The 107,823-nt window shown below is 39.2% G+C and carries 106 protein-coding genes and 1 other RNA gene; 27 read left to right on the forward strand and 80 right to left on the reverse strand.

Annotated elements, in window-relative coordinates:
• Positions 1-147: 147 nt before the first annotated feature.
• The gene (locus tag B6258_RS00345) at positions 148-678 is read right to left on the reverse strand and encodes a hypothetical protein (RefSeq protein ID WP_099073635.1); all 531 of its coding nucleotides are present in this window, start codon (positions 676-678) and stop codon (positions 148-150) included.
• Between the two features lie 235 nt (positions 679-913).
• Between B6258_RS00345 and cysK the strand changes: the two genes are divergently transcribed.
• The 4 genes from cysK to crr all read left to right on the forward strand — a co-directional run bounded on the left by cysK (position 914) and on the right by crr (position 4,879).
• A complete protein-coding gene (gene cysK, locus B6258_RS00350) occupies positions 914-1,867 on the forward strand; it encodes a cysteine synthase A (protein WP_099073636.1) in 954 nt (317 codons plus the stop codon).
• A 330-nt stretch (positions 1,868-2,197) separates the two neighbouring features.
• A complete protein-coding gene (gene ptsH, locus B6258_RS00355; protein ID WP_006533407.1) occupies positions 2,198-2,455 on the forward strand; it encodes a phosphocarrier protein Hpr in 258 nt (85 codons plus the stop codon).
• A 137-nt stretch (positions 2,456-2,592) separates the two neighbouring features.
• Positions 2,593-4,320, forward strand: coding sequence for a phosphoenolpyruvate-protein phosphotransferase PtsI (ptsI, locus tag B6258_RS00360; protein ID WP_099073637.1), 1,728 nt, complete (start codon positions 2,593-2,595; stop codon positions 4,318-4,320).
• Positions 4,321-4,369: 49 nt separating this feature from the next.
• Positions 4,370-4,879 (forward strand): PTS glucose transporter subunit IIA, encoded by a 510-nt coding sequence (gene crr, locus B6258_RS00365; protein WP_036935451.1) that lies wholly within the window; start codon positions 4,370-4,372, stop codon positions 4,877-4,879.
• A gap of 335 nt (positions 4,880-5,214) precedes the next feature.
• Here the strand turns inward: crr and cysM are convergent, their stop codons facing one another.
• From cysM to B6258_RS00405, 8 genes are all read right to left on the reverse strand, one after another.
• Entirely contained in the window at positions 5,215-6,099 is an 885-nt protein-coding gene (gene cysM, locus B6258_RS00370) for a cysteine synthase CysM (protein WP_099073638.1), read from the reverse strand.
• Between the two features lie 173 nt (positions 6,100-6,272).
• Positions 6,273-7,361, reverse strand: coding sequence for a sulfate/thiosulfate ABC transporter ATP-binding protein CysA (cysA, locus tag B6258_RS00375; protein ID WP_099073639.1), 1,089 nt, complete (start codon positions 7,359-7,361; stop codon positions 6,273-6,275).
• Between the two features lie 32 nt (positions 7,362-7,393).
• Complete coding sequence (gene cysW, locus B6258_RS00380; protein WP_099073640.1) at positions 7,394-8,236, reverse strand: sulfate/thiosulfate ABC transporter permease CysW; 843 nt, start codon at positions 8,234-8,236, stop codon at positions 7,394-7,396.
• The gene (gene cysT / locus B6258_RS00385; RefSeq protein ID WP_099073641.1) at positions 8,236-9,069 is read right to left on the reverse strand and encodes a sulfate/thiosulfate ABC transporter permease CysT; all 834 of its coding nucleotides are present in this window, start codon (positions 9,067-9,069) and stop codon (positions 8,236-8,238) included. Before cysT ends, cysW begins: the two co-directional genes overlap by 1 nt.
• The gene (gene cysP, locus B6258_RS00390) at positions 9,069-10,088 is read right to left on the reverse strand and encodes a thiosulfate ABC transporter substrate-binding protein CysP (RefSeq protein ID WP_099073642.1); all 1,020 of its coding nucleotides are present in this window, start codon (positions 10,086-10,088) and stop codon (positions 9,069-9,071) included. The genes cysT and cysP overlap by 1 nt, the downstream gene beginning before the upstream one ends.
• A gap of 237 nt (positions 10,089-10,325) precedes the next feature.
• Complete coding sequence (locus B6258_RS00395) at positions 10,326-11,222, reverse strand: Dyp-type peroxidase (protein WP_099073643.1); 897 nt, start codon at positions 11,220-11,222, stop codon at positions 10,326-10,328.
• 120 nt (positions 11,223-11,342) lie between these two features.
• Complete coding sequence (locus tag B6258_RS00400) at positions 11,343-11,960, reverse strand: RpoE-regulated lipoprotein (RefSeq protein ID WP_240531497.1); 618 nt, start codon at positions 11,958-11,960, stop codon at positions 11,343-11,345.
• A 336-nt stretch (positions 11,961-12,296) separates the two neighbouring features.
• Entirely contained in the window at positions 12,297-12,734 is a 438-nt protein-coding gene (locus B6258_RS00405; protein WP_099073702.1) for a GNAT family acetyltransferase, read from the reverse strand.
• Positions 12,735-12,867: 133 nt separating this feature from the next.
• Between B6258_RS00405 and hemF the strand changes: the two genes are divergently transcribed.
• Entirely contained in the window at positions 12,868-13,776 is a 909-nt protein-coding gene (gene hemF, locus B6258_RS00410; protein ID WP_099073644.1) for an oxygen-dependent coproporphyrinogen oxidase, read from the forward strand.
• A gap of 92 nt (positions 13,777-13,868) precedes the next feature.
• Here hemF and B6258_RS00415 read toward each other — a convergent pair whose 3' ends face one another.
• Entirely contained in the window at positions 13,869-14,216 is a 348-nt protein-coding gene (locus B6258_RS00415) for a hypothetical protein (protein ID WP_231039671.1), read from the reverse strand.
• A gap of 298 nt (positions 14,217-14,514) precedes the next feature.
• Between B6258_RS00415 and B6258_RS00420 the strand changes: the two genes are divergently transcribed.
• On the forward strand, positions 14,515-15,384 hold the full coding sequence (locus B6258_RS00420) for a hypothetical protein (RefSeq protein ID WP_099073645.1): 870 nt from the start codon (positions 14,515-14,517) through the stop codon (positions 15,382-15,384).
• A 57-nt stretch (positions 15,385-15,441) separates the two neighbouring features.
• Here B6258_RS00420 and der read toward each other — a convergent pair whose 3' ends face one another.
• The 22 genes from der to trmJ form a co-directional block, all read right to left on the reverse strand.
• The gene (gene der, locus B6258_RS00425; RefSeq protein ID WP_099073646.1) at positions 15,442-16,932 is read right to left on the reverse strand and encodes a ribosome biogenesis GTPase Der; all 1,491 of its coding nucleotides are present in this window, start codon (positions 16,930-16,932) and stop codon (positions 15,442-15,444) included.
• A gap of 119 nt (positions 16,933-17,051) precedes the next feature.
• Positions 17,052-18,224: an outer membrane protein assembly factor BamB gene (bamB, locus tag B6258_RS00430; protein WP_099073647.1), complete on the reverse strand. Its 1,173-nt coding sequence runs from the start codon at positions 18,222-18,224 to the stop codon at positions 17,052-17,054.
• Between the two features lie 14 nt (positions 18,225-18,238).
• The gene (locus B6258_RS00435; protein ID WP_099073648.1) at positions 18,239-18,859 is read right to left on the reverse strand and encodes a YfgM family protein; all 621 of its coding nucleotides are present in this window, start codon (positions 18,857-18,859) and stop codon (positions 18,239-18,241) included.
• A gap of 10 nt (positions 18,860-18,869) precedes the next feature.
• Entirely contained in the window at positions 18,870-20,153 is a 1,284-nt protein-coding gene (gene hisS, locus B6258_RS00440; protein WP_099073649.1) for a histidine--tRNA ligase, read from the reverse strand.
• Between the two features lie 122 nt (positions 20,154-20,275).
• On the reverse strand, positions 20,276-21,397 hold the full coding sequence (gene ispG, locus B6258_RS00445; RefSeq protein WP_088495061.1) for a flavodoxin-dependent (E)-4-hydroxy-3-methylbut-2-enyl-diphosphate synthase: 1,122 nt from the start codon (positions 21,395-21,397) through the stop codon (positions 20,276-20,278).
• A 47-nt stretch (positions 21,398-21,444) separates the two neighbouring features.
• Positions 21,445-22,413 (reverse strand): cytoskeleton protein RodZ, encoded by a 969-nt coding sequence (rodZ, locus tag B6258_RS00450; RefSeq protein ID WP_099073650.1) that lies wholly within the window; start codon positions 22,411-22,413, stop codon positions 21,445-21,447.
• Positions 22,414-22,487: 74 nt separating this feature from the next.
• Positions 22,488-22,922: a hypothetical protein gene (locus B6258_RS00455; RefSeq protein ID WP_088495059.1), complete on the reverse strand. Its 435-nt coding sequence runs from the start codon at positions 22,920-22,922 to the stop codon at positions 22,488-22,490.
• Positions 22,923-23,010: 88 nt separating this feature from the next.
• Positions 23,011-24,192 (reverse strand): dual-specificity RNA methyltransferase RlmN, encoded by a 1,182-nt coding sequence (gene rlmN, locus B6258_RS00460; protein WP_023581631.1) that lies wholly within the window; start codon positions 24,190-24,192, stop codon positions 23,011-23,013.
• A 155-nt stretch (positions 24,193-24,347) separates the two neighbouring features.
• The gene (gene ndk, locus B6258_RS00465; protein WP_023581630.1) at positions 24,348-24,773 is read right to left on the reverse strand and encodes a nucleoside-diphosphate kinase; all 426 of its coding nucleotides are present in this window, start codon (positions 24,771-24,773) and stop codon (positions 24,348-24,350) included.
• A gap of 344 nt (positions 24,774-25,117) precedes the next feature.
• Complete coding sequence (gene pbpC / locus B6258_RS00470; protein ID WP_099073651.1) at positions 25,118-27,439, reverse strand: peptidoglycan glycosyltransferase PbpC; 2,322 nt, start codon at positions 27,437-27,439, stop codon at positions 25,118-25,120.
• Positions 27,440-27,487: 48 nt separating this feature from the next.
• Complete coding sequence (locus tag B6258_RS00475; RefSeq protein WP_476704250.1) at positions 27,488-32,575, reverse strand: alpha-2-macroglobulin family protein; 5,088 nt, start codon at positions 32,573-32,575, stop codon at positions 27,488-27,490.
• A 294-nt stretch (positions 32,576-32,869) separates the two neighbouring features.
• The gene (locus B6258_RS00480; RefSeq protein WP_099073653.1) at positions 32,870-33,295 is read right to left on the reverse strand and encodes an enhanced serine sensitivity protein SseB C-terminal domain-containing protein; all 426 of its coding nucleotides are present in this window, start codon (positions 33,293-33,295) and stop codon (positions 32,870-32,872) included.
• 27 nt (positions 33,296-33,322) lie between these two features.
• Positions 33,323-34,618, reverse strand: coding sequence for an aminopeptidase PepB (gene pepB / locus B6258_RS00485; RefSeq protein WP_099073654.1), 1,296 nt, complete (start codon positions 34,616-34,618; stop codon positions 33,323-33,325).
• Between the two features lie 279 nt (positions 34,619-34,897).
• Positions 34,898-35,092, reverse strand: a complete 195-nt coding sequence (iscX, locus tag B6258_RS00490) for a Fe-S cluster assembly protein IscX (protein ID WP_006533441.1) — start codon at positions 35,090-35,092, stop codon at positions 34,898-34,900.
• A 15-nt stretch (positions 35,093-35,107) separates the two neighbouring features.
• The gene (gene fdx, locus B6258_RS00495; RefSeq protein WP_006533442.1) at positions 35,108-35,443 is read right to left on the reverse strand and encodes an ISC system 2Fe-2S type ferredoxin; all 336 of its coding nucleotides are present in this window, start codon (positions 35,441-35,443) and stop codon (positions 35,108-35,110) included.
• Positions 35,444-35,445: 2 nt separating this feature from the next.
• Positions 35,446-37,296: a Fe-S protein assembly chaperone HscA gene (gene hscA, locus B6258_RS00500; RefSeq protein ID WP_099073655.1), complete on the reverse strand. Its 1,851-nt coding sequence runs from the start codon at positions 37,294-37,296 to the stop codon at positions 35,446-35,448.
• Positions 37,297-37,307: 11 nt separating this feature from the next.
• Positions 37,308-37,829: a co-chaperone HscB gene (hscB, locus tag B6258_RS00505; protein ID WP_099073656.1), complete on the reverse strand. Its 522-nt coding sequence runs from the start codon at positions 37,827-37,829 to the stop codon at positions 37,308-37,310.
• A 48-nt stretch (positions 37,830-37,877) separates the two neighbouring features.
• Positions 37,878-38,201, reverse strand: coding sequence for an iron-sulfur cluster assembly protein IscA (iscA, locus tag B6258_RS00510; RefSeq protein WP_006533446.1), 324 nt, complete (start codon positions 38,199-38,201; stop codon positions 37,878-37,880).
• An 89-nt stretch (positions 38,202-38,290) separates the two neighbouring features.
• Positions 38,291-38,677: a Fe-S cluster assembly scaffold IscU gene (gene iscU / locus B6258_RS00515; RefSeq protein WP_023581622.1), complete on the reverse strand. Its 387-nt coding sequence runs from the start codon at positions 38,675-38,677 to the stop codon at positions 38,291-38,293.
• Between the two features lie 24 nt (positions 38,678-38,701).
• On the reverse strand, positions 38,702-39,916 hold the full coding sequence (locus tag B6258_RS00520) for an IscS subfamily cysteine desulfurase (protein ID WP_072063243.1): 1,215 nt from the start codon (positions 39,914-39,916) through the stop codon (positions 38,702-38,704).
• Positions 39,917-39,984: 68 nt separating this feature from the next.
• Positions 39,985-40,479, reverse strand: coding sequence for a Fe-S cluster assembly transcriptional regulator IscR (iscR, locus tag B6258_RS00525; RefSeq protein WP_006533450.1), 495 nt, complete (start codon positions 40,477-40,479; stop codon positions 39,985-39,987).
• Between the two features lie 131 nt (positions 40,480-40,610).
• On the reverse strand, positions 40,611-41,339 hold the full coding sequence (trmJ, locus tag B6258_RS00530) for a tRNA (cytosine(32)/uridine(32)-2'-O)-methyltransferase TrmJ (RefSeq protein WP_088495051.1): 729 nt from the start codon (positions 41,337-41,339) through the stop codon (positions 40,611-40,613).
• Between the two features lie 124 nt (positions 41,340-41,463).
• Here trmJ and suhB point away from each other — a divergent pair, with 124 nt between their 5' ends.
• Positions 41,464-42,267 carry an inositol-1-monophosphatase gene (gene suhB / locus B6258_RS00535; RefSeq protein ID WP_023581619.1) on the forward strand — a complete coding sequence of 268 codons (804 nt, stop codon included), beginning with the start codon at positions 41,464-41,466 and terminating at the stop codon, positions 42,265-42,267.
• Between the two features lie 86 nt (positions 42,268-42,353).
• Here the strand turns inward: suhB and B6258_RS00540 are convergent, their stop codons facing one another.
• Positions 42,354-43,508, reverse strand: a complete 1,155-nt coding sequence (locus B6258_RS00540) for a 3-phenylpropionate MFS transporter (protein ID WP_164996113.1) — start codon at positions 43,506-43,508, stop codon at positions 42,354-42,356.
• Between the two features lie 92 nt (positions 43,509-43,600).
• Entirely contained in the window at positions 43,601-44,854 is a 1,254-nt protein-coding gene (gene glyA / locus B6258_RS00545; protein ID WP_099073658.1) for a serine hydroxymethyltransferase, read from the reverse strand.
• Between the two features lie 366 nt (positions 44,855-45,220).
• Here glyA and hmpA point away from each other — a divergent pair, with 366 nt between their 5' ends.
• Positions 45,221-46,420: an NO-inducible flavohemoprotein gene (gene hmpA, locus B6258_RS00550; protein ID WP_099073659.1), complete on the forward strand. Its 1,200-nt coding sequence runs from the start codon at positions 45,221-45,223 to the stop codon at positions 46,418-46,420.
• Positions 46,421-46,514: 94 nt separating this feature from the next.
• Here the strand turns inward: hmpA and B6258_RS00555 are convergent, their stop codons facing one another.
• From B6258_RS00555 to purL, 7 genes are all read right to left on the reverse strand, one after another.
• The gene (locus B6258_RS00555) at positions 46,515-47,162 is read right to left on the reverse strand and encodes a hypothetical protein (protein ID WP_099073660.1); all 648 of its coding nucleotides are present in this window, start codon (positions 47,160-47,162) and stop codon (positions 46,515-46,517) included.
• Between the two features lie 266 nt (positions 47,163-47,428).
• Complete coding sequence (glnB, locus tag B6258_RS00560; RefSeq protein ID WP_023581614.1) at positions 47,429-47,767, reverse strand: nitrogen regulatory protein P-II; 339 nt, start codon at positions 47,765-47,767, stop codon at positions 47,429-47,431.
• Positions 47,768-47,782: 15 nt separating this feature from the next.
• A complete protein-coding gene (locus tag B6258_RS00565) occupies positions 47,783-49,399 on the reverse strand; it encodes an NAD+ synthase (protein WP_099073661.1) in 1,617 nt (538 codons plus the stop codon).
• Positions 49,400-49,472: 73 nt separating this feature from the next.
• Complete coding sequence (gene glrR / locus B6258_RS00570; protein WP_023581612.1) at positions 49,473-50,810, reverse strand: two-component system response regulator GlrR; 1,338 nt, start codon at positions 50,808-50,810, stop codon at positions 49,473-49,475.
• Between the two features lie 11 nt (positions 50,811-50,821).
• Entirely contained in the window at positions 50,822-51,877 is a 1,056-nt protein-coding gene (qseG, locus tag B6258_RS00575) for a two-component system QseEF-associated lipoprotein QseG (protein ID WP_240531498.1), read from the reverse strand.
• Positions 51,877-53,325 carry a sensor histidine kinase gene (locus tag B6258_RS00580; protein WP_099073662.1) on the reverse strand — a complete coding sequence of 483 codons (1,449 nt, stop codon included), beginning with the start codon at positions 53,323-53,325 and terminating at the stop codon, positions 51,877-51,879. The genes qseG and B6258_RS00580 overlap by 1 nt, the downstream gene beginning before the upstream one ends.
• A 690-nt stretch (positions 53,326-54,015) precedes the next feature.
• Positions 54,016-57,906, reverse strand: coding sequence for a phosphoribosylformylglycinamidine synthase (gene purL, locus B6258_RS00585; protein ID WP_099073663.1), 3,891 nt, complete (start codon positions 57,904-57,906; stop codon positions 54,016-54,018).
• A 264-nt stretch (positions 57,907-58,170) separates the two neighbouring features.
• On the opposite strand from purL, the gene mltF reads away from it, so the two are divergent.
• The 6 genes from mltF to B6258_RS00615 all read left to right on the forward strand — a co-directional run bounded on the left by mltF (position 58,171) and on the right by B6258_RS00615 (position 66,101).
• The gene (mltF, locus tag B6258_RS00590) at positions 58,171-59,643 is read left to right on the forward strand and encodes a membrane-bound lytic murein transglycosylase MltF (RefSeq protein ID WP_099073664.1); all 1,473 of its coding nucleotides are present in this window, start codon (positions 58,171-58,173) and stop codon (positions 59,641-59,643) included.
• An 805-nt stretch (positions 59,644-60,448) separates the two neighbouring features.
• Positions 60,449-60,997 carry a fimbrial protein gene (locus B6258_RS00595; protein WP_099073665.1) on the forward strand — a complete coding sequence of 183 codons (549 nt, stop codon included), beginning with the start codon at positions 60,449-60,451 and terminating at the stop codon, positions 60,995-60,997.
• A 178-nt stretch (positions 60,998-61,175) separates the two neighbouring features.
• Positions 61,176-63,662, forward strand: coding sequence for a fimbria/pilus outer membrane usher protein (locus B6258_RS00600; protein WP_099073666.1), 2,487 nt, complete (start codon positions 61,176-61,178; stop codon positions 63,660-63,662).
• A gap of 30 nt (positions 63,663-63,692) precedes the next feature.
• Positions 63,693-64,457: a fimbrial biogenesis chaperone gene (locus B6258_RS00605; RefSeq protein ID WP_099073667.1), complete on the forward strand. Its 765-nt coding sequence runs from the start codon at positions 63,693-63,695 to the stop codon at positions 64,455-64,457.
• Between the two features lie 25 nt (positions 64,458-64,482).
• On the forward strand, positions 64,483-65,553 hold the full coding sequence (locus B6258_RS00610; protein WP_099073668.1) for a fimbrial protein: 1,071 nt from the start codon (positions 64,483-64,485) through the stop codon (positions 65,551-65,553).
• Complete coding sequence (locus tag B6258_RS00615) at positions 65,553-66,101, forward strand: fimbrial protein (protein ID WP_099073669.1); 549 nt, start codon at positions 65,553-65,555, stop codon at positions 66,099-66,101. The genes B6258_RS00610 and B6258_RS00615 overlap by 1 nt, the downstream gene beginning before the upstream one ends.
• 7 nt (positions 66,102-66,108) lie before the next feature.
• Here the strand turns inward: B6258_RS00615 and tadA are convergent, their stop codons facing one another.
• Together tadA and B6258_RS00625 are read right to left on the reverse strand one after the other, a co-directional pair.
• On the reverse strand, positions 66,109-66,639 hold the full coding sequence (tadA, locus tag B6258_RS00620) for a tRNA adenosine(34) deaminase TadA (protein ID WP_099073670.1): 531 nt from the start codon (positions 66,637-66,639) through the stop codon (positions 66,109-66,111).
• A 107-nt stretch (positions 66,640-66,746) separates the two neighbouring features.
• Positions 66,747-67,382: a LysE family translocator gene (locus B6258_RS00625; RefSeq protein ID WP_099073671.1), complete on the reverse strand. Its 636-nt coding sequence runs from the start codon at positions 67,380-67,382 to the stop codon at positions 66,747-66,749.
• Between the two features lie 206 nt (positions 67,383-67,588).
• Between B6258_RS00625 and B6258_RS00630 the strand changes: the two genes are divergently transcribed.
• The 3 genes from B6258_RS00630 (at position 67,589) to B6258_RS00640 (ending at position 68,721) form a co-directional block, all read left to right on the forward strand.
• On the forward strand, positions 67,589-67,906 hold the full coding sequence (locus tag B6258_RS00630; RefSeq protein WP_099073672.1) for a type II toxin-antitoxin system RelE/ParE family toxin: 318 nt from the start codon (positions 67,589-67,591) through the stop codon (positions 67,904-67,906).
• Positions 67,907-67,909: 3 nt separating this feature from the next.
• Entirely contained in the window at positions 67,910-68,218 is a 309-nt protein-coding gene (locus B6258_RS00635) for an addiction module antidote protein (RefSeq protein WP_099073673.1), read from the forward strand.
• 242 nt (positions 68,219-68,460) lie between these two features.
• Positions 68,461-68,721 carry a YfhL family 4Fe-4S dicluster ferredoxin gene (locus tag B6258_RS00640; RefSeq protein ID WP_072068718.1) on the forward strand — a complete coding sequence of 87 codons (261 nt, stop codon included), beginning with the start codon at positions 68,461-68,463 and terminating at the stop codon, positions 68,719-68,721.
• A gap of 40 nt (positions 68,722-68,761) precedes the next feature.
• On the opposite strand, the gene acpS is transcribed toward B6258_RS00640, so the two are convergent.
• The 12 genes from acpS to trmN form a co-directional block, all read right to left on the reverse strand.
• The gene (gene acpS, locus B6258_RS00645; protein WP_069367826.1) at positions 68,762-69,142 is read right to left on the reverse strand and encodes a holo-ACP synthase; all 381 of its coding nucleotides are present in this window, start codon (positions 69,140-69,142) and stop codon (positions 68,762-68,764) included.
• Positions 69,142-69,873: a pyridoxine 5'-phosphate synthase gene (gene pdxJ / locus B6258_RS00650; RefSeq protein WP_075673670.1), complete on the reverse strand. Its 732-nt coding sequence runs from the start codon at positions 69,871-69,873 to the stop codon at positions 69,142-69,144. Before pdxJ ends, acpS begins: the two co-directional genes overlap by 1 nt.
• A 69-nt stretch (positions 69,874-69,942) precedes the next feature.
• Positions 69,943-70,683 carry a DNA repair protein RecO gene (gene recO, locus B6258_RS00655; RefSeq protein WP_099073674.1) on the reverse strand — a complete coding sequence of 247 codons (741 nt, stop codon included), beginning with the start codon at positions 70,681-70,683 and terminating at the stop codon, positions 69,943-69,945.
• Positions 70,684-70,692: 9 nt separating this feature from the next.
• Complete coding sequence (era, locus tag B6258_RS00660) at positions 70,693-71,601, reverse strand: GTPase Era (RefSeq protein ID WP_023581601.1); 909 nt, start codon at positions 71,599-71,601, stop codon at positions 70,693-70,695.
• Positions 71,598-72,278 carry a ribonuclease III gene (gene rnc / locus B6258_RS00665; RefSeq protein WP_069367822.1) on the reverse strand — a complete coding sequence of 227 codons (681 nt, stop codon included), beginning with the start codon at positions 72,276-72,278 and terminating at the stop codon, positions 71,598-71,600. Before rnc ends, era begins: the two co-directional genes overlap by 4 nt.
• A 195-nt stretch (positions 72,279-72,473) precedes the next feature.
• Entirely contained in the window at positions 72,474-73,445 is a 972-nt protein-coding gene (gene lepB / locus B6258_RS00670; protein ID WP_099073675.1) for a signal peptidase I, read from the reverse strand.
• A 14-nt stretch (positions 73,446-73,459) separates the two neighbouring features.
• On the reverse strand, positions 73,460-75,256 hold the full coding sequence (lepA, locus tag B6258_RS00675; protein ID WP_088495030.1) for a translation elongation factor 4: 1,797 nt from the start codon (positions 75,254-75,256) through the stop codon (positions 73,460-73,462).
• Positions 75,257-75,557: 301 nt separating this feature from the next.
• Positions 75,558-76,022: a SoxR-reducing system protein RseC gene (gene rseC / locus B6258_RS00680; protein WP_099073676.1), complete on the reverse strand. Its 465-nt coding sequence runs from the start codon at positions 76,020-76,022 to the stop codon at positions 75,558-75,560.
• Positions 76,023-76,035: 13 nt separating this feature from the next.
• The gene (gene rseB / locus B6258_RS00685) at positions 76,036-77,004 is read right to left on the reverse strand and encodes a sigma-E factor regulatory protein RseB (protein ID WP_099073677.1); all 969 of its coding nucleotides are present in this window, start codon (positions 77,002-77,004) and stop codon (positions 76,036-76,038) included.
• 47 nt (positions 77,005-77,051) lie between these two features.
• The gene (gene rseA, locus B6258_RS00690) at positions 77,052-77,678 is read right to left on the reverse strand and encodes an anti-sigma-E factor RseA (protein WP_240531499.1); all 627 of its coding nucleotides are present in this window, start codon (positions 77,676-77,678) and stop codon (positions 77,052-77,054) included.
• 38 nt (positions 77,679-77,716) lie between these two features.
• A complete protein-coding gene (rpoE, locus tag B6258_RS00695; protein WP_006533574.1) occupies positions 77,717-78,295 on the reverse strand; it encodes an RNA polymerase sigma factor RpoE in 579 nt (192 codons plus the stop codon).
• A 295-nt stretch (positions 78,296-78,590) separates the two neighbouring features.
• Entirely contained in the window at positions 78,591-79,346 is a 756-nt protein-coding gene (trmN, locus tag B6258_RS00700; protein WP_099073679.1) for a tRNA(1)(Val) (adenine(37)-N(6))-methyltransferase TrmN, read from the reverse strand.
• 264 nt (positions 79,347-79,610) lie between these two features.
• On the opposite strand from trmN, the gene srmB reads away from it, so the two are divergent.
• Positions 79,611-80,975, forward strand: a complete 1,365-nt coding sequence (gene srmB, locus B6258_RS00705) for an ATP-dependent RNA helicase SrmB (RefSeq protein ID WP_240531500.1) — start codon at positions 79,611-79,613, stop codon at positions 80,973-80,975.
• Between the two features lie 149 nt (positions 80,976-81,124).
• On the opposite strand, the gene grcA is transcribed toward srmB, so the two are convergent.
• Positions 81,125-81,508, reverse strand: coding sequence for an autonomous glycyl radical cofactor GrcA (gene grcA / locus B6258_RS00710; RefSeq protein WP_023581591.1), 384 nt, complete (start codon positions 81,506-81,508; stop codon positions 81,125-81,127).
• A gap of 334 nt (positions 81,509-81,842) precedes the next feature.
• On the opposite strand from grcA, the gene ung reads away from it, so the two are divergent.
• Positions 81,843-82,523 (forward strand): uracil-DNA glycosylase, encoded by a 681-nt coding sequence (gene ung, locus B6258_RS00720; protein ID WP_099073681.1) that lies wholly within the window; start codon positions 81,843-81,845, stop codon positions 82,521-82,523.
• Positions 82,524-82,640: 117 nt separating this feature from the next.
• On the opposite strand, the gene grpE is transcribed toward ung, so the two are convergent.
• Positions 82,641-83,252 carry a nucleotide exchange factor GrpE gene (grpE, locus tag B6258_RS00725; protein ID WP_099073682.1) on the reverse strand — a complete coding sequence of 204 codons (612 nt, stop codon included), beginning with the start codon at positions 83,250-83,252 and terminating at the stop codon, positions 82,641-82,643.
• Between the two features lie 118 nt (positions 83,253-83,370).
• On the opposite strand from grpE, the gene nadK reads away from it, so the two are divergent.
• From nadK to bamE, 3 genes are all read left to right on the forward strand, one after another.
• A complete protein-coding gene (nadK, locus tag B6258_RS00730; protein WP_099073705.1) occupies positions 83,371-84,252 on the forward strand; it encodes an NAD(+) kinase in 882 nt (293 codons plus the stop codon).
• Between the two features lie 87 nt (positions 84,253-84,339).
• On the forward strand, positions 84,340-86,001 hold the full coding sequence (gene recN, locus B6258_RS00735; protein WP_099073683.1) for a DNA repair protein RecN: 1,662 nt from the start codon (positions 84,340-84,342) through the stop codon (positions 85,999-86,001).
• Between the two features lie 113 nt (positions 86,002-86,114).
• Complete coding sequence (bamE, locus tag B6258_RS00740; RefSeq protein ID WP_099073684.1) at positions 86,115-86,477, forward strand: outer membrane protein assembly factor BamE; 363 nt, start codon at positions 86,115-86,117, stop codon at positions 86,475-86,477.
• A gap of 205 nt (positions 86,478-86,682) precedes the next feature.
• Here the strand turns inward: bamE and B6258_RS00745 are convergent, their stop codons facing one another.
• Both B6258_RS00745 and B6258_RS00750 read right to left on the reverse strand, forming a co-directional pair.
• A complete protein-coding gene (locus B6258_RS00745) occupies positions 86,683-86,979 on the reverse strand; it encodes an RnfH family protein (RefSeq protein WP_369961909.1) in 297 nt (98 codons plus the stop codon).
• The gene (locus B6258_RS00750) at positions 86,969-87,403 is read right to left on the reverse strand and encodes an SRPBCC family protein (protein WP_006533588.1); all 435 of its coding nucleotides are present in this window, start codon (positions 87,401-87,403) and stop codon (positions 86,969-86,971) included. The genes B6258_RS00745 and B6258_RS00750 overlap by 11 nt, the downstream gene beginning before the upstream one ends.
• A 156-nt stretch (positions 87,404-87,559) precedes the next feature.
• On the opposite strand from B6258_RS00750, the gene smpB reads away from it, so the two are divergent.
• The 4 genes from smpB (at position 87,560) to B6258_RS00765 (ending at position 89,286) form a co-directional block, all read left to right on the forward strand.
• Positions 87,560-88,042 (forward strand): SsrA-binding protein SmpB, encoded by a 483-nt coding sequence (gene smpB / locus B6258_RS00755; protein WP_099073685.1) that lies wholly within the window; start codon positions 87,560-87,562, stop codon positions 88,040-88,042.
• A 59-nt stretch (positions 88,043-88,101) separates the two neighbouring features.
• Positions 88,102-88,468: a transfer-messenger RNA gene (gene ssrA, locus B6258_RS00760) on the forward strand.
• 503 nt (positions 88,469-88,971) lie between these two features.
• Entirely contained in the window at positions 88,972-89,133 is a 162-nt protein-coding gene (locus tag B6258_RS18520; protein WP_219495105.1) for a YnfU family zinc-binding protein, read from the forward strand.
• 12 nt (positions 89,134-89,145) lie between these two features.
• On the forward strand, positions 89,146-89,286 hold the full coding sequence (locus tag B6258_RS00765; RefSeq protein WP_099073686.1) for a DNA polymerase III subunit theta: 141 nt from the start codon (positions 89,146-89,148) through the stop codon (positions 89,284-89,286).
• A 578-nt stretch (positions 89,287-89,864) separates the two neighbouring features.
• On the opposite strand, the gene B6258_RS00770 is transcribed toward B6258_RS00765, so the two are convergent.
• The 12 genes from B6258_RS00770 to B6258_RS00825 form a co-directional block, all read right to left on the reverse strand.
• The gene (locus B6258_RS00770; protein ID WP_099073687.1) at positions 89,865-90,419 is read right to left on the reverse strand and encodes a hypothetical protein; all 555 of its coding nucleotides are present in this window, start codon (positions 90,417-90,419) and stop codon (positions 89,865-89,867) included.
• On the reverse strand, positions 90,419-91,000 hold the full coding sequence (locus B6258_RS00775) for a ComF family protein (protein WP_099073688.1): 582 nt from the start codon (positions 90,998-91,000) through the stop codon (positions 90,419-90,421). The genes B6258_RS00770 and B6258_RS00775 overlap by 1 nt, the downstream gene beginning before the upstream one ends.
• Before the next feature lie 146 nt (positions 91,001-91,146).
• Positions 91,147-92,226, reverse strand: a complete 1,080-nt coding sequence (locus B6258_RS00780; protein WP_164996115.1) for a S1 family peptidase — start codon at positions 92,224-92,226, stop codon at positions 91,147-91,149.
• Positions 92,227-92,892: 666 nt separating this feature from the next.
• Positions 92,893-93,951: a GTP pyrophosphokinase gene (locus B6258_RS00785; protein ID WP_099073690.1), complete on the reverse strand. Its 1,059-nt coding sequence runs from the start codon at positions 93,949-93,951 to the stop codon at positions 92,893-92,895.
• Between the two features lie 274 nt (positions 93,952-94,225).
• Positions 94,226-94,867, reverse strand: coding sequence for a hypothetical protein (locus B6258_RS00790; protein WP_099073691.1), 642 nt, complete (start codon positions 94,865-94,867; stop codon positions 94,226-94,228).
• Positions 94,864-95,127 (reverse strand): hypothetical protein, encoded by a 264-nt coding sequence (locus B6258_RS00795; protein WP_099073692.1) that lies wholly within the window; start codon positions 95,125-95,127, stop codon positions 94,864-94,866. The genes B6258_RS00790 and B6258_RS00795 overlap by 4 nt, the downstream gene beginning before the upstream one ends.
• Complete coding sequence (locus B6258_RS00800; RefSeq protein ID WP_004242498.1) at positions 95,112-95,363, reverse strand: hypothetical protein; 252 nt, start codon at positions 95,361-95,363, stop codon at positions 95,112-95,114. The genes B6258_RS00795 and B6258_RS00800 overlap by 16 nt, the downstream gene beginning before the upstream one ends.
• A gap of 3 nt (positions 95,364-95,366) precedes the next feature.
• Positions 95,367-99,125, reverse strand: a complete 3,759-nt coding sequence (locus B6258_RS00805; RefSeq protein ID WP_099073693.1) for a phage tail protein — start codon at positions 99,123-99,125, stop codon at positions 95,367-95,369.
• Complete coding sequence (locus B6258_RS00810) at positions 99,125-99,523, reverse strand: DUF6950 family protein (RefSeq protein ID WP_099073694.1); 399 nt, start codon at positions 99,521-99,523, stop codon at positions 99,125-99,127. The genes B6258_RS00805 and B6258_RS00810 overlap by 1 nt, the downstream gene beginning before the upstream one ends.
• Before the next feature lie 56 nt (positions 99,524-99,579).
• Entirely contained in the window at positions 99,580-100,161 is a 582-nt protein-coding gene (locus B6258_RS00815; RefSeq protein WP_099073695.1) for a hypothetical protein, read from the reverse strand.
• Positions 100,161-100,757, reverse strand: a complete 597-nt coding sequence (locus B6258_RS00820; RefSeq protein ID WP_099073696.1) for a hypothetical protein — start codon at positions 100,755-100,757, stop codon at positions 100,161-100,163. The genes B6258_RS00815 and B6258_RS00820 overlap by 1 nt, the downstream gene beginning before the upstream one ends.
• The gene (locus tag B6258_RS00825) at positions 100,758-104,033 is read right to left on the reverse strand and encodes a phage tail tape measure protein (protein ID WP_099073697.1); all 3,276 of its coding nucleotides are present in this window, start codon (positions 104,031-104,033) and stop codon (positions 100,758-100,760) included. It lies immediately after the preceding gene.
• A gap of 125 nt (positions 104,034-104,158) precedes the next feature.
• On the opposite strand from B6258_RS00825, the gene B6258_RS00830 reads away from it, so the two are divergent.
• The gene (locus B6258_RS00830) at positions 104,159-104,350 is read left to right on the forward strand and encodes a YqaE/Pmp3 family membrane protein (protein WP_004242485.1); all 192 of its coding nucleotides are present in this window, start codon (positions 104,159-104,161) and stop codon (positions 104,348-104,350) included.
• Positions 104,351-104,374: 24 nt separating this feature from the next.
• Here the strand turns inward: B6258_RS00830 and B6258_RS00835 are convergent, their stop codons facing one another.
• The 9 genes from B6258_RS00835 to B6258_RS00875 form a co-directional block, all read right to left on the reverse strand.
• Entirely contained in the window at positions 104,375-104,605 is a 231-nt protein-coding gene (locus tag B6258_RS00835; protein WP_004251574.1) for a phage tail assembly protein T, read from the reverse strand.
• Between the two features lie 44 nt (positions 104,606-104,649).
• Entirely contained in the window at positions 104,650-105,066 is a 417-nt protein-coding gene (locus B6258_RS00840) for a hypothetical protein (RefSeq protein ID WP_041701217.1), read from the reverse strand.
• A 64-nt stretch (positions 105,067-105,130) separates the two neighbouring features.
• A complete protein-coding gene (locus tag B6258_RS00845) occupies positions 105,131-105,796 on the reverse strand; it encodes a hypothetical protein (protein ID WP_017628356.1) in 666 nt (221 codons plus the stop codon).
• Positions 105,797-105,805: 9 nt separating this feature from the next.
• Positions 105,806-106,147: a tail completion protein gp17 gene (gene gp17, locus B6258_RS00850; RefSeq protein ID WP_087802809.1), complete on the reverse strand. Its 342-nt coding sequence runs from the start codon at positions 106,145-106,147 to the stop codon at positions 105,806-105,808.
• 5 nt (positions 106,148-106,152) lie between these two features.
• A complete protein-coding gene (locus B6258_RS00855; protein ID WP_087802806.1) occupies positions 106,153-106,626 on the reverse strand; it encodes an HK97-gp10 family putative phage morphogenesis protein in 474 nt (157 codons plus the stop codon).
• Complete coding sequence (locus B6258_RS00860; RefSeq protein ID WP_099073698.1) at positions 106,616-106,945, reverse strand: phage head closure protein; 330 nt, start codon at positions 106,943-106,945, stop codon at positions 106,616-106,618. Before B6258_RS00860 ends, B6258_RS00855 begins: the two co-directional genes overlap by 11 nt.
• Before the next feature lie 8 nt (positions 106,946-106,953).
• A complete protein-coding gene (locus B6258_RS00865; RefSeq protein WP_058336093.1) occupies positions 106,954-107,280 on the reverse strand; it encodes a head-tail connector protein in 327 nt (108 codons plus the stop codon).
• Positions 107,280-107,468, reverse strand: a complete 189-nt coding sequence (locus B6258_RS00870; RefSeq protein ID WP_099073699.1) for a DUF7210 family protein — start codon at positions 107,466-107,468, stop codon at positions 107,280-107,282. The genes B6258_RS00865 and B6258_RS00870 overlap by 1 nt, the downstream gene beginning before the upstream one ends.
• A gap of 45 nt (positions 107,469-107,513) precedes the next feature.
• A partial coding sequence (locus B6258_RS00875) for a phage major capsid protein (RefSeq protein WP_099073700.1) occupies positions 107,514-107,823 on the reverse strand: 310 nt, incomplete at its 5' end.

Below are 107,823 nucleotides of genomic sequence, written 5' to 3' on the forward strand. Positions count from 1 at the left end.
ACATTTAGTTTAAAATCAAGAGAATATTTAGCCATGGAAAAACACCCCAAAGTTGGTGTCCAACTTTTGGGGTGCAGTTCATTAAAATGGGGGTTTTTTATACTTTTTTTCTAAAACGTAATTTGGCTTAATTTGTTATTAACTAGGCTACTCAATTAATGAACGAATATAATCTTTTGTTTCTTCTCTATCCATCGGCTCACGTTCATTAATGCCCATCTCAAAGATATTTAATGCACCATCTAATTTTTCAATAATCTCTTCATCATCTCGAATGCAGAAAATATAAGCATTTTCAAACGGTGTGAGATCGACCAATCGTAACCCTTTTTCTGTCAAAAAGTGGTTAATATATTCCAAATAAGGGAGTTCATAAGGCAACATATAAGGGTCTACACTCACCTCATCCCAATCAATATTTTCAACTTGAGATAAAATCAACGCACTGGGTGATTCAGGCAAAGAGATGTGCTCTAACGATTTTAGGTCAGGAATATCACCAAAATATTCTGTCCACTCCACATAATCCATTAATCCTTGAGCAGAGAGTGATTCATACAGCCAATTAAGAACATCTTCTTGAGCATCTGACTCGGGTAAATTTTCACGCAAAGCTTGCGCATCTAATTCAGGCACGGCGAGTTCAAGCGCGCTAATCAACTCTTCAATGGTTTCCATTATGACCCCTGTATTTACAGTAAATGTGATTAAAAATAGATTATCAGCCATCAATATACTGTACATCTCTTGATTTATTAATTTGTGAATCGTCTCACTGACTCTGAATTAGAACCTTTTGGAATAAAAAGATAAAAAAGTTATAAGTATATTCATAAAGCTTATTTCCATCTTTAGCTTGATGGCGTATGGTAATTTCATCTGACCTTATAAAAATCATGTACCGAGGATAAAAATGAGCAAGATTTTCGAAGACAACTCGCAAACTATTGGGCACACTCCCTTAATTCGCTTAAAGCATTTCGGAAATGGCAATATTCTGGCTAAAGTGGAATCTCGTAACCCAAGCTTCAGTGTGAAATGCCGTATCGGTGCCAACATGATTTGGGATGCAGAAAAAAAAGGCATTCTTAAAGAAGGTGTTGAGCTTGTAGAACCTACCAGTGGTAATACCGGGATTGCGCTGGCTTATGTTGCCGCAGCTCGTGGCTACAAATTAACACTGACGATGCCAGATACCATGAGTGTAGAACGTCGCAAATTGCTCAAAGCATTAGGCGCTAATTTAGTGCTGACTGAAGGCGCAAAAGGCATGAAAGGTGCCATTGACAAAGCCAATGAAATTCGTGATAGCGATCCTAAACGCTACCTTTTACTACAACAATTTAGTAATCCAGCTAACCCTGAAATTCATGAAAAAACCACCGGCCCTGAAATCTGGAATGATACTGATGGTGAAGTAGGTGCCGTGATAGCTGGCGTCGGTACTGGTGGTACAATTACAGGTATTGGTCGCTATTTGAAAAAGACACAAGGTAAAGCAGTAACAATGGTTGCTGTTGAACCAACAGGCTCCCCTGTTATCACTCAAGCTCTAGCAGGTGAAGAAATTAAACCGGGCCCACATAAAATCCAAGGTATCGGAGCGGGTTTTATTCCTGAAAACCTCGATTTATCGTTACTGGATCGTGTTATTCAAATCACTAACGAAGAGGCGTTTGATACTGCTCGTGAACTTATGACTAAAGAAGGTATTCTCGCAGGTATTTCTTCAGGTGCAGCGATTGCGGCAGCAGTAAAACTCGCAAAAGAGCCAGAATTTACTAATAAAGAAATTGTGGTTATTTTACCTTCTTCAGGTGAGCGTTATTTAAGCACCCCACTTTTTGCTGACATTTCTGATAGCTAAATCGCGTCATCTCAATTGTAAAATATTTATTAAAAAAGCACCTTAATGGTGCTTTTTTTGTGGTAGAGATCAAAGTTTGTTATCCAGACAGGTGATTTATTTCTTCGAGTTTAGTATTTAATCAATTAATTATTTCGAAGGTCGAAATTAATCAGAAAATAATCGAGATAACAAAACGAACTCTTTTATCTTTCTGAACACTATTTTTATCAGATGACGCTTTACGACTTAATATTATCTGATATTGCTACGCAAAGCAGGACAAATTCATCTACACTTACTAAGTCCTGACTTAATGTGAACAATTGAGTTATAAAAGGAAAAAATCCTATGTACCAGCAAGAAGTTACTATTACAGCACCAAACGGCTTACATACTCGTCCTGCAGCACAATTTGTAAAAGAAGCCAAAACATTCTCTTCTGATATCACGCTTATCTCTAGCGGTAAATCTGCCAGCGCTAAGAGCCTTTTCAAGTTACAAACTTTAGGCTTAACCCAAGGTACTGTTGTGACTATCTCTGCTGAAGGCGAAGATGAAAAACAAGCTGTTGAAGCATTGGTAAAATTAATGGCAGAATTAGAGTAATTCGCGATTAAGTATTAACGCCGTATTTATTCCCCTGAAACCATTCAGGGGAGTTAATTTCAATGATGATTTTAAAACAACAGTATTTTGCAATCCTATTCTTTTAAGATTATCACCAGCGAGTCGTAGGATAAATTATGATTTCAGGAATTTTAGCATCACCCGGTATCGCATTTGGTCAAACCCTTCTCCTCAAAGAAGAGCCCATCATCATTAGCCAACGTAAGATACAAAGTGATGAAATTGAGAATCAAATCGAACGTTTTAAAGATGGCCGTAACAAATCTGCACAACAACTAGAAATTATTAAAGAGCGTGCTGAAAAGAATCTTGGTGCGGATAAAGCCGAAATCTTTGAAGGTCATATCATGTTGCTAGAAGATGAAGAGTTAGAACAAGAAATTGTTACTCTCATCAAAAGTGACAAAAAAACCGCTGAAGCTGCAGTTCAATCTGTTATTGAAGACCAAGCAACCGCATTAGAAGCGTTAGATGACGAATATCTAAAAGAGCGTGCGGCTGACGTTCGTGATATTGGTAAACGTTTAATGCGAAATATCTTAGAGATGCCAATTATCGATTTAAGTGCTATCTCAGAGAAAGTTATTTTAGTAGCAACTGACCTTACCCCATCTGAAACAGCGCAATTAAGCTTAGACAACGTATTAGGTTTTATCACTGACTTAGGTGGCAGAACCTCTCACACCTCTATCATGGCTCGTTCATTAGAAATTCCAGCTATCGTGGGAACATCTAATGCGACACAAACCATTAAAAAAGACGATTATCTTGTTCTTGATGCGATTAATAACAAAATCATTATTAATCCATCAGATGAGGAACTCGAAGCATTAAAAGCTATCAAAGAAGAGTACTTACACGAAAAAGAAGAATTAGCAAAACTCAAAGACTTACCTGCCATTACACTTGATGGGCATCAAGTCGAAGTTTGCGCTAATATTGGTACAGTTCGAGATGTTGCGGGTGCTGAGCGTAACGGTGCTGAAGGGGTTGGTCTGTATCGTACAGAGTTCTTATTTATGGATAGAGACTCTTTACCAACCGAAGATGAGCAATTCCAAGCCTATAAAGCGGTAGCCGAAGCTGTAGGAAGCCCTGCGGTCATTATTCGTACAATGGATATTGGTGGTGATAAAGACTTACCTTACATGAACCTACCAAAAGAAGAGAACCCATTCTTAGGCTGGCGTGCAATTCGTATCTGTCTTGACCGTAAAGAGATCCTTCATCCGCAATTACGTGCTATCTTAAGAGCATCTGCTTTTGGTAAACTACGCATTATGTTTCCAATGATTATCTCTGTTGAAGAGATCCGAGCATTGAAAGCAGAACTTGAAATACTGAAAAGCCAACTTCGTGAAGAAAAGAAAGCTTTTGATGAATCTATTGAAGTCGGTGTGATGGTAGAAACCCCAGCCGCAGCAGTAATGGCTCGTCATATGGCAAAAGAAGTTGACTTTTTTAGTATTGGGACTAACGATCTAACACAATATACTCTGGCTGTAGACCGTGGAAATGAGCTGATATCTCATCTATATAATCCAATGTCACCTGCAGTACTCAACCTGATAAAACAGGTGATTGATGCATCACATGCTGAAGGTAAATGGACTGGAATGTGTGGTGAACTTGCTGGAGATGAACGAGCAACATTGCTCCTTCTCGGCATGGGATTAGATGAGTTTAGTATGAGTGCTATTTCAATTCCTCGCATCAAAAAAGTGATCCGTAATGCGAATTACGATGATGCAAAAGCATTAGCAGAGCAAGCACTTGCTCAGCCAACTGCAAAAGAATTGATGGACTTAGTAGAAACTTTTACTAAAGAAAAGACACTGTGCTAATCGCATTAGCCAGAGCCCGGTCCCAACTACAATAATTAGGAGAAGATTCATGGGTCTGTTTGATAAATTAAAATCACTGGTTTCAGAGGAAAAGAAAGGCAGTGGCACGATTGATATTGTTGCACCACTTTCTGGTGAAATCGTCAATATCGAAGATGTTCCTGATGTTGTTTTCGCTGAAAAAATCGTAGGTGACGGTATTGCTATCAAACCTGCTGGTAATAAAATTGTTGCGCCAGTCGATGGTACTATCGGTAAAATTTTCGAGACTAACCATGCTTTCTCTATTGAGTCTGACAACGGTATCGAGTTATTTGTCCACTTCGGTATCGACACTGTTGAACTGAAAGGTGAAGGGTTTAAACGTATCGCTGAAGAAGGTCAGCAGGTAAAAGTCGGTGATACTATTTTAGAATTTGACTTGGCGGTATTAGAAGAAAAAGCAAAATCAGTTCTAACACCGGTTGTTATCTCTAATATGGATGAAATTCAAGGTTTAACTAAAATGACAGGCCCAGTTACTGTTGGTGAAACCGTTATTATTCAGATTAAAAAATAATCTTCTGTTATGTTCTCTATTTAAACCGCCACCAATAAAGTGGCGGTTTTTTTATATTCAAAAAACACAAGCTAAAAACTAAAAACGACTCTCACTCATTCGACGATGTTCTTACTCTAAATAATTCAAGATGTAGAATAAGCCCCTAGGAGCATACTTTAGTATGTGACTAGGGTGAGTGAACGCAGTCAACAACGCTACAACTTGAAGTATGACGAGTAAAATGCTCTAAATAATTCAAGATGTAGCTAGGCGACAAGTGAATAAGTCCCTAGGAGCATACTTTAGTATGTGACTAGAGTGAGTGAACACGGTCAACAACGCTACAACTTGAATTATGACGAGAAAACGCCCGTCGATAAATAACGATCACCCCTATCGCACACAATCGCAACAATCACCGCTCCCGGATTCTCTTTTGCAACGCGCAGAGCGCCAGCAACAGCCCCTCCAGAACTTACGCCACAGAAGATACCCTCTTGACTTGCTAAAAGGCGCATCGTTGATTCTGCTTCTTTTTGTGACATATCTATCACACTATCCACCAGCTCTTGTTTAAAGATACCCGGCAAATAAGCAGGTGACCAACGACGAATACCTGGAATTTGACTTTTTTCTTCAGGCTGAAGACCTATCACTTGCACGCTATCAGATTGTGTTTTTAAGTAACTTCCCACCCCCGTGATTGTGCCCGTAGTTCCCATACTCGAAACAAAATGTGTAATACGACCTTGTGTTTGTTGCCAAATTTCAGGGCCAGTAGAAATAAAATGAGCTCTTGGGTTATCTGGGTTATTAAATTGGTCTAATACCTTACCTTCCCCCTGCTGTTCCATCTGTTGTGCGAGATCTCGCGCACCTTCCATACCGATTTCACGACTCACTAAAATCAATTCTGCGCCATAAGCTTGCATTGATGCTTGACGCTCTTTACTCATATTTTCAGGCATTAACAGCTTCAAACGATAACCTTTTACCGCTGCAATCATCGCTAAGGCAATACCCGTATTACCACTGGTTGCTTCAATCAGCGTATCACCCGGTTTTATTTCACCGCGTAATTCCGCTTGTTCAATCATCGATAATGCAGCTCTGTCTTTCACTGAACCTGCGGGATTATTGCCTTCAAGCTTAACCCAGATTTCAGCGTCCACCTCTTGTGTAAGTCGTTGTAGTTTTACTAATGGTGTATTACCAATAAATTGTTCTAACCCTGCCACAATAAGTTCCTGCTCATTTGTTTGTCTGTATTAATGAAGAAATCACATTTAACTTATTAACGCAATAATATTAACGTAATTCAATAAGTCTCTACACTTTCGTAAAAACCAAAACACCCACACTAAAAATAAGCATGGGTGAGAAATAATAAAAGGCTATGCTATTAATAAAATTAAGCAGTATAGGCTAACGATACCGTATTTAAGGGAGTATCTCCCGTATATAAACGGGCTTTAGCACCTCCCATATAATAGGTATTTCCTTTTGTCGGCGCCGAAGAAATATCATTCCAAACTGCAGTAATAGGTGTTTCACTCCATCCTAATGGCTGTAAAATTAACTGCCAATAATGTCCCTTGGGTGATACCTCAATAACTTTGACTGGCAATCGGCAAACACTGTTGGCATGCGCACTTAATGCAATTTCCCAAGGACGTAAAAACACATCTACCGAACCTTGATAAAGCGGAGTCACAGATAATGGCAAGTGATATCCCCCAATCTGTAATTGAGCACCGTTAATTTCACCTTGTAGATGATTCACATCACCTAAAAATTCTAAAACAAAGCGGCTTTTGGGTGATTGCCACACTTCTTGTGGTGTCCCTACTTGTTCTATTTTGCCATTTCCCATAATCACAATGCGATCAGCCACTTCCATCGCTTCTTGTTGATCATGAGTAACAAAGACACTGGTAAATTTAAGCTCTTCATGCAACTCACGTAACCAACGACGCAATTCTGTTCTTACTTTGGCATCTAAAGCGCCAAAAGGCTCATCAAGTAGTAAAATTTGAGGTTCAACCGCTAAAGCTCTTGCTAAAGCGACACGCTGTTTTTGCCCACCCGATAATTGTGCTGGATAACGTTGCGCTAAATGAGGCAACTGGATCATCTCTAATAACTGTTGCACTTTTTTATGAATAGCTTCTTTGTTAGGACGCTCTCTTCGAGGCAATACTGTTAAACCAAAAGCGATATTCTCAAATACGGTCATATGGCGAAACAGTGCATAATGCTGAAAAACAAAACCCACTTTGCGATCTCTAGCATGTAACCGGCTGACATCCACCCCTTCGAAACGAAGACTTCCTTGGGTTTGATGTTCAAGGCCTGCAATAATACGCAAGAGTGTTGTTTTACCTGATCCAGAAGGCCCTAACAGCGCCACCATTTCACCTGAAGCCACATCAAGGGTGACATCATGTAACACTTCAGTGCGATCAAAATATTTAGTGACACTATTAATTTCAATACTCATATTTTGCCTCTACTTTGTGTAAATAATGATGTTCATTGCTGACGGGCTAAATGCCATTGCAAAGCACTTTTAAACATTAAGGTGAAAATTGCCATCATCGCGAGTAATGCGGCTGCAGTGAATGCACCAACAGTATTATAATCTTGATGCAGTAATTCAACTTGTAACGGTAATGAATAGGTTTCGCCACGAATAGCACCAGAGACCACAGAAACCGCACCAAATTCACCGATAGCTCTGGCATTAGTTAATACCACGCCATATAACAATGCCCAGCGAATGTTTGGTAAGGTCACTCGCCAAAACATTTTCCAACTACTTGCACCTAATAACACGGCTGCTTCATCTTCTTGGCTGCCTTGACTCATCATCACTGGCACCAGTTCTCTCACTACAAAAGGGCAAGTGACAAATACCGTCACTAATACCATTCCCTGCCATGAGAACATAAGTTGAATATCAAATTGCGATAACCACTGCCCAGCCCAGCCATTACTACCGTAAAAAAGCAGATAAAGTAATCCAGCAACCACTGGAGACACTGCAAATGGAATATCAATCAATGTCATTAATAACTGGCGTCCCGGAAAACGAAAGCGCGTGACAAGCCATGCCATGCTGACACCGAACACCATATTGACAGGTACCGTGATTAACGCGATAAGTACGGTTAACCAGACAGCATGTAACATATCGCTGTCTAATAAGTTCTCAGTGAATATCTCAACGCCTTTTGAAAACGCGGTCATAAAGATCCACGCAATAGGCACAACTAAAAATAAAATGGATAACACAACGCCTGTAAGGATTAACCCCCACTTTACCCAATCAATTTGGCGACGATATACCGAGCGTTGTTGCATAATATCTGACATCAATGCCCCCTTAACCGTTGACCAAATCGGCTTTGTAATCCATTAATTGAAAACAGTAAGACTAATGAAACAAGTAAAATCACAGAAGCAACAGCACTTGCCGCTGGATAATCAAATTCTTGCAATCGAATAAAAATCATCAAAGAAACGACTTCTGTTTGCCATGCAATATTGCCAGCAATAAAAATAACAGCGCCAAACTCACCTAAACTGCGCGTAAAAGAGAGTGCGGTTCCTGCTATTAGTGCGGGTGATAACTCTGGTAATACAATCTTACAAAACGTCTGCCAACGACTCGCGCCTAGTGTCTCAGCCGCTTCTTCATACTCAGGGCCTAACTCTTCAAGAACGGGCTGAACTGTTCTTACGACAAAAGGTAAACTAGTAAAAGCCATAGCAACGGCAATGCCAATCCATGTATTAATGACTTTGATATCAAATTTATCCAATACAAAACCGTACCAGCCTTGTGTTGAAAAAAGAGTTGCAAGCGTCAAACCAGCAACAGCCGTAGGTAAAGCGAAAGGTAAATCCATTAAACCATCAAGTAGTTGTCTACCCGGAAAACGGTAACGTGTAATGATCCACGCAAGCAACATACCGAAAATAGCATTAAAAATACTGGCAACCGCGGCCGCTAATAGTGTGACTTTATAAGCAGCCACAATTTGAGGATGCGTGATCACCGCCCAATACTGGGACCAACTCATATCAGAAAGTTGCACAACCAGCGCACTCATTGGTAACAGTAAGATCAAACAGGTGTAAAACAGTGTTCCACCTAAACTTAATCCAAATCCTGGTAATACCCGTTTACTGGTTGTGATAAACATTATTGACGTCCTTGCGCTAACAATTTATCAAGCATGCCATCTGTCGTGAAATGTGTTTTCATCACGTTATTCCAGTCACCAAATACCTCTTCAATCGTAAATAGTGACGTTGCTGGGAACTGAGCTGCTTTTTTAGCCATGACCGCTTTATCATTTACGCGATAATTAAATTGCGTGATGATCTCTTGTGCTCTAGGAGTGTATAAATAATTGAGATAGGCTTTTGCCAGTTCTTCGGTATCATTACGTTGAACGTTTTTATCAATCCAAGCGACAGGAAACTCAGCCAAAATATCAACGGGTGGCACAATGACTTGATATTCATCTTCACCATATTGTTGACGAATATTATTAACTTCAGATTCAAAACTGATCAGAACATCTCCAAGTCCACGTTCAATAAAAGAGGTTGTTGCACCACGACCGCCTGTATCAAATACCTCAACATTCTTGAGGAATTTCTTCATTGCTTCTTGTGTCTTCTCATCGTTACCATAAGCTTTTTCAAAAGCGCCCCACGCTGCTAAATAGGTATAGCGACCATTACCCGATGTTTTAGGATTAGGGAAAACCACTTTGACATCTTCACGTGTTAAATCCTCCCATGAAGTAATATTCTTTGGATTTCCTTTGCGTACTAAATACGCCATGGTGGAATAATAAGGCGAGCTATTATTAGGAAGACGTTGTTGCCAATCAGCAGGAATTAATTTGCCTTTATCATGCAAAATTTGCACATCGGTAACTTGGTTATAGGTCACGACATCCGCAGGTAAACCTTGCAATATTGCAAGTGCCTGCTTAGAAGAGCCCGCATGGGATTGTTTGATTGTAACTTTATCATCGGGATGTTGAGCATCCCACTGTGTTTTAAAATCGCTATTTAGCTGTGTGAATAGCTCTCTTGCGATATCGTAAGAGCTATTAAGCAATTGAGCCGCCCCCGCATAACTACTAACCACCAAAGACAATGCTGCGGTTGCTTGTAATGCAAAGGTTCTGATTGTGTTTTTCTTCATCAAAAGTACCCATCATTGTAAGTTTTATTCTAATGGTTACTCTATCGACTTTATTTATAACAGTGTAGTTAGCTTTTGTTATTTGATATAACTATAAGCTATTAAAAATGAATGAAGCTCAGGCTAATTAATTAAATTTGCATCAATTATTATTAATGTGAAAAAAATTCAGACAAAAAATGCCCGCTTTTAAAGCAGGCATTTCATCAATAAAACGTATTTAACACGAGATAATGATTACAGCGCTTTTAATACTTCATAAGAAGGTGCGAAGTAATAGCTCCCTGTTACAGGTTTACTCATACGCAATAAGTCGTCATGTTTGCCGTCTAATTCACCAAACATGCTCAATAGTTGCTGCTCAATGTTATATAAACGACCACAGTAAGCTAAGAAATATAAACCATGTTTACCACTTGCAGTACCATAAGGCAGGCTGTGACGTAAAATCGCTAACTCTTCACCGTCTTCTTCAATTACCACACGAGAAACGTGAGATGTCACATTACGCTCAGATTCATCAAGTTCGACACTGTCTTTTTTAGTGCGACCGATCATTTTTTCTTGGTCTGATTCACTAAAACGAGCCCATTTTTTCAGATTATGCTCATAACGTTGAACTAAAACATAACTACCACCAGCATCAACACCGTCATTAATTAGTGCAACGCCATAGCGCTCATCATCTTGTGGATTTTCTGTACCATCAATAAAACCACTTAAATCGCGCTCTTCTATCCAACGGAAACCATGAATTTCTTCTTCTACTTTGATTGCATCACCAAAAGCAGCAATGGCAGCTTGTGCCAGTGAGAAATTCACATCATGACGCATAGATTGAATATGAATAAGAAGATCACGCTGTGTTGCAGGCGCTAAACCTTTACCTAAAGGGCGAAAAGGTTTGAGCTCTGGTGCGCTATTCTCATTAGAAAGTTTTTTCCAAAGATCAGAGCCAAATGCAACAACTGCACCTAGTGATGCATCAGGAAATTGCTTTTGTAGATCAGATAATGATTGCATGAATTTCTGACACCCTTCACGCAGAGCCTCTAATTCACCCACGACCATTGCTTCGATAAAAAGACCAAATTTACTATGTGCGACTAAAATGCCACTTTGTGCATGAGACATATTGCTTTCCTAATCAATAACCAAAACACCCAAAATGATGTTAATTATATCGAATCTCTTTTCCTGAAGATTTGCCTTTTAACAAAAATCGGACAGTCTGATTATAAAATCTTCCTTATTTTATAAGGAATAGCGTGAAGGCGATTTGTTCTGCCAAATAATTTGCGTTAATGTCCAGTTAGATAAAACTTCATCAGGTGGCATTAATCCATCAGGACCATCCCATTGGCCACTAAAGACATAACTCACCGATTTAGCTTCTGTAGATTGGCATAAAATGGTTCTCTGTTTTTCATCTTTAGGACCTTTGCTACACGCACCAAATGCTTTTTTATAGATATCTTTAAATGGTGTACCTATCGTTATACCCCAATCCGTTGTTGCCTTGGCATCAAAGACTTCTATTTTTTCAACAGTGCCTTTTTCTTTGCCATAGAAGGCCACTTGAACTTTATTATCATCAATCGCTTGGACTACAACAATAATATCGCTACCTTGCATCTCCATACCTTCACGATAATTGAAGCTACTCCCTAGCTCATTTTTTATTTCACTTTCTGTTATTTTTGTTGAACTGGTGATATTTCCTAATCCATTGGCAGAAACTGTTAACGTATCATTTGAAAACCAATTCATCGGATTTAGTGCAGAAAAAGACATTCCTCCCATGGATGAGCAGCCACTTAATAGCAAAACACTTGTGCTTAAACACAAGGGTAACCAAAACTTAGGCATCATTTGTTTCTCCGTTAAACTTTTTCGTCACACATTAAAATAGATATTGAGGTGATTAAGCACACCTTATCTTACTCTTTGTATCGCCCCAATCATCAGGCTAAAACCGTCGCGATAAATCAGCATAGCAAAATATCTACTGATTTGATCTTAGATAACCACATGAAAAGAAAGCCTAGTTACGACCATCAACAGAACATTTTGTTCCACAAAAAAGGTAATATCAGATTTTACGCATAAAATAAGAAGTACAAATGCAAGAATAGAAACAAAGAAAAAAGAGATAAATATAAAGAGAAGAGAAATAACCCCTAAAGATATCAGGGGTTTTAAACACAATTAAAGATCGAAATCCTGATCAACAATTAATCGTTTAGCATAAGTTGTGCTTTCTTGGTTTTGATCTTCATACAATAACTTCTCAAACATACAGATTGTTGCATCATTTTCTTCTGGTACAACTAATGTAATTTGAGGGCACCCTTTCGCAATCAGCTTTTTCTCTAATCGAGAAATCAATGCATTGGCAATGCCTCTTCCTCGAAAATCTGGATGAACGCCTAAATAGTATAAAGAGCCACGATGACCATCGTAGCCACCCATCACACTCCCCACAATCTCACCAGCCACTTCGGCTATCAGAAATAAATCGGGTGAGTGGTTTAATTTTCTTTCAATATCAATTTCAGGATCGTTATCAGGCGATATCAAATCGCAACGCTCCCAAAGTGTAATAATTGCCTCAAAATCATCTTGGCGAAATACACGTATTTCCATGGTTTTGCCCATTATCGGTCACATAAATCTGAATTTATTATCGCTTGTTTGGTTTATGAATCAACTTGAAAATGAGAACATAGACAATATGGAGTTTTATTTTTAATAAATATGATAAAAATTGTAGGCTATTATGAATTTACCTGATATTCATCGCGTTAAAGAGTTTTTCTTATCACTACAAGATACGATTTGTCGCTCTCTTGAAAACATAGACCAAAAAGCCACTTTTCATCAAGATAACTGGGAAAGAAAAGAAGGTGGTGGTGGTCGTACTCGCGTTTTAACCAATGGCGCTCTTTTTGAACAAGCTGGCGTCAATTTCTCACATGTTTATGGCGATACATTACCAAAATCTGCTACTGCACATCGCCCTGAATTAGCAGGACGTCGTTTTCAAGCAATCGGCGTTTCATTGGTTATTCACCCTCTTAATCCTTATATTCCGACTTCTCATGCCAATGTCCGTTTTTTTATTGCTGAAAAAGAAGGTGAAGATCCCGTTTGGTGGTTTGGTGGTGGCTTTGACTTAACACCTTATTATGGATTTGAAGAAGACGTTATTCATTGGCATAAGGTTGCTAAATCAGTTTGTACTCCTTTTAGTGAAGATTATTACCCTCGTTATAAAAAATGGTGTGATGATTACTTTTATATTAAACACCGCAATGAACCTCGTGGTGTTGGTGGTCTTTTCTTTGATGATTTAAATACCCCAGATTTTGACCACTGTTTCGAGTTTGTCCAACGCATTGGACTTGGTTATCTTGATGCCTATTTACCTATTGTTGAAAAGCGCAAATCAATGCCTTGGGGAGAGCGTGAACGCCAGTTCCAGCTCTATCGCCGTGGTCGCTATGTTGAATTCAATTTAGTATGGGATAGAGGTACATTATTTGGCTTACAAAGTGGAGGAAGAACGGAGTCAATTTTGATGTCTATGCCACCTTTAGTCCGTTTTGAATATGATTACTCTCCTGAACCGAATACCCCTGAAGCAAAGTTATACAGTGACTTTTTGATCCAAAAAGAGTGGGTGTAGAGTCCTTAATTTATTGATGATAAAGCCACATTAAAAATGTGGCTTTATGACTAGAATAAAACGAGAAGTTTAATAACAACTATTTTCTAAAATTAATTAAACAAAAAAGCCAGTAAACCTGTCACTTTATTTTTGTTTTCCCATCCTTCGGCTCTCATACAAGTATTAAAATAATCTTTGCGCGACCATTCATTAGCATCATAAGGAACAGATGGCCCAATCCCTGCATTAGGGATCTCTTTCCCATTGATTCGCATCGGCGCAAACACGGGTTTACTTGGCGTCACATATCTCACGGTATATTGCTTATTCGCTTCTTGGTTACACATATTTTTGGCAATATCTAAAGGAGACGGCGTGGTAGTATTCGCTTCCCATTTTTCAGGTGTTGCACAAGCAGAAAGCATAAAAATTGATGTGATAATAATCTTTTTTTTCAACGTAATAGCTCTTTAAAACGAATAGGAATCAATTTTATTTTAGCTGTTTTTTTAAAAGAAATAATTAATTTTTTATGAAGATAGAATTTATTCTATATAATTAGTAGAAACTTTTTACTTCCCTGTTTAACTATTATTATGAAAATTATAGTTATTCCAAATAAAATAAATATGTACTCTCTATAAATAGAGTGATTTATTATTTAATGCAATTTAAATAATTTTTATTATATAGCTAAATTTGAAAAAAAACAAATATGTACTATTTTATAGTAGTACTATTTTATAAGGAGAAAATATGTTTTTATATCATTCAAGTAAATCTTCAAAAAAAGTAAATTCGGTATTCAATCACCTTGCTATATCACCTATTGCACCTGCAGAACGAATCGAAAGCATGTTTACCCATCAAAATAGATATCTAGTCGATAAGGATTATTCAATACAATTACTTGATATAAATGGAAAAATAATAAAAAAAATCACATTAGAACAACAATTAATATCTTTTTGTAATTTCGTCAAAAACTATTCAATTTTTAAATATAATGTAAAAGCTGAAAACCCACTCAGATTAATAGATCTATGGGAGGATGATCCTATTGGTAGTGGAGGCCCTAATGTTGTTGATCATAACTATTTAAACGAACAAGAAATTATTGAAATAAAATCCCTATTTCATCCATTTAATAATATTATTTATCCAGAGGATGTTTATCAATCATTCACTAAAAAAGACATAAAAAATATAAAAAGAACATACTTAACCAATACATTTTTTTCATCTGAATTTAATAAAAGAAAAGATAGAGCAAAAGCAATTAACGAAGATTTTAATATAAGCCAAAATCAAGAAATTGTATGGTTAGATTTATCTTTTAAATTAAGAAGTTGGGCATTAGGAAAAGGTTATGATTCCTTTGTTTACACAAATAAAAAAGAAGGTAATAATGAGGATACTTATATTACGTTATTACCAGAACAATTAGAGTATACGAATGAACGTTTTATCTTTCAAGAAGAAAAATATCTATTAGAGATTAAAGATCTTATAAAGGAAATTATTGATAAACAATACTCAAAATCAATAAATAATAGCTCAATAATAATAAACCACTACTTATTATGGGCTCAAAAAAATCCTATGCCTTATTGGAATCTATTATAATAGATAAAAAAGCCACATGAAAATGTGGCTTTCAATTACATAAGAAATTTAATTTTCTTATTTAGATTTTTTCAAGTGCGACATTAAACGCTTACGTTTACGCATTTGAGAAACGGTTAATTTGTTTTTCTTATCCGCATAAGGGTTTTCACCCTCTTTAAATTGAATACGGATTGGCGTACCCATCACTTGTAGAGTACGGCGGAAATAGTTCATCAAATAGCGTTTATAGCTATCTGGTAAATCAGTGACCTGATTACCATGAATAACTACAACAGGTGGATTATAACCACCAGCGTGCGCATATTTCATTTTTACACGGCGTCCACGAACAATTGGTGGCTGATGATCATCTTCTGCCATCTTCATGATACGAGTTAGCATAGAAGTTCCGACGCGACGCGTTGCACAGACATAAGCTTCTTGAATGGATTCAAAAAGATTACCCACACCACTTCCATGCAATGCAGAAATAAAGTGAACACGCGCAAAGTCAACAAAGCCCAGTTTAAGATCAAGCATTGCTTTTACTTGTTCGCGATCATCTTGTGTCATGCCATCCCATTTATTGACAGCAATGACTAATGAGCGACCTGCATTCAGGATATAACCTAATAATGAAAGATCCTGATCTGAAATACCTTCACGGGCATCAATAACCAGTAATGCAACGTTAGCATCTTCAATGGCTTGTAATGTTTTGATAACAGAGAATTTTTCTACTGTTTCTTTCACTTTGCCACGTTTACGAACACCCGCAGTATCGATGATGATATATTCTTTCTCATCACGTTCCATTGGGATATAAATACTGTCACGCGTTGTACCCGGCATATCGTAAACAACCACACGCTCTTCACCAAGCATACGGTTTGTCAGTGTTGATTTACCAACATTAGGACGACCTACAATCGCTAATTTTACGGGTAATGTAGAAGGGTCGAAGTCATCTTCTTCCTCTTCTAGCGCTTGCGCTTCTTGTTCTGCTTCTAATGCAGCCCAATAAGCCGCATTTTCTTCTTCTTCAGTCAGCTCTAGCTCTTCTTCCACCACTTTACCCGTGATTGGTAAGAGTGCTTGTTCAATCAACTGAGCAACACCACGACCATGAGATGCCGCGATTGGGAAGATTTCACCTAACCCTAAAGAGTAAAAATCAGCTAATGCAGTATCAATATCGATACCGTCAGTTTTATTCGCAACCAAATACGTTTTTTTCTCAACACCACGGAGATGTTTTGCAATACCTTGGTCTGCTGGCATCAAACCCGCACGAGCATCAACTAAAAACAGTACGATATCGGCTTCTTGAATAGCCTGTAGCGATTGTGATGCCATATGGGTTTCAACACCCTCTTCAGCACCATCAATACCACCAGTATCAATAATAATAAATTCTTCGCCTTCTAACTCTGCTCGACCATATTTACGGTCACGGGTGAGGCCTGGAAAATCAGCAACTAATGCGTCTCTAGTGCGTGTTAGTCGATTAAATAACGTGGATTTACCCACGTTAGGGCGCCCTACTAAGGCAATAACGGGTATCATTTTTTGATGCCTCATAAAAATACAATCACGAACCTGATTGTATTTTACATGTAATTACTAAAAAGACGAAACGGCTCCTTTAAAGGAGCCGTAAAATAAATAGATTTGTCAGCAATTAATTACCGACTATAAAGATAAAGCTTACCATCACGAGATTGGATCATCAGTTTATCTTGTACCGCTTGAGGGCGACTTAATAAACCTGAACTGTTCACTTGGTTTTGTGCAATAAATTTACCGGTGTTGGTATCAATCCAATGGAGATAACCTTCTGCATCACCAACCACTAAATAGCCATCAAAAATAGCCGGAGCAGTTAAATTGCGATGCAATAAATCTTCTTGTGTCCATAATGTCACACCATCAGATTTACGAACAGATAAAACTCTGTCATTTTGGTCAACAAGGTAAAGATTATCACCCAACAGCACCATATCATTGACTGAGCCTAACTCACGTTTCCAAAGGATTTGTCCAGAACGCATATCAAGGCTAACTAAATTACCGTTATATGCCATTGCATAAACAGTATTTTCATCAATAATCGGTGTGATATCCACATCATTTAATCGGCTAATTTCAGTAGAGCCTTTAATTTGTGAAATATTTTGTTGCCAAATCAACTGTCCTTGAGAAAGAACAACTGCACTGACACGGCCATTATCTGCACCAATAATCGCTGCGCCATAAGCAACAGCAGGCGCAGATTCGCCACGAAGAGATAATGATGGTGTGTCTAAGTTAATAGTCCAAGAAATCTCACCCGTTAATAAGTCGAGTCCTTGTAACATACCATTACTGGTATGAATAAGGACTAAACCATCACTAACAACCGGTTTTGAAATGGCTTCACCAGCAACGTCGGTTTCCCAATCGATGGAACCATCTTCAGTGTTCAGTGCATATACTTTCGCTTTTTCAGTTCCCACAAAAACGCGAGTGCCTGAAACAGTTAACCCACCAGAAAGCAATGCGGACTCATTGGATGAAAGAAAACCCGTTTTAATAGAGAGATCTTGCGACCAAAGCTCTTTACCTGTTTCTACATCTAATGCTTTCACTAAACCATGGCGATCAGCGACATAAACAACTGCGCCATCCCATGTTGGTGACAAGTGAGAATAGTATTTACCAATACCATTTCCAACTGATTTGTCCCAAACAGCTCTAGGTGTAAATTGGCTTTGCACCTCAGGCAATGGAGACATTGTCACATTATCCTGTTCACTAGAACATCCTGCCAATAAAGCAGATGCTAGTAGACCAACCAGGAGAGTTTTACGCAGTTGCATGTCTGAAGATCCCTTTAATTGGATAAATTATTGAGTTTAAGTTCAACCAGTGAGCGAATAGCACCCGCATTTTCATCAGTTAATGCGCTACGATAAGCGGCTGTTGCACCTGCATTATCGCCTTTTTTCGCTAAGACATCACCACGGATATAATTTTTCATTCCATTCCATGCTTTGCCTTTCACTTGCTCTAACGAAACTAAAGCAGCATCTGTTTTATCTAATGCTAATTGTACGCGAGCTAAACGAAGATTAAGCATATCTGCAAATGCGTCATTTTTTACTTTTGCCACAGCATTCGTTAAATGACGTTCACCATTGACCAAATCATTAGCATCGATAGCGATTTGCGCTAGCTCTAATGAAGCTAAAGCGCCATAAATATCATTCGTTTCAGTAGCAAATTTTTCAGCTAATGCAATATTTTCAGGTGTCGGCTTAGCAAGTGCCTCACTGACTGTTGCAAAAGCACCTGCACTTTCTTGCAGACGATTTGTCTGATGTGATTGCCAATATTTCCAACCAAACACACCACCAAAACCAATAACAGCGGCTAAAACGATAGTTAAACCATAGTTTTTAAAGAACTGTTTAATTGCATCAACTTGTTCGTTTTCGGTGCTATAAACTTCCACAAGTCTCTCCTTAACCTAATAACAGAGTCAATTGCTGAGCGAGCTCATTGCGAGCAACGATGGTTTGTTCCCCTGAACGCAAATCTTTCACTGCAACAGTGCCGGCATTAATTTCATCTTCGCCTAAAATCAGAGCAATTTTAGCGCCTTGTTTATCGGCACGTCCTAACTGCTTTTTAAAGTTGCCATTACCATGATTCGTCATTAAACGTAATGTTGGTAATTGATCACGAATTTCTTCAGCCAGCATTAATGCTGCACTTTGGCTCTTTTCACCAAATGAAGCGAGGTAAACATCAGCAACATTAGTCTCTGCAACAAATTCAGGGTTAACCGCTTGAACTAATAAGATCATGCGCTCCATCCCCATAGCAAAGCCAACTGCTGGTGTTGGATGTCCACCAAGTTGTTTCACAAGACCATCATAACGGCCACCCGCACACACTGTTCCTTGTGAACCTAACGCGCTAGTTACCCACTCAAAAACAGTACGGTTATAATAGTCTAAACCACGAACTAAACGCTGATTAACACGATATGTAATACCAACAGCATCCAATAAGGCGCAAAGACCATCAAAGTGCGCTCTTGATTCGTCATCAAGATAATCGAAAAGTTCAGGCGCATCATTCAATAAAGTCTGAATTTCTGGATTTTTTGAGTCTAAAACACGTAATGGGTTAGAATACATACGACGTTTGCAGTCTTCATCTAACTTATCTACATGCTGCTCTAAGAAAGCAACTAACGCTTCACGATATTTAGCACGCGCTTCTAATGAACCAATAGAGTTAAGCTCTAACGTTACGTGTTCTGCAATACCTAACGCTTTCCACCAGCGTGCCGTTAGCATAATTAATTCCGCATCAATATCGGGGCCTTGTAGACCGAAGACCTCTGCACCTAACTGGTGGAATTGACGATAACGACCTTTTTGAGGGCGTTCATAACGGAACATTGGTCCTAAATACCATAAACGTTGTTCTTGATTATAAAGCAGACCATGCTCAATACCTGCACGAACACAACCGGCAGTATTTTCTGGGCGTAATGTCAGACTTTGGGTATCCTCGCCACGATCGGTAAAAGTATACATTTCTTTTTCAACAACATCGGTCACTTCACCAATTGCTCGCTGAAATAGAGGGGTATGCTCTACGATAGGTGTTCTGATTTCACTAAAGCCGTAACCCGCTAAAATTTGTTTTAACGTATTTTCAATTTTCTGCCATACACGAGTGTCGGCAGGTAAATAGTCGTTCATACCACGAATGGCTTGGATTTTTTGTGCCACTTTTCTTCTCTAATAGTTATTAATTGATTGTTAGGCTGATTATAGAAGCGAAATCAATCAGTATTCAATGTGAAATCAATAGTAAAACTGGCTCATTAATCAATGAGCCAGTTTTTTGAGTGTTATTTGTCCAATTGATTTATGTTTATACGCATACTGTCATCAAGCATTGACGCTTTAGCACGAATTTTGGCTTCTAATAAATCAATCATATTAACGTTATCAAGACGCTCTTTTTGTCTCACGCCATCTTCATAAAAACCACTGCGTGTTTTAGCGCCAGTTACACCTAATGTTGAAACTTCAGCTTCGCCCGGTCCATTAACAACACAACCAATAATAGAAACATCCATAGGTGTGATGATATCTTCCAAACGTTGCTCTAGTTCGTTGACGGTTCCAATAACATCAAATTCTTGACGGGAACACGTTGGGCAAGCAATAAAGTTAATTCCGCGAGAGCGAATACGTAAGGATTTGAGAATATCAAAACCAACTTTAACTTCTTCAACCGGATCCGCGGCTAACGAGATCCTTAATGTATCGCCGATACCTTCTGATAATAAGATCCCAAGGCCAATCGCAGATTTAACCGATCCCGCTCTTGCGCCACCCGCTTCGGTGATCCCAAGATGCAGAGGTTGATCTATTTTTTTCGCTAATAAACGGTAAGAATCAACAGCAAGGAAAACATCAGAAGCTTTTACGCTAACTTTAAATTGTTCAAAGTTCAGCTTATCAAGGATATCTACATGGCGCATTGCTGATTCAACTAACGCTTCGGGTGTTGGCTCGCCGTATTTCTCTTGAATATCTTTTTCAAGTGAACCACCGTTTACGCCAATACGAATAGGAATATTGTTGTGACGAGCACAATCAACCACTTGGCGAATACGTTCTTCACTACCAATATTTCCCGGATTGATACGCAAACAATCAACACCATATTCAGCGACTTTTAATGCGATACGGTAGTCAAAATGAATGTCAGCGACTAAAGGCACATTAACTTGTTGCTTAATTAGTTTGAATGCTTCCGCAGCATCCATTGTGGGTACGGAAACACGAACAATATCCACCCCTACACGTTCCAGAGATTTTATCTGGCGAACAGTCGCTTCTACGTCTGTCGTTCGTGTATTCGTCATCGACTGTACCGCGATAGGTGCACCATCGCCAATAGGTACATTGCCCACATAAATTCGTGTCGATTTGCGACGAATAATAGGTGATTCTTTATGCATTGATTAATTCTCCCATGCTTCCATGCTTGCTCAAATGTGTAGTCAGATTAAGCGCTCGGTACTGTTATTTTTGCTATTTTTCCAGTGAAACGGCTTAAATCAACAGATTCGCCATTAAACTGTAAGCGAGTAACAGAAGGTGCGCCTATTTTTAGTTTATAAGGTTGCTCACCATCAAATTCCAAACGATCACCCGCTTTCTTAATACCATTAAATAAGACTTTATTTTGAGCATTACGAACTTCTAACCAACATTCACCATCAAACATAAGAACCAATTGATTCGCAATAGCAGGTGCTTCCGATGAGGTAGATTCTTGTGCTGAATTTGCTCGAGAAGTTGTTGATGTTGTTAGAGGTGATACTGGTAATGGAACCGTTCTCACTTCTGTTGGTGCTGGTGACGTCGTTTCAGTCGTTGGTGATGTAGCGACATTATTCGCCTGATTATCAACTAATGGCGACGCAGGTACTTGTAAATTATCACCTTCAGATGTTGACGTATTATCTAAGGCTGCTAAAGGAGAATCTATCGTGTTGGTGTTTTCTTGTGTACTATTTTGCCCTATGTCTTGAGATGCCATAGAGACTAATTCTTGTTGATCAGCCTGATGACCTTGCCACCACCAAACACCCACAAGAGCAACCATAACAATCAAAATCACCCATGTGATTTTCATTAGCCAACCTTCACGTTTTTTATGACGTTTGCCTAATGAGTAATTTTGTGTGGTTGTCATTCTAATTTGTTTGACAGGCGCTTGTTGGTCGATAAAACCTAGGATGTCTTTTTCAGGAACGCCAACTAACTTAGCGTAAGAACGCATGTATCCGCGTAAAAATGTTGGTGCAATATCAGAAGAAACGGAGTCTGTTTCAATTTCGCGCACTGTTGATAACTTCAAACAAAGTCGATCAGCAACAGTTTGTTGTGTTAGCCCCACCTTTTCTCGTGCCTGGCGTAAAAGTTGACCCGCTGTTAATTTCACTTCTTCGGTTTTGTTTTCAGTATTCATTAGCAATCTAGGCACTGTGGCTATTGGATGTTTAACATTGATGAACTCGCAAAAGCACAAAGTACCTTAACGTATCACCGCGAATTTTTTGATATTTTATTATCACTTTGCTGACAGACCAAATAATCTGGCGGTATATCCTCAATTAACACACTATTATTGTTTAATAGTTTTTGTTCACAAAGGAAATTACCATAAAGCCTTAATACATTAACATTTACTGGCTTCGAGTTCATCGCTAATTTGTAATAATCTAACGCTTGAATAGAATTTCCCAATAACTGCGATGTTAACGCCATTCCTAAATTTGCATCGGAGTGATTTGGCATCACCGATAACACTTTTTGGAAATGATATTGCGCTATTTGATATTGTCTTTCAGCTAAATAAGCATCACCTAATTGTAAACGTGTAGACACTGCAACACGCTCTTGATTGGCTGATGATTGACAACCGAGTGTCAATAACATCAAGCCAATAGTTATAACTACTGATGATATCCTTATCATCGTCATATTCCTTAAATAAATTCATCCTTGTTCTCTCTACATCGCGATTATGTAATACACTTCACAAAGAAAGAGATATCCAACTGTATCAGACTGCTTTTACTGAAATTAGTTCACCTTGTTGGCGTTTTTTCAGTGTGCGTTTTGTACGGTCAATAACATCACCCGCTAATTGCCCACAAGCCGCATCGATATCATCGCCACGCGTTTTACGTACAATCGTCGTAAAGCCATATTCCATTAATACTTTAGAAAAACGGTCAATACGGCTATTAGAACTACGTCCATATGGCGCACCTGGGAACGGGTTCCATGGAATTAAGTTAATTTTACATGGTGTGTCTTTTAAAAGTTCAGCTAATTGATGAGCTTGATCTGTGCTGTCATTAATATGATCAAGCATGACATACTCAATCGTCACTCGCCCTTGATTCGCGTTTGATTTCGCAATATAACGACGAACACCTTCAAGAAACATTTCAATATTGTATTTCTTGTTAATTGGAACGATCTCATCACGAATTTCATCAGTTGGTGCATGTAATGAAATGGCTAAAGCTACATCAACCGCATCACCTAGTTTATCTAATGCAGGTACAACACCTGATGTAGAAACAGTGACACGACGTTTAGATAGACCAAAACCGAAATCATCCATCATGATTTCAAGTGCTGGAATAACATTATTTAAATTCAGTAATGGCTCCCCCATTCCCATCATAACGACGTTAGTAATAGGGCGACGGCCGGTCTCTTTTAATGAGCCAATAATTTTAGCTGCACGCCAAACTTGCCCAATAATTTCAGACACTTTCAAGTTACGGTTAAAACCTTGCTGTGCAGTTGAACAGAACTTGCACTCTAAAGCACAACCCACTTGAGAAGAAACACATAATGTTGCGCGATCATCTTCTGGGATATACACAGTTTCTACTTGTTGATCACCAACTTTAATTGCCCATTTAATCGTGCCATCTGTTGAACGTTGTTCTTCAGAAACTTCAGGTGCTTTAATTTCAGCAATTTCTTTTAATTTATTGCGTAACACCTTGTTGATATCTGTCATTTGATCAAAATCGTCATAACAGTAGTGGTACATCCACTTCATAATTTGGTCAGCACGGAAAGGTTTTTCGCCCATAGAGACAAAAAGCTCACGCATCTGTTTACGATTTAAATCTAACAGATTAATTTTAGTTTTTTGATTCACAGTATTTTCTTTAGAAACAGCGACAGAAGCGCTTGGCGCTGGGGTGGTAGATTGGGTCATGACATTGCCTCGTTGTTACACTATGCGGCCTGCATTAGCCTTGATGCTAATGGGATACTTATATATTTGTATAATTAAACAATAATAAAAACGCCCTGTTAATTATCAAACAGGGCGCCGCATTGTACTGTTTTTCGCGTAGAGATGCTAATAAATTAGCGCGCGCAAACTTCGTTTTCAGTGAAGAAGTATGCGATTTCACGAGCAGCAGAAGCTTCTGAATCTGAACCGTGTACCGCATTTTCAGTAAAGCTATCAGCGTAGTCAGCACGTAATGTACCCGCTAATGCGTTGTCTGGGTTAGTTGCACCCATCAGATCACGGTGACGTTGGATCGCATTTTCACCTTCTAACACTTGAACCATGATTGGGCCAGAAGTCATAAATTCAACTAAACCGTCAAAGAAAGGACGGCCTTTGTGTTCTTCATAAAAGCCTTCAGCTTGTTCACGCGTTAAATGCAGCATTTTAGCGCCAATAATGCTAAAGCCTGCACTTTCAAAACGGTGATAGATAGCACCGATAACATTTTTTTTCACTGCGTTTGGTTTGATAATAGAAAATGTGCGCTGAATAGCCATGTCTTACCTCTAAATTATTTTATTAATGATAACTTTTGTTATCTCTTTTATCGCAGATCATGGAAAAACGAATCAAAAACCGCATTCCCTGCAAAAAATAGTGCTCGATTATAGGAGGATAAAAATGAATTGCACAGATTGAATATCCTTTTTTTTTAAAAAACTGTGGCAAAAAAGTTATAAATTATCGATCTAATCACATTTTTGACGTTTTCCATGTCCAAACTAGAAAATACGAATAAAAAAGAACCAAAATAATTCTCAATAAATAGTCTATTTATCTTTATTAAAAAGCCTATTTTAGTGAGAAATTACTCAGTTCTCGTTTATTTCATCGTTTTAGTTTAACGAAATATAAAATTAACCATATCCGTTTGACCACTTAGATCAAGCACTGAAAGCTGGTACTTACCTCGTTTCTCTAATAAATAAGAGAATGTTTCCCCGTTTTCTGTTTTACCTATTTGCTCACCATTTAAAAACCACCATTGCATACCACTTCCACCTTGCGTGGAAACGGTTATTTCGAGATTAGTTTCACCGGGTAATGGCCTTAATAAATCACCCGCACGAATACCCGAGATAAATAAAGGAATAATATCTTCTTTAATTGGTGGGCAAGTTTCAGAAATCAGCGGCAGTCGTCTCGCTCTACGCTCTTTTTCAGGCAACCATGCTTCTAATGCGATCGGCCATAAAGCAATATCTTTTAGCTCTGCGTTAGGGCAATTAGGTCCAGTACGTTTACCTTCATCATCTAACCAAATTTTTTCGTTGATCCCCAAAATACCTTCTTGGCTATCATTCACTAGAGTTGGCGGAATGGTGTTATCTAAGATCCAGCTTCGGCGACTGACTCTACAATTACTGTCTTCTTTAGGTAATGCTTTACCTGTCGGCCAACAAATTGTTGCTGCCGTTACACTATTAGGACGTAAATCTATTGGTGGTCTTTGTTTATTTTGATAGAAATAGCCAGTTAATAAGTTATTGACCTGATTCATAATAGGAACAGCCGTCGCAAAACCAAATTGCCCTGCAACAGGTGTTCCATCCGGTCTTCCTACCCAAACACCTATGGTATAGCGTGCATTCACACCGATAGACCACGCATCCCGATAACCATAACTTGTCCCTGTTTTCCAAGCCAAAGGAACAACGGGTGAAATAGCACTATCTGGGCGAGGTCTGGCTTCTCCAGCTAATATGCGCCTAACAATCCACGCTGCTCCTTGTGACATCAACTCTCGGTTTTCTATTATTTGTTCCGGTTTAAAACGTAATGGTGCTGTTTTTCCTTGCCTTGCTAATGCACTAAAGGCGGAAACAAGCTCGTCCATTCGTGTTGCAGTTCCTCCTAAAATCAGCGCTAAATTTGGCTCTGAGCCATAAGGAAAGCGCATTTCAAGATGGTTATGACGCAATTTTGCTGCAAATTTCTTCGCGCCATACACTTCGATAAGTTGTACCGCGGGCAAATTTAAAGAGCGACTTAATGCTTCACTGGCACTGACTGCGCCATTAAAATCAGAGTCAAAATTACCAGGACGATAATTATCAAATCGGCGAGGAACATCTTGTAAAAGTGATTCTGCATGAATAAGCCCTTCATCTAATGCGAGTGCATAAATAAATGGCTTTAATGTTGAACCAGGCGAGCGCCATGCACTAATCATATCGACATGACCAAAGCGCGAGTTGTCATTAAAATCGGCAGAACCGACATACCCTTTCACACTCATATCCGTATGATCAACAACGAGGATGGCTAAGGATGTTTTATCCGCTAATTGATACTTCCATTGATTCGCAATATCTTCGAGTTGTCGTTGAATATTAATATCAATCGTTGTTGTAATAACAGGCTCTCGCTTTTCGTTATACATACGACGAGCCAGCAATGGTGCTAATTGCGGTGTTTGCCTTGGTGCTAATAAAACCTGTTCTTCTTTGATTTCATCAACTTTTTCTTGTGACCATATTTGATACTCTGCCAACCTATCTAATACTTTATCTCTGGCTGCTTGGGCTCGTTCAGGGTATCTATCTGGCCGCAAACGGCTTGGAGCTTGTGGCAATACTGCCATTAATGTCGCCTCTCCCGCAGATAAATCAGCGGGTGATTTGCCTAAATAAGCCCAACTTGCTGCACCAATGCCTTCTAACGTACCGCCAAAGGGGGCTCTATTGAGGTAAATCTCTAGAATTTCATCTTTTGAGTAATACCACTCTAATTGCAAGGTGCGCCAAAGCTGTTTGATTTTTCCCCTTAAAGTACGGGAGTGAGGATCAATAAGGCGAGCCACTTGCATTGATAACGTGCTTCCGCCCGACACTATTCTTCCTGAGCTTAGATCTTGCCACGCTGCGCGTAATATCGCCATGGGATTAACACCGGGATGCTGATAAAACCAGCGATCTTCATAAGTAATCAAGGCATCTAAATATTCAGGAGAGACATCAGCGAGTTTGACATGATAACGCCATACCCCCTCTTTATCGGCAAAGCGCCAAAGAGGTGTACCATCTTGCGCTGTAACGATAGTTGCAATTTGGGGTTCAGGATCAGGGAGAGGCCAAATTTTATCTGCGATCCAGACTAAAATCGGCGTTGCTAGCAAAAAAATAATGATAACAGCAATAAGCCGTTTATATCCTAGTTTCATTCAATCACTCAAAGGAAAAAGCCCTTTCCGAAGAAAGGGCTACAAGATTTAAGGAACAACGTCAATCTTGGTTTCTGTTGATCCTATTGCACGCCAATAAGGCACATACATAGATTCAACTTGTGGTGGTGGTACTTGATAGCTACCCGGTGTTACTGCTCTTGCTAAATAGAGCAATGTTGTCGGACGATATTTATCAACAGAGATAGCGGCAACAAAGCGATCATCACGATACTCAAGATGTTTGATATTTGCTTGTCCCATATCGTCGATAAATTCCTGCAAGTCTGCAGCACTATCACTTAAGCTTGCACTACTTGATGCTAAGTTTTGGTTTTCGATCTCAAGACCCGCAGGTAATAAATCAACAATTAATGCATCAGGTACGTCTCTATCAGCAGAAACTTCCAGTTTAACCACCAGCATTTCACCACTTTGTAAGCGACTAGGATGAACACGGTTTCCTTTCAAATCATAATAACTACGATAGATATTTAATACATTACTATAAGGAGCCGGAGCAACTTTCGGATAGCCCACAATATTCATACGAGAATAAATTGCGGCACCACCACGATTATTTAGCTCTAAGCCTTCTTGTAATTGTGCTGATGTTAATGTCTCATTGACTGCACGATCGCTACTGATTGCAGGAACTTGACGATTAACAGCAACTTCCCAAGGCTGTTCTGCCATATTAATAAAGAAGCGCCCAGCAAGGTATAACGAGTTACTTTCTTGGGTTGAGAACCATTCACGGCTTGTTAAGTTATCCGATAACGTCATCACACTTGCATCACGAGATTGTGTTTCAAGGTTATTTTCACTTAACAAGGCAATAATTAATGCTTTGTCACGAATGGTGCTACCGTAGTCGCCCAATCCATAATTATATTTACGCGGTGTTGTCACACCTTCAGCAATTAAGCTTTCAGCACGGCTGCTATCACCCATCAGTTTTAATGCGATACCTAACTGCACTAAGGCTAAGCCACTTCCAGCTTGATTACGCTCAAGATAGAGACGACGTAATTCACCTAAAGGTGCTTTTTGCTGATTTGCTAATACTAACGCAGCATAAGCCCTTGCTGAGAATCGCGCTGCATCTTGGTTAACTGCATATTCATAGTTAACTAAGTTTTTATCTTGTAAATAACGTAATAAACGATCATTTGCACGTTTTAATGAATCAGCAGGAACTGAGTAACCTTGTTGTGATGCACGGAATAAGAAGTCGGTTGCATACGCAGTTAACCAATATTCTTCACGCCCACCCTGATCCCATAGAGAGAATCCACCTTCTGATTTTTGCATCGTCAGTAGATGAGCAATACCTTTCTCTATAGCTGCTTTTCTATCAGCATCAGTTTGCGTTTTAATTCCCAACTGTTTCAACTCTTTTTCCGTTGAATACAGTGAAGGATAAAGCCCACTGACGGTTTGTTCTAAGCAACCATAAGGATAAGCAAACAGCTCTCTAACATAACGCGCCACTTGTAACGGAGGACGGCTAGTCAGTAATAATTCACCTTCAAGCGTTGAGCTATTAAAGCGACTTAAAATTTCTGATGGTAAACGCCAAGTATCACCATCTTGCAATGTACTTGCATAGTGAATAGTTTCTGCTGGGAATGCAGGGCGAACACCAATATTCCATGTATTGTGGTAAGGTTTAATCTCTTCACCCGGTACTTTAATACCATAAATAGATAGTGAGAATTCACCTTGACCAAAGCCATGTTTCGCTTTTACTGGAATTTGAATTTGAGTACGTTCACCTTTCGTTAGCGAGACAGTTTTACTTTCTGCGCCACCTAATCCCACCAAACCTGAAGCGGTATAATTTAAGGTAATAGATTGAGCATCGTCCGTTAGATTGGTTAAATCTAAAGACAACAGTGCATTATCACCACCAGCCATAAAGCGAGGTAATGAAAGCTGAGTCACTAACGGTGCTGCAATAACAACTGTACCTTCTTGGCTACCAAATTTATCGGCAGTCCAAGCTTGTGCCATTAAACGAACTTCACCATTAAACTCAGGAATAGGTAAAGAAACTTCACCCTCACCTTGCGCATTTAATTTTACAGGTGCTGTTTGTTGAGCAATGATTTGCACATCCGTTAATGGCTTTTTACCACCACGAGATAATGCGGTTGCTTCACCACCGTCACCACCAAAACGCAAGTTAGCTAAACGCCCTTGCCCTTCAATTAATTGTCCGTAAACATCATATTGGTCGATGCTATAACGTTTACGACCAAAGAAAGCATCGTAAGGATCAGGGGTTTTATACTCTGTGATATTCAATACACCAGTATCAACCGCAGAAACCAATACATTAATATTTTCAGGTAATGGCTGACCTGCAACTGGATTCGCTTTAATGCGGATTTTTAAATCTTGGTTAGGACGAATTTTTTCAGGTGCATCAAGTGAAATATCAATACGACGATTTTTATCCTGCAATGGTAAATGTAAAATACCCACAGCACGTTTTACTGTCGCTTGCTTTGAAGTGTCTCCCGGTCTTACAACAACAGAAGTCAGATAGAGGTCGTGTCTTGCCCACTCTTTATTAATAGGCACTTCAACATCAAGCCCTTTTTCTGGTACATCAATTTCCTGCCACCATAAAGGCCCATTACTTGATTCCAATAACACATAACCTTTACCCGGATGAGGCGCAACAATGTTTAACTTAACTTTTTCGCCCGGTAAATAACCGTCTTTATCCAGTTTCAATTTAACTTGGTCTGGTCTTACCGCACCTGTTCCCCCCGTGTTATCCATCCAAGAATAACCCGCCCAGAAACGTAGGCTACTGACCAATTCTGTTTTAGGATCGACAACTTCAATACGATAAGAACCCCACTCAACAGGGAATGCCACTTTTGCAGTACCATCTTTCGCAATCTTGATTGTTTGCTCATCCATTTGCAGATCTTTTTCGTTATAGCCAGATTCCCAGCCATTCGAACTAGACCAACGCCAGTAATAATCATGACGTTCATAGATAAACTTCACTTTCAGATCATTAGCAGGTAGTTTTTTACCGTCTTGGTCTGTATAGACAATTTCAAATTCAGCCATTGAGTTTTCATCAACGCTATAACCTGATTTATATTTGTCTGTACGGTAATCGTAAACTTCTTTTTTAGGGAAAACAGGACGAATACCCGCAAGATGCGTGGCAGGCCAAACTGCTTGTTGATAACGACGAGTAACAGGACGTCCACCCGCTTCAAGTAAGCTTGCTTGTAGAATGATATTGATAGGTGATTTCAATTCAGCGTAGCGTTCACTATCAACACTTAACTCACCTTCACCATCAGCGTCTAAATTAAGTTCAAACTCATCCAATAGACGGCTGAAGTTTTCATCTTTTACAGCACCAAACTCATATCCGGGTAATTTACTGACAGCTTCACGAGAGGCTTTTAAGAATACTTGCCCTTGTAAACGATTATCGGCAGCTGGTGCACCATAAAGATAGCGGCCCTTAATGTCAAAATACGCGTCATTACCACTCAATAAAATGCCTTTCTTACCGGTGATTTCTAATGCCATACGTTCTGGCATAAAATCTTCGACCTGAAATTCATAAAAACGAGGAGTACCATCGCCTACATCAAAGCGCAGTGTACGTGTACCCGTATTTTCATCGGCTGGAATAACCAGTTTTAATTGGTAAAGTCCATTCTCCGGTTGCCAAACAAAACGACGAGACACTTGCCCGTCTGTTTTAAGCAGATCGACTTTAACAGGTTGCTCTTTAATAGGATTACCATCACCGTCACGTAGCAGGGCGTTAACGATTAATGTTTCACCGGGACGATAGAGATCGCGAGGACCAAAAGCAAAAAATTGTTTGCTATAACCTTGCGGACCACCAATATCAAATTCAGAAAGATCAAGCGCAGGTTTACGCAAGTCAATCATACTGGTTTGTCCATCACGAATAGCCATTAATAAACGTGCTTTATCACTTTTATCAAGTGTGGCATGCCCTTGGCTATCTGTCTGCGCTTTAGAAATCAATCCACCTTTTTCATCTAATAGACGAATTTCTACTTTATCTAATGCAGAACCATTTTTAAGTGATTGGGTAAAGATATCTAACGTATCAAGATAACTGTGCATCGACAGTCCGATATCACTAAATGTAAATACCGTTGCAGGCACTGTATAAGAGTATTTACCCGCTTGTTGCATAACCGCAATGTAAGCGCCCTCTTTTTTCAGGGCATCTATTGATTTTAGCGGTAACAATACGTTTTCACGGGTATTTTTTTCTGTATTTAATTCAAAGCGACCGGTATAAACCAAATCAGCTTGAGATAAAAATTCATCGGATTCCCAATAGTTAATATTGGAACGACTTTCCCATTGTGTTAAGAATTGAGCTAATTGATCATCTTTAACGCGGAAAAAGTTTACGTCAACTTGCCCCACATTTAGCGCAATAATGGGTAGACCTTCAGCTGCTTCAAGTGGCAGTAACGATCCTTTACTGGTGAAGCCAACAGACGGGAAAATTTCTTCTGTCGTGAATTTCTGGCTAAAAGGTGCCGTTAATGTACGTTCATTAATGCCTTTTATTTTTTCATCAATCGTTAAATTTAATTCTGTTGATGGTGGTAAATGGCGGAAACGCAATTCCATTAAGTTGTCAGATAACTCCCACGCACCTTCTAATTTCCCTTTTTTAGTATCAACAAGGTGAATAACATCATCAAACTTTTGGTCAGGATCAAGCGGTACAGAGAAAGTCACCACCATTGTGCTCGCGCCATCACGCTGTAATTCTGATGCATCTAATACAGTGACTTCTTTTCCGGCAAAACGCATTGCCAACTCATCACGGACTTCTTTGCTTTTTAATGCAGTTTCGTTATTTGTTTTTGTTGTAACTGCGGGTTTTTCGCTTGTTTGAGTTGCTGTACCTGATGTGCTCTGAGTGGTATCTTTTTGCTCTGTCAATTGTGTATTTTGCGTCTTATCCGTCGATGATGTGTTTTCATCCGCTTTATCATCACAGCCGGTAAGAGCCAATGCTGATGCCAATACAACAGCAAGAGAGCTCCAACGATAGCCTCTCTTTTCTGTATATTGTCTAAATTGGTTTTGGTTCATATCCATTTCCTTTAATTCAACCCCTGAATAATGCGATGTTTTATGCAGGCAGAGATAATATATGTATTTCTTCATTCTAATAAGATAAAAAATAACTCAATAAGCTATTTTTTACCGCGTAAGATGAAATAAATGACAACACAAAGTCGCCTTATTTTTACTTCAAAAACAAAGCCTATCTAAAACAAAGCGTTACATAAAAATGCAAACGATTTGCTAATTTAGTCAATTTTCTATTATAGGATAAAAAAAAGCGATATCTGATGAGATATCGCCTAAATTTTGAGGGCTGAATTAACTATCCAAATTCACTATCGGGATCCCTTTTCTTAAGAATCCCCCAAGTTTACGTTGATAAAAAGGTGATACGTGATGGATCATAAAATGACTCACGCCTTTTTCATCTTTATTCACAAAACAAAAATCTAGAGATTGCCCTTCATCTAAATATTCAAAAGCCGATTCAGCCGCTTGTGGGAGTATCTGCGCAATCACATCTTCTTCACCCGTTATTTCTAAACCAATAAGATAAAATGACTCTTCATTATCTTGCTCCTGAGCATTAACAATGAAGGCACGGCGGATCGGTTTATGTTCACCAAAAAACTCGCTAAGTGCAGTTGTTAATTTTTCAGGTTGTGGCTCTAAAATGCTTAACTTTAAAGAAGAACCTTCAACAGAAACAATTTCTTGTGTCTCAAATTGTTCAGATACACCCATTACAAACTCCAAATCAAATAACGTTTATTATTTTGCTTTTGCTAATAACAGATTCGCGATAGAACGTACACCGTAACCTGTCGCACCTGCCGCCCATTGTTCTACAGAAGATTTTCTGTACGTTGCTGAACAGTCGATATGTACCCAACCTTTTTTGTAGTCAGTGACAAAGTGCGATAAGAATGCAGCCGCAGTACTTGCACCAGCAGTATGGGAAGGTGCTGCAATATTATTTAGATCAGCGAAGCTAGAAGGTAATTGACTACGATGGAAATCCGCTAATGGTAGACGCCAGAACAATTCATTTTCTTGTTCAGCACTAGTCAGTAGCTCTGCGGCTAATTTATCATCAAAGCTCAATACAGAGTGGTAATCATTACCTACTGCAACTTTAGCTGCACCCGTTAATGTTGCTGCATCGATAATCAGTTCTGGTGCAATATTGCTTGCATCAATTAAACCATCAGCTAAAACTAAACGGCCTTCAGCATCTGTATTCATGATTTCAACTGATTTGCCATTACGGTAACGAATAATATCACCTAATTTAAAAGCATTACCGCTGACCATATTATCTGCAATGCAGAGCAGTAGTTTTACGCGTTTATTTAAACCACGAGTCACCGCTAATGCTAAAGCACCTGCTAAGGTTGCTGCACCACCCATATCAGCTTTCATTGAATTCATGGATGATGAAGGTTTGATACTATAACCACCTGAGTCAAAAGTAATACCTTTACCGACTAAACAAGCAAAGACAGGGGCATTGCTATCTTTCGTTGGGTTGAAATCTAATGCTAAATAGACAGGATCACGAGAAGAACCTCGTCCAACTGTATAGATACCGGCATAGTTTTGATCTCGCAGATCAACACCTTTGGTGATCTTATAACTAATATCGTCTTTATCAAGGCCACAGAAAAGATCAACAGTACGTTGTGCCAGTTGCTCAGGCCCTAATTCTTCAGCAGGTGTATTGATGGTATCTCTAACCCAATCAATGATGCGAATACGTGATTCTAGTTCGTGTTTATCTGCATCCTTTAATTGTGGCCATTCGATTGAACGAGCGCCTTTAGGTGCTCTAAAACCTAACCAGAAAGCCCAACTCCGTTCTAAATCCCAGCCGTCGCCAACAAGTGCAACATTGCGAATACCTTGACCATCAATTTTACGTCCACCACGCTGAATAGCGCCTAAACGGTTTTCTTCCGTTAAGTGGATTGTCATGCCGGTTTCGCTAGTGCTAATTAGTGCTTTTTCACCCCAACATGCAGCAGCAGGTTCATTTGACAGCATGATAGGCATAATTTGTTTATTCATTTATTGTCTCACTTATTATTACTGGTGGCAGTTAACCTATTCAGACTACCAGATATTTACCGTTTAGCGTGATCAATTTACTGCAAAAACCAAGAGGTCACCATTATCATCCAGTGATCTTCTATATTTACATAATATTCCTCGAAGAGGATCGCATAATAAAATATCTAGGCTTCCGTTTTATGGTTATTTTTAAATCACTGATAAAGTAAAATGTGAAAGGTCATAATGCAAAAAGACCGGCAATAAGCCAGTCTTTTAAATTTACGATGTCATCAATTATTCAAATTCATCAAGCCAAACAAGTAAAATAGCCTCAAGAATTTTTTCATTGGATTTCTGTGGATCATCATCAAAATCTTCTAAATCACAAATCCACTGATGCATATCAGTAAAGCGTACCGTTTTAGGATCAGTGTCAGGGTAAAGATCAAATAACGCTTCCCCTATTTCACGCGTATCACTCCATTTCATACTAGGCTCCTAAAATTAATGCTCTCTTGCGTGATTAATCGAATATTTAGGGATCTCAACAACTAAATCTTCGTCAGTCACTTTGGCTTGGCAACTTAAGCGGCTTTCTGGCTCTAAACCCCATGCTTTATCTAACATGTCGTCTTCAAGCTCAGAGCTCTCTTCTAGTGAATCAAAACCTTCACGCACGACACAGTGGCAAGTTGTACATGCACACGACATTTCACACGCATGTTCAATCTCAATGCCGTTGCGTAATGCAACATCTAGAATAGACTCACCTTCTGTTGCGTCAACAACCGCACCTTCAGGGCACAGTGTGCTATGGGGTAAAAATACAATTTTAGGCATAGTTATATCTCATCCACAGAATGACCTGCCAACGCTTGTCGAATAGATGAATCCATTCGACGCGCTGCAAAATCCTGAGTTTGCTTATCCAGTAGTTTAATCGCGTTTTCAATGGCAACAGGATCTGTTCCCTCAACGCTCTCTATTAAGGTATCTACAACTTTGTCGATAGCGGTTTTCTCATCTTCATTTAATAGATGAGCATCTTCTTCTAATGCTGCGGTTAAACTTTCTAACACGCGAGCAGCTTCGACTTTTTGCTCGGCTAGACGACGAGCTTGTAAATCTTCTTGGGCATTTTCCATCGAAGATTGGATCATCTTAGCGATTTCAGTATCACTAAGACCATAAGAAGGCTTGACCTGTACGGAGGCTTCAACACCCGTTGATTTTTCCATCGCACTAACACTGAGTAAGCCATCAGCATCCACTTGGAATGTGACACGAATATGTGCGCCCCCCGCAGCCATTGGTGGAATTCCACGCAGTGTAAAACGAGCAAGAGAACGACAATCGCTCACCATTTCACGTTCACCTTGAACAACGTGAACACTCATTGCCGTTTGACCATCTTTGAATGTGGTAAATTCTTGTGCTCTGGCAACAGGAATAGTGGTATTGCGTGGGATCACTTTTTCAACTAATCCCCCCATGGTTTCAAGACCAAGAGAAAGTGGAATAACATCCAGCAATAGCATTTCGCTATCCGGTTTATTCCCCACCAAAATATCAGCTTGGATTGAAGCACCAATGGCAACCACTTTATCTGGATCGATAGAGGTTAAAGGTTCACGTTTAAAATAATCACCCACCATTTGACGAACTAATGGCACACGAGTTGAACCACCAACCATAACCACTTCTAGAACTTCATCTATTTCAACATCTGCATCTTTTAATGCGCGGCGAACAGATAATAGTGTACGTTTCACTAATGATTGAATTAATGATTCAAACTCAGCACGCGTGATCTCACCTTTCCATCCATTAATGTTGATATTCGCAACATCATTATCACTCAATGCAATTTTGGTTTCTGATGCAACATCCAGTAATTGACGTTGTAATACAGCATCTTTTTGATGTCCAAAACCAGCTCGTTCTCTTATCCAATCTGCCAGCATCATATCAAAATCATCGCCACCTAACGCGGTATCACCACCAGTGGCCAAGACTTCAAAAACGCCTTTAGTTAAACGAAGAACAGAGATATCAAAAGTACCACCACCTAAGTCATAAACAACGATAGTGCCTTCTTTTCCTGAATCTAGACCATAAGCAATAGCGGCTGCAGTGGGTTCGTTTAATAAACGTAAAACATGCAAACCAGCACGGCGAGCCGCTTCTTTTGTGCCTTGACGTTGAGCATCATCAAAATAAGCAGGTACGGTAACAACAACACCATCAAGTTCTCCACCTAATGATTGCGTTGCACGTTCAGCCAATGTTTTTAAAATGTCAGAAGAGACTTGAATAGGATCAACAATACCTGCGGCTGTTTTGATCAGCGGTAAACCATTATCATTTTCATGAAAATGATAAGGAAGGTTTGGATAACGGCTTGTCACATCACTCAGTGAGCGACCCACCATTCTTTTAATTGAGCTTATCGTGTTAGCAGGATCTTTTTCTGCTTCTTTTTTAGCATTCCAACCAACGTTGATATTATCAACTTGATACTGCACGACAGATGGCAATAAATAGCGACCTTCACTGTCAGAAAGCGCTTCGGCTTGCCCACTACGCACAGTGGCAACTAATGAGTGTGTCGTACCTAAATCAATACCCGCTGCAAGCCGGCGTTGGTGCGGTGCGGGCGTTTGACCGGGTTCACTAATTTGTAATAATGACATAACTATTTCCCTTAAAAACCATCAAACAAGCGTTCTTCAAGTTGCTCTACTTGCTCTTTTAATTTTGCGAGAAAACGTAATTTTCTCACATTATCTGCAGCAATATCCCAAGTTTGATTATCTAGCGTTTTGACCATTTCATCATGGCGTACTGCATACATTTTTTCTAAACGCGCAGAAAAATCGGCTAACAAACTTTCGGCTTCAGCACTGTGTTCGATGTTATCCAGCTCTTCACGTAATGTGAGTTGCTCCATTAAAAACGCCGTATCGTGCATCGTTTGTTGCTCATTAGCAATATCGATACCGTGCAATGAGAGCATGTATTCAGCTCTTGAGAGTGGATTTTTTAAGGTCTGATAAGCCTGATTGATGGTTGAAGCAAGCGAGATTGCTTGAGCCTGTTCTTTTTCAGACTGACCTGCAAAACGATCTGGGTGATATTGACGCTGCATATCTTGATAACGTGTCGCAAGTTGCTGTTTATCAATATCAAAACGATTAGGCATGCCTAATAGTGTGAAATAGTCCATACATCTACTCTTGGATTAATTAACGTTAATACTGTGTTTTAACATAAATTACACAGTGAAGCTTTCACCACAACCACATTCATTCGATACATTTGGGTTGTTAAATTTGAAGCCTTCGTTTAATCCTTCCTTGACGAAATCAAGCTCTGTTCCATCTAAATAGACCATGCTTTTACCATCAACGATAACTTTCACACCTTTGTCTTCAAAAACAGTATCTTCGTCATTGATGACATCAGCAAACTCAAGAACATAAGCCATTCCAGAACAACCGGATGTTCTTACGCCTAAACGCAAACCTTCACCTTTTCCACGGTTAGATAGGAAAGAGCGAACACGATTAGCCGCGGATTCTGTAAGGGAAATTGACATGGCACACCTCACTCATAAAGAACGAAAGCGGATACTGAAAAAAAGATTCAGCATCCGCCAATATTTTATTTTTTTATTATAAAAGACAATTACTTGCCTTGGCGTTTGCTTTTATAGTCTGCAATCGCTGCTTTTATGGCATCTTCTGCAAGAATTGAACAGTGAATTTTCACTGGTGGTAATTCTAATTCTTCTGCAATAGCGGTGTTCTTAATAGATTCGGCCTCATCTAATGTTTTGCCTTTCATCCATTCTGTTACCAATGAACTTGATGCAATTGCTGAACCACAACCATAAGTTTTAAAACGCGCATCTTCAATTACGCCATTATCATCAACTTTGATTTGCAGTTTCATAACATCACCACAAGCAGGTGCGCCAACCATACCACTCCCTACAGTAGGGTCATTATTATCAAATGATCCCACATTACGAGGGTTTTCATAATGATCAATTACTTTATCGCTATAAGCCATGATTTAACTCCTGAAAACGTCTGATTAATGGTGAGACCATTCGATACTGTTGATATCAACACCTTGTTTATGCATATCCCAAAGTGGAGAAAGATCACGTAAGCGACCAATTGCACTATGGATTTGTTCAATTGCATAATCTATTTCTTCTTCTGTGGTGAAACGACCCAGAGAGAAGCGAATAGAACTGTGTGCAAGTTCATCAGTTAAACCTAAAGCACGCAGTACATAAGAAGGTTCTAAACTTGCTGAAGTACAGGCAGAGCCTGAAGATACAGCAAGATCTTTCAGTGCCATCATTAATGATTCGCCTTCAACATAGTTGAAGCTCACATTAAGAATGTTTGGCGCAGTGTGTTCTAAAGAACCGTTGATATAAACTTCTTCGATATCTTTAATGCCATTCCATAAACGTAAACGTAATTCGTTTAAGCGTTTAGTTTCATCAGCCATTTCTTCTTTCAAAATACGGTAAGCTTCGCCCATACCTACAATTTGGTGAACGGCTAATGTACCTGAACGCATACCACGCTCATGTCCGCCACCATGCATTTGTGCTTCTAAACGAATGCGTGGCTTACGACGAACATAAAGTGCACCGATACCCATAGGACCGTAAACTTTATGCGCAGAAAGAGAAAGTAAATCAACTTTTAACTTAGAAAGATCAATCGGTAATTTACCCACGCTTTGTGTAGCGTCTACATGGTAAATAATCCCTTTGCTACGGCATAATTCACCGATCGCAGCAATATCTTGAACAACACCAATTTCGTTATTTACATGCATGATAGAAACTAAAATCGTGTCTTCACGCATCGCTTCTTCAAGCTCTTTCAGGTCAATCAGACCATCACTTTTTGGTGCTAAATAAGTGACTTCAAAACCTTCACGCTCAAGTTGACGACAAGTGTCTAAAATGGCTTTATGTTCGGTTTTTGAAGTGATGATGTGCTTACCTTTTTTTTGGTAAAAGTTAGCAACACCTTTTAGTGCGAGGTTATCAGCTTCAGTTGCGCCTGATGTGAATACAATTTCACGAGGATCTGCACCGATTAAATCAGCAATCTGATTACGTGCAATATCGATAGCTTCTTCGGCTTGCCAACCAAAACGGTGTGAACGAGAGGCTGGGTTACCAAAAATGCCATCAATAGTCAGGCATTGCATCATTTTTTCAGCAACTCGTGGATCAACAGGAGTGGTTGCTGAATAATCTAGATAAATGGGTAATTTCATTGCTCACTAACTCCAAAGACGACGGATCTTCTTTAATAATTTTGTTTTTGCTTACCTAGAGATCGCCGTTAAACTCGCATATTAACAATGGTTTCTTGTAAACGACCATTGATAGCATGGCGTTTTTCATTGTCTTGACGATCGGCGACATCCATAACCTCTTCGTTATTGACTAACTCTTCAAGGCTGATACTGCTTAGGAAACTGGTTATACGATCACTTAAATCACGCCACAAAGTATGAGTCAGGCAACGATCGCCTCCTTGACAACCTTCTTTGTTACCCTGACAACGGGTAGCATCAACGGATTCATCAACCGCAGAAATAACTTGAGCAACAAAAATTTGCCCCGCATCACGACCTAATAAATAGCCGCCACCAGGACCACGAACACTTGCGACTAATTCATTTTTGCGCAAACGTGAGAAAAGTTGCTCAAGATAAGAAAGGGAAATCCCTTGACGCTCTGAAATATCAGCGAGGGGGACAGGGCCTTGCTGTGAATGCAATGCAACATCAAGCATTGCAGTAACTGCGTAACGCCCTTTTGATGTCAGTCTCATAACAAATACTCCGTGGTGAACAATAATCAAATTGTGTCATTCCCGAGTAATTTAGTCAACTATTTATCCGAGTGTTTTAGTCAAGTATTATACTTGACCAAAAGTTGACTTAAGTTAATCAACTTTGCCCTCTATTTCTTAGCCCATTTCTCAACTGACGTCAGGATACCACGTAAGATATGAAGCTCTTGTGTTTCTGGGCGCGCACGCGTAAATAGACGGCGTAAACGGCTCATCACTTGTCCCGGATGTTTAGGACGAATAAAGCCAGATTCATTAAGCACCTGTTCTAAGTGAACGTAAAAACGTTCTATATCATCTGCTGGTGGATAATCAATCTCTGATGGACTATTTTCCTCTTGTTTTTCTTCTTGGGCAAGTGCTGCCATACGAATTTCATAACTAACAAGCTGAACAGCCATCGCTAAATTTAAAGAACCATATTCTGGATTAGTCGGAACATACAGATGAAAATCACATTTTTGTAATTCTTCATTGGTTAAACCGGTGCGTTCACGACCAAAAATAACAGCAACAGGCTTATTTTTAGCTTCCATGACACAGCGCTCACCACATTCACGAGGCGCGAGCATTGGCCAAGAGAGTGTACGGCTACGGGCACTTGTTCCTATGACTAAACCACAGCCTTCAATCGCTTCATCGATACTATTAACAATATGTGCATTGCCAATAACATCACTTGCACCTGCTGATAGGGCAATAGAATGTGAATCTGGTTTTTCTTTTGGATTAACAAAATAAAGATTGGTTAATCCCATGGTTTTCATAGCACGAGCTGTAGAGCCCATATTGCCTGTATGCGAGGTTTCTACAAGGATGATGCGAATATTTTCTAACATTGATTTCTTGTTAATTGCTTTGTGATCCATCTATTTTATCACAATTGTAGCCAGAAACACGAATGCCTGTTATACTCTGGCACGTTTTTTATCCCCGTTCTTTAACATCTTGTGGAAGATAACCATGCATCCGATGCTGAATATTGCCATACGTGCCGCACGTAAGGCTGGTAATTTAATCGCCAAAAATTACGAAAATCCTGAATCTGTAGAAACTAATCAGAAAGGTACCAATGATTTTGTCACTAACGTTGACCGTGACGCAGAACAAGCAATCATTGAAATCATCCGTAAATCTTATCCAAAACACACCATTATTACGGAAGAAAGTGGCGAGTTACTCGGTGAAGATCACGACATACAATGGGTTATTGATCCACTTGATGGCACCACTAACTTCATTAAACGTCTTCCACACTTCTCTGTTTCTATTGCTGTCCGCATTAAAGGCCGTACTGAAGTGGCCGTTGTTTACGATCCTATGCGTAACGAATTATTCTCAGCGGTTCGTGGTCAAGGCGCACAATTAAATGGTTATCGTCTGCGTGGCTCTAATGCCCGCGATTTAGACGGTGCTGTTCTTGCGACTGGTTTCCCATTCAAAAGCAAACAACATTCAGCTGCTTACATGAACATGTTAGGCAAACTGTTTGTACCTTGTGCTGATTTCCGTCGCACAGGTTCAGCAGCATTAGATTTAGCTTATGTTGCCGCTGGTCGTGTTGATGGTTTCTTTGAAATTGGCTTAAAACCTTGGGATTTCTTAGGTGGCGAATTAATCGCTCGTGAAGCTGGTGCTATCGTTTCTGACTTTACAGGTAACCATGGCTACCTACAAACAGGTAATATTGTTGCCGGTAACCCTCGTGTTGTCAGAGCATTATTAGCTGAAATTCGTAGCGAATTAACAGATGCATTAAAACGTTAATTTCGTTGATACGAATAAAAAATATAAAAAGAAAAGACCATAATATGATGGTCTTTTTTATTGCACTTTTTCTTATGTAGAACAAGTTAACTATTTTGAGGCTGTACTTTTGGTCTGATAAACATAGCCGGGATCGTTAATGCTGCCATTAACCAGAAGATCAACGATTCTTGATTAGGCAGTTTTTCATACAACCAGCCAGATATAATGGTCATAATCGCAATACTCCCCCCCATCGCTAAAGCTGAATACACGGCTTGCAGACGAATAATTTCGTGCTCTTGACGTGCGCTAATAAAGCGCATAGCGGCTAAGTGACACACGGTAAACGTACCACTATGTAAGATTTGGACAATAATAAGTGCGGGTAATGCGGTAAAACTCCCCATTAATCCCCAACGTAAAAGCCCAGCAAAAGCAGAAAGTAAGAGTAGATTTCTTGCGCTCCAACGGCGGAATAAACGATGGCTCAGCATAAAAACAACCACCTCTGAAACCACACCTAATGACCAAAGGTAGCCGATTGTTGCAGTATCATACCCTGCTTTTTCCCAATAAAGTGCGCTAAAACCATAATACGCTGCATGTGCACCTTGCAGTAAAGAGACACATAACAGAAAACGCCAAACAGGCCCATCTGAAATGAGTTTCATAAAGGACACATTACTGTGTTCTGCTTTTTTCACTTTACCCTGTGGCATTACTTTAGGGCGGAGCATAGATGTCAGGAATAGTGCAAAAGTACTGGCAATCAATCCATAAAGAATAATGGGATGCCCAAAAGCATCAATTAAAATACCCAGCAATGATGAGCTAATAATAAAAGCGATTGAACCCCAAACGCGAATTTTTCCATAATCAAAAGGAAACTGTTTTTGCCACGTTCCTGCTAGAGAATCCCCTAAAGGCACCATTGGCGAAAAGAAAACGTTAAATCCTGTCATCACGAAGAATAACCATGCCCAGTGGCTACCCATCATAAATGCAACAGTAAAAAGTAAGGAGAGAAAAGCAAATAATCTCAATGCAGTGATAAGTTTTGACGGATCCTTTACCGCAGGCGTTAAAATTAGGCTACCAACAAAACGTGCAGTTAAACCTACACCTAATAACAGACCTATCATTGCAGGATCAACACCCTCTCCTTTTAGCCATATGGACCAAAAAGGTAAAAAGATGCCGTATGAAAAGAAATAGGTAAAATAATCTAAGGCAAGCCACAATGTTGATGGAATAACCATCCAATCCCCCATTTTTAAGATGCAAAAAAACCCGCCAAGAACAAGTTCTCGAAGCGGGCTTGTACAACGGGTTTTATTATATCGTTACAGACTTATGCGTAAACTGGAAATTTAGCGCAGATATCCAAGACTTTTTGTTTCACTTTCTCAATGTTCGCTTCATCATTGATATTATCAAGGATATCACACATCCAACCGGCTAATTCACGAGCTTCCGCTTCTTTAAAACCACGACGTGTAATCGCTGGGGAACCGATACGAACACCAGAAGTGACAAATGGGCTACGTGGATCATTTGGTACGCTGTTTTTGTTAACAGTGATATTTGCACGACCCAGTGCAGCATCTGCATCCTTACCTGTAATATCTTTATCAACTAAATCTAATAAAAACAGGTGATTTTCAGTTCCGCCAGACACTACTTTATAACCGCGATCTAAGAAAACTTCTACCATTGCTTTTGAGTTTTTAGCAACTTGTTGCTGATAAACTTTAAATTCTGGCTCCATCGCTTCTTTTAATGCAACCGCTTTACCTGCAATAACATGCATTAAAGGGCCACCTTGAGAGCCAGGGAATACCGCAGAGTTCAGTTTTTTATAAAACTCTTCATCACCACCTTTAGCAAGGATAAGACCACCGCGTGGACCTGCTAAGGTTTTGTGGGTTGTTGTTGTAACAACATGCGCATGAGGAACTGGGTTAGGATAAACACCCGCTGCAACCATACCAGCTACGTGTGCCATATCAACAAATAAGAATGCACCAATGCTGTCTGCAATTTCACGCATTTTAGCCCAGTCAACCAGACCAGAATAAGCAGAGAACCCGCCGATGATCATTTTTGGTTGATGTTTTTTAGCTTGAATAGCGATATCTTCGTAATCAATTTTACCTGACTCATCAATACCATAAGGTACGATATTATACAGTTTACCAGAGAAGTTAACTGGTGAACCATGAGTTAAGTGACCGCCTTGCGCTAGGTTCATACCTAAAACAGTATCACCCGGTTTTAATAATGCCATATAGACAGCGGCATTCGCTTGAGAGCCTGAGTGAGGCTGTACGTTAGCGTAATCTGCACCAAATAATGCTTTTGCACGATCGATAGCCAGTTGCTCTACAACATCCACATACTCACAACCACCGTAGTAACGTTTACCCGGATAGCCTTCAGCATATTTATTTGTCAGCTGAGATCCCTGCGCCTGCATAACACGAGGGCTGGTATAGTTTTCAGAAGCAATAAGTTCGATGTGCTCTTCTTGACGAGTCACTTCACCTTCCATTGCATTCCATAATTCTGGATCGTAATCAGCAATATTCATTTCACGTTTTAACATTCACATCTCCTGACTCAGCTAACTTCACTAAAGACAAACTCCCATGCGGGAGAAAGAATGGCATACAGTGTAAACTCTTTTTCTTCATTGAGATAGCCCCTAATGAAAAAATACGCAATCGTTTGCCACCCAACTATAACAGCACATTATTACTTTTTAACAACCTCATTTTATCCTGTGCTTATTCCTCTTTTTGAGGCACATCTCGCCTTATTTTGCAAACACCCCGCATCATTCTCTAAGAATTGAGATTTTTTGTTAAAAAATAAAAACAGAGATTTACAAAATAATCAAAAAGAGATAAGTTGCATATAAAATACAATTTATAAAAATTCACAATAAACTGAAAATTTTTCAGGAGCAATTATGTTAGATGCACAAACTATCGCGACAATTAAATCAACCATTCCTCTTATTGCTAAAACAGGTCCAGCATTAACCGCTCATTTTTATGATCGAATGTTTTCTCGCCATCCAGAGTTAAAAGATATTTTCACCATGAGCCATCAAAGCAGTGGTGCACAACGTGAAGCCTTATTTAATGCGATATGCGCTTATGCGACAAACATTGAAAACTTAGCCACCATTTTGCCTGCCGTTGAAAAAATTGCACAAAAACACGTCAGTTTAAATATTCTTCCTGAACACTATCCTATTGTCGGTGAAAATTTATTAGCAACAATTGATGAAATGTTTAATCCTGGGCAAGAAGTGCTAGATGCGTGGGGAGCGGCTTATCAAGTATTGGCTGATGTCTTTATCAATCGCGAAGAGCAAATTTATCAACAAAAAGAACAAACAAACGGAGGTTGGAGAGGACTACGAAACTTCAAAGTTAAACATAAAGTAAAACAAAGTGATGTGATTACCAGTTTTGAATTAGAGCCTGAAGATGGGCTTGCTGTTACGCCTTATCAAGCAGGGCAATATTTAAGCCTTTATATCCGTGATGAACATCTTGAACACCAAGAAATACGTCAATATTCATTAACTCAATCTTCAAATAATAAAACCTATCGCATCGCAGTAAAACGCGAAGATAAAGGCATTCTATCGAATTTTCTTCATGACCATGTTCAAGAAGGTGATACTTTACAAGTCGCCGCACCAGGGGGCGATTTCTATTTAGATGTGTCACCAACAACACCCGTAACCTTAATTTCAGCAGGTGTGGGCTTAACGCCAATGCTATCCATGTTACACACGCTTTCAGGTCATCAAGCTAATATTAATTGGTTACATGCAGCCGAACATGGTGGAGTCCATGCTTTTAAAAATGAAGTTAATCAAGTCGGCACTCAACTTTCACACTATCAACAAGCAATATGGTATCGCACACCACGTTCTGAAGACGTGCAAAATAAAGATTATCAATTCGAAGGCTTAATGACATTAAAGCAAGTTGAAGATTGGTTAGCTATTCCTGATATGCATTTCTATTTTTGTGGCCCATTACCTTTTATGCAATCTGTTGCCAAGCAACTTATTGAATTAGGTATTAATAGTGAAAAACTTCATTATGAATGTTTTGGTCCTCATGCTGTTATTACACAAGATTTACAGTAGAAATACGTTCATGAGAGTCCAATTTTAAATTGAATAAAAAAGTGCTGATAGTGTTATATTTATCAGCGCTTTTATTAGTTATTTTACTGCCTTGTTATGATCGATATTTATTTTTAATCGCTGCGGGAATAACATGATCTTTAGCAGAAAAACCGTACCAAATAACACTAATTAAACAGAGCGTATAACCAAATAATTCACAGCCCTCTTCCACCATGTTTTTAACAGCCCGGTTATAATCCACGCCTAATAATTTATGCCAAAGTATTCCCATACCAAATAAACGTGAGAACAATAAAATACATAATAGGCCAGCAACTAACATTCCATGGCTTGGATGCGTAATAAAGTGAATTAAGCCTTTTAACGTTTTTTTACCTTCTCTAATCGCAATAGCGATACAAATAAACGTCACCGTTAGCGCAAACCAAACCCATGATCCGTGTGCAATCTGATCAAATACGCCATCTAACTCACGAATTAAAATACACAAGAAAAAGCCCATAATAAGCGTGAACGCTCCCCGTTGTTCACTTCCTTGGCATGCTTTAACAAAAAAGAATAAACAAATAATAGCAACGATAAATTCTTGGCCTAATTCAGTTACCGACGTTTCAGAAATACCATTATCGAGAACCAAAATATCAAGAAAAATAAATCCCGTAGTGATAGCGATTAACACTGCTGCACATAAAAATAAAGCGACACGCTTTAATAAATAAGTAAACACTATTTTGCCCATACCTTGATGATTTTTTAATATTGATAATAATAACTTTCCTTAAAAGTTATTAAATAACATTTTGTGCCTTAAAGTTTACAAAAAATAGTAAAATAAATTGTCTCGTATCATCAATAGACTTGTATAAGATATAAATAGCATCATAGGCAAAACATAAAAAAATTAATTATGCGCAAAAAAAAGAAAAAGCCCGATATTTTGATTAAAAAATATCGGGCTTTAATAAAACTGAAAAAGATAATTATTTGGCTTAAGTTAATTAATAACTAAATAGCCTCTTCGTCTTGTTCGCCAGTACGAATACGAATAACGCGACTCACATCAAAGACAAAAATCTTACCATCACCAATTTTACCTGTTTGTGCCGTTGTCATAATTGTATCTACACAAGTTTCAACAATTTCATCAGAGACAACAATTTCAATCTTCACTTTAGGTAAAAAATCGACCATGTATTCAGCACCGCGGTAAAGCTCAGTATGCCCTTTTTGGCGACCAAAGCCTTTCACTTCTGTTACGGTCATTCCCGTGATACCCACTTCTCCGAGCGCTTCTCTTACATCATCTAATTTAAACGGCTTAATTATCGCTTCAATTTTTTTCATCGTATTATCCTGCTATTACCAGTTGTGGCGACCAAAACCGCTTGTTATTGGGTATCTGCGATCTTTACCAAAATTACGACTTGTAATACGTGGCCCTACAGGGGCTTGACGTCGTTTGTATTCATTAATATCGACTAATTTTATCACTTTACGAACTGTTGCTTCATCAAATCCTGCTGCAACTAAATCAGATACAGATTTATCTTGCTCAACATAGCCTTCAAGAATAGCATCCAGAATGTCATAAGGAGGTAAGTTATCTTGGTCTGTTTGTCCCGGTGCCAGTTCTGCTGATGGTGGTCTATCAATAACTCGCTGAGGAATAGCAGGTGAAAGTGTATTACGATATTTAGAAAGCTCGAAAACTAACGTTTTAGGGACATCTTTTAGTACATCAAAACCACCTGCCATATCACCATACAATGTGGAATATCCCACTGCTGATTCACTTTTATTGCTTGTGGTTAACACTAAACGACGACGTTTATTCGACATTGCCATCAAAATAACAGCGCGACAACGTGCTTGTAGATTTTCTTCTGTGGTATCTGCGGCAGTATCTTTAAACATAGGTGCAAGCTGAGCCATAAAAGCATCAAACATGGGTTCAATAGAAACCGTGTCAAACTCAACACCTAATAAATCTGCTTGTTCTTTCGCGTCATGAATACTCATTTCTGAAGTATAACGAAATGGCATCATAACAGCTTGAACACTCTCTTTGCCTAAGGCATCAGCTGCAATAGCCACCGTTAATCCAGAGTCAATACCACCAGATAACCCTAAAATTGCCCCTTTAAAACCGTTTTTAATGACATAATCACGCGTTGCAAGCACTAATGCTTGATAAACTTGCGCTAAAGGTGAAAGTTCCGGAGCAGGATCTGCCATCGGAATAATATTCAATTCGTCAAATTCAACGATAGTGGTTTGTTCATCAAATGCAGCTAAACGATGCGTAATAGCACCACGTTCATCAAAGACTTTTGAACAACCATCGAATACTAACTCATCTTGACCACCAATTTGGTTAAGATAAATCACGGGAAGGTGTGTTCTTTGGCAATGTTCTTTAATTAGCTGTGTACGCACATGGGGTTTTTCACGGTTATAAGGTGATGCATTAATAGATAGAACGAGATCAGCACCCGCTTGTTTTAATGCATCGATAGGTTCATTAATCCAGATATCTTCACAAATTAACAAACCTAGGTGATAACCTTTAAATGGCACCACACAGCGCTCATTTCCTTGCTGGAAATAACGCTTCTCATCAAACACACCATAATTAGGTAATTGCTGTTTGAAATAACGCGCTTGTAATTCACCTTTATAGAAAAATGAAAGTGCGTTGTAAATTTTGCCGTTTTGCCACCAAGGATGTCCAACCACAATCGCCGTTTTTTTACTTGCTTGTTCTAAACGCGTAAGTTGTGTTTTACAACGCTGTTGGAAATCAGGTCGAAATAGCAGATCTTCAGGAGAGTAACCGCATAAAGCCAATTCAGAAAACATGACCAAATCGGCCTCTTCTTGTGCTTTAACGGTAGATAACATGCGTTCGCAGTTACCTTCAATATCACCAACAACCCAATTAAGTTGAGCCATGGCGAGTTTTAGTTTACGACTCATAAAAATTAGTCTCTCCGCTATCTTCCGCATAAAAGGAAAGTTAGTTTAAAAATATATTCGTTATCTGAAAAGGTTATTCTTTAAAATCATTCGCATCTAGCTCATGACGAGATAACAATTTATAAAACTCAGTTCGATTGCGCCCAGCCATACGAGCTGCTTGGGTCACATTGCCTTTTGTCATTTGCAAAAGCTTTCTCAAATAGGTCATTTCAAAGTGTCCTCTCGCTTCTGCAAATGTGGGCAGTGCCGTATTTTCACCTTGTAATGCCTGTGTTACAAGCGCTTCACTAATCACGGGTGCTGTTGTTAGCGCAACACATTGCTCAATAACGTTAACCAATTGACGTACATTGCCCGGCCAACTCGCTGTCATTAAGCACTTCATCGCATCAGTTGAAAAGCTTCGAACAAAAGGTTTATGCCGTTTAGCAGACTCTCTCAATAAATGATTAGCAAGAATAGGAATATCTTCTGCTCTCTCACTTAATGTCGGAATACGTAAATTAACCACATTTAAACGATAGAACAGATCTTCACGAAATTCATTACGTTCCATCGCTTTAGGTAAATCACGATGCGTTGCAGAAAGGATACGTACATCAATATCAATATCGCGATTACTGCCTAATGGGCGAACTTTTCGCTCTTGTAAAACACGTAATAACTTAACCTGCAATGCCATTGGCATATCGCCAATTTCATCTAAAAATAATGTGCCCCCTTCAGCGGCCTGAAATAGACCTTCACGACTACTCACTGCGCCTGTAAAAGCGCCTTTCGCATGACCAAATAATTCAGACTCTAGAAGTTGCTCAGGTAAGGCACCACAGTTAATGGCAATAAAAGGCTTTTTCGCTCTAGGGCTTGCGCGATGGATAGCTTGAGCAAGGACTTCTTTACCCGTACCACTTTGACCATTAATAAGGACACTAACATCTGATTGGGCGACTAGCTTTGCTTGCTCTAGTAAACGTAGCATTTGCGGGCTACGTGTCACGATATCTTTTGACCACTCTTCATCTGAAACAATAGTCACAAGCTCGAGTGCTTCATCAATCGCTTTATAAAGTGCGTCTCTATCAACAGGTTTGGTTAAAAAACTAAATACGCCTTGCTGCGTTGCAGCCACGGCATCAGGAATAGAGCCATGAGCCGTAAGAATGATAACTGGCATGCCCGGCTGCTGGCGTTGTATTTCAGCAAACAGCGCCATACCATCCATTTCATCCATTCGGAGATCGCTAATAACAAGATCTATTTTTTCTTTTAAGAGAAGTTTTAGTGCTTCTTGCCCACTTTCAGCGGTGAAGATATGAAAACCTTCACTTGTTAATCGCATACCAAGTAACTTTAATAACCCAGGATCGTCATCGACAAGTAAAAGATTTGCTGATTTATGGCCAGCCATGCACATTCTCCTTATTTAGAACCTGCTTCAGTCGGTTTTGAGCTTTGTGTGTCAGTATCAGTTTTGACTGGTTCTGGTTTTACCGTCTCAGATTTCATCGATTCGGCTTTCGTAGATTCTGGTTTTGAAAGCGCTGGTTTAACCGCTGTTGCAGAAGGTTGTTTTTCCTCACCCTTTGGTTTCTCTGTTATCGATTGCGTCGAAACGGGTTTTTCGGTGTTTTTTTCAACAACCGGTTTTTCGGTAGCGGGTTTCTCTGCATTTACTTTTTCTGTTTCCGCAGGTGTTGCTGTTGCGCTCTCGGTTAAATCTTCATTTTGTGATAGCGAATCAACAGAGCCACTCTGTTTTCTGTTCGATAACTGCCGTTCAATTTGGGTAAGGCTTTCAAGCTTTTTCAGGGTGATACTCAGTTCATGCTGTAACACATTATTCTCTTTTCTTAGCGCATCCATTCTATTATCTGTTTCTGTGGTTAAACGACGATAACGGTTCTTTTCTTCCGCTAAAGAGAGAATAAGCGTTTGGTTCTCAATCCATGTTGATAATAGAACTCGCATAGAACTTGGAAATTGTAATTTATAGCTTTCTAATAATACTAATTGTGTTCGACGATCGGCAATCGTCATTCCAGCACGCTCTAATAAAATACTTTTATAAAATGCATCATCCCAACCAGTGACGACAACACTACTTGCTTGCCGTTGTGCTTCTGTCGTCATTATGCGGTTTGTGCATTCAATGACACGTAACCAATAAAGCGCGTTATTGATCCCTTCATCATAAAATGAGCTTAATGTTTTACATTCAGCCCAACGATAATCAATCGTTTTTTGTTTAACAACGGGGGTTTCTTGCTCAGGCTCTTGTGTTTCAGTGAACGACTTTGGTGTACATCCTGAAAGAACCAGTGGAAATAGAATAAACAAGAAACACTGCTTCCAATTTAATGCGATTTTTCTAGTTGATGCAGGGGCCATAGATAACAATTCAATACCAAGCATCTTCTTATTTATTTTTTTATACTCATGATGAGGAGATGCTTGTTTTTGTGACCTGATTTGCATTATTTAATCTCAGAAAGTAGCGGTAATTCAATACGAAAACAGACATCGGCATAGTCAGAAGGGACAACACTTAATTCACCTTCCATTCTTTTGATACAGTCATGAGCAATACTTAAACCTAAACCACTTCCTTTTACTGCCCCTTTACGTAGCAAAGATCCTTGGAAAAAGGGTTCAAAAATCATTTTTTGTTCAGATTCAGGAATAGGTGTTCCTTTATTGGCTATATCAATAACTATTTTCTGTTCAACTTGATAACTAGAGATCCAGATATTACCTGATTCAGCACCATAGTGCACCGCATTCGAGTAGAGATTGTCGATAACTCGTGATAATAGCGTTGCTTCTGCTCGACATGTGGCTAGATTAAGTGAAATTATCGTTTTAATATCTTTTGCTCTCGCGGGTAAACTGTGGGCTAATACCACATCATTGACTAAATCAGTCAAGTTAATTTCTTCAATCTGTTGAGGGACTTCAGAAAGTTTACGATTGTAATCAAGCAGTTGTTCAATTAATAGCTGTAACTGCTTACTGCTATTATCAAGAATTGAAACGACTTCTTTTTGATCAAGAGTTAAAGGCCCTGCAACTTCATCAGCTAATAATTCTGTACCTTCTCGCATACTGGCTAGCGGTGTTTTTAATTCATGAGAGATATGACGCAAAAATTCATGTCGTTGTGATTCAAGCCATGCTAAACGCTCACTTAACCAAATAATACGTTGTGCTAATGAACGTAGTTCTCGTGGTCCTTGAAAAGTATCTAAATTATTACTGAGTGTTCGACCTTCACCTAATCGATTGATCATCTTTTCAATCCCTTTAACGGGACCAATAATCATTCGAGTAAATAGCGCAATGAGGATCAAGCTGAAAACAAAAACGATAAGACTTTGCCAACCGAAATAGCGCCCTTTCTCAGCGATTGCCATTTGGAGTTGTTCACCACGGCTAAAAATAATCTCTTTAGTCAAGACAACAATACGGTTATTGGCATAAGAGAACTGCTCTAAAGCTTGTTGCATCTCTTTTGTCGGTTCACTGCTTTCACATTGAATCGATTTCAGTTTTTCAAGTGAGGAATTAAGTACATCGGCTTCTTTCGAGGTAGAAAGCGGAATAATGGTTTGCTGTAATGTTGAGAAGAGTTTGGTGTACTGCTGATAGCGTTGCTGATACATATCAGCATCAGTTTTATCTCTTAAAACACAATATCGACGATAGTTTCCTTCCATTTCAATCGCTAGATTTCGCATCACTTCACTACGTTCGGTATCTGCAAGTGCATTTTTATTAGTAATAGCCGCCTGATTACTTAATTGATCAAGACTTTGATAAGCCTGATAAGCAAGCACAAGTAAAGGTAATAGCACCATCCAAAATGCCATTATCACGAGCTGTCTTAAAGAACGAGGGAAAATACGCCACTTTTTCAATGAAATCATCTCAACACCTATTAGAGTAATGCGATGCTACATGACTTGATAACAAGAAAAAAGTCCGACATTGGGAAAATCAGGTAAGAAAGTAAACACAAACGAGGAAATGTGACAAGCTCTAGAAGAGGGAGAGCGGAATATCTTATTGAGATATTCCGCTCGTCAATATTTCATCTCTTTTTTCTCTAAAAGAGAATGAAGGTGGTGCCTCACTCCACGTGTCGCCCTGTGTTTGATAAGATCCGAAGACGAATATCATGATGTTGGACGGTAGGCACCTTACTCTGGCGTCATTCCTGGCTTATGTGGTATGTTCCCACCCATATTGTGGACCGACATAAAAAGTTGAATGAGCAACTAAGCTATATAATGCACAAGGCGTGCCAACTTTTAAATCAATCACTTAACATATTGAAAAAAAACAAAAAATAAAAACGCTTCTCTACTATTTTATTTATCACTCTCTTTTATCTCGTTATAAAACAACCAAGCTGTCTCCATATCCAGACAGAGTTACCTTAAATTTAATAATAGCTTATATTTCAATACATTAAATGTCACCAAAAAGAGACAAGCAAAATGGCAAGTGTCGCTATTTTTGCACAATAAAAAAGAATTCTTTTACTATCAATAGAATAAAGCCTCTAACAATGTAGAGGCTTTATGTGTTTACCACTAAGACAATATTACATCTGATTAATCAAATTGTTTTCTTGCGTTGCGGAATAAACGCATCCAAGGACTATCTTCACCCCAGTTATCTGGGTGCCAAGAATTACTCACTGTTCTAAACACGCGTTCTGGGTGAGGCATCATAATGGTTGAACGACCATCTTTTGTAGTGACAGCCGTGATCCCTTTTACAGAGCCATTCGGATTTAATGGATATTGTTCTGTTGGATTACCGTAGTGATCCACAAAACGTAATCCCACTAAATTTTGGGCTTCGAGTTGTGCTAATTGCTCAGCATTACGGAATTCAGCAAAACCTTCACCATGAGAAACAGCGATAGGCATTTGTGAACCCACCATACCTTGTAGCAATAATGATGGGCTTTCTGTTACTTTCACTAAACTAAAGCGCGCTTCAAAACGCTCTGAACGGTTGCGAACAAAACGAGGCCACAAATCTGCACCAGGAATAAGTTCTGATAATGTAGACATCATTTGGCAACCATTACAAACCCCAAGGGATAAGGTATCTTGGCGTTCAAAGAATTGAGCAAACTCATCACGTAAGCGAGAATTAAATAAAATAGACTTCGCCCAACCTTCACCCGCACCTAATACATCACCGTAAGAGAACCCACCACACGCCACCAGCACATCAAAATCACTAAGTGAACGTCGTGATGAATGTAAGTCACTCATATGAACGTCGATAGCATCAAAACCTGCTCTGTCAAAAGCTGCCGCCATTTCGACATGAGAGTTAACGCCTTGTTCTCTTAATACCGCAATACGAGGACGACTTCCTGTTGCAATATAAGGTGCAGCAATATCGTCATTAGGCTCAAAGGTTAACTTCACATTTAAACCCGGATCGTTGAGATCTTGTTTTGCTTGATGCTCTTCATCCGCACACTCTGGATTATCACGTAAGCGTTGCATTTGCCATGTTGTTTCGGCCCACCAAAGGCGCAATGTACTGCGTTTTTCATTGTAAACTTCAGTTTCACGGCTTTGGATAATAATGGCGTCATCTTCTGTTGCTTGGCCTAAATAGTGTAAGCAATCCGATAAGCCATATTCAGAAAACAGTGCTTCGACAGCCTCTTGATGTTCAGCACTAATTTGGATCACACCACCGAGCTCTTCATTAAAGAGTCCTGCTAAAATATCTTCATCATAAGCACTGATATCAACGCGTAAGCCACAATGACCTGTAAATGCCATTTCTGCAAGAGTGACAAATAATCCACCATCAGAACGATCGTGATAGGCCAACAACTTGCCATCATTGACCAATTGTTGCATCACATTAAAGAACTGTTTTAACTGCTCAACATCACGAAGATCTGCCGCTTTTTGGCCGAGTTGACGATAAACTTGAGCTAGTGCCGTCGCGCCTAATGCGTTATGACCATTTCCCAAATCAATTAGATATAGGCGGTTTCCTGCTTGTGTTGATAATTCAGGTGTCACTGTTTTACGCACATCTTCAACACGAGAGAATGCCGTAATAACTAAAGATAATGGAGAAGTAACCTCTTTAGTTTTCCCCTCTTTATCTTGCCAACGCGTCTTCATTGACATCGAATCTTTGCCCACAGGAATAGTAATACCTAACTCTGGGCATAATTCTTCACCAATAGCTTTCACTGCATCATATAACCCTGCATCTTCACCGGGGTGACCTGCTGCTGACATCCAGTTAGCCGAAAGCTTAATGCGATTAAGCGCTTCAACATCACAACCCGCCATATTTGTTAGCGCTTCACCGACAGCCATACGTGCAGATGCAGCAAAATCTAACAGTGCGATAGGAGCCCGTTCACCAATAGACATCGCTTCGCCATAATAGCTATCTAATGTTGCTGTAGTAACCGCGCAATTAGCAACAGGAATTTGCCAAGGCCCGACCATTTGATCACGCGCAACCATACCCGTTACCGTGCGGTCACCGATGGTAATTAAGAAGGTTTTTTCAGCAACGGCAGGCAAATGAAGAACACGATAAACGGCATCTTTTAAATCGATATCTTTACGAGAAAGATACTCACCTTCTGTTTTAAGTGATGTGACATCACGCAACATTTTAGGCGCTTTACCTAATAATATGTCTAATGGCATATCAATCGGCTTATTATCAAAATGTGTATCATTGAGCACTAATTCACGCTCTTGCGTCGCTTCACCGATCACAGCATAAGGTGCTCTTTCACGCTGACATAACGCATCAAAAAGAGGCATTTTTTCAGGTGATACCGCCAATACATAGCGCTCTTGAGATTCATTACACCAGATCTCAAGTGGACTCATCCCTGGTTCATCATTAAGAACATCACGTAATTCAAAACGACCACCACGACCGCCATCATTGACTAATTCAGGCATTGCATTAGAAAGACCACCCGCACCAACGTCATGAATAAATAAGATCGGGTTATCGTCACCTAATTGCCAACAACGGTCGATAACTTCTTGGCAACGGCGTTCCATTTCTGGGTTATCACGCTGAACAGAGGCGAAATCTAAATCTGCATCTGATTGACCTGATGTCATAGAAGAAGCCGCACCACCACCAAGGCCGATGTTCATAGAGGGCCCACCAAGTACAATCAGCTTGGCACCCACTGTGATTTCACCTTTTTGTACGTGATCTTCACGAATGTTACCGATCCCCCCAGCTAACATAATTGGTTTATGGTAACCGCGAATTTCAACGCCATTGTGGCTATTAACTTGTTCTTCATAGGTTCTGAAGTAGCCTAGTAATGCCGGACGACCGAACTCATTATTAAATGCCGCACCACCTAGTGGGCCTTCAGTCATGATGTCTAATGCATTAACAATACGCTCTGGTTTGCCAAAATCTTCTTCCCAAGGCTGTTCAAACCCGGGAATACGTAAGTTAGAAACTGAAAATCCAACTAGGCCAGCTTTAGGTTTTGCACCACGTCCAGTTGCACCTTCATCCCGAATTTCACCACCTGAACCCGTTGCCGCGCCCGGCCAAGGTGAAATAGCCGTTGGGTGGTTATGTGTTTCTACTTTCATCAAGATATGTACTGGCTCTTGATGATACTGATAATGCCCTTTTTCTGTGTCTGGATAAAAACGACCTGCCACAGAGCCTTCCATTACTGCCGCATTATCTTTGTAAGCTGACATGACATAATCCGGCGTTTGCTCAAACGTATTTTTAATCATTTTAAATAATGATTTATCTTGCGCTTTACCATCAATTATCCAATCAGCATTAAATATTTTGTGGCGACAGTGTTCAGAGTTAGCTTGTGCGAACATATAAAGCTCAACATCTGTTGGATTACGTTGTAAGCGGTTAAAAGCATCGATTAAGTAATCAACTTCATCGTCTGCCAACGCTAATCCCATTTCGATATTGGCTTTTACGAGTGCATCTTTGCCTTTAGCAAGAACATCAATCGTTTTTAGTGGTGCTGGCGTTTGCTCGACAAAAAGTGCATTGACATCTTGATAATTTAAGAAGATGGTTTCCATCATTCGATCATGAATAAAACCATAAAGTTGTTGCCACTGAGTCTCTGTCATCGTACCGCACTCAATAAAGTAGGCGATACCACGTTCAATTCGGACAACCTTGGCTAAACCACAGTTATGTGCAATATCTGTGGCTTTAGAAGACCAAGGTGAAATGGTTCCTGGGCGAGGCGTAACAACTCGCATTTCCCCAACAGGCTCATGTTCTGTTAATGAAGGCCCGTAATGCAGTAGTTGACGTAATTTAATTTGATCATCTTCAGATAACTGCCCTTCCACTTTCGCGAAATGGACAAATTCCGCATATATACCTTGTACAGGAAGATCATTTTCCTGACATAGAGTGAGTAATTTATTAATACGAAACGCGGATAAAGCGGGGGAGCCACGCAGGATTTCCATAGTATTGAGTTCTCTCTTTTAGCAGCTAGCCTGATCAATCATTCAGGGGAAACGCGACTAGTATAATAGAATAACCGTCCAGACGAAACCGTTTGCGTGAACAAAATAACGGCATTTAACTTAGAGTGTTTTAATGATTAATTGGTGTAATCAAGTTGCGTCTTGCCAATATGTTAAGCAAAATGCTCGATTACTGGAAATTTATCCATGTTAAAATGACGATTTTACACACAACAACAAACAACGTTAACGAGAACCAACCTATTGAATAATATAAGGATAAACTATTTCGTTATCGTTATCATAGCGCTCTTTTCAGCGGCTATTATCGCGTTGAATATTACATGGCCGGATAGGCAAAAAGCGCAGATAAATAAGATTTTATCTCGTGGTGAGTTAAGAATTAGTACGATACCGTCACCATTGATAACGATGAACGATAAAAAGGACCCCGTAGGTTTCGATTATGAATTAGTGAAACGCTTTGCAGATTATCTCGGCGTGAAACTTGTCGTTAATATGCGGACAAATATCAACCAAATGTTTGATGATCTGGAGAATAATAAAGCTGACTTTATCGCTGCCGGATTACTTTATAATAAAGAGAGGCTAGATACGACACGCAGTGGGCCTGCTTACTTTTCAGTTTCTCAACAGCTTATTTATCGTAAAGGGACATTAAGACCACGTAGCTTTGATACGTTAGATGGGCGTCTTATTGTCACTGCAGGCTCTGCTCATGCAAGTTTATTGCGAACATTAAAAGAGACGCAATATCCCGAGCTTGAATGGGAAGAATCAGATAATCAGACGACCTCTCAACTGCTAGAAGCATTATCAGAAGGCAAAATAACCTACGTGTTAGCAGATTCAATCAGTGTTGCAGTACAGCAACGCATTCATCCTAATGTTGCCGTAGGATTTGAAGTCACTGAAAGCCGTCCACTAACATGGTATCTGCCAGATGGCGAAGATAATAGCTTATATGCAGCGATGCTCGATTATTTTAATCAATTATCTCAAGAAGATGTATTAGCTAGGCTTGAAGAAAAGTACTTTGGCCATGTGGGTTCGTTTGATTACTTTGATACTATCTCTTTTATTACAGCAATAGATTCTATTTTGCCAAACTATCAGCCTCTTTTTGAAAAATATGCGGATACTTTCGATTGGCGGTTATTGGCAGCTATGGCATGGCAAGAATCGCATTGGGATCCTCATGCTACATCACCAACTGGAGTTAGAGGATTGATGATGTTAACTCGCCCTACGGCATCAAGTATGGGCGTTACTGACAGGCTTGATCCTGATGAGAGTGTTCGAGGAGGAGCACAATATCTTAAGCATCTCCTTTCACGCTTACCAGATTCTATCCCTGAAGATGAAAGGATTTGGTTTGCATTAGCAGCATATAATATGGGATTTGGTCATATGCTTGATGCTAGAAGGCTTACTGAGCAACAAAATGCTGATCCTGATAGTTGGCTAGATGTAAAATCAAGATTACCACTACTTAGCCAAAAGAAATATTATGCAGATCTCCCTTATGGCTATGCCAGAGGCCATGAGGCTTATCGCTATGTTGAAAACATTCGACGATATCAACTTAGCCTTGTCGGTTACCTTCAAGCCAAAGAGAGCAAAAATAAAATATTATCTAAAGATAAAGAGAATGATAATAATGAAGAACAAGAAAGATCATCATTGTCATTGACTCATGATATGGCTTATCAATAATTTTTGTACTTAAAAACAACCGATTAAACAACATAGCCTCTTTGATAGAGGCTTATTATTTCATTTCTACTATTCAAAAATCACGCCAACCATTAAAGCCCCCTGAATTAATGTTTTCTTAATATTAAAAATTGTTACATTTTTTATGTCATTCCTTACCCAAAGGAGGGAAAACACAAGTGTTAAAAAATGTAACACTCATTAGCCAATACACTCAGTTAATGAGTAAACTGTATTTAAAACGACCTAATTAGTCACTTTAAGACTATCAGAATAAGTGAAATATAAGAAAAAATTGACTTAAATACGTAGGAATTATCTCATTAGTTATTATTCATTTTATGATTATTATTTTCGGATAAACTTTTTTTTCGATGAGAATTAACCTAAATATGCCTTTGTTAACATATAACTTATTGAATTATATATATTACGATAATCTATAATTGATTTTATTAATTTTCTTAATCCAATGTTAATAACATTACTTTTCGTAAAGTTAAAATAATGTTAATTGCATTGTCTATTAAATTTATCTGCCTGATAAACTTTTTAACCCATAAAATGAGTAATAGAAAGAATTAATCTATATAAAATTCTATTAATATGGAATAGACGAGATTAAATATGAAAATTGAGTAAATCAACAAAACGTTATATCAAATAGAATGGCTTTGTTGATATCATATAAATCAGTCATTATTCGAAACAACTCGAAATATAATGCAAATCAATTTTTATATTCCGACATTAATATTATTTTTTATAAATAATAATACGCATGATCTTCAAGGGATTATCTATAATGAAACTGAGTAAAATTGCTTTAGCTGCTGCTTTAGTATTTGGTATTAATTCTGTTGCAACTGCTGAAACTCCTGCACCAAAAGTTGGCGCAACTAAAGGCGAAATTCAATTAAAAGGTGAAATTGTTAATTCAGCTTGTGGATTAGCAGCTTCGTCAAGTCCTGTTATTGTTGATTTCAGTGAAATTCCAACTTCTGCATTAGCAAATATGCAGAAAGCAGGTAACGTTAAAAAAGATATCGAATTACAAGACTGTGATACTACCGTAGCAAAAACAGCTACTGTTAGCTATACACCAAGTGTTGTTAATGCAGCAAATAAAGACTTAGCATCTTTCGTATCTGGCTCAGCTTCTGGCGCAGGTATTGGCTTAATGGATGCGGGTAGCAAATCAGTAAAATGGAACACAGCAACAACACCAGTACAATTAGTTAATGGTGTTTCTAAGATCCCATTCGTTGCTTACGTTCAAGCTGAATCAGCAGACGCTACTGTAACTCCTGGTGAATTCCAAGCCGTTATCAACTTCCAAGTTGATTATCAGTAATCGTTTTATTTATTTAAACTAATTAAATAATAAATTAATTACTGCATTAACGCAGGGGACTTCCTCTGCGTTAAATTTGATAAAACACTTCAGTTTAATAAGAATTAAATAAAAACTAATTAAATAAATATTCATTATTTAATTAGTTTTTATTTAATTAATAATTAGGCGTTTATTCATGTTAATTTCTTTTTTTCACAGCACAATATGGAAAAACATTTGTGCCATTTTGCTATTGTGCTTAGCGTTTTTCGCTCAAGCCGAGCAAGATGATTCTGTGGAATTTAACATTCATATGCTAGATGCCGAAGACAGAGATAATGTCGATTTATCTCGTTTTGCAACCTCTAATTACATCATTCCGGGTATGTACTACTTAGATATCCGTATAAATGGTCGTGACTTCCCTCGCCAAAACATCAATTATGTTGAAGTGAAACCCAATTATTCCATCGCTTGTATTGACCCTACTCTGCTAAAAAAGTTAACAATTAACGAAGATAATCAAAAATTTATCGAAGAAATCTCACCAGATTGTTTCGATATTAGTCAATTACCGGGTATCTCTATCAAAAATGATGGCGGCATTCTCGATATTGTTATACCTCGTTCATTAATGAAATATGAAGATACAGATTGGACACCACCTGAATTGTGGGATCCGGGTGTATCTGGGTTATTAGTTGACTATACCTTAACAGGTACATCAACTCGCCCAAATAAAGGTAATAATAACAACTCATTGACAGGATATGGGCAAGCTGGAATTAACCTTGGTGAATGGCGATTACGTGCTGAATATCAAGGAAACTATTCATCTGAATATTCATCAAATAATAGCTTTGATTGGGATCAGATTTACGCATATAAACCATTACCGAACCAAGCAGCAAAATTAACGCTTGGTGAAACTTATTTAAACTCTCAAGTTTTTGATAGTTTTCGTTTTACAGGTGCCAACATACAAAGTGATGAAAGAATGTTGCCCCCTTCTTTGCAAGGTTATGCACCTGAAATTCATGGTATCGCAAACACTAACGCCAAAGTGACTGTAACGCAAAACGGTCGCTTAATTTATGAAACCACAGTCCCTGCGGGCCCTTTTGTTATTAAACATTTACAAGACACAGTACAAGGCCAATTAAATGTCAGTGTTGAAGAGCAAAACGGCAAAGTAAATGAATTCCAAGTACAAACAGCCAATCTACCTTATATGACTCGCCCAGGATCAGTGCGTTATAACACATCAATGGGTCAGTCATCGCTCAATAATCATAAAATGCAAGGCCCTGTTTTTTATCAAGGCGATTTTTCATGGGGTATGAACAACACATGGTCGCTGTATGGCGGGGTTTTATTGACAGTTAAAGATTACAACGCGTGGTCATTAGGTTTAGGTCACGATATGGGACGTTTAGGTACACTTTCAGGTGATATTACTCAGTCTTATAGCAAAACCTATAATAATGAAAATATTAATGGGATGTCATTCAAACTGAACTACGCGAAAACATTCGATGAGTACCATAGCACAATTACTTTTGCAGGTTACCGCTTTTCAGAGAAAACATTCCGATCTTTCTCTCAATATATAGATGAACGTTACAACGACATTAATAACACGGGTTATGAAAAAGAGATGTATACCATTACAGGTAACAAAACTTTTTGGGCTGATGATATTGAAAAATCGACAACGCTTTATCTCTCTTATCGACACCAAAATTATTGGGATAAAAATACACAAGAGCAATATGGCGCTACGATAAGCCGTAATTTTTCTATTATGGGTATAGAGCAGATTAATACTAACTTATCTGCATTCCGTACGCAGCATAAAGGAAACACTGATGACAGTATTTCTTTTAATATTTCAGTTCCATTAGGAAGTGGCAAAAATATTGGTTATAGCTTGCAAGATAGTAACGGAAAAGTGAACCAAATGGCCTCTTATTCTGATAATAGCAATTATAATAATCTATGGCGTGTCCGTGCAGGTTTAAGCTCAGACAATAAAGCCAATACTGATGGTTATTATCAACACCGTTCGCAATATGCAGAAATTAACGCCAATGCGAGCTATCAACAAGATAATTATGTTGCACTAGGTGCAACAGTTAAAGGCGGATTTACTGCAACACGCCACGGCGCTGCATTACATAGCAGTAGCATGACATCAAGTACTGCTCGCATGATGGTTGATACTGATGGCGTTGCAGGCGTACCATTTAATAATCAAAGCACAACGACAAACCTCTTTGGTATTGGGGTATTAACTGACTTAACGAGTTATAACAATGTTGATGCTCGTATTGATGTTGATAAAATGGATTCAGATATTGAAACACACAAAGCTATTACTTCTGCGACATTAACTGAAGGCGCAATTGGCTACTATAAATTCCCTGTTCGCCAAGGTGAACGCCTAATGGCTATCTTACAGACAGTCGATCAAAAACACCCGCCATTTGGTTCCGAAATCACCAATAAAAACGGTGAAAATATGGGAATGGTGATGGAAGATGGTTTAGTTTATATCGCCGGTGTTAACCTTAATGAATCATTAAACGTGATCTGGGGTGGTAAAACCCAGTGTACGATTACAATCCCAGCTGCAATTAACGATCCACTAAAACATGAATTGTTATTATGTCAGGGATTTTAATGAATAAAATGAATTACTAGAGATAATTGTATGAACTCATTCAACACACTTAAAACGCTTTTTTGCGGCTCATTAATTGCACTTAGTATTGTGAGTACGACTCAAGCGGGCGTGTCATTAGATAGAACTCGCATTGTACTAATGGGCAACGAAAACTCAGCTAGCGTAAACCTAAAAAATACTAGCCCTGATATTCCTTTCTTAGCGCAATCATGGGTTGAAAATGAACACGGACAAAAAATCGCTTCGCCTTTAGTAGCATTGCCACCTTTACAGCGTCTTGATGGTGATCAAAAAGGCGTGGTCAGAATTACCAAAACAGCAGAAATTGGTCTTTTGCCACAAGATAGAGAATCACTGTTTTATTTAAATGTGCGTGAAATTCCACCCGCACCAAAACAAGCTAACGTGTTGCAAATGGCAATGCAGTCTCGCATTAAATTATTCTACCGCCCAACGGCTATTATTCCTGAAAAGCCGGGTATGATTTGGCAAGACCAATTAGTATTTAAAAAACAAGGTAATCAATTTATTGCTGAAAATCCAACACCTTACTACATCACCATTATTGGACTTTCTAATAAATTAAATGGTGAAGATAGCGATAAGTTAACGACTTTCCCTGGTTTAATGGTTGCGCCTAAATCATCACTGGAAATTCCAGTTAAAACCAGTAACGTCAATCAGTTTTACCTGATGTATGTAAATGATTACGGCGGACATCCAGAATTAAAATTTGTTTGCCAACAAAATAGCTGTAAAGCTGCACCTAAAGAACAACAACCCAAATATTAATTAACTTGACGCTGGTAGGAATAAAATGAAATTAACAACAGCAAATTTTTATTTCAATACGCTAAAATTACTTTTTACTGGCGCAATGTTATGTACCCCAGTTGTTGCATCTGCTTATATTCATGGTGAAGTTCGCACTGTTGGAGGCCCTAATATTTTTAGGGTTGCGTTAAATAACGCAACATTTCCGAATAACCAACCAGGTGAAACTGCCACAGTCAACTTTTCTTTGCCTGACAGATATTTAGCAACGGTTTATTGTCCTAAAGATCCCTTAGTTCCGAATTCTCGTACCTATTATATGGCAAATTCTGACCTACGCTATTTAGGTAATAATTACTATGAACTTAACGAATATGTCGACGTTCAGATCAAGTTTTCCATTTGGGGCCCTGAATCACTTCCTACTGTTCCTTTTATTGAAAAACCGAACAATCGAAATGGGCAACAAGGTTGTCGTGTCCCTGAATCACCAAAACCTAATATGTCATCAGGAAGTAGTGGTGTATTAGTCTTTCGCTTGAAAAAACCGATTATTAATGGGGTTTCATTAACAGGACAAGCTGTAGCTCAAATGTATGCTCGAGTAGGTAATGGCTTATATAAAGAATATGGTCCTGAGCCAATTTCAGCATTAGTGATTAGTTCAGGAATATTAACTACGGAAGACAGATGTACATTTAATAATGGATCTCCTATTACCTTTGATTTTGGCAATGTCGGCAATACTTCTGACTATTTAAATGGTCAAAACTACAAAATCACACGCAATATTCCAATCAAGTGTGAAGGTGGTAGTTTTACTAATCCTAACAGTCGAATTATGTTTAAAGTTCAAACTGGAAGCTCAGGTATTGCGAGTTTTAATCCTAATTATCTTGGTACAACAGGACCTGTAGATAGAACAAATTTAGGTATTGTTTTAAGAGACAAATCAGGTGCGATTGTGCCACCTAATCAATATTTTTCTGTCGGGAAACTGAATAATTTTAAAGGAAGTTGGGAAGTCACAGCCGCTCCTATTGCAAAAACAGGTAGCAAAATTACAGAAGGTGAATTTTCAGCACATGCCACATTAGTTGCGGAGTTTATGTAATGAAAAACCCAATAATAAAATCTGCTATTTCTCTTTTATTATTACTTTCACCTCCCGCCTTTGCTGTAACAGAGCTGATTGGTGGCGATATGGAATTTAAAGGTGTAGTGGTTGCACATGGTTGTACTATTGTTGCTGGTGATGAAAATAAAATAATTGATTTCAAACAGATATCAGCAAAAGATCTTTATACTTTTCAAAAAAGTGAACCTGTTGCTTTTAGTATTAGTTTAGAAAATTGCAGTCAGGATATTTATAAAAGCGTCACGATTACGCTAGATGGGAAAGAGCATCCTACAATGCCCGATCACCTTGCTGTCGTCGGCACGGGATCTGAAGATCCGAAAAGTATCGGTATTGTATTTACAGATGTTCAACGCAACGTTATTCAATTAAAAAAACCGAGCTCAACTCGGCTTCTTAATAATAAACATATTCAATTTAATTTTATGACGTATGTTGAGGCTTCACCTTCTGCGCTGAAAAATCAAACATTGCTAACTGGCCCATTCCAAGCACAAGCAACGTATACCCTCAATTATCAGTAAACAGGTATTATTCTTTTATTGCTGATCCAGTATTGATTATGACTGGACTGTTTTTTTGCTTTCTAAGTTGTTTCTTTTCAGCCCTTCTCATTTTAAAGAATTGGCTCAAAAGCTGTGAACACTCTTCACCTAAGACACCAGATGTTATCTCAACTTTATGGTTCATTCCGGGATGCTGTAAAATATCAATAAATGAACCAGCTGCACCCGTTTTTAAATCTGAGGCACCATAAACCACACGTTTTACCCGACTATGCACAATCGCTCCGGCACACATCACACAAGGTTCTAGGGTAATATAGAGCGTCGCATCGAGTAGACGATAATTTTGTAAATGCTTTCCCCCTTTGCGTAATGCCATGATCTCTGCATGTGCAGTAGGGTCGTTATCAATAATTGAATGATTCCATCCTTTAGCAATGATTTTATTATCAACGACTAATACTGCGCCCACCGGTATTTCACCGATTTCTTGTGCTTTTTGCGCTTGCTCAATCGCTTTATGCATCCAATAAATATCATCTTTAATTTTATTCACAAGGATATCTCTTCATTATCATATAGCGGGATATTGTACCCTGTTTTCTATTGATAACTAAAGAGATTGTCTTGAATTGTTTATGATAAAGATAGCAAGATAAAACTTTAGTTTACGCGTGCTTCTGTAGCTAACTTAATGGCTAAAGCCCCTAAGATTGTTGCCATAAACCAACGCTGAATAAGTGCCCAACGAGGCCTTTGCATAAAGAACCCAGCAATAGAGCCAGCGGCAATAACAATCAATGCATTTACTGCGATACTAATAACGATTTGAATACTACCTAACACTAATGATTGGTTTAAAACACTACCATTTTGAATACTAATAAATTGAGGTAACAGTGATAAATACATCAATGCAATCTTAGGATTCAATAGATTGGTAACAAACCCCATCACAAAGAGTTTTGTTGTATTACCTGAAAGTAATTTTTTGGGATGAAAGATAGAACGTCCACCGGGTTTAATAGATTGCCAAGCGATATAAAGAAGATAAATCGCACCACAAATCTTCAACGTATCATAAGCATAAGGTACGGCCATAAAAATGGCCGTAATACCAAATGCCGCTAATAACATATAAAAAATATAGCCAACTGCTACACCGATTAGCGAGATAAATCCTGCTTTTTTCCCTTGTGAGATTGAGCGTGAAATCAAGTAAATCATATTAGGGCCGGGTGTTAGCACTAACCCCAAGGATAAAAGTGCAAATGTCCACATATTAAACAGCGTTGGCATAAAATACCCCTTATGTTATTGCGTTATTTAACATCAATAACAGAGTATTAGGTGTGCGGGATACCACAAAACATACTCTTTATCATTAATATTGACTCGCTTCTACCTAGGGTTTTTGCTTTTTATATATATTACTGATAAATTATAGTAGCTTATAAGCTACAAAAATAGTTGTTGATACGTAGCTTTTAAGCTACATTTTGCTAATGAAAACGATCAAACATTACTTAACAATAGATGGCAAAGACTTATATGCTGACTATTTCAAAAAAATACGCGATCCTGTTGCTAAAGCAAAAATTGCATCAAGAGTAAATAGAATGGCAAGTGAGCATTTTGGCGATCATAAACCTTGCCGTGATCGTGTTTGGGAATTACGAATTGATCAAGGGGCTGGATATCGGGTTTACTATAGTTTAATCGATGGCGAAATTATATTGCTACTTCTAGCTGGAGATAAGCGAACTCAGGATACTGATATTAATAAAGCTATCCTATGTCTAAAAGATTATTTAAAGAGGTAGATTATGCCAAATTCTCGTTTGCATGATGATGCAATGGTTGAAATTTTACGTGAAGACCCTGATTTTGCTAAAGCTTATTTACATCAAGCCTTCCTTGACATAGATGAAGATGGTGGGCAAGAAGCTTTTCTTATGGCATTACGCCATATCGTAGAAGCCCGTGGAGGCATGGCAGCTATTGCAAAAAAAGCAGGTGTTTCACGCGAAACACTTTACCGAACCCTATCACCAACAGGTAACCCTACATTAAAGACACTACGCCATGTCATTAATGCTACTGGTTTTCATTTCTCCTCATTGGTTAGCGCTTAATATTTTATTTATATAATCTGATAAGCCATTTGAGTGATGTTACTTTAGGAAATGTCATATAAATGGTAATCTTACCCTCCCTTGCTTACCTCTCATTAAGCAAGAAGATTTGGGCGATATCCCCATTTGAATGATAAAACGCTATTTTATCGGATATAGCTACATAAAACTGATAGATGGTAACATATAAGTGCAAGATATAAGTTACTGAAATTTAATAATTTATATATTAAGTGACTGATATGGCTTTACTAATTACGAAGAAATGCATCAACTGCGATATGTGTGAACCCGAATGTCCTAATGATGCTATTTCAATGGGGGATGATATTTATGAAATTAATCCTGATCTTTGTACTGAATGCGTAGGACATTACGATAAACCAACTTGCCAATCGGTTTGTCCGATTACTAACACGATCATCATCGATCCTACTCATACTGAATCTCAAGATGAATTATGGGAAAAATTTGTGTTGATCCACCACGCAGATAAGATCTAAACCTTAATCAATGATTTTGTGGGTGATAAATCTAAGAGAGCTATTTTTCTAAAATAACGGTCGCACAAGCATAACGCTGTTCATCAGCTAGTGTTACATGAATAGAGTTTATCCCCGCTTTCTCTGCCATCTCTTTGGCAACCGCTAAAAAATGCAGTGTAGGTTTGCCTAACTCATCATTACGTACTTCAAAATGATTAAAAGCCAATCCTAAACGAATGCCCGTTCCTAATGCTTTTGCCGCAGCTTCTTTTACTGCAAACCGCTTAGCTAAAAAGCGTATTGGCTGTTTATGGGATTGATAAATTTCCCATTCTGTATCAGTAAGAATGCGACGAGCAAGGCGTTCACCAGAACGCCCTATAATATCTTCGATACGCGATATCTCGACGATATCCATACCTAAGCCAACAATAGCCATTAGCGACGCGCTTCTCGCATTAAGCGTTTCATTTCTTCAACCGCAGGCGCTAATCCACTAAATACGGCTCTACCAATAATTGCATGACCAATATTCAATTCATAAAGTTCAGGTAATGCGGCAATACGTTGCACATTGTGGTAATGCAAACCATGCCCTGCATTCACTTTTAAGCCTTTCGATGCGGCATAAGTCACTGCATCACGAATACGGACAAACTCTTTTTCTTGAGCCATTTCATCTTCAGCGTCAGCATAAGCACCTGTGTGGATCTCAATAAAAGGTGCACCAACACGGTCGGCTGCGTTAATTTGTTCATGGTCAGGGTCAATAAACAGAGAAACTTTGATACCCGCTAAAGATAAGCGTTTAATTGCATCAGCAACTTTTGCTTCGTTGCCAACAACGTCTAAACCACCTTCTGTTGTCACTTCTTGGCGTTTTTCAGGTACTAAACAGCAAAAATCAGGCTGAGTTTGACAAGCTATCTCGATCATCTCTTCGGTGACCGCCATTTCCAGATTTAATCTTGTCTGAACTGTTTGGCTTATCAGCATTAAATCGCGATCAGTGATGTGACGTCTATCTTCACGTAAATGGATAGTAATACCATCAGCGCCGGCTTGTTCTGCAATAAAAGCCGCTTGAACAGGATCGGGATACGTTGTGCCTCGGGCATTACGAAGGGTGGCGATATGGTCAATATTAACGCCAAGTAGAATATCAGACATGCTCTTCTCCTGAAAAATAACGTTGCATTACCTTAGTTTACACATTCCATAGAGAAGAAAAAGACAATATTACTGTTCTGCCATCAATGCTCTTTTCTTTGGGGATTTTTTAATGGCAAATTGTCTAAAAAGTTCTCTACTTTTTAATGGCTTTCCGCCTAAATAGGGCTTCAATGCCATTCGAGTAAACCTTTTCGCCGCTTTTAATGTTTCAACCGTAGGAAATTCGCGACTGGCTAAGGATTTTAATTCAAATCCCGTAAAACTATTATGATCAACCACTAAACTCGCAATAAAACCTTTTTCTTCCCGATAACGATAGGTCATTGAATCTGAAACAGGCTCTCCACTTCCAGCACAATGCAGAAAATCTAAACCATAGCCAAGTTGTGTTAATAACGCGAGTTCAAAGCGCCTTAGAGCAGCTTCGGGTGTGGTATCACTAGCAGCAAGAATTTGCAAACAGGAAAGGTATTCAAAAAAAAGGACACTATAAGAGGTCCCATTTTCTAAAACGCGAGACAATAATTCATTGAGATACAAGCCACTGTATAGTACAGAGCCTGTCAGCGGCAATGCTAAAGAGATAGGTTCAGCATCACGAAGTGTTTTAACTTCTCCTCGCCCACTCCAACGAATGAGCAAAGGAGTAAAAGGTTGAAGTGCCCCTTTTAAGGGTGAACGACGGCCTCGCGCACCTTTTGACAATATGCGTACTCGCCCTTCATTTTCAGTGAAAAAGTCGAGTAATAAACTCGTTTCACTGTAAGGTCGAGCATGGATAACGAATGCACGTTGCCAGCCATCCACTTCTGTTACCTACTTTAAATCATCCACATAGCCAAGGCTACGTAAAGCACGTTCATCATCAGCCCAACCTGCTTTGACTTTCACCCAAAGTTCTAAGTGAACTTTGTTTTCAAATAAGTCTTCCATATCCATGCGGGCTTCAGTACCAATTTTCTTGATTTTTGCACCTTTATTACCAATAACCATTTTCTTCTGGCCTTCACGCTCAACCAGAATTAATCCGTGGATATCATAACCACCACGCTCATTGGTAACGAATTGCTCTATTTCAACAGTGACAGAATAAGGTAATTCCTCACCTAAAAAGCGCATCAGTTTCTCACGAATAATTTCTGATGCCATAAAACGTTGAGAGCGATCAGTAATATAATCTTCAGGGAAATGATGAGTCGCTTCAGGTAAACATTTACGTACGATTTTCGCTATCGTATCGATATTCATGTCTTTTTCAGCACTGATTGGTACAACATCAAGAAAATCCATTTGTTGGCTTAAAAAGCCAATGTGTGGAAGCAACTTGGTTTTATCAGTCACGTTATCCACTTTATTAATGGCTAATAAAACAGGGCAACGCAATGATTTTAATTTATTTAACACCATTTCGTCATCAGGCGTCCAGTTGGTGCCTTCTACAACGAAAATAACCAATTCAACATCACCTATTGAACTGCTTGCTGCGCGGTTCATCAGTCTGTTGATGGCTCGCTTTTCTTCGATATGCAAGCCTGGTGTATCCACATAAATCGCTTGGTAAGCACCATCGGTATCAATACCCATGATACGGTGACGCGTAGTTTGCGGTTTACGTGATGTAATAGAAACTTTCTGCCCCAGTAATTGGTTCAGTAGTGTTGATTTTCCCACATTTGGGCGACCGACTATCGCAATAAATCCGCAATAGGTTTGTTCTTCGCTCATTCAAGCTCCAGTTGTATTAATGCCTGTTCAGCAGCGGCCTGTTCAGCTTTACGACGGCTTGTACCCATCCCTTTGACAGGTTGTTCGATACCGCTTATCTGACAATGGATCGTAAACTCTTGATCATGGGCTTCGCCACGAACCTGTACCACAATATAAGAAGGTAATGGCAAATGACGGCCTTGCAGATATTCTTGCAAACGAGTTTTAGGATCTTTTTGCTTATCGCCCGGACTGATTTCAGCCAAACGATTCTCATACCAATTTAAAATAATTTTTTCGATATTTTGAATATCACTATCGAGGAAAATTGCACCAATTAAAGCTTCCACCGTATCCGCTAAAATTGATTCGCGACGAAAGCCGCCGCTTTTTAATTCTCCAGGGCCTAAACGTAGACATTCGCCGAGTTCAAATTCACGTGCTAATTCAGCGAGTGTATTTCCACGAACAAGCGTTGCTCTCATTCGGCTCATATCACCTTCATCAACACGAGGAAAGCGATGATAAAGGGCATTAGCAATCACATAGCTTAGAATTGAATCACCTAAAAATTCTAAGCGTTCATTATGTTTACTGCTGGCACTACGATGCGTTAAAGCCTGTAGTAATAATTCATTTTGCGTAAAAGTATAGCCCAGTTTCTTTTGTAACTGGTTTACTAATAAAGTATTCATGTGCGATCAATTTCCATAACTTAATTTGAAGCACACGCAACAAATCTGTTTAATACAACGAGAAATTATCGGGTTGGATAACAGAACTGTTGCGTTTGCACTGACTCCTGCCAATAACAGGAGCCAATCATATTTAAAGAAGCGACATATTCTACACTTAGATAAGAAGGAATGCTGTCGCTATTTTGTTAATAATTACTTAATGCCACCGATACGGCTAAAACGAACGCCTGTCGGCCATTCATTCTCTACTTTTTCAAAACTCATCCAGATTGTTGTCGCTTTACCTACTAAGTTTTTCTCTGGAACAAAGCCCCAGAAACGACTATCCGAACTACCGTCTCGATTATCACCCATCATAAAGTAATGACCTTCAGGAACAATCCATGTACCGACAGGTAATCCTGGTTGGATAAACTCTGGCATCGTCATATCACCGGGTATTGTCATAATACGGTGAGAGACTTTATCAATCGTCTCTACTCTTTCTTCTTCACGTAATTGAGTTGCTGTTGAAATAGGCTCCTCAATTGGAATAGATTTCATACCATTAATACGCTGACCACCTGGTACATTCTGTAATAACAACGTCCATTCACTTGGATAAGCAGTACCATAAGTTACTGATATTTCTTCATTACAAATGGCTTTATCACAATTTGGATAGATATGAAGTTTTTTCGACATCATATCATAAACAATTTTATCGCCCGGTAATCCAATAACACGTTTAATAAAGTCAGTAGAAGGATCACGAGGATATTTAAATACAGCGATATCGCCTCGTTTGGGTTTCCCTGTATTAATTAACGTGGTTTGTGTAATTGGATCTTTTAATCCATAAGCAAACTTTTCAACCAAGATAAAATCGCCAACCAACAAGGTTGGCATCATGGAGCGAGAAGGTATTTGAAACGGCTCATACACAAATGAACGCAGAACCAAAACAATAATCAAAACTGGGAATAAAGAGCCTAATGTCTCTGCCCAGCTTGGTTTATTGATTGATTTTGCTAATTCTTGCTGATCCTCGGTTCCTTGCGTCATCTCTTGAAGACGCTTTAGTTTTGCTTTTCGAGCTGGCTTGAGCTTAAAGCGCTCAATTCCCCAAAAAACGCCCGTTATTAACGTTGCCAATGTTAGGATCAAGGCAAACGTGTTAGCCATGTTTTCTCCTTAAATTATTTATCTTTACCAACATGAAGAATGGCTAAAAACGCTTCTTGTGGTAGCTCTACGTTACCAATTTGCTTCATACGTTTTTTACCGTCTTTCTGTTTCTGTAACAGTTTCTTCTTACGGCTAACGTCACCGCCATAGCATTTGGCTAATACGTTTTTACGTAACTGTTTAACAGTTGAACGAGCAATAATATGGTTACCAATTGCCGCTTGGATGGCGATATCAAACTGTTGACGTGGAATAAATTCTTTCATTTTTTCCACCAGCTCACGACCACGATAAGGTGCATTATCGTTATGTGTAATCAATGCTAAAGCATCAACACGATCACCATTAATCAAGACATCTACACGGACCATGTTAGAGCCTTGGAAGCGAATAAAGTTATAGTCTAAAGAAGCATAACCGCGTGATGTTGATTTTAAGCGGTCAAAGAAATCTAATACCACTTCAGCCATCGGGATTTCATAAGTCAATGAAACCTGATTACCATGATAGACCATATTGGTTTGAACACCGCGTTTTTCGATACATAAAGTAATTACGTTACCTAAGTATTCTTGCGGTAATAACATATGACATTCAGCAATAGGCTCTCTGATTTCTTCAATATTATTCAGTGGTGGTAATTTAGACGGGCTATCCACTAATACAATATCACCGTTAGTCATTTCAACTTCATAAACTACGGTTGGAGCCGTTGTAATCAGGTCGAGGTCATATTCACGTTCCAAACGTTCTTGGATGATCTCCATATGAAGAAGACCCAAGAAACCACAACGGAAACCAAAACCTAACGCTGTTGAGCTTTCTGGCTCATAGAACAACGACGCATCGTTCAGGCTTAATTTACCTAATGCATCACGGAATGATTCATAGTCGTCAGAGCTAATTGGGAACAACCCCGCATAAACCTGTGGCTTAACTTTTTTAAAGCCTGGCAATGGTTTATCTGCTGGTTTTTGGGCTGCTGTTAAAGTATCCCCAACAGGCGCGCCTAAAATATCTTTAATACCGCAAACAACCCAACCTACTTCACCACAATTTAATGATGTTGTGTCAATTTGTTTTGGTGTAAAAATACCAATACGGTCAATGTTATAAATCTGACCGGTGCTCATTACCTTGATTTTATCGCCTTTGCTGACTTTACCGTTTTTAACACGGATCAGTGAAACAACACCAAGGTAGTTATCAAACCAAGAGTCAATAATCAATGCTTGTAATGGAGCGTCTGCATCACCTTCAGGTGCTGGAATTTCTTTAACAAGACGTTCGATAACTTCTTTAACACCAATACCTGTTTTTGCAGAGCAACGTACTGCATCTGTGGCATCGATTCCCACAATGTCTTCAATCTCTTCAGCAACACGCTCAGGCTCGGCTGCAGGTAAATCTATTTTATTTAAAACTGGAACGACGGTGAGATCCATATCCATCGCGGTATAGCAGTTTGCTAATGTTTGCGCTTCAACCCCTTGCCCAGCATCTACGACCAATAAGGCGCCTTCACACGCAGCGAGTGAACGAGATACTTCATAAGAGAAGTCAACGTGTCCTGGGGTATCGATAAAGTTAAGCTGATAAACTTCACCGTCATCAGCGGTGTAATTCAAAGTTACGCTTTGCGCTTTGATTGTAATACCACGTTCACGCTCAAGATCCATAGAATCAAGAACCTGCGCAGCCATTTCACGATCTGATAAGCCACCACAAATTTGAATAATTCGATCTGATAACGTCGATTTACCGTGGTCAATATGTGCGATAATGGAAAAGTTACGTATGTTTTTCATTCTGAAATTATTTTTCTCTATTGCTTTGCTCTATAAATCTGGCTTTGGAGTCATTCATGGACACAAAGCGAAAACTCTATATTGCAGGAGTTATTATTGATGACGCATTCTACACACTAGAGACATTATACTCAAAGAAACGTTCATCAAACACAAACATTTATGCTAAGACTTGCATTTATTTGTCATTTTTTGCGGGTAATTTCCAGATATAGAAACGTGTTAATTTAAGATAGATATGATTACAAAAGCAGCATGACAAAAATAATGGGGCAAATGCCCCATCTTTTTAATTAACTTATTATTCTTGAAATTGAACGTTAAGTTCATGGGGTGGAAGTCCTATTTGCAATATAATAGGTTCAAAACCTTCATCTTTGCTCCACCAAGTTGCCACTTTTTTGGCAAATAAAAAACCAAGGGCGCCGCCCACTAGCCCACTGCAAAAAATAGCAAATTCACTCGAAAACCAAAGGCTCGCAATACCTGCAACAATAAATAAGCCAATAAGAGGCGTTAAATACACTAGCATTGCGGAAAGAAGTAGATTATTTTCAGGAATCCCCACTTCCACTTTTTGCCCTTCGACTAAAGGTTGTGCAACGGGAAGTTCGAGTTGATGCACTGTCTCAGGCCCTATTTTATTTAATAAATAAGAGCCACACGCAGCACGAGCTTGGCAACTACCACAGCCAGAAGAAGATCCGTAGCGTAATAACGCACGTCCTTCATGCCAATGTATTACTGTTGCCCACTCTTTAACCATAACTTATACCCTTTTACTTTTTCGTAAATACAACACTATTAACTATTGTTTGTGCTGTAGGAAATGGTAACTGACCAATAAAGGTAATTTCATTACCTTCTTTGTCATAGGTATAAATTGTATTACGACCATACCTCAACATTTTATCGCGTTCGGGCGAATTAACCTGTTGACCACTTTTATTAACATAAATGGAGAAGTCAAATAAGCCATCACTAAATAAAATAGACTGACTAAACTCAGTTTCAGAAATTTGATGGTTACTGCGTTTTACCTCTTTAAAACCCTCAGGCAATTGACTCACCGACCAGTTATAAACTAAAGGCTTAACTTTTGGTATCAATAATAAAGGTGGCATATTGACGGTACGTAACGAATTAAGTTCAGTTCTAACTTCATTCCCTTCATTAACGGTGATCACGCGAAATTGTTCAATGATGTCATTATTCTTATCTAACAGATCGACTCTTAAAGGCAGATATCTTTCTTCGTCAATAAACAAGACATAATCATAACGGTCATTATTTTTTGATAGTACACGAACAACTCGGCTTGGAATATCACCAATATGCGTTCTTCCTGCATCAATAAAATTATAATAACCTGATAACTCATTGAAATCTTGGTAAATAATAGAAGGGATATAATCAACGATATGATCGTTTCTTAAGCTAAAAGCATCTAAGCCCGGCTCAAAATAACTGATTTCATCACCACGTTGAACAATTTCACGGCGAGTACTGTCCATTTGCATTAATTGTGCAAGTGGTTTGCCATCAATAAGAGTGTGACGGTAGCGGATAGGAACAATACCTTGAGAATTGATATTGATAAAAGATAATTCATAGGTAGAGTTTTGACTTGTCTGACCCATCTTTTGCAACAAAGCCTCGACACTACCTGTTTGAGGTTGCGCCAAGGCTTGTATCGGCATTGACAGGCTGCCCACCAGCAATAAGGTGGATAACCATGATTTTTTCATTACGACTGTTTTATTCCCACACGTTATTTATACATTCACATCTATTATTACTGTGCTGCTACGGATTGAGTTTCACCTTGAGCGCTAGCTGGCGCTTCATTTTGTGGTGCATTATAGATACGACGATCTAACTCATACTGTTGCAACATTAATCCAAGGCGCTGATTACGCTCTTGTAAACGTGTTTGTTGGTCTTTACCTAAAGTATCGTTTTGAAGATTTAAGCTCACTGGTGAACCTGAACCCATAATCGGTTGAGTATTAAATACAGGCGTATCTACTTGGAAATCTTCAGAACCACTTTTTCCATTATATTGCTGAACACCAACAATAACAGCTAATGAAACACAAGCCGCAACACCAATTTGAGTTAACTGACTTGCCCAAGGACGTAACGTTTGTAAGAAAGAGTGCTGACGCCATTGTGATGGCGCAGGTTGCTGCTCTCGTTGTTGTTCAGGACTTATGCGAACAGGTTCATTCTCTAAAGCGAGCGCAACGCGACTTGCGATATCGAAGTGGACTACTTCACCTACATCACCACGCATTGTGTCACGAATTAAATGGTAGCGTTGCCATGTCTCTTTCATGGAGTCATCACGAGCAATTGTACCCATTAATTCTTTATCAAGAACTTCGCCATCCATAAATGCAGAAAGTTTTTCTTTTTGCATGTAAAAGTACCCTTCAGTCAATGATGGTTCACCCACAATTAAAACTCTTGTATTAATGGTTGAACCTTATTATCAATAGCTTCTCGCGCCCTAAAAATACGTGAACGTACTGTTCCGACAGGGCAATCCATAATGACCGCTATCTCTTCATAGCTTAGCCCGTCAAGTTCCCGAAGTGTAATAGCAACTCTTAAATCTTCAGGTAATGACTCTATGGTGTGAAAAACCACTCTCCGTAACTCTTCAGACAACATTAAATTCTCAGGGTTCGAAATTTCTTTTAGTGCATTGGGTGATTCGAAATTTTCAACATCACTCGCATCTAAATCATTCGAAGGCGGACGTCGCCCCTGTGCGACCAGATAATTTTTTGCTGTATTCACAGCAATGCGATAAAGCCATGTATAAAAAGCACTATCTCCACGGAAAGAACCGATGGCACGATAAGCTTTGATAAAGGCTTCTTGCGAAACATCTGGCACATCACCCTGTGGTACATAACGGGAAATCAGGCTTGCTACCTTGTGTTGATAGCGGATAACCAGCAAATTAAAGGCTTTCTGGTCACCATTTTGTACCTTTTCAACCAACATTTGGTCCGTTAACTGCTCGCTCATTAGAGATGGACTCTCCCGAAGTCAAGCTTCGCACTATTTTTAAATGACTCCGTCATATTTACTCTCGTTATTCCTTCTCGTTTTTATGAGCTACAAGACTTAGAGCGCAAAAATAGTATGAAGTTCAATTCAATCATTATTTTAAGAGATGAATCACAAAAAATCATCATGGTGATCACCCAACCAAAATGCAATTTGCCAATAAAAAAACGATAACACAATGATATTATTTAAATATATACGATTACTTACAACAATATATATTATCTTAAACAATATATTATTAAATATAGATTTAATAATATAAATAAAAGTCAGTCACCCAAGATTGGAACTTGTCGGTATAATGCCCTTCGTTATTACGAATAATAAGCTCATCTATACTGCATTCAACACTGCCTTGGCGCTGTCTTTGAAATGCTAACAAAATTCGATGATAAGGTTTATCTGCACTGTCTTTAATATTAACGCGTTTTGCAATATTCCACTCTTTTTTTTCTGCAATTTCAATAAATTGCTCACCAATAGAATAAGGTAATACAACGCAAAACAAGCCATCTTCAGCAATAAGTGATTGCGCACTATCCAGTAATCCCTCATGCGTTAAGGTTTTGGTATAACGTGCTTGCTCACGAACATCATTACGACAAGCAATTGCTGGCTCAAAATAAGGAGGATTACTCACAATCAAATCATATTTGTTTTGCACTTGCTCTGCATAATGATGAATATCACTATGATGGATATGAATAAATGAATGCCATTGTGACGCTTGGGCATTTTCCGTAGCTTGTAATGCTGCGTTTTCATCAAGTTCAACGCCATCAATACACTCAATTTTATTCGCTCGTTGAGCGAGCATTAATGCAATTAATCCACTCCCTGTACCAATATCAAGTGCTCTTTTTACATTATCGATAGGTGCCCAAGCCCCTAATAAAACACCATCTGTACCCACTTTCATTTCACACTTATCATGAGCAACAAAAAATTGTTTAAATGTAAAACCACCTTTGCGTAATCCTGCTTTTTTCACTTTCTTTTGATTCATCTATTGGCTCTATTGATTTGTACAGCAATCTCTTTTTTATTGCTTATCAATCATGTCACGGAAAAAGAGATATATGGTAAGATAACGTTTCTACAACCCCTATCTTAACATTAAACTATTTGTATACGATGCACGCTTATTTAGATTAAGCCTAAAAACAACGAATACCTTCGTCTATCGGTAATATATAATGTGATAGCGGTAAATCCTCTGGCTTTTAGCGGGGGATAATGTCAAAATCCGCGCCCTAAACAGAGGTATACAATGACAGCCACGACATTTTCCAGTCTTGAACTTGATGAAAGTTTATTGACCGCATTAGAAGAAAAAGGATATCAACGTCCTACTGCTATTCAAGCAGATGCAATCCCTGCCGCAATGGATGGACGCGATATTTTAGGCTCTGCGCCAACAGGCACAGGGAAAACTGCGGCCTTTTTACTTCCAGCAATTCAACACTTGCTTGATTATCCACGTAAAAAATCAGGCCCGCCACGTATTCTTATCCTGACACCAACACGCGAACTTGCCATGCAAGTTGCCGAGCAGGCAAAAGAATTATGTGCGCACACACATTTAGATATCGCCACGATCACGGGCGGTGTTGCTTATATGAATCACGCTGAAGTCTTCAGTGAAAACCAAGATATCGTTGTTGCAACAACAGGTCGTTTATTACAGTACATCAAAGAAGAAAACTTTGACTGCCGTGCGGTAGAAATGCTGATTTTAGATGAAGCAGACCGCATGTTAGATATGGGGTTTGCTAACGATATCGAGACTATTGCAGGTGAAACTCGCTGGCGCAAACAGACATTACTGTTCTCTGCAACACTGGAAGGCAATGCGGTGATTGATTTTGCACAGCGCATCCTCAACGAACCTGTTGAGCTTAATGCCGATCCCTCACGCCGTGAACGTAAAAAAATTCAGCAGTTCTATTATCATGCTGATAATCTCGAACATAAAACAGCGTTACTTGCTGCATTACTGAAGCAAGACGATGTTAAAAAATCGATTGTCTTTGTTCGTAAAAGAGAACGTGTAAGAGAACTTGTCACTGCGTTAGAAAAACAAGGTATTAAATGTAGCTACCTTGAAGGTGAAATGGCGCAAACACAGCGTAACGATGCGATCAAACGTTTAGAATCAGGCAAAATGAATGTGCTTATTGCCACAGACGTTGCTTCTCGTGGTCTTGATCTAGATGATATCACTCACGTTTTCAACTTTGACTTGCCTCGCACTGCGGATGTTTACTTGCATCGTATTGGTCGTACAGGACGCGCGGGCCGTAAAGGTATCGCAATTTCATTAGTTGAAGCTCACGATCACCCATTATTAGGTAAAATTGGCCGTTATGTTCAAGAGCCAATTAAATATCGTGTTGTTGCTGAACTACGTCCAGAAACCAAAGCACCAAGCCTGAAAGCAACTTTCAAACCTTCTAAAAAAGTGCTTGCTAAACGTAAAGCGAAAAAAGAAGAAGAGAAAAAAGCAGTTAAAGAAAAAGTGCGCACTCGCGATCGTAAAAATATTGGTAAACGTCGCAAAGCCGTTACTGAGCATACAGAAAAAAAGGTTGCTCCGACTGCACCAGCAAAAGAAACAAATACTGATAACGAATAATCCGTACTCTTTTTGAACTTATAAAAAACCGTAGCTATACAATATAGTTACGGTTTTTTGTTATTTTATCTTTGTTCTTATTTTATATAGAAAAAAAGCCCGATATTTTCATATCGAGCTTATTATTTAACTTATTACTTTAGTGAGAATTACAGGCTTTCTGTGAAAGTACGAGTAATAACATCACGTTGTTGTTCTGGAGTCAGTGAGTTAAAACGCACAGCATAACCAGAAACACGAATAGTTAATTGAGGATATTTCTCAGGATTATTAACAGCATCTTCCAGTGTTTCACGGCTTAATACGTTAACGTTAAGGTGTTGACCACCTTCTACACGAACAACCGGTTTAGATTCTACAGGCACTTCACGATATTCGATATTGCCTAACTCTTTACGGTTAATCACTTGACCTTCTTCAAAGCCTTTTTTAGCACAGATGCAACGAGCTTCGCCGTTTTCATCATCTAATAACCAGAAAGAGTGTAATAAATCGTCGTTATCAGCTTTAGTAATTTGGATACCAGTAATCATTTCGACCTCCAATTTGGGCGCAAAATCAAATTCCAATCTCATATCAGAACTTGGGTATTTGGTCTAACCAATGTTTCTGTCTACTTATATACCAGTATAAATGGCGTCATTCTTTGATAAATATCAATAAAATTCATAAGCACTTTATCCCACAAGGTGCAAAGTATTGTTTTAAATCAACAATCATTTATCGCTGAATTGCAATTTTTTTTGTAAATTTTCAAATAAAAGTTGAGGGATCAATTAATTTTTATTTTTAGTCCGTAATATTTTCATTCCCCTGATGAAATCGGTAAGCTTAGACACTATAAGATATCAACAAGGATTTTAAGTTATGACTACACCATTAACTTGGCATGATGTGATAGGCGCTGAAAAAGAAAAGCCTTACTTTCATCAAATTATGTCTCAAGTCGCACAACAAAGAGCCGCAGGTAAAATTGTTTATCCTCCTCAAGAAGATATTTTTAATGCGTTTCGTTTTACGCCTTTTGATAATGTGAATGTAGTTATTTTGGGGCAAGATCCTTATCACGGCCCGAATCAAGCACATGGACTCTCTTTTTCAGTACGACCAGGCGTGCCAGCTCCACCTTCATTAGTCAATATGTATAAAGAGCTTGAAAAAGAATACCCTGATTTTAAACGCCCTAACCACGGCTATTTAGAAAGCTGGGCAAAACAAGGTGTTTTATTACTTAATACAGTATTGACGGTAGAAAAAGGTCAAGCACATTCTCACGCTAACTATGGTTGGGAAATCTTTACTGACGCAGTAATCGAACAGATCAATCAGCGTAGAGATGGCGTTATTTTCTTACTTTGGGGGGCACATGCTCAGAAAAAAGGACGTTTTATTGATACAAATAAACACGTTATTTTAAAAGCCCCGCATCCATCACCGCTTTCTGCCCATAGGGGCTTTTTAGGTTGTGGTCATTTCAAACAAGCTAATGACATCTTACAGCAACAAGGCCGTACACCGATCAATTGGTATCTTGATCCCATCGAATAAAATCAGCCTATAAAACATAAAACCGCACAATATGAAGAATATTAAATAATCTTCGTATTGTGCGGTTTACTTTATCTACATGTAATAACTCATGTGATAACGAATGCTTTATCGATATTATTTAGAAACGATAACCATAGCTGGGCGCAATAAACGACCGTTTAAGGTGTATCCTTTTTGCATAACATCAACAACATGATTAGAGTCATGTTCTGGGCTATCAATTAAAGTCATCGCTTGGTGAACTTCAGGGTTAAATACCACATTTTTTTCTTCAACCACTTCGATACCAAATTTACGAACTGCATCTAAAAATGATTTCAGAGTTAATTCTAACCCTTCAATCATTGGCTTTAATGATTCATTTTCATGATCAGCCGCAGATAAAGCACGCTCTAAATTATCAAGTACAGGCAATAACTCATTAGAAAATTTTTCAAGTGCAAATTTATGTGCTTTCTCAATATCTTGTTGAGTACGACGACGCACATTTTCAACTTCCGCTAAAGCACGAGCCATGGCTTCACGCTCTGTTTTTTGCGATTGCTCCAGTTGTTTTTCAAGAGAATCAATACGCGCTAATGCTTCCACTAACTCAGCTTGAGCATTAAAGTCCGCTTGTGCTTCTTCAGTCATTACTTGCTCTTGAGACTCATCCATTACAGATCCCATTCCTTCTTTTTCTTTTGAGACTTGCTCTTCATGTACATTTTGTTCTTTACTACTCATGAACATCTCCGCGTAGTTTTGGTATTCATCTTCATATTTAGTTTATTATGGGGATCAATAAACGGGTTTCAAGGAATTGGCACAAAACGAGGGTAAAAAAATGCCAGATAATACCGTAATGGAAGAAAAACACTTTAAATGCATCGGCATTGTTGGTCATCCACGCCACCCAGAAGCAATTTCAACTCATGAAATGCTCTATCATTGGCTACTGGCTCAAGGCTATGACGTTATTATTGATACACAAGTTGCTCAAGAACTAAAACTAGAAAATGCACAAACAGGTGATTTAACACAAGTTGGTAAAGTTGCCGATCTTGTCATTGTTGTGGGTGGTGATGGCAACATGCTTGGTGCCGCACGCGTTTTATCTCGTTATAATATCAAAGTGATTGGTGTTAACCGAGGTAATTTAGGTTTTCTTACTGATCTTGATCCTGATAATGCCTTACAGCAATTAACCAATGTGTTGGCTGGGCACTATCATGAAGAAAAACGTTTTTTACTTGAAGCACGCGTCTGTGCTGAAGGTCAAAGAAATCGCATTGGTACAGCGATCAATGAAGTCGTGCTTCATCCCGGTAAAGTTGCACATATGATTGAGTTTGAAGTTTACATTGATGATCGCTTTGCTTTCTCTCAACGTTCTGATGGCTTAATTATCGCAACACCAACAGGTTCAACAGCCTATTCACTTTCTGCGGGTGGCCCTATTTTAACCCCAAATCTTGATGCTATTGCGCTTGTGCCTATGTTTCCACATACCTTATCAGCACGTCCTTTAGTTATCAGCAGTGATAGCCAAATTCGCTTAAAATTCTCACAAACAAATATCGATTATGAAGTCAGTTGCGATAGTCAATTAGTGTTACCCATTAAAGAAGGTGATGAAGTTATTATTAAAAGAAGTCGTCAAAAGCTCAATTTAGTTCACCCGACTGATTACAATTATTTTAATACACTCAGCTCAAAATTGGGTTGGTCGAAAAAAATGTTCTAATTTTTGTGCCTCACTACTTTACTGTATAAAAAACCAGTTTATACTGTATGTAATTACAGATATGTTTTTATACACAGGAGAGGCACTATGCTGACTCAATTAACCATTAGTCATTTTGCCATAGTCCGTGAACTTGAAATCGATTTCTCTGGTGGCATGACCACCATTACAGGCGAAACTGGCGCAGGTAAGTCTATTGCAATTGATGCACTAGGTTTATGCTTAGGTAACCGTGGTGATGCCAACATGGTGCGCCCAGGTGCAACTAGAGCCGATTTATGTGCACGATTCTCACTCTCTGATACGCCATCAGCACAACGTTGGCTTGAAGAACATCATCTTGATGACCATAACGAATGCCTATTAAGAAGAACGATCTCTGCTGATGGGCGTTCTCGTGGTTTTATCAATGGCACTTCCGTACCACTTTCACAATTAAGAGAGCTGGGTTCTTTACTTATCCAAATTCATGGGCAGCATGCTCACCAACAACTTTTAGAGCCTCGCTATCAAAAACAACTGCTTGATATTTATGCTCATGAACCAGCTTTATTAAAAAGCATGAAGTCGGCTTATCAAACATGGCATCAAAGTTGCCAAACTTTAGCTGCTTTTCAACAACTCTCTTTAGAACGAGAAGCAAGGCAACAACTGATTGATTACCACTTAAAAGAACTCAATGAGTTTCAACCAGTACAAGGCGAATACCCAGAATTAGATCAAGAATATAAACGTCTTTCTAACTGCGGTCAGTTTTTAACGCTAAGTCAAAATAGTTTACAAATTTTAAGTGACAACGAAGAGCAAAATATTTTAAGTATGCTCAATGTGGCTAAACATGAAATTGCTGAACTGACCTCTATGGAAAGTCAGTTCAATTCACTATTAGAGATGCTAGAAGAAGCGACTATTCAAATTAGTGAAGTGAGTGATGAACTTCGTCATTATAGCGATCGCTTAGAGATGGATCCTAATCGCTTATTTGAAGTAGAAAAACGCATGTCTAAGTACATTAGTCTGTCACGCAAACATCGCGTTGCACCTGAAGAACTCTATGATCTTCATCAGCAATTAATTGAAGAAAAAAATGCCCTACTTCGTCAAAATGATGATTGTGACGCTTTAATAGAACAAGTCAAAGCTGACCATTTAATTGCATTAGATGTTGCAAAGCAACTGCATCAAGTTCGCCAACAATATGCAAATGAATTAAGTCAACTTATCACTAACAGTATGCATCAGTTATCAATGCCACACGGCTACTTTACTGTTGATACCTATTTTGATGACAGCTCACTGCAAATCGATGGTGCCACAAAAGTTGAATTTAATGTCACCACAAACCCTGGACAACCTCATCAAGCGCTTTCTAAAGTAGCTTCAGGTGGTGAGTTATCACGTATTGCTCTCGCAATCCAAGTGATCACAGCCAAAAAAATGGACACTCCTGCACTTATTTTTGATGAAGTTGATGTGGGCATCAGTGGCCCAACAGCGGCTATTGTGGGTAAATTACTCCGTGAATTAGGTGAGTCAACTCAAGTTATGTGTGTCACTCACTTACCTCAAGTTGCAGGTTGTGGTCATCAACACTATTTCGTTAATAAAGAGACAAATGGTGAAGAAACTGAAACAACCATGAAACTGTTATCGAAAAAAGAACGTCTACAAGAGCTCGCTCGTTTATTAGCAGGCAGTGAAGTCACCAAAAATACTTTAGCAAATGCGAAAGATTTGTTGGCTGCATAACGATTAACAAACTTTTATTGATATTTAGGGTCATAGGCAGAGCGTGAAAGGTTTTCAATTGCTGCGTTGTCGATTATCATCGTCACTATGACCCTAAAAGGAATGTAATAACCATGCGTTTTAAACTGTTAAAAGTTGCCGCCTTATCTTTAGTCGTAATGACTTCAGGTTGCTCTATGTTCGAGAAACTGGTTTATCACCCAGATATCAATCAGGGAAATTATTTAACACCAGCCGAAGTCGCAAAAGTTCAGCAAGGAATGACACAGCAGCAAGTTCAATTTGCCCTTGGTACGCCAATGCTTAAAGCTCCTTTCGGGAGCCAGACTTGGTATTATGTTTTCCGTGAAGAGCCTGGTCATCAGGAAGTACGTCAAGAGACTCTCACCCTGACTTTTGATAGCAATGGCATACTGACTAAGATTGATAAGCAAGGCAATATGCCTAACTTCTCAGCACCAGCAACAAAATCGTAATGCGATTACAGTGTTAAGAAAACTTAGTTTTGTATAAGATTGGCAAAAACGAACTGCACCCCATACGTTAAATTTGACGTTGGGGTGTGTTTTTATAGAGAGAAATTGTTTTATAATAGTGTTGTCTTTTATTGTATCTGTCTGTAATCAAACGGCCTATCATTGCAGTATATGATGCTTCCCCTATTGAGCCGAAAGCATGATATTAATCCGCTTTTTGTCGTGCTTTCTCAGCACGTTTACGACGCATTTCTTTAGGATCAGCAATTAAAGGTCGATAAATTTCAACTCTATCACCATCTCGCACATTATCACTTAACTTTGCTGGTCGACTATAAATACCCACTTTATTCTTAGTTAAATCAATATCATTACAAATTGTTAAGATATTTGAAGCAATAATGGCTTGTTCAACAGTATCCCCTAATGTTAGTTCAACAGGGATAAGGTACTGTTTGTCGGGCAACGCATAAGTTACCTCTACCCATATTTTAGTCACGATAGATCTCTTTCGCTCTGTGAGTAAATGCCTGAACCATATTATTCGTTAAATCCTTAAAAATACGTCCAAAAGCCAACTCAATTAATTTATTAGTGAACTCAAAGTCTAGCTGAAATTCTATCTTACACGCATTATCATCAAGTGCGGTAAACACCCATCCCCCAGTTAATTTACGAAAAGGGCCATCAACAAGACGCATATCAACACGTTCATTAGTCTTTAAAAAATTATGGGTAGTAAATGTTTTACTAATTCCCGCTTTAGAGACATTTATTGATGCAATCATTTCTTCTGGAGTGCTTTTGATCAGTTTACTTCCAACGCATCCTGGTAGAAAATCAGGATAAGTAAGAACATCATTAACCAGTTTAAACATTTGCTCTGTGCTAAAAGGGACAAGAGCAGATCGACTAATCTGAGGCATAGTTATTCCTGTACGACAACACTGTGTGTGATCATATCATTGAACAGTGACTAATTAAAAATCTAATGGAATATAGCTTAAGTTTTATGCAATTGAAAAGAAAACAGTCGGTTAAATGATTTCTTTCTATTGCTCATACAGTATAATGTGGACATTATGACAAAGAAAAAATCACACAAACCTGGTTCTGCGACCATTGCGTTAAACAAACGTGCTCGCCATGAATATTTCATCGAAGATGAGATCGAAGCGGGTCTGTCGTTACAAGGCTGGGAAGTTAAATCACTGCGTGCCGGTAAAGCAAACATCAGTGATAGCTACGTCGTCATGCGTGATGGCGAAGCTTATCTTTTTGGTGCAACTATTTCTCCTTTAAATGTTGCGTCAAGCCATGTCGTTTGTGACCCAACACGTACCCGTAAATTATTATTAAAACAGCGTGAACTTGATAACCTTTATGGTCAGATCAACCGTGATGGTTATACCGTTGTTGCTCTTTCTCTTTATTGGAAAAACGCTTGGTGCAAAATCAAAATTGGCGTTGCAAAGGGTAAAAAAGATCACGATAAACGTGAAACCATTAAAGATCGTGAGTGGAAATTAGACAAAGCACGTATTATGAAAAATGCTAACCGCTAAATAGCGTTAAGTACTAGCTATTACAAGTATTTTTCTGATATACTCGCTTTCAACAACTTGGGGCTGATTCTGGATTCGACGGGATTTGCGAAACCCAAGGTGCATGCCGAGGGGCGGTTGGCCTCGTAAAAAGCCGCAAAAAAGTAGTCGCAAACGACGAAAACAAACTAGCACTAGCAGCTTAATAACCTGCTTAGAGCCCTCTCTCCCTAGCTTCCGCTCTTAAGACGGGGATCAAGAGAGGTCAAACCCAAAAGAGATCGCGTGGATGCCTAGCTTGGGGTTGAAGCGTTAAACTTAATCAAGCTAGCTTATTCATGGCGTGTCTATCCGCAGTGGGTAAGTGAAATTAAAGATTAGACTAAGCATGTAGTGCCGAGGATGTAGAAATTTCGGACGCGGGTTCAACTCCCGCCAGCTCCACCAAATTTGGTGGGTCAGTGATAGGACAATGGTTTCAAAAACAAGAAGTTAGCGAAATCACCAAGACTACACACTGACAACAAAAGGACTTGAAAGTGCACGCGAAATGCACGTGCATTTGAATAAAGAACCCTAAGGGTAACTCCTTAGGGTTTTCTATTTGTAACAAAGTGTAATAAAATGTTTCATTCAATCCCTTCGTTAGAAAAAATTCTAGAACAATATTAATTCATTAAATATGAAACAACATGCATATCACCTAAAACCCTTACTTGACGCGTTAGGATGACAAGCCCTTTTATTTGTATCTCTTATTAGCTCCTTGTTGTTTAATAGATGTAAGCCACAATAAGGAATACTAAAAATGAGAATGGCTCTATATAGCTGTCATTGTCATAGAAATCAGTTATCAATATTGAACTCTACAAATAAAAGAACAAAAATTGAGCATTTTAGTACGAAGTAACGTACACTGAATCACGATATCCCTATAATGGGTGAAAGATATGAAAGCTTTTAATGTGATAAGAATGTTTCAAGACGCACAAGTAGAAGTTACCTGCCCAAGCTGTTCTTACGTAGCTAAACAAAACAAACACAAACTTAAGAAAAACCTAATATTATTATGCCCTAATTGTGGCTACATGTTTTATTTCAATAAAATATAAACACAACTCAATATGCCCGTTGTTGCCGTGGAAGTTGAACGACAACAACCAGCACATCTGCGCGAGTATTTTAACGAACGATTGGCATTTTATCGTGAGAGAGACAAGAAGTTGCCTGATGGGAGTTCGGTGCAGTATTTGAAAACAGAGTAGTGCCTATGCTAGATGGAACCGACTGATTTATATAATCAATCAGTTATAAAATTTTGGAGTCTTATTGGTGTCCTGATTTTTTCTTTTACAATTATTGATAAAACATCATACTGATAATTAGTTGTATTACTCACCATACTCCCTCAACCTATCTGGCGTAACATTATACCCATAATAATTATGTAACTTATTAAATAAATTATAATTATTGGTGGTGATAATCTTTTTTTATGTGATCTTGGTTTGTATGTAAATGGTTGATTTTTAGTTTGGGTTGGAGTGGTTTTGGGGAAGATTATTTTAAATAATTTTAACTATACTAATGTAATGAATATTTTAAAAATAACAATTTATTATGCAATATCTCAAATTTGATTCTCAACTTTGAGCGAGTAATCGCCATTGCCGTTACTCGCTTTGTGCATTTACGAGTTAAAGCCTTAGATCTAACTCGTCAGTTTCGGATAAAAATTTCTATGGGTAACGTCCAGAACAGGAGTATAACGGAGTGGAGCTACTTCGTGGCAATGTGAGCGAAGCGAATTACAAATCGGCGATGTATATGATTGTTAAGCTACTTAGAAAAGACTATTTTGTTGATGTTTAAAAGATTGAATTATATCCCTAATTTTCAGCTTTTTATCAGCTTTCTCTAAGGCTGATGAACTCATGTAAGAAGTGAGTTTTTCAAGATCACTTACTTCTTTTATCTTGAGAAATTCTTTAGCTTTGTTTATATACACTAAAGCTGATTTCTTTCTTTTTAAGAGCTCAATTGCATTGCTCAGAGTTCCAGTGCTTTTCGTATCCCAAACCATTAATCCATAATCACAGTCTTCAGCCATCTTTAAATCTTTAGCCGTAAAAAATGCCCTGGTTCCTGAAGGCGCATTTGTTTCAATTTTTAATACGGGCCAATGCCCCAGATTGTTTCTTGGATTATCACCAGAACAGTACACAAGGACGTATTTCATATTCTTTGAAATTAAATATTCTTGAATAGAACTATCTACGCCGCTAGCATCACCAACTATTACTTGATAACCAGACTCAACTATGTTGTTGATTCTCTTTTGAACATTCTGATCTAAGTTCTTGATTCCCATAGAACCTGATATGAATATTTTATACATTATCTTTTCCTAGTTACCGTGGCTACATAAATATTTCTTATTTTACTATAGCCTCTCAATACAGTTGTAGCGGCCTCCAAAGAAGAGCCTGTATCAAATAGATCATCAACGATCAGCACATCAAATAGACCTTTATCCAATACATCGTATACCTTGAATGCTCCCACGAGCGTAGATACCTTTTCATCTCTCGTTTCTATATCTTTCATAGCTGGTGTGCTACCAGTTTTAACAAGTAAATTTTCAATACATAGGATACCCATGCGGCCAGCTAGATCTCTTGCGATCTCGGTAACTGGTTGTTTAGCCCTAATTTTTGAAGCTGGCATAGGTATTACTATATGCGATGATGAAAACGCCGCCCCAAAAGAGTCGTATAATTGTTGCCCTATAATTGGCACCTGCGAGAAGTCAGATCGGTATTTTAGCTGAAAAAGGGCTTCGCCAGCTTCTGGACGTTCTGTGTCAAACTGCATGTGCCCATATTCGTTATATCCAATCGGTGTACTACAAATAGTATGCTTATCCAACGAGTAACCTAAGGTCCAATTCCCTTCAATCTTTTTAATATTAACTTTCATTGCAATTTCTCTCAAATTACCCGAGTCGGCTAACGCCACATTAATATGTCAGCAACACTACCACCAAACCACTATAAACACAAAATCCAACGATAGAATCAAAAATGCCAAACGTTACAAATCACTCTAAAATGCTTTGTTAGGCTTTACGCCTTTATTTGCCATGTGTTTTTTTTAATCGACATTTCCTTATAGCCTGCATTTTCAAAAAATTGCTTGACGGCATTGGCTGCGGTTATCAATACAGATGCTGATGGATTACCCTTAGCTTGGAAGAAAATCAGGTTCTCTTGACTCATTGATTCAACAATGTACGTGGGGCTGACTGAATTAAATACTTCATAAGCTGAATGAAGTAAGGATTGATCATCACAATGAATTTCCATAAAAAGATCTCGGTCATCATCGTAAACATAAACACAAGCGTTATATAGCCTAGAATTCAAACGGCCTAAACTATCGTTAACCATTTTAATTTCTATTAGAGAATCTAAATCTCTACATATCCCAAATTCAGCAAGATTTATATCAAATTTTTCTCTTGCTAATTCTATAGCCGCATCAATTGACATGACACTCATATAGCCAGTTTCGACCAGAGAACTACCTGTTCCTAAGCTCTCCGTGACTAGCCCTAGAGCAATACCAGACTTCGTCATAACCACCCCCCCACTAAACCCACCTCTAGCCATCGTAGATAAGACAAAGTGTACGTATTCAGAATGTCGAACATCAATAACAGCATTAACTTGACCGCTAGCAACTACTTGATTTGGGGTTGTAGTAAAAGGTATTGGCGGATAACCAATTACCAACACATCCGTTAATATAAACTCATAGTCTTGTATTTCATGCGATGTATGTGAGCCCAATTGGACTTTAGGTAAAAATTTATCGACTAGCTCAACTCGAAATACTGCAACATCTTCAGAGGCATGCTCATAAGGTCCCTCGATTATCTCTATGATCCGAGGGCTTATATAGCATGTATTATGACCATATTGATCACTATCTTTAGTTACTTCTATTCTCTTAGTTGTAGCGACTTCTACAATTGTTTGGAATTCGATAACATGCTTCGCTGTAACAAAGATCCCATCACCAATATGAAAAGCTGATCCAATGCCAGCTTTTCCATCAGCATTCACTACAGAAACATAAGCGACAGCCCCTGCATACTGTGCATATAGCTGTTGTAACTCTGTTACATTATTCTCGTAAGCCAATTTATACCTCGTAAAGCCTAATGTCTTAGTATTTATGCGCTGCGCTGTTTGTGGGGTGTAAATCGCCTGTTGGACTTGGCGCTGCCACATCTATGTCAATTAGTATAAATAATACTATAGGAATTTACTTTTTTTGATAGTGATTTTTTATACAGCTTTATAATTAATTGATATTATTTATATTTATCATTTTTCTTCGCTCAAGTCTGACTAATTATTGATCTTGATTGACAGTATTTCGGCCTCGTATTCAGGCTAACACTCGTACCATATTTTTTTATTAGTTAACGTAATTACGGTTGGATAAAATTGATAAGGTCAGAATTCTATTGCATTACTAAAACTGGGCTCAAATACTGATGTTGAAGTGAGATAAATGCCACATTACTAACGCGGAATGGGGTAATAATGAGCTGGCGAAGCCTTCAAGTAATGACCGTTTTTGGCACACACCAGTTAGGTTGGGGTGTTATTAGATCTGCTCTGAGCGAAAAGCGGAAATTCACGATTGCTTCTATTGCTCATTAAGGCTTTACGAGCATCGCTGTAGGTTAGTAAATCGGGAGTAGAACAAACTTTACGGGAGACCGTTTTTACTTTAAACACCAACGCCAAGACCACCGAATAGTGGCCTCAGTTATTTCGACGTGAGTTATCATAATAAAACTATTGATTATTTGCAGCAAAAGTACTAACTAATTGTGAAGCCTTTTCCTTTGGCATAAAATGGGAATAAAATTTCCTCAAATGTTCAGCCTCTTCCTCGTATTCATCGCCCACTAAATCCCAATTTAGAGGTCTTTTTCTGCTTAAGTCTTCAAAGTTATTAATTAGCATAACATCACGCAGGAAACCATATATGTTATTGTCTGGAGAGTGTACCTTACACACCTCGACGTAATTAGCGGGGATTGAATCTGCAATTGATTTAAAGTTGTCAAGCCCAGTAAATTTTAATTCTTCTATAATATCTCTAGTGGTTGAACCACCCCAATCCTTTACAGGAATCAAATCCAAACCTATTTTTTTGCTAATTTCTTGTACAAATTTTGAAAGATTGATGGAGTTTATTTCTTGAGATAATAGTTCCTCCAAGTCATTATCTCTTATAGATTTTTTATATTCCTCAATGGCGTTAACAATCTCAGAGAAACCTTCATCCGCAATTTCAAGCATACCAGAGTATAAATTAATTTTTCTTTGGATCTGTAATGGTAAGTTTGCACCAAGTTTGTAATTACGATCATGCGTTAATTCTGCCCAGGCATGCTGCAACATAGTTCTGACTTGAATTTCGCAGTTCAAGCCTGAGATATACTCATACTCTTTCAGAGCGTTTCTTTTTTCACCAATGTTGCAAACATAATGCACAGACCTATATCCTACTTTATCAGAGGATAGCCGGCCTTCATTGTCCATGCTATTCTTAACGTCAATATTGAATGTGGACTTGATCACATCACTAACTCTAGCTATATCAGACTCTAGGTATAATATTATCCTTACACCTGAAATATCTGTTAACTCATCAGTTGGTTTTTTATATTTTTTTCTACCAATTTTCTCCAGTATACCTTCCTTCGTTTTAGTTCTATAACTAACAGAAAGGTAGTCCACTTCATTTTGTTGAAGGAGGTTTTCAATTATAAAAGCTATATGCTTTCCTAAGAGTTCAAACTTGGGCAAGTTTTCATCGACCCATGAATTAATACTTTGTTCTTTCATACACCCTCGATTAATTGCGGCTTCCCTATTACAAATTGAAGATAAAATAAATCATAAACAATTCAATTTTCGTCTTAAAAATTGTACTTAAAAGAACACTTATGTAAGAAAAATTCAACCGCTAATTTTAATAGTTCTGACCGGTTCTTTGTAAATCAACACAAACTAATATCAGCAACGTCTGCTCCTAGCACAGAGCTGAGCAACAACGAATATATCCTTTTCTTTAATAACCTTTTATACTTATTAACTAAACTAACCATCTAGACTCTTTCTATCCACCATACTCCCTCACATCAATATAAAAATACTGCTTTCCTAGTGAGGTTGTTGACATTTGTCCGGCCACTATCATGGAATGAGGGATAATACGGTTACCTCGTCCACAAAGAGTTACCCTAATTGTTTTTCCTCCCATCGAATCCATCATACCAATATGCCCAATTGTTGTGATTAATACCGCACAAGGAAAACCGACATCCACGCCATTCCAATTATTTCCTGTGAGTACAAAGTTATTTCCCTCTAATAAATTAAGTGGTCTTTGACTTGAAGCATGTGTAATAACACCTTTATGATAGATTTGAATTCCCCATTTTTGAGGATGAAGTGAAATATGATAAGAAGACTTCACAAATACATAGAGTTCATATTCTGCTGAATTACCTTGAATAGTATCGATTAAATTCACACACCACGCATTGTTCTCATAAATTACTTCAGATAATCCACCTAATGATGGATTAGAAGAATTAAGAACTCGAATAAAAATAAGTGGCACTGCGTTATTATTACCTTCAATAACTTTAATTAGTCCCGGCTTAGTTTTTATCTTCTTTAAAAATACGGCTGATTCATAAGGTGTTAATTCTTCGGTAATTCCCTGATTAAAAAATAATGCACCATATTTACTCATTTAATTAGTACCATAATAATTCCATTAATTGCTTGACTATCGCGTAGAGAATTCCACGAGATTTTATTATTCTCGACTCTAACAGTGAAATAAGATCCTCGATTTCTAGCTACAATATAGGCGACCAATGACCGCCCTTTAGGAATATTATTATAAGTTTTACTGCCATTCTGAGTGACTGCTATTTGGTCAAAAATAAATGAACGCCCTGTGATTTTTATTGGCTTTCCTTTTTCATATATCTCTATTCCCCACGACATGAGAAATCCTCTACGGCATCAGGAGATACCCATCCTCCTAAGAATTTAAATCCTAATTGAGGTACAGCATGATAAAGAGGCCCTTTAATGGTTTCTCTCTTTTTATCAAACTTTACCAATACAGGTTGTTGATAGTGAAATGTTTTTATTTGGTAAACACCTTGGCAATCGACTTTCTTATATCCAGAGGTACACCCTGACAATAATAATGCTGTAATTAAAACAATAAACTTCATACGCTACCCTAAATAACCTATTTTTGCCGCTAACTGATTGTTTTCATCGTAAACATAAATAGTATTATTTGTGATCACTAACCGCCCTTTTGTTCCTCCTGAGTTAATATCTAACCGTCCACGAAATACTGCATCATTTAATTCCACATTCCCTGTTGTGGCATCAATATTAAATCCTTTCTTGCCCGCTAAATAATTAATTGAGGTTATCTTTTTACCTACCGATAATTTATCAATGGTTGCCTTGCTAAATAATGCATCATTGAAAAAAGCTTGTCCATTTTGAATAACAAAAGGTGTCACCACTTTGCCGTTTAATGACGATATCACCGCAAAGTTTTGGGCATTAACCAGAAATTGACTATTTCCTTGTGCATTAAATCCTAAGCCAATGCCCGTAATGACTTTATTCCCTTTGCTATCTTGTTGGACTTTCATTGTCCATGATGCCGAAATTTTGCCATTTATGTCTGTGACCACTTTCGAAGTTTGCTCAATTTTGGCTGAACTTGTACCCACTTGGCTTTCTAACCGAGTCACTTGCTGGGCGGTCGAGGTCACCTTACCTGAAACCTCGGTCACTTTGGTTTCAAGTTGGTTTACCGCATTCGCCGTTGCATTGGCTTTCTGCTCGCTGGACTTAGGCACTTCATTCACCACAAACCCTTTTGGTGCCACCGATTGTTTGTTATTGGTGTAAGTGCTGGTGATAATTTGATGGTTAACACTCTTGTGTTTAGTTAACTGATATTTTGCCCCTCCTCGCAAATAAATATATTCCACAGAGCTATTCGTTAACTGAGCAGGTCCCATCACAGAGGATTGATTTGTCCATTTCCAATCAAAATTATCAATGATGCGGTTTTCAGACTGGGTTCCCCATCCAGAACCACTGACTTGCCATTCCACAATCATGGCAAAGCCTTTGGTGCTGTGAGTCGCATAGCTAGGTTTATTGTCTGAATATTGCCCTAAAGTTCTAAAGACCTTAAAGGCATAACGACGAGAGGTCGCTAATGGCAAAATCACCGGATAATAGGTGTTTTCATTGAGTATCGATAAATCTAAATCCACCACCACAGACTCCGTTAAATCGGCTTTTACCGTCTCTAATTTGCTGGATAACGCTTGTACTTGAGAGGTTGCGGAGGTGACTTTGCCATCGAGATTAGACACTTGCGTACTTAACGCATTTACCACGCTACTATCAGCTTTTCCCTTCAGTGTTGAACTGAGGGCTGAAATATCTTTCGATTGTGCTTGCTGTTTCGAGGTGAGAGTTTCTAATGATTTATTAATCGCGGAAACATTCCCATTCATCCGTGTTTCCAATGATTGTCTGGCTTTGGCTTCCGCTTGATCACCTGTAACTCGCGCTTGCTTCTCGGCGGAGATAAGTCCTGCGGTGACTTTCGATAAATCATTGCCGGTATAATCACCACGAAGTTGAGTGGCTAAGGATTGCCGTTGTTGTGCTTCGGTTTGATCACCCTCAATACGTGCTTGTTGCTCTTGTTTGATTGTAGCGACCTGTGCTTCTGTTGCCGTTGAAACTTGGTTCATTCGCTCAGCTAATAATTTTCCTGCCTCCTCCAGTTTTTTTTCGCTTTCTTCAATCGTTGCTCCATGCCTCATCAACTCAGATAAAATCTTGTCGTGATTTATCCGCATCAACTCATGTAATTCAGTAATATCGAGTTGGTTAGCCTTGCTGTTGATCTCACCTAATAGGTCTTGCGCGAGTTGGTCTCGGCTAATTTGCCCCGCTAATTCCTCAAGAATTAAATCCGTTTGAGAAGAGCAAGTCCCTGAAGCTTCCACAAAAGGTGATTTGCCATAGCTGTTGATTGTTCGAACATAAAAATAATACGTATGCCCTGCTTTTAAATTCTCTTGCGTCCAGAAATTCCCTTGGCCAACTTTGTTTGTTTTGGTGATCACTTCATTTTCAGAAAGATTAGCGAGTTTTTCCTCACTAAACCAAAATTCAAAGGTATAACCAAAGACAGCGCTATCGCCTTGTTTCGGTGCAACGGTCAGATTAAATAAGCCAGAGGTAACATCAATATGCTCAGGAGGTGGTGGTGCTTGAATAGCAAAATCACTAATAGCAGGTGCCGACATTGCGCCGGCCACATTTGTTGCTCTGACTTCAACGCGATAAGTTCCTCGCGCTAATCCGTTAATATCAACACGCTCAGCCGGTACCTGAATAGATTGAATAACGTTGCCTTCTTGAAGAATAATGACGGTGTTATAGCGCACATCAGTAGCCACATTCTGCCAAGATAGTGTACCTTGTACGATGTCACTGACTGCAAGTGGAACAAAGGTAAGATTAATCGGTGAAGCAACACTGCCAGTAGGTAAACTCACAAATGGCGGACGCTCAAACGGTTTGCCAATCACATCTTCATATAAATAGGCACCATCCTCTTCCAACGTTAAAGCCACACCCTCTAAAGCATGAAAAGACCATTCGGCAATACGGAATTCCAGCCCACTAATCCCCAAAGCCGGTAATTCTAAAAGCACAACTTCTCCCGGACGATAAGCATAGCCGTCTAAGTTCATCGTGAGTTGAACCCGTCTTCCTGCTTTCTTTTTACGGAGATATTGGCGAGCTAATCGTTGGGCTTGATAAGGGCTTGTGACAAAACGATAGTCGATATTCTCTCGAATTTCTAAGCCATCCTCTTTCACCCATTCGTCTACAATCACAGGCGTGAAATCGGTTTTTGTGTATAACTGTTCGGCATCAATAAACGTGCCATACACCGCATTGGTCGCGTCTTTTAATCCTGTTTCAGGGGTACATGTGACAGTGCCAATCAATTGTGATTCGGTAATGGTCTTTATTGCAGGCCCATAATAAGCACCAATTTGAATACCGTGTTTTCCTGCGGTGAATGTCGGTTCAGCATTAATACATTTGTGCATCGCTTCCAAAATACTGGATGGACTTTCATTTAAGTCATAGGCACCATTAAGGGTATATCGCGACTCAAATCCACCTTCTGGCAGACTCACTTTTTCATCACATAAATCGGCTACCTGTTTAAAGCTGTCAAAATCAATATCTGTATCAGGTACTTTTAAATAATGGCGGTAATAATCCAAAATAACTAAAGCACCATTGTTACTCCACACGGTTTGCCCAGTGCGAGGATCAAACAGATGTTTTCCCCAGACTTCACATTTCACATTGGGTAATCCATAAGGGAATTTTTCTTGGTCAAACGTGAGTGTCACACGTAACCACGCCAGACCTCGACCAATCATATCCTCTTTCCATGACGTGCAATTTTTAAGCATAAAGGGATCGACATCTTCCCTATCGTTATGTAATTCCCATGAGGCTTTATCACCAAACGTCTCAATGAGATCATCTCCTAACCAAATCTTCCCGATTTTCTCTATGGGGTGCCCAGCAAGCGCCAATGCCAGTGTGATTTTTTCATTTTCATCTTGTTCTCCCGCTTCTTCTTCGGCGAAGAAAAGCAAACCCGATATCACTGTTTTTCCGACAATTACGGTTTCAGGCGCAGACGATGAACGTAACATCTGTTTGCGTTCACTGGTATCTCGATAATTCATGGAAGGCAGTTTAGGCTTAAAGATAAGCGAACCCGCGACTTGAACCGCAACGCCTGCTGCCATCAGTGCCATACCCATCGCCGAGGTGACGCCTCCGGTAAATAGCCCAGCAATCATTAAGCCTGCACCCACGACTTTTGAAATTAATCCACCACTCCCACCCATTATTCCACTCTCCACGCTTTGATTGGGTTAATCTGCACTGGCTTCACGCCTTGTGGGGTTACGCCCCAATAATGCCCCGCCCAGACCACCGCTAAACTGTCACCGTCCTCACCTTTAAACAATACGAGGTCGCCACGCTGAACGCGCTCAATCTCAATGGATTTGAAATAGCGTGATACGGCTTTCTCTAATGTGCCAAATTTAGATTTGATCAGGTTGAAGGCTTCGGCTTTGGTTTTATAGTGATTGAGATAAGGCTTTATTGGCGAGAAACCGCATTGTGCGTAAATACATTCAGAGGCGAAAATACAACAATCAAATTCACCCCATGAAAAAGGGCGACTCATCGCCGCCCTTATCGTTTCAGGTAATTTAAGTGTCCAGTTAGGTTGTTTCATGTACTGACCTTAAATAGCAAAAAACCCACAAAAGTGGGTTTAACAAGACAATAAGATTATTTATAAATAAATGCAGGTGCATCTTTCTTGCTGCCCCAATAAATCGCCCGTTCAGCCATTTGAGCAACATAACGAAAGATACGATCACCTTGTCTTCGAGATGACCACGACTCATCGGTGAATCTATCGGGTAACCCGATTGACCATCGTTCGAATCGATTAGAAACATTAACACATACGGCATTTTCTTCGCCAGACACCACATTGATAGATGTGATTTGTCCGATAAATAAGACTTCAGCAAGCAACGGTTTCCCCTCTTCGCCGATGGCAACCATCATCAACCGGACTTCGCGTCCTCGACTTTGCTCATTCATCACCATCCCCACCAGCGATTTATCAAAACCGGCTAATTTAAGCTGTAATTGTGGGGGACTGGTTGTCTTATTTCCTTTTAGCTGACTGATTTCGCCTAAACTGCCCACTCCCAAATAAGTTTCACCCGCAATAATCAGTTGCCCAACACCGGTATGCGCACAAGTGACGCCTGATTTCAAATCGAGTCTGGCGGCTAAAACAATATAAGCCCCCTCATTAATTGCTTTTACCATACCGTCAGAAAATGGATGATATTGCATTAGTACAACACCTCCTCAAAAGATAACGTGATATTGGTATACCCCAATCGACGATGCTGAAATTTACCCTGTTCATTATCAACAAGCCGAAAAACCCCAAAAGGACGCTCAACCTCAAGCATTTCATTAACAGTAGGTGACGTTCTTAACATCGGCGAAATAAGAATAATCGCACGGCCTTGATTATCACTGACCACATCCGCCACCACCATTTTGAGTTCATTACCCACAGTTAAGCGATCCCCTTGCTGTAACACGCGCATATTGCGCTTCCAGTCCTTTGTTTCTAGCCGATTACCTAATTGGTTCGGTATTGCAATACGAGGCGAACCATACCCATAACGCCCTTTTCTTATCCAACTGGCTATTTTGACTCGCCCCGACATGCCATCCAATGAAGCCACCAGCGCTTCTAACTGGCGCGATTTCTCTTCATTTAAATTATTGAATGTCAGCTCACAACGCCAACGGCTTCCCGGAAAGCGTACCGTTTGGCTACTTCCATTAAACGGCGAGGTAAAGGTTTTGCTGTTACTCAATAATTGCCAGTTTTCCTGTGTGGGGATCACCTCTTTTGGCCATTCAAGAATAGACATTTAGACTCCTAATGTTCTGCGTGCTGCGCCATTACTTTGAAAGTCTTGTAACATCATCGCGTGAGCTTTCTGTGCGCCGGCTTCTGTCCCTTGTTGTGCGGCTTCTTTCATTGCCTGCGCAAGTACAGCGTCACCATTTCCTGTCACTGTAATATGATTAACGACCGTCATTTGCACACCACCTGCACGGGCTAACGTCGGTTGCGGTGTAACGGGTATTCGTCCTGCGACCGCCCCCACAAAGCCCCCTGAAGCATAACCTTGCGCCGCATGCATTAAGCGATAGAGATTGCCGACACCCAATTTAGCCGTCGCTTCTTTGGTAAAAACAAACTCATCACCATGCACAATCCCTTTAGGTTCGAATTTGCCTCCATGCCCCGTATAACCACCATAAGCATGCCCTTTGCTCATCCATCCCATATCAAAGCCCATTGCCTGCCCGCCTGCTTCAATGGCTTTGAAAACCAACATTTTCATCACCATTCGAGTGATATCGGAGATCACCGCATTGGCAAAATCTTTAAAGCTTCCTTTGCCCGTTAAAGCAAAATCGGCTAATGCATCAGACATATTATTAAGCGCATTGGTGGTGACATTTCTGACGTTTTCCATCACATCCATGGCCGACTCACTGAAATCCGATAAGCCTTGTTTTAACCCCGCCATCGGATCGCCTTTCATGGCCTCTCGCTTCCTCAGCTCTTCCTCAATCTGCTGTTTAGTGAGTTCAACATTGCGTTGTAAGTTCACCAGCTCTTTTTCGCCTAAATCTACACTGGCTTGCTGATACCGCACATCAATCTGACGAAGGGCATTGAGCTTTTCTTGCTCTGCGCGTGACTTTCCTATCAAAGTGGTTTCAAATTGCATCTGCTCAATTTCTTTACTGCGATCATAAGCAAATTGCGCAACCGAGTTGGCACGCGCTAGATCATCAATGGCTTTCGCTTTTTCTTTTATCGTCTCAATGGCTTTGGGATCGATTTTTAAGATGGCATCAAACTTGTCTTTATTCTGTTTGATATCGGCTAATACGGATGTGTATTCATTAAAGGAAGAGGTAGTGCCATACAGCTGAATACTTTGTCCATCTGCAATCAGTGAGGCTTGTTTTTCCTCTAATTCCGTTAAGATTTTGGTGTATTGCTTGGCATAATCAATGGTTGATTTGTGGCTGGGCTTATACGTCCGTTTGGCTTGCAATGCCAGTTGTGCCTCAATTTCCGCTTGTAAGGCTTTATCGTAGCCTTGCATATCTGGCGTAATTTTGCGTGAAGCCAATACATCTTCTGCATTTAATTTCGCTAATGCCTTCCCTGTGGCTTGCGCTTTTGCCACTGAACGTTGCGATTTTTCAATCGATTCATCAATCTGTTTAGCAATCGCCGTGGCGGCATTCACTTGGCTATTTGTCGCCTGAAGCGTGATATCAATGAGTGATTCATATTCAATGCCTAAACTCTTTAAACTCGCCTTAAGTGAATTAATAGCGACATCAACATTTTGTAACTCAGTGGCATAACGTCTATATTCAGGGACTTGATCACCTACTTTTTCTTTGAGTGTCGCCAACATATTTTGCATATTGGCTCGCTGACGCTCTAAGTTATTAACTTGCTCTGCATACATTCCCATCGCAGCATCAAGCTCTTTTTGCTTTTCAGCTACTCGTTTAAGGTATAAATCCCCCACACCTTGTTCAGCAAACGCCTTTTCACTCTCAACGCTGTATTTTGATAGACCTTGTAAGGAAATAACCTGTTGTTTAAGTTCCTCGATTTTCTCCAATTGCGCGTTAATGCCCGATGAAACTTTGCTTAAATTCGCCACTAGCGTGGCATTGCTCATTTTGTTTAACGCTTCTGTTGATGTATCAAGGGAATTAGCAAATTCAATCGATTCGAGTTTGGCTTGTTTGACATTTTCGCTGTATTCATACAATCCCATTCCCAATGCTGCAACACCCGTCACCACTAATCCAATAGGGCCACCCGCTAATCCCATAACACTGTTAAGTGCTCGCCCCGCCACCGTTGATTGACGCCGAGCGGTCGTTAATGCACGTTGAGCAACGTTTTCGGCGGTTAATGCCTGTGTATAATTTAGAGAGGCTGTTCTTGCGAGTGACTTTGTGGCGATAAGGTTATCGAGTGCTATTTTTTCCGCGTTAGTGCCTCTAGTAACTTGATATTCCATTTTGGCTCTATTGAGCGCCGATGTGGCGGCTTCTTTATCCGCCCATGCCTTCCTCACGGCACTGGTTGCTGCCACACTGTTTGCCTCTGCACTCCGTAATGTGGCTTTGGCTTCATTCAACGTTGTCTGATTTTTCAGATAAGTGGCTTTCGTCCATTGAGAGAGCTTTGCTACCAATGCCGTAACTGCAATTCCTTCAACCACTTTAGCGACTAACGATAGATTATTGGCAAGAGTGGTCATCCCTGTGGTAAAAAGCTGAGTCGCACCTGTACCTTGATTCGCTTCACCAATAAATTTGGTCATCGCCGATTGAAGATTAGTGAAACCTTGGCTAACCGTTGTCACACTGGTAGCAAATTTTTTATCCACACTGTCGGCTGCACGCTCTAAGGCTTGAATGACTTTCTCAATCGTCATTTCACCGTCTTGGGCTTTCTTCCTTAATTCGCCCACACTGACACCCATTCCATCAGCGATGGCTTTCGCTAACGCAGGGGTTTGTTCCATCACCGAATTCAGCTCTTCCCCACGTAACTGACCTGAGGCTAATGCTTGACCAAATTGGGTTAATGCCGCTTGGGCTGCGGTTGCACTCGCTCCTGAAATCGCTACCGCTTTTGAGACGGTTTCCGTGAGTTCAGCGACTTTTTGCTGACTTAATCCTAGGCGATCGGCATTATCCGCAAAACGCTGATAAATCTGTGCCGTCGCATCCAATGATTGATAGGTTCTTTGGGCAATATCATAGACCGCTTGTGTGGCTTTATTTAACTCGACAGAACTTTCTGTCACCAGTTTTAAGCGGTTCTGTAATTCCGTCCAACTATCGGCATAATTAATTACTTGATGAATGGATAATGCACTTGCGGTGACACTCGCAAAACGGGCAAAAAGCGCTGAGGATTTTGCGGTTTGCAATACCATTCGCTCTTGTTGCACGGTGATAGCTTGAAGGCTGACGCGAATACTTTGCCCAAATTGTTCTGTTTGGCGCTGGCTACGGTTGATCGCATTTGTGAAATTTGCCGTATTCAGTGTCAAATCAATATTTAATCTACCTAATGCTCCCGCCATAAATTCAATCCTTGGTATGAACACTACAAAAGCAAACTTTCACCCTGAATAAATGCAATATTCCTTGTTATTTGCTATTGATTTAATTATTGATAAACTGAAATTTCGAATAATAGAGGGGTTTTATGAGACTTATTCTGGCGTTATTACTACCTTGGTTACAATTTTTCACGATTGGTCGCCCATTTGCTGGCATCTTCTGCCTTATCCTACAAATCACCTTAATTGGGTGGATCCCTGCGGCTATCTGGTCGGTTTATGCCCTTTCTCAATACAATACGGATAAAAAAATTGAGAAAATGTCTCGCGGTGGTTAACGATTAAGCCCCACTGATGTGGGGCTATCGATTAGCTAATACACTCTCAGTGACGTTATCCCACACCTCTTCTTCCGTGATTTTCTTCTTCCACATCGGCATAAAATCCATCAATTCAGGCGGAGACGTTTTCGGATCACGATTTATCATCGCAAGAAGATGCGCCACTTGTGCCATCCGATAATCCTCTCGCCATAAACCAAAGGGTTGTTTGCGATAAAAAGCTTCATATTCACACAAGTGGCTTTCGGGCATTTGCTCGATTTCTGTGAGCGTTTTTCCCAATGCCAACGACAATATCAGTTGGAATTGTCGTCGGTCTCCGAGTTTTTTTCGCTATTCCCCGCTTCGGCTGTAAACACCGCATTAGAGAACCCTTGCCCTAGACGATTAAGACCTTTTAAATCTGCTTCATTTTCAGCATCAAAAAGCAGTTCTCCTTTTTCATCACACAACTTAAAGGCCAACATTCTGGCGACATCATATTCATCGTAAACACGATTTATCGCCTCATTAAATTGTTCGGGATCGTCTTCGTCTAAGTAAATATCCTGCGCTTCGGCGAGCTTGATTTTAATTTGGCGAAGTTTGCGCTGAATGTAATTCATGGTGCCAACATCCAGCTCTTTGACATAAAAAGTGTTGTCTAAATAGGTAAAAGGCGTCACTTTCAGTGCTTGGTTTAACACTAATTCACGCAATAAAGCGTTAGACATAATCACTCCTAAGTTTTTTATCGAGAAGGGAAAAGAGAAATAATGAGGTGGATGAATTAAGGGGTTATTTCTTCACATTCAAATAATCACGGCCAGACAATTTAATCGAGATCCCCGAATCCATCATTTGCCCTACACTGCCATCAATGTTCATGCCCGTTTCGACAGAGCCGTAATAAAACATGGAGCCTTCATCTCGCGTTAAGACCATTTTCACTGCGAATTTTTCTTTGCTGTTTTCATATTTACGCAAGAGTCGCTGCACATCACTGGAGCTATAACGTAAGAAGAAGGTCAATTTAATTGAGCCGTATTCCGTATCACCGGATTCATATTCCTTGCCATCACTGCAAATGGTGGTGACATCAATTTGTTCGGTTGTCGAACCGTCTTTACTGAAACTTTTTACCGCACAGAAATTATTAGACCATTGAATACGTTGTGCTTTGGCGTTTGAAAAATCCGTAGGTAGCGTTTTATCACTCCAATCCACTTCGTCGCACAGGGTCACTTTATTGCCATCAACCTGTGCAATGGGAAAACGCCCATCTAACTCCCCTAAACCCGATAACATAATCATGTCATCCGCTTTCAGTTTATTATTGGCGATGGTAATGGTTGCGGGTGATAACGTCGCTTCCGTCACTGTCATCGCCTCCCCTAAGCCTGTTTGCACAAAGATCTTCGTGCCGAGGAAAGGCGTCGCTTTATGGTTTTTTGACTTTGCCATATCCATTCCTTATTTATCTGATGAAATCATTAATTCAAGAACAAGCCGATGCAATTTGACATCCGCTTCATACCCAAAGACCGCATTCATTCGTTGTGCAAATGGGATTGCCTCGATAATCTGAGCCTCGATTTTTTTACGCAAGACCATGAGAGGTTGTGGTTGTGGCGCATACACATCAAGTTGCACGCGATAGTTGTCTAAATCCGTATCCTCCAGCGCACTGTTAGGCGTGATGCTGGCAAACTGGATCACAATGGCGGGATAATGCCCTTTGCCTTCAGGTAATACCTGAAAAAAAACCCTTCCATCGACAAGCGGTGAAAGGGTCTCTTTTAATTGCTGTATCATGATCTCTACCTTACTTTTTCAATGTCCTCTTTGAGTGTTTGAACAATCACTTTAGCCGTCGCTTCCTTTTTCGCTTCAAAACTGGGCCGCATAAACGGTTGTGCGGGCATCTTGGCGGTGCCAAACTCGACAAACCACCAATAAAACGGATCATTTGGGTTCAATGCCGCACTTTTTCCCGTTGCCTGTTTAAAGGCAGACACCTTTTTACCCGATAATGATTTCACCCAAATGCGCGTTTTAACTTGCCCATTGCGCTGCACTTTCGTTTTAGAACGAATATTGCGCTTGATGGTGCCTTTGCGTCGATGAGGCACCGTTTCCTTAAGAATAGGTACTCGATGTTTGATTTCTTCTTTTAACGCCGAAGCCCCTACATTCATCGCCTTACGCGCGCTTTGATTTCTGGTTTTACGGGCGATATCTTGCATTCGTTGAGCGAGTTCAGACAATCCACTGATTTTAATCTCACCCATCATTCACGCCCTCTTTGCACATTAATTGAAGCTCACGATGACGCTCATAAGGGTCAATAATCGAAATAATATTAAATAGTCGCTTACCCCATACAATACGCATCGAGGTATCAATATCAGCAATATAGCGAATAAGAATTCGCGTTGTGGCCTCACTTTGTACTTGCTGAGCTTGAAAATATTCTCGCCCTTGATAAGGCATGATCGCTGCACGTACTTTTGTCGCATGATCCGTCCAAATCACATCACTGCCACTGATGGCATCGGGCGCTAATACTGATTTTTGAATATGAATAGTGTGGCGTAATCGTCCTGCACGCATAAAACCTCCTACAACCCATAAATCCGGTAAGGTTGAAGTAGTGCGGTGACCGCAAAAGGTTGTGTAGAAAAAGCTTGCCCCGAAATTACCCCCTCACGATTTTCATACCATTGCGCAATTAATAAGAGCATTGCCGCAATCACATCATCCGTTAAGAACAAGGCTTCAGGATCTTCTTGTGCTTTATCCATCTCCTGAGTTTTATGTAATGTTCGACGCGTGTAATTTTCAACATATTTCACGGCGGAACCGATATACAGCGTCAATAAATTATCGTCATCCGTAAAATCAGGATCGATATTGCAATGCTGCTTCACCAATTCGAGAGAAAGCATTATTTCTCCTTTTTCGCCTTAATATTTCTTTTCGGTTCAGGTTCAATAACAAGATGTGCTTCTTCCTGTTCTTTGGCATAGCCTTTTTGAATTAACTCCCGTCCATGTTGCTCTAAGGTATCAATCTGCTCACCTTCAAGCACCACTCGTCCCTCAAAATAAATGGCTCGTAAGATGACTAATTTCATATCACCTCCAAAGAAAAAGCGGCCATAAAGACCGCCTTAGTTACATTAATCACTTGACGTTGCTACCGTAAAATCACCGTAAACAAAGGCTTCTGGGCGTTTGATCGCCAAAGCAAGACGCTCTTCACAACGGATAGAGATCATGTTTTTCTCAAAATCATCGGCGTTTTCCGTTGAAATCACCACATTCGTTTCTTCGCGATCAAAGAGCTGTGCACCCGCATTAAATGCCCCTGTTAAGAATTTCCCTTTAAACGCGGGGGTTTCTGTTGCTACAACCGGTAATCCCCATAAGGTCGGTCCTGTTAATGCGGAAGGATTAGCCAAAATATAACGCCCCAAAGAGTCTTTGGTT

Origin of the sequence: Proteus alimentorum (assembly GCF_002607735.1) — a bacterium.
Lineage (GTDB): Bacteria > Pseudomonadota > Gammaproteobacteria > Enterobacterales > Enterobacteriaceae > Proteus > Proteus alimentorum.

What these genes read in the sequence shown, in the direction of transcription:
- B6258_RS00640 (WP_072068718.1), top strand. Translation starts at nt 68,461, where the DNA reads ATGGCTTTACTAATTACGAAGAAATGCATCAACTGCGATATGTGTGAA.
- suhB (WP_023581619.1), top strand. Translation starts at nt 41,464, where the DNA reads ATGCATCCGATGCTGAATATTGCCATACGTGCCGCACGTAAGGCTGGT.
- B6258_RS00820 (WP_099073696.1), bottom strand. Translation starts at nt 100,757, where the DNA reads ATGTCTATTCTTGAATGGCCAAAAGAGGTGATCCCCACACAGGAAAAC.
- gp17 (WP_087802809.1), bottom strand. Translation starts at nt 106,147, where the DNA reads ATGATACAGCAATTAAAAGAGACCCTTTCACCGCTTGTCGATGGAAGG.
- bamE (WP_099073684.1), top strand. Translation starts at nt 86,115, where the DNA reads ATGCGTTTTAAACTGTTAAAAGTTGCCGCCTTATCTTTAGTCGTAATG.
- B6258_RS00800 (WP_004242498.1), bottom strand. Translation starts at nt 95,363, where the DNA reads ATGAAGTTTATTGTTTTAATTACAGCATTATTATTGTCAGGGTGTACC.
- cysK (WP_099073636.1), top strand. Translation starts at nt 914, where the DNA reads ATGAGCAAGATTTTCGAAGACAACTCGCAAACTATTGGGCACACTCCC.
- B6258_RS00810 (WP_099073694.1), bottom strand. Translation starts at nt 99,523, where the DNA reads ATGAAACAACCTAACTGGACACTTAAATTACCTGAAACGATAAGGGCG.
- B6258_RS00520 (WP_072063243.1), bottom strand. Translation starts at nt 39,916, where the DNA reads ATGAAATTACCCATTTATCTAGATTATTCAGCAACCACTCCTGTTGAT.
- rodZ (WP_099073650.1), bottom strand. Translation starts at nt 22,413, where the DNA reads ATGAATACTGAAAACAAAACCGAAGAAGTGAAATTAACAGCGGGTCAA.
- B6258_RS00750 (WP_006533588.1), bottom strand. Translation starts at nt 87,403, where the DNA reads ATGCCTCAGATTAGTCGATCTGCTCTTGTCCCTTTTAGCACAGAGCAA.
- B6258_RS00855 (WP_087802806.1), bottom strand. Translation starts at nt 106,626, where the DNA reads ATGATGGGTGAGATTAAAATCAGTGGATTGTCTGAACTCGCTCAACGA.
- purL (WP_099073663.1), bottom strand. Translation starts at nt 57,906, where the DNA reads ATGGAAATCCTGCGTGGCTCCCCCGCTTTATCCGCGTTTCGTATTAAT.
- era (WP_023581601.1), bottom strand. Translation starts at nt 71,601, where the DNA reads ATGAGCGAAGAACAAACCTATTGCGGATTTATTGCGATAGTCGGTCGC.
- B6258_RS00605 (WP_099073667.1), top strand. Translation starts at nt 63,693, where the DNA reads ATGAACTCATTCAACACACTTAAAACGCTTTTTTGCGGCTCATTAATT.
- pepB (WP_099073654.1), bottom strand. Translation starts at nt 34,618, where the DNA reads ATGAATAAACAAATTATGCCTATCATGCTGTCAAATGAACCTGCTGCT.
- crr (WP_036935451.1), top strand. Translation starts at nt 4,370, where the DNA reads ATGGGTCTGTTTGATAAATTAAAATCACTGGTTTCAGAGGAAAAGAAA.
- ptsH (WP_006533407.1), top strand. Translation starts at nt 2,198, where the DNA reads ATGTACCAGCAAGAAGTTACTATTACAGCACCAAACGGCTTACATACT.
- ispG (WP_088495061.1), bottom strand. Translation starts at nt 21,397, where the DNA reads ATGCATAAAGAATCACCTATTATTCGTCGCAAATCGACACGAATTTAT.
- B6258_RS00825 (WP_099073697.1), bottom strand. Translation starts at nt 104,033, where the DNA reads ATGGCGGGAGCATTAGGTAGATTAAATATTGATTTGACACTGAATACG.
- glnB (WP_023581614.1), bottom strand. Translation starts at nt 47,767, where the DNA reads ATGAAAAAAATTGAAGCGATAATTAAGCCGTTTAAATTAGATGATGTA.
- iscU (WP_023581622.1), bottom strand. Translation starts at nt 38,677, where the DNA reads ATGGCTTATAGCGATAAAGTAATTGATCATTATGAAAACCCTCGTAAT.
- rseC (WP_099073676.1), bottom strand. Translation starts at nt 76,022, where the DNA reads ATGGTTAAAGAGTGGGCAACAGTAATACATTGGCATGAAGGACGTGCG.
- B6258_RS00555 (WP_099073660.1), bottom strand. Translation starts at nt 47,162, where the DNA reads ATGGGCAAAATAGTGTTTACTTATTTATTAAAGCGTGTCGCTTTATTT.
- B6258_RS00860 (WP_099073698.1), bottom strand. Translation starts at nt 106,945, where the DNA reads ATGCGTGCAGGACGATTACGCCACACTATTCATATTCAAAAATCAGTA.
- glrR (WP_023581612.1), bottom strand. Translation starts at nt 50,810, where the DNA reads ATGGCTGGCCATAAATCAGCAAATCTTTTACTTGTCGATGACGATCCT.
- B6258_RS00865 (WP_058336093.1), bottom strand. Translation starts at nt 107,280, where the DNA reads ATGCTTTCTCTCGAATTGGTGAAGCAGCATTGCAATATCGATCCTGAT.
- acpS (WP_069367826.1), bottom strand. Translation starts at nt 69,142, where the DNA reads ATGGCTATTGTTGGCTTAGGTATGGATATCGTCGAGATATCGCGTATC.
- qseG (WP_240531498.1), bottom strand. Translation starts at nt 51,877, where the DNA reads ATGCAAATCAGGTCACAAAAACAAGCATCTCCTCATCATGAGTATAAA.
- B6258_RS00400 (WP_240531497.1), bottom strand. Translation starts at nt 11,960, where the DNA reads ATGATGCCTAAGTTTTGGTTACCCTTGTGTTTAAGCACAAGTGTTTTG.
- B6258_RS18520 (WP_219495105.1), top strand. Translation starts at nt 88,972, where the DNA reads ATGAAAGCTTTTAATGTGATAAGAATGTTTCAAGACGCACAAGTAGAA.
- hscA (WP_099073655.1), bottom strand. Translation starts at nt 37,296, where the DNA reads ATGTCATTATTACAAATTAGTGAACCCGGTCAAACGCCCGCACCGCAC.
- cysW (WP_099073640.1), bottom strand. Translation starts at nt 8,236, where the DNA reads ATGTCAGATATTATGCAACAACGCTCGGTATATCGTCGCCAAATTGAT.
- B6258_RS00805 (WP_099073693.1), bottom strand. Translation starts at nt 99,125, where the DNA reads ATGGGTGGGAGTGGTGGATTAATTTCAAAAGTCGTGGGTGCAGGCTTA.
- B6258_RS00775 (WP_099073688.1), bottom strand. Translation starts at nt 91,000, where the DNA reads ATGAAAGTTAATATTAAAAAGATTGAAGGGAATTGGACCTTAGGTTAC.
- lepB (WP_099073675.1), bottom strand. Translation starts at nt 73,445, where the DNA reads ATGGCTAACACGTTTGCCTTGATCCTAACATTGGCAACGTTAATAACG.
- rlmN (WP_023581631.1), bottom strand. Translation starts at nt 24,192, where the DNA reads ATGACCCAATCTACCACCCCAGCGCCAAGCGCTTCTGTCGCTGTTTCT.
- B6258_RS00830 (WP_004242485.1), top strand. Translation starts at nt 104,159, where the DNA reads ATGAGACTTATTCTGGCGTTATTACTACCTTGGTTACAATTTTTCACG.
- B6258_RS00540 (WP_164996113.1), bottom strand. Translation starts at nt 43,508, where the DNA reads ATGGTTATTCCATCAACATTGTGGCTTGCCTTAGATTATTTTACCTAT.
- grcA (WP_023581591.1), bottom strand. Translation starts at nt 81,508, where the DNA reads ATGATTACTGGTATCCAAATTACTAAAGCTGATAACGACGATTTATTA.
- iscA (WP_006533446.1), bottom strand. Translation starts at nt 38,201, where the DNA reads ATGTCAATTTCCCTTACAGAATCCGCGGCTAATCGTGTTCGCTCTTTC.
- recN (WP_099073683.1), top strand. Translation starts at nt 84,340, where the DNA reads ATGCTGACTCAATTAACCATTAGTCATTTTGCCATAGTCCGTGAACTT.
- ndk (WP_023581630.1), bottom strand. Translation starts at nt 24,773, where the DNA reads ATGGCTATTCAGCGCACATTTTCTATTATCAAACCAAACGCAGTGAAA.
- cysA (WP_099073639.1), bottom strand. Translation starts at nt 7,361, where the DNA reads ATGAGTATTGAAATTAATAGTGTCACTAAATATTTTGATCGCACTGAA.
- B6258_RS00625 (WP_099073671.1), bottom strand. Translation starts at nt 67,382, where the DNA reads ATGCCAACGCTGTTTAATATGTGGACATTTGCACTTTTATCCTTGGGG.
- ptsI (WP_099073637.1), top strand. Translation starts at nt 2,593, where the DNA reads ATGATTTCAGGAATTTTAGCATCACCCGGTATCGCATTTGGTCAAACC.
- nadK (WP_099073705.1), top strand. Translation starts at nt 83,371, where the DNA reads ATGGAAGAAAAACACTTTAAATGCATCGGCATTGTTGGTCATCCACGC.
- B6258_RS00345 (WP_099073635.1), bottom strand. Translation starts at nt 678, where the DNA reads ATGGAAACCATTGAAGAGTTGATTAGCGCGCTTGAACTCGCCGTGCCT.
- B6258_RS00595 (WP_099073665.1), top strand. Translation starts at nt 60,449, where the DNA reads ATGAAACTGAGTAAAATTGCTTTAGCTGCTGCTTTAGTATTTGGTATT.
- trmJ (WP_088495051.1), bottom strand. Translation starts at nt 41,339, where the DNA reads ATGTTAGAAAATATTCGCATCATCCTTGTAGAAACCTCGCATACAGGC.
- B6258_RS00565 (WP_099073661.1), bottom strand. Translation starts at nt 49,399, where the DNA reads ATGAGTCGTAAACTAAAACTCGCCATGGCTCAACTTAATTGGGTTGTT.
- hemF (WP_099073644.1), top strand. Translation starts at nt 12,868, where the DNA reads ATGAATTTACCTGATATTCATCGCGTTAAAGAGTTTTTCTTATCACTA.
- B6258_RS00395 (WP_099073643.1), bottom strand. Translation starts at nt 11,222, where the DNA reads ATGTCTCATGCACAAAGTGGCATTTTAGTCGCACATAGTAAATTTGGT.
- pbpC (WP_099073651.1), bottom strand. Translation starts at nt 27,439, where the DNA reads ATGAAACTAGGATATAAACGGCTTATTGCTGTTATCATTATTTTTTTG.
- B6258_RS00840 (WP_041701217.1), bottom strand. Translation starts at nt 105,066, where the DNA reads ATGTCTAACGCTTTATTGCGTGAATTAGTGTTAAACCAAGCACTGAAA.
- rpoE (WP_006533574.1), bottom strand. Translation starts at nt 78,295, where the DNA reads ATGAGCGAGCAGTTAACGGACCAAATGTTGGTTGAAAAGGTACAAAAT.
- B6258_RS00580 (WP_099073662.1), bottom strand. Translation starts at nt 53,325, where the DNA reads ATGATTTCATTGAAAAAGTGGCGTATTTTCCCTCGTTCTTTAAGACAG.
- B6258_RS00480 (WP_099073653.1), bottom strand. Translation starts at nt 33,295, where the DNA reads ATGGGTGTATCTGAACAATTTGAGACACAAGAAATTGTTTCTGTTGAA.
- ung (WP_099073681.1), top strand. Translation starts at nt 81,843, where the DNA reads ATGACTACACCATTAACTTGGCATGATGTGATAGGCGCTGAAAAAGAA.
- B6258_RS00630 (WP_099073672.1), top strand. Translation starts at nt 67,589, where the DNA reads ATGAAAACGATCAAACATTACTTAACAATAGATGGCAAAGACTTATAT.
- lepA (WP_088495030.1), bottom strand. Translation starts at nt 75,256, where the DNA reads ATGAAAAACATACGTAACTTTTCCATTATCGCACATATTGACCACGGT.
- cysT (WP_099073641.1), bottom strand. Translation starts at nt 9,069, where the DNA reads ATGTTTATCACAACCAGTAAACGGGTATTACCAGGATTTGGATTAAGT.
- B6258_RS00870 (WP_099073699.1), bottom strand. Translation starts at nt 107,468, where the DNA reads ATGAAATTAGTCATCTTACGAGCCATTTATTTTGAGGGACGAGTGGTG.
- smpB (WP_099073685.1), top strand. Translation starts at nt 87,560, where the DNA reads ATGACAAAGAAAAAATCACACAAACCTGGTTCTGCGACCATTGCGTTA.
- grpE (WP_099073682.1), bottom strand. Translation starts at nt 83,252, where the DNA reads ATGAGTAGTAAAGAACAAAATGTACATGAAGAGCAAGTCTCAAAAGAA.
- B6258_RS00785 (WP_099073690.1), bottom strand. Translation starts at nt 93,951, where the DNA reads ATGAAAGAACAAAGTATTAATTCATGGGTCGATGAAAACTTGCCCAAG.
- trmN (WP_099073679.1), bottom strand. Translation starts at nt 79,346, where the DNA reads ATGAATCAAAAGAAAGTGAAAAAAGCAGGATTACGCAAAGGTGGTTTT.
- B6258_RS00600 (WP_099073666.1), top strand. Translation starts at nt 61,176, where the DNA reads ATGTTAATTTCTTTTTTTCACAGCACAATATGGAAAAACATTTGTGCC.
- B6258_RS00790 (WP_099073691.1), bottom strand. Translation starts at nt 94,867, where the DNA reads ATGAGTAAATATGGTGCATTATTTTTTAATCAGGGAATTACCGAAGAA.
- rseB (WP_099073677.1), bottom strand. Translation starts at nt 77,004, where the DNA reads ATGAAAAAATCATGGTTATCCACCTTATTGCTGGTGGGCAGCCTGTCA.
- glyA (WP_099073658.1), bottom strand. Translation starts at nt 44,854, where the DNA reads ATGTTAAAACGTGAAATGAATATTGCTGATTACGATCCAGAATTATGG.
- B6258_RS00835 (WP_004251574.1), bottom strand. Translation starts at nt 104,605, where the DNA reads ATGCCCGAAAGCCACTTGTGTGAATATGAAGCTTTTTATCGCAAACAA.
- B6258_RS00815 (WP_099073695.1), bottom strand. Translation starts at nt 100,161, where the DNA reads ATGCAATATCATCCATTTTCTGACGGTATGGTAAAAGCAATTAATGAG.
- rseA (WP_240531499.1), bottom strand. Translation starts at nt 77,678, where the DNA reads ATGCAAAAAGAAAAACTTTCTGCATTTATGGATGGCGAAGTTCTTGAT.
- bamB (WP_099073647.1), bottom strand. Translation starts at nt 18,224, where the DNA reads ATGCAACTGCGTAAAACTCTCCTGGTTGGTCTACTAGCATCTGCTTTA.
- rnc (WP_069367822.1), bottom strand. Translation starts at nt 72,278, where the DNA reads ATGAATACTTTATTAGTAAACCAGTTACAAAAGAAACTGGGCTATACT.
- B6258_RS00475 (WP_476704250.1), bottom strand. Translation starts at nt 32,575, where the DNA reads ATGAACCAAAACCAATTTAGACAATATACAGAAAAGAGAGGCTATCGT.
- B6258_RS00615 (WP_099073669.1), top strand. Translation starts at nt 65,553, where the DNA reads ATGAAAAACCCAATAATAAAATCTGCTATTTCTCTTTTATTATTACTT.
- pdxJ (WP_075673670.1), bottom strand. Translation starts at nt 69,873, where the DNA reads ATGTCTGATATTCTACTTGGCGTTAATATTGACCATATCGCCACCCTT.
- srmB (WP_240531500.1), top strand. Translation starts at nt 79,611, where the DNA reads ATGACAGCCACGACATTTTCCAGTCTTGAACTTGATGAAAGTTTATTG.
- B6258_RS00795 (WP_099073692.1), bottom strand. Translation starts at nt 95,127, where the DNA reads ATGTCGTGGGGAATAGAGATATATGAAAAAGGAAAGCCAATAAAAATC.
- B6258_RS00635 (WP_099073673.1), top strand. Translation starts at nt 67,910, where the DNA reads ATGCCAAATTCTCGTTTGCATGATGATGCAATGGTTGAAATTTTACGT.
- B6258_RS00845 (WP_017628356.1), bottom strand. Translation starts at nt 105,796, where the DNA reads ATGGCAAAGTCAAAAAACCATAAAGCGACGCCTTTCCTCGGCACGAAG.
- iscX (WP_006533441.1), bottom strand. Translation starts at nt 35,092, where the DNA reads ATGAAATGGAGTGATACGCGTGAAATAGGGGAAGCGTTATTTGATCTT.
- B6258_RS00405 (WP_099073702.1), bottom strand. Translation starts at nt 12,734, where the DNA reads ATGGAAATACGTGTATTTCGCCAAGATGATTTTGAGGCAATTATTACA.
- hmpA (WP_099073659.1), top strand. Translation starts at nt 45,221, where the DNA reads ATGTTAGATGCACAAACTATCGCGACAATTAAATCAACCATTCCTCTT.
- iscR (WP_006533450.1), bottom strand. Translation starts at nt 40,479, where the DNA reads ATGAGACTGACATCAAAAGGGCGTTACGCAGTTACTGCAATGCTTGAT.
- B6258_RS00765 (WP_099073686.1), top strand. Translation starts at nt 89,146, where the DNA reads ATGCCCGTTGTTGCCGTGGAAGTTGAACGACAACAACCAGCACATCTG.
- B6258_RS00610 (WP_099073668.1), top strand. Translation starts at nt 64,483, where the DNA reads ATGAAATTAACAACAGCAAATTTTTATTTCAATACGCTAAAATTACTT.
- B6258_RS00420 (WP_099073645.1), top strand. Translation starts at nt 14,515, where the DNA reads ATGTTTTTATATCATTCAAGTAAATCTTCAAAAAAAGTAAATTCGGTA.
- der (WP_099073646.1), bottom strand. Translation starts at nt 16,932, where the DNA reads ATGATACCCGTTATTGCCTTAGTAGGGCGCCCTAACGTGGGTAAATCC.
- B6258_RS00455 (WP_088495059.1), bottom strand. Translation starts at nt 22,922, where the DNA reads ATGATAAGGATATCATCAGTAGTTATAACTATTGGCTTGATGTTATTG.
- hscB (WP_099073656.1), bottom strand. Translation starts at nt 37,829, where the DNA reads ATGGACTATTTCACACTATTAGGCATGCCTAATCGTTTTGATATTGAT.
- B6258_RS00770 (WP_099073687.1), bottom strand. Translation starts at nt 90,419, where the DNA reads ATGTATAAAATATTCATATCAGGTTCTATGGGAATCAAGAACTTAGAT.
- fdx (WP_006533442.1), bottom strand. Translation starts at nt 35,443, where the DNA reads ATGCCTAAAATTGTATTTTTACCCCATAGCACACTGTGCCCTGAAGGT.
- cysP (WP_099073642.1), bottom strand. Translation starts at nt 10,088, where the DNA reads ATGAAGAAAAACACAATCAGAACCTTTGCATTACAAGCAACCGCAGCA.